The sequence below is a fragment of the Varibaculum cambriense genome, from assembly GCF_022133705.1.
Lineage (GTDB): Bacteria > Actinomycetota > Actinomycetes > Actinomycetales > Actinomycetaceae > Varibaculum > Varibaculum cambriense_A.
Map to the genome: position 1 here is coordinate 1 of NZ_JAKNHJ010000008.1, position 109658 is coordinate 109658.

General features: G+C 52.9%; 78 protein-coding genes and 1 tRNA gene. 44 read left to right on the forward strand and 35 right to left on the reverse strand.

From position 1 onward, the window contains the following. Positions 1-543: 543 nt before the first annotated feature. The 7 genes from L0M99_RS04985 to L0M99_RS05015 all read left to right on the forward strand — a co-directional run bounded on the left by L0M99_RS04985 (position 544) and on the right by L0M99_RS05015 (position 9628). The gene (locus L0M99_RS04985) at positions 544-1431 is read left to right on the forward strand and encodes an alpha/beta fold hydrolase (protein ID WP_238127958.1); all 888 of its coding nucleotides are present in this window, start codon (positions 544-546) and stop codon (positions 1429-1431) included. Between the two features lie 69 nt (positions 1432-1500). Further along, positions 1501-2640, forward strand: a complete 1140-nt coding sequence (locus L0M99_RS04990) for an agarase (protein ID WP_238127959.1) — start codon at positions 1501-1503, stop codon at positions 2638-2640. 447 nt (positions 2641-3087) lie between these two features. Next, the gene (locus tag L0M99_RS04995; RefSeq protein ID WP_238127960.1) at positions 3088-4242 is read left to right on the forward strand and encodes a substrate-binding domain-containing protein; all 1155 of its coding nucleotides are present in this window, start codon (positions 3088-3090) and stop codon (positions 4240-4242) included. Beyond that, on the forward strand, positions 4239-5774 hold the full coding sequence (locus L0M99_RS05000; protein WP_238127961.1) for a sugar ABC transporter ATP-binding protein: 1536 nt from the start codon (positions 4239-4241) through the stop codon (positions 5772-5774). The genes L0M99_RS04995 and L0M99_RS05000 overlap by 4 nt, the downstream gene beginning before the upstream one ends. After that, complete coding sequence (locus tag L0M99_RS05005) at positions 5767-6729, forward strand: ABC transporter permease (protein ID WP_238127962.1); 963 nt, start codon at positions 5767-5769, stop codon at positions 6727-6729. Before L0M99_RS05000 ends, L0M99_RS05005 begins: the two co-directional genes overlap by 8 nt. A 56-nt stretch (positions 6730-6785) precedes the next feature. Beyond that, positions 6786-8837 carry a beta-galactosidase gene (locus L0M99_RS05010; RefSeq protein WP_238127963.1) on the forward strand — a complete coding sequence of 684 codons (2052 nt, stop codon included), beginning with the start codon at positions 6786-6788 and terminating at the stop codon, positions 8835-8837. An 11-nt stretch (positions 8838-8848) separates the two neighbouring features. After that, entirely contained in the window at positions 8849-9628 is a 780-nt protein-coding gene (locus L0M99_RS05015) for a hypothetical protein (RefSeq protein WP_238127964.1), read from the forward strand. Positions 9629-9788: 160 nt separating this feature from the next. Here L0M99_RS05015 and L0M99_RS05020 read toward each other — a convergent pair whose 3' ends face one another. Next, complete coding sequence (locus L0M99_RS05020) at positions 9789-10832, reverse strand: LacI family DNA-binding transcriptional regulator (protein WP_238127965.1); 1044 nt, start codon at positions 10830-10832, stop codon at positions 9789-9791. Positions 10833-11002: 170 nt separating this feature from the next. On the opposite strand from L0M99_RS05020, the gene betT reads away from it, so the two are divergent. After that, on the forward strand, positions 11003-13072 hold the full coding sequence (gene betT / locus L0M99_RS05025; RefSeq protein ID WP_238127966.1) for a choline BCCT transporter BetT: 2070 nt from the start codon (positions 11003-11005) through the stop codon (positions 13070-13072). Positions 13073-13261: 189 nt separating this feature from the next. Beyond that, positions 13262-13630: a hypothetical protein gene (locus tag L0M99_RS05030; protein ID WP_024059995.1), complete on the forward strand. Its 369-nt coding sequence runs from the start codon at positions 13262-13264 to the stop codon at positions 13628-13630. A 46-nt stretch (positions 13631-13676) separates the two neighbouring features. Here L0M99_RS05030 and L0M99_RS05035 read toward each other — a convergent pair whose 3' ends face one another. The 10 genes from L0M99_RS05035 to L0M99_RS05080 all read right to left on the reverse strand — a co-directional run bounded on the left by L0M99_RS05035 (position 13677) and on the right by L0M99_RS05080 (position 26760). After that, on the reverse strand, positions 13677-15929 hold the full coding sequence (locus L0M99_RS05035) for a heavy metal translocating P-type ATPase (RefSeq protein ID WP_278619989.1): 2253 nt from the start codon (positions 15927-15929) through the stop codon (positions 13677-13679). 159 nt (positions 15930-16088) lie between these two features. Next, positions 16089-16161, reverse strand: a tRNA-Thr gene (locus L0M99_RS05040). 127 nt (positions 16162-16288) lie between these two features. Continuing rightward, entirely contained in the window at positions 16289-18736 is a 2448-nt protein-coding gene (gene dhaM, locus L0M99_RS05045) for a dihydroxyacetone kinase phosphoryl donor subunit DhaM (RefSeq protein WP_238127967.1), read from the reverse strand. Between the two features lie 21 nt (positions 18737-18757). Beyond that, complete coding sequence (dhaL, locus tag L0M99_RS05050) at positions 18758-19369, reverse strand: dihydroxyacetone kinase subunit DhaL (protein WP_238127968.1); 612 nt, start codon at positions 19367-19369, stop codon at positions 18758-18760. 2 nt (positions 19370-19371) lie between these two features. Then, a complete protein-coding gene (dhaK, locus tag L0M99_RS05055) occupies positions 19372-20373 on the reverse strand; it encodes a dihydroxyacetone kinase subunit DhaK (RefSeq protein ID WP_238127969.1) in 1002 nt (333 codons plus the stop codon). A gap of 119 nt (positions 20374-20492) precedes the next feature. Then, a complete protein-coding gene (locus L0M99_RS05060; protein ID WP_238127970.1) occupies positions 20493-21905 on the reverse strand; it encodes an MFS transporter in 1413 nt (470 codons plus the stop codon). A 12-nt stretch (positions 21906-21917) separates the two neighbouring features. Continuing rightward, on the reverse strand, positions 21918-22691 hold the full coding sequence (locus L0M99_RS05065) for an IspD/TarI family cytidylyltransferase (protein WP_238127971.1): 774 nt from the start codon (positions 22689-22691) through the stop codon (positions 21918-21920). 17 nt (positions 22692-22708) lie between these two features. Further along, positions 22709-23224, reverse strand: a complete 516-nt coding sequence (locus L0M99_RS05070) for a CarD family transcriptional regulator (RefSeq protein ID WP_238127972.1) — start codon at positions 23222-23224, stop codon at positions 22709-22711. A 191-nt stretch (positions 23225-23415) separates the two neighbouring features. Beyond that, the gene (locus tag L0M99_RS05075) at positions 23416-24549 is read right to left on the reverse strand and encodes a metallophosphoesterase (protein ID WP_337954205.1); all 1134 of its coding nucleotides are present in this window, start codon (positions 24547-24549) and stop codon (positions 23416-23418) included. A 3-nt stretch (positions 24550-24552) separates the two neighbouring features. Then, positions 24553-26760: a transglycosylase domain-containing protein gene (locus tag L0M99_RS05080; RefSeq protein ID WP_238127973.1), complete on the reverse strand. Its 2208-nt coding sequence runs from the start codon at positions 26758-26760 to the stop codon at positions 24553-24555. A gap of 186 nt (positions 26761-26946) precedes the next feature. Here L0M99_RS05080 and L0M99_RS05085 point away from each other — a divergent pair, with 186 nt between their 5' ends. The 3 genes from L0M99_RS05085 to L0M99_RS05095 are packed head-to-tail and all read left to right on the forward strand — an operon-like array spanning position 26947 to position 27937. Further along, positions 26947-27276: a WhiB family transcriptional regulator gene (locus tag L0M99_RS05085; protein WP_024060005.1), complete on the forward strand. Its 330-nt coding sequence runs from the start codon at positions 26947-26949 to the stop codon at positions 27274-27276. Positions 27277-27303: 27 nt separating this feature from the next. After that, complete coding sequence (locus L0M99_RS05090; protein ID WP_022864469.1) at positions 27304-27465, forward strand: DUF4177 domain-containing protein; 162 nt, start codon at positions 27304-27306, stop codon at positions 27463-27465. A gap of 1 nt (position 27466) precedes the next feature. Continuing rightward, positions 27467-27937, forward strand: coding sequence for a RidA family protein (locus tag L0M99_RS05095; RefSeq protein ID WP_238127974.1), 471 nt, complete (start codon positions 27467-27469; stop codon positions 27935-27937). Positions 27938-27947: 10 nt separating this feature from the next. On the opposite strand, the gene L0M99_RS05100 is transcribed toward L0M99_RS05095, so the two are convergent. Together L0M99_RS05100 and L0M99_RS05105 are read right to left on the reverse strand one after the other, a co-directional pair. After that, complete coding sequence (locus tag L0M99_RS05100; RefSeq protein WP_238127975.1) at positions 27948-28307, reverse strand: hypothetical protein; 360 nt, start codon at positions 28305-28307, stop codon at positions 27948-27950. Continuing rightward, a complete protein-coding gene (locus L0M99_RS05105) occupies positions 28300-29793 on the reverse strand; it encodes an MFS transporter (RefSeq protein WP_238127976.1) in 1494 nt (497 codons plus the stop codon). Before L0M99_RS05105 ends, L0M99_RS05100 begins: the two co-directional genes overlap by 8 nt. 92 nt (positions 29794-29885) lie before the next feature. On the opposite strand from L0M99_RS05105, the gene L0M99_RS05110 reads away from it, so the two are divergent. The 4 genes from L0M99_RS05110 (at position 29886) to L0M99_RS05125 (ending at position 31737) form a co-directional block, all read left to right on the forward strand. Then, positions 29886-30257 (forward strand): sterol carrier family protein, encoded by a 372-nt coding sequence (locus L0M99_RS05110; RefSeq protein WP_238127977.1) that lies wholly within the window; start codon positions 29886-29888, stop codon positions 30255-30257. A 142-nt stretch (positions 30258-30399) separates the two neighbouring features. Further along, a complete protein-coding gene (locus L0M99_RS05115; protein WP_238127978.1) occupies positions 30400-31074 on the forward strand; it encodes a phage holin family protein in 675 nt (224 codons plus the stop codon). Between the two features lies 1 nt (position 31075). Then, a complete protein-coding gene (locus tag L0M99_RS05120; RefSeq protein ID WP_238127979.1) occupies positions 31076-31357 on the forward strand; it encodes a DUF3618 domain-containing protein in 282 nt (93 codons plus the stop codon). 179 nt (positions 31358-31536) lie between these two features. Beyond that, positions 31537-31737, forward strand: coding sequence for a DUF3073 domain-containing protein (locus tag L0M99_RS05125; protein ID WP_238127980.1), 201 nt, complete (start codon positions 31537-31539; stop codon positions 31735-31737). Between the two features lie 79 nt (positions 31738-31816). On the opposite strand, the gene L0M99_RS05130 is transcribed toward L0M99_RS05125, so the two are convergent. Both L0M99_RS05130 and L0M99_RS09910 read right to left on the reverse strand, forming a co-directional pair. Continuing rightward, positions 31817-34372, reverse strand: a complete 2556-nt coding sequence (locus L0M99_RS05130; protein ID WP_238127981.1) for an ABC transporter permease — start codon at positions 34370-34372, stop codon at positions 31817-31819. Continuing rightward, positions 34369-36306 carry an ATP-binding cassette domain-containing protein gene (locus L0M99_RS09910; RefSeq protein ID WP_337954206.1) on the reverse strand — a complete coding sequence of 646 codons (1938 nt, stop codon included), beginning with the start codon at positions 36304-36306 and terminating at the stop codon, positions 34369-34371. Before L0M99_RS09910 ends, L0M99_RS05130 begins: the two co-directional genes overlap by 4 nt. A gap of 117 nt (positions 36307-36423) precedes the next feature. Between L0M99_RS09910 and L0M99_RS05140 the strand changes: the two genes are divergently transcribed. After that, positions 36424-36684, forward strand: a complete 261-nt coding sequence (locus L0M99_RS05140; protein ID WP_238127982.1) for a hypothetical protein — start codon at positions 36424-36426, stop codon at positions 36682-36684. A gap of 2 nt (positions 36685-36686) precedes the next feature. After that, the gene (locus tag L0M99_RS05145) at positions 36687-38045 is read left to right on the forward strand and encodes a hypothetical protein (protein ID WP_238127983.1); all 1359 of its coding nucleotides are present in this window, start codon (positions 36687-36689) and stop codon (positions 38043-38045) included. Between the two features lie 5 nt (positions 38046-38050). On the opposite strand, the gene L0M99_RS05150 is transcribed toward L0M99_RS05145, so the two are convergent. Further along, entirely contained in the window at positions 38051-39487 is a 1437-nt protein-coding gene (locus L0M99_RS05150) for a YwiC-like family protein (RefSeq protein ID WP_238127984.1), read from the reverse strand. Between the two features lie 281 nt (positions 39488-39768). Between L0M99_RS05150 and L0M99_RS05155 the strand changes: the two genes are divergently transcribed. From L0M99_RS05155 to L0M99_RS05170, 4 genes are read left to right on the forward strand one after another with little or no spacing between them, the layout of a single operon-like run. After that, positions 39769-40344 (forward strand): 2-oxoacid:acceptor oxidoreductase family protein, encoded by a 576-nt coding sequence (locus tag L0M99_RS05155; protein ID WP_024060018.1) that lies wholly within the window; start codon positions 39769-39771, stop codon positions 40342-40344. A 1-nt stretch (position 40345) separates the two neighbouring features. Beyond that, positions 40346-41611, forward strand: coding sequence for a hypothetical protein (gene porA, locus L0M99_RS09915; RefSeq protein ID WP_024060019.1), 1266 nt, complete (start codon positions 40346-40348; stop codon positions 41609-41611). A 10-nt stretch (positions 41612-41621) separates the two neighbouring features. Next, positions 41622-42884 (forward strand): thiamine pyrophosphate-dependent enzyme, encoded by a 1263-nt coding sequence (locus L0M99_RS05165; protein ID WP_024060020.1) that lies wholly within the window; start codon positions 41622-41624, stop codon positions 42882-42884. Continuing rightward, positions 42885-44543, forward strand: a complete 1659-nt coding sequence (locus tag L0M99_RS05170; protein WP_238127985.1) for an NAD(P)-binding protein — start codon at positions 42885-42887, stop codon at positions 44541-44543. Here L0M99_RS05170 and L0M99_RS05175 read toward each other — a convergent pair. Further along, entirely contained in the window at positions 44540-45520 is a 981-nt protein-coding gene (locus L0M99_RS05175; RefSeq protein ID WP_238127986.1) for a hypothetical protein, read from the reverse strand. The genes L0M99_RS05170 and L0M99_RS05175 overlap by 4 nt on opposite strands. Positions 45521-45571: 51 nt before the next feature. Here L0M99_RS05175 and L0M99_RS05180 point away from each other — a divergent pair, with 51 nt between their 5' ends. The 4 genes from L0M99_RS05180 to L0M99_RS05195 all read left to right on the forward strand — a co-directional run bounded on the left by L0M99_RS05180 (position 45572) and on the right by L0M99_RS05195 (position 58133). Continuing rightward, a complete protein-coding gene (locus L0M99_RS05180) occupies positions 45572-46354 on the forward strand; it encodes a heme-binding beta-barrel domain-containing protein (RefSeq protein ID WP_238127987.1) in 783 nt (260 codons plus the stop codon). A 2-nt stretch (positions 46355-46356) separates the two neighbouring features. After that, the gene (locus L0M99_RS05185; RefSeq protein ID WP_238127988.1) at positions 46357-47472 is read left to right on the forward strand and encodes a YgfZ/GcvT domain-containing protein; all 1116 of its coding nucleotides are present in this window, start codon (positions 46357-46359) and stop codon (positions 47470-47472) included. A gap of 9 nt (positions 47473-47481) precedes the next feature. Continuing rightward, complete coding sequence (gene dtd / locus L0M99_RS05190; protein WP_238127989.1) at positions 47482-47916, forward strand: D-aminoacyl-tRNA deacylase; 435 nt, start codon at positions 47482-47484, stop codon at positions 47914-47916. A gap of 494 nt (positions 47917-48410) precedes the next feature. After that, positions 48411-58133, forward strand: a complete 9723-nt coding sequence (locus L0M99_RS05195; protein ID WP_238127990.1) for a VaFE repeat-containing surface-anchored protein — start codon at positions 48411-48413, stop codon at positions 58131-58133. Positions 58134-58872: 739 nt separating this feature from the next. On the opposite strand, the gene L0M99_RS05200 is transcribed toward L0M99_RS05195, so the two are convergent. The 3 genes from L0M99_RS05200 to L0M99_RS05210 form a co-directional block, all read right to left on the reverse strand. Then, positions 58873-60366 carry an MFS transporter gene (locus tag L0M99_RS05200; protein ID WP_024060029.1) on the reverse strand — a complete coding sequence of 498 codons (1494 nt, stop codon included), beginning with the start codon at positions 60364-60366 and terminating at the stop codon, positions 58873-58875. Between the two features lie 95 nt (positions 60367-60461). Continuing rightward, positions 60462-62780, reverse strand: coding sequence for an exo-alpha-sialidase (locus tag L0M99_RS05205; RefSeq protein WP_238127991.1), 2319 nt, complete (start codon positions 62778-62780; stop codon positions 60462-60464). Positions 62781-63320: 540 nt separating this feature from the next. Then, positions 63321-63830, reverse strand: a complete 510-nt coding sequence (locus tag L0M99_RS05210) for a hypothetical protein (RefSeq protein WP_238127992.1) — start codon at positions 63828-63830, stop codon at positions 63321-63323. 171 nt (positions 63831-64001) lie between these two features. Here L0M99_RS05210 and L0M99_RS05215 point away from each other — a divergent pair, with 171 nt between their 5' ends. From L0M99_RS05215 to L0M99_RS05240, 6 genes are all read left to right on the forward strand, one after another. Then, positions 64002-64508 (forward strand): peptidylprolyl isomerase, encoded by a 507-nt coding sequence (locus tag L0M99_RS05215; protein ID WP_238127993.1) that lies wholly within the window; start codon positions 64002-64004, stop codon positions 64506-64508. 52 nt (positions 64509-64560) lie between these two features. Beyond that, the gene (locus L0M99_RS05220) at positions 64561-65274 is read left to right on the forward strand and encodes a rhomboid family intramembrane serine protease (RefSeq protein WP_024060033.1); all 714 of its coding nucleotides are present in this window, start codon (positions 64561-64563) and stop codon (positions 65272-65274) included. A gap of 223 nt (positions 65275-65497) precedes the next feature. After that, the gene (locus tag L0M99_RS05225; protein ID WP_024060034.1) at positions 65498-67972 is read left to right on the forward strand and encodes an ATP-dependent Clp protease ATP-binding subunit; all 2475 of its coding nucleotides are present in this window, start codon (positions 65498-65500) and stop codon (positions 67970-67972) included. Between the two features lie 188 nt (positions 67973-68160). Continuing rightward, positions 68161-68466, forward strand: coding sequence for a helix-turn-helix transcriptional regulator (locus L0M99_RS05230; protein ID WP_238127994.1), 306 nt, complete (start codon positions 68161-68163; stop codon positions 68464-68466). Positions 68467-68724: 258 nt separating this feature from the next. Then, positions 68725-69495, forward strand: a complete 771-nt coding sequence (locus L0M99_RS05235; RefSeq protein WP_238127995.1) for a hypothetical protein — start codon at positions 68725-68727, stop codon at positions 69493-69495. Next, complete coding sequence (locus tag L0M99_RS05240) at positions 69488-71401, forward strand: hypothetical protein (RefSeq protein ID WP_238127996.1); 1914 nt, start codon at positions 69488-69490, stop codon at positions 71399-71401. Before L0M99_RS05235 ends, L0M99_RS05240 begins: the two co-directional genes overlap by 8 nt. 160 nt (positions 71402-71561) lie before the next feature. Here the strand turns inward: L0M99_RS05240 and L0M99_RS05245 are convergent, their stop codons facing one another. The 6 genes from L0M99_RS05245 to L0M99_RS05270 all read right to left on the reverse strand — a co-directional run bounded on the left by L0M99_RS05245 (position 71562) and on the right by L0M99_RS05270 (position 82525). Further along, positions 71562-75056, reverse strand: a complete 3495-nt coding sequence (locus L0M99_RS05245) for a proline dehydrogenase family protein (RefSeq protein WP_238127997.1) — start codon at positions 75054-75056, stop codon at positions 71562-71564. 169 nt (positions 75057-75225) lie between these two features. Beyond that, positions 75226-76908: a sodium/proline symporter PutP gene (gene putP / locus L0M99_RS05250; protein WP_238127998.1), complete on the reverse strand. Its 1683-nt coding sequence runs from the start codon at positions 76906-76908 to the stop codon at positions 75226-75228. 408 nt (positions 76909-77316) lie between these two features. Further along, positions 77317-77838 carry a 2-C-methyl-D-erythritol 2,4-cyclodiphosphate synthase gene (gene ispF / locus L0M99_RS05255; RefSeq protein WP_038110614.1) on the reverse strand — a complete coding sequence of 174 codons (522 nt, stop codon included), beginning with the start codon at positions 77836-77838 and terminating at the stop codon, positions 77317-77319. Between the two features lie 174 nt (positions 77839-78012). Continuing rightward, positions 78013-79020, reverse strand: coding sequence for an NUDIX hydrolase (locus L0M99_RS05260; protein ID WP_238127999.1), 1008 nt, complete (start codon positions 79018-79020; stop codon positions 78013-78015). A gap of 150 nt (positions 79021-79170) precedes the next feature. Then, positions 79171-81324 carry an RNA degradosome polyphosphate kinase gene (locus L0M99_RS05265; RefSeq protein WP_238128003.1) on the reverse strand — a complete coding sequence of 718 codons (2154 nt, stop codon included), beginning with the start codon at positions 81322-81324 and terminating at the stop codon, positions 79171-79173. 577 nt (positions 81325-81901) lie between these two features. Continuing rightward, positions 81902-82525 carry a hypothetical protein gene (locus tag L0M99_RS05270; RefSeq protein ID WP_024060044.1) on the reverse strand — a complete coding sequence of 208 codons (624 nt, stop codon included), beginning with the start codon at positions 82523-82525 and terminating at the stop codon, positions 81902-81904. 282 nt (positions 82526-82807) lie between these two features. On the opposite strand from L0M99_RS05270, the gene L0M99_RS05275 reads away from it, so the two are divergent. From L0M99_RS05275 to L0M99_RS05285, 3 genes are all read left to right on the forward strand, one after another. Then, positions 82808-84244 carry an FAD-dependent oxidoreductase gene (locus L0M99_RS05275; RefSeq protein WP_024060045.1) on the forward strand — a complete coding sequence of 479 codons (1437 nt, stop codon included), beginning with the start codon at positions 82808-82810 and terminating at the stop codon, positions 84242-84244. A gap of 109 nt (positions 84245-84353) precedes the next feature. Then, entirely contained in the window at positions 84354-85238 is an 885-nt protein-coding gene (htpX, locus tag L0M99_RS05280; protein WP_024060046.1) for a zinc metalloprotease HtpX, read from the forward strand. Positions 85239-85284: 46 nt separating this feature from the next. Beyond that, a complete protein-coding gene (locus L0M99_RS05285) occupies positions 85285-86238 on the forward strand; it encodes a D-hexose-6-phosphate mutarotase (protein ID WP_024060047.1) in 954 nt (317 codons plus the stop codon). A 140-nt stretch (positions 86239-86378) separates the two neighbouring features. Here the strand turns inward: L0M99_RS05285 and L0M99_RS05290 are convergent, their stop codons facing one another. The 4 genes from L0M99_RS05290 to L0M99_RS05305 form a co-directional block, all read right to left on the reverse strand. Next, a complete protein-coding gene (locus L0M99_RS05290; protein WP_024060048.1) occupies positions 86379-89186 on the reverse strand; it encodes an ABC transporter permease in 2808 nt (935 codons plus the stop codon). Beyond that, positions 89187-89936 carry an ABC transporter ATP-binding protein gene (locus L0M99_RS05295; RefSeq protein WP_024060049.1) on the reverse strand — a complete coding sequence of 250 codons (750 nt, stop codon included), beginning with the start codon at positions 89934-89936 and terminating at the stop codon, positions 89187-89189. A gap of 66 nt (positions 89937-90002) precedes the next feature. Continuing rightward, on the reverse strand, positions 90003-91457 hold the full coding sequence (locus L0M99_RS05300; protein ID WP_238128000.1) for a hypothetical protein: 1455 nt from the start codon (positions 91455-91457) through the stop codon (positions 90003-90005). Between the two features lie 87 nt (positions 91458-91544). Next, positions 91545-92243: an ABC transporter ATP-binding protein gene (locus L0M99_RS05305; protein ID WP_024060052.1), complete on the reverse strand. Its 699-nt coding sequence runs from the start codon at positions 92241-92243 to the stop codon at positions 91545-91547. Between the two features lie 132 nt (positions 92244-92375). Here L0M99_RS05305 and L0M99_RS05310 point away from each other — a divergent pair, with 132 nt between their 5' ends. Next, positions 92376-93782, forward strand: a complete 1407-nt coding sequence (locus tag L0M99_RS05310) for a sensor histidine kinase (protein ID WP_024060053.1) — start codon at positions 92376-92378, stop codon at positions 93780-93782. Further along, on the forward strand, positions 93763-94449 hold the full coding sequence (locus L0M99_RS05315) for a LuxR C-terminal-related transcriptional regulator (RefSeq protein ID WP_024060054.1): 687 nt from the start codon (positions 93763-93765) through the stop codon (positions 94447-94449). Before L0M99_RS05310 ends, L0M99_RS05315 begins: the two co-directional genes overlap by 20 nt. A gap of 67 nt (positions 94450-94516) precedes the next feature. On the opposite strand, the gene L0M99_RS05320 is transcribed toward L0M99_RS05315, so the two are convergent. Next, positions 94517-95698, reverse strand: a complete 1182-nt coding sequence (locus tag L0M99_RS05320) for an N-acetylglucosamine-6-phosphate deacetylase (protein ID WP_024060055.1) — start codon at positions 95696-95698, stop codon at positions 94517-94519. Between the two features lie 250 nt (positions 95699-95948). On the opposite strand from L0M99_RS05320, the gene L0M99_RS05325 reads away from it, so the two are divergent. The 5 genes from L0M99_RS05325 to L0M99_RS05345 all read left to right on the forward strand — a co-directional run bounded on the left by L0M99_RS05325 (position 95949) and on the right by L0M99_RS05345 (position 102060). Next, on the forward strand, positions 95949-96752 hold the full coding sequence (locus tag L0M99_RS05325; RefSeq protein WP_024060056.1) for a sugar phosphate nucleotidyltransferase: 804 nt from the start codon (positions 95949-95951) through the stop codon (positions 96750-96752). 188 nt (positions 96753-96940) lie between these two features. Continuing rightward, positions 96941-98230 (forward strand): ABC transporter substrate-binding protein, encoded by a 1290-nt coding sequence (locus tag L0M99_RS05330; protein WP_024060057.1) that lies wholly within the window; start codon positions 96941-96943, stop codon positions 98228-98230. A gap of 244 nt (positions 98231-98474) precedes the next feature. Then, the gene (locus tag L0M99_RS05335) at positions 98475-99482 is read left to right on the forward strand and encodes a carbohydrate ABC transporter permease (RefSeq protein WP_024060058.1); all 1008 of its coding nucleotides are present in this window, start codon (positions 98475-98477) and stop codon (positions 99480-99482) included. Further along, positions 99475-100407 (forward strand): carbohydrate ABC transporter permease, encoded by a 933-nt coding sequence (locus tag L0M99_RS05340; RefSeq protein WP_024060059.1) that lies wholly within the window; start codon positions 99475-99477, stop codon positions 100405-100407. The genes L0M99_RS05335 and L0M99_RS05340 overlap by 8 nt, the downstream gene beginning before the upstream one ends. 321 nt (positions 100408-100728) lie before the next feature. Beyond that, complete coding sequence (locus tag L0M99_RS05345) at positions 100729-102060, forward strand: peptidase U32 family protein (RefSeq protein ID WP_024060060.1); 1332 nt, start codon at positions 100729-100731, stop codon at positions 102058-102060. A gap of 220 nt (positions 102061-102280) precedes the next feature. Here L0M99_RS05345 and glpK read toward each other — a convergent pair whose 3' ends face one another. Together glpK and L0M99_RS05355 are read right to left on the reverse strand one after the other, a co-directional pair. Then, positions 102281-103807 carry a glycerol kinase GlpK gene (gene glpK / locus L0M99_RS05350; RefSeq protein WP_024060061.1) on the reverse strand — a complete coding sequence of 509 codons (1527 nt, stop codon included), beginning with the start codon at positions 103805-103807 and terminating at the stop codon, positions 102281-102283. A gap of 59 nt (positions 103808-103866) precedes the next feature. Continuing rightward, complete coding sequence (locus tag L0M99_RS05355) at positions 103867-104655, reverse strand: MIP/aquaporin family protein (protein WP_038110627.1); 789 nt, start codon at positions 104653-104655, stop codon at positions 103867-103869. Positions 104656-104876: 221 nt separating this feature from the next. On the opposite strand from L0M99_RS05355, the gene L0M99_RS05360 reads away from it, so the two are divergent. Continuing rightward, on the forward strand, positions 104877-105878 hold the full coding sequence (locus L0M99_RS05360) for a sugar-binding transcriptional regulator (protein WP_024060063.1): 1002 nt from the start codon (positions 104877-104879) through the stop codon (positions 105876-105878). Between the two features lie 9 nt (positions 105879-105887). Further along, entirely contained in the window at positions 105888-107150 is a 1263-nt protein-coding gene (locus tag L0M99_RS05365; RefSeq protein WP_024060064.1) for a UDP-N-acetylmuramate dehydrogenase, read from the forward strand. Between the two features lie 85 nt (positions 107151-107235). Here L0M99_RS05365 and L0M99_RS05370 read toward each other — a convergent pair whose 3' ends face one another. Beyond that, entirely contained in the window at positions 107236-108585 is a 1350-nt protein-coding gene (locus tag L0M99_RS05370; protein ID WP_024060065.1) for an MFS transporter, read from the reverse strand. Positions 108586-108704: 119 nt separating this feature from the next. Further along, on the reverse strand, positions 108705-109442 hold the full coding sequence (locus L0M99_RS05375) for a glycerophosphoryl diester phosphodiesterase (protein ID WP_024060066.1): 738 nt from the start codon (positions 109440-109442) through the stop codon (positions 108705-108707). Positions 109443-109658 lie beyond the last annotated feature (216 nt).

Here is a 109658-nt window from a genome sequence, read left to right on the forward strand (position 1 = left end):
TCCCTTTTGTGTTGAGCGAGGAAGGGGTCGTAGGCGAGCGGCCGAATACCCCGACGAGTGTGATGTCCCGTGACATGTGTCCGCATATGTCGCGGGATTTTTTTTGGTTAATACCCAAATGTGTATTTTCGGGGTTAGTTGGGATCTGGGTCGCGACCAAGAAAACTGAGGCGCTATCCTTAGAGGCTTTAAAAGACCCTGTCCTGCCTGGGAAACGACAATAGAAAATGCGATTTAGTCCTTGACTGGTGTTCAAACAAGACATAGTGTGTTCTATGTAACGTGAAAGTGATCGTTCACACCATGGTAGCTGTGAACGATCACTTTGGAGCTCTCGGCTCCGAATGATGGGAAGGTACAGGAATGGATCAACTTATTGGTGCATTGGATGTATCGGACTATGTTGGCCTCTTAACACCTACCCGCCACAGGCTGCCTTAGACTCAGCGTTCACCATAAGTAATGGAGGGGCTCTCCCTCACTACTCGGATCAGAAAAACCGTTGAAAATTCAACGGATAAACAATATCAAAGGAGATATATCATGGAGATTATTGCTGACCACAAAGGAGTGCCTGTTAAACACGGCCGCGCATTCGTAAATGGAGTTCGGCTCCACTACTACGTGGCGGGTGAAGGTGAACCGCTGTTCCTGCTGCATGGGGTGCCGAAGACTTCATATCACTGGCGCCGGGTGATTCCTCTCCTTACGCCGTACTATACGGTTATCGCACCAGACCTGCGCGGTCTTGGTGACTCGGATCGCCCAATGGGAGGCTTCGATATGAACAACATGGCTGAGGATATCGCCCAACTGGCTACTCACTTGGGCTATGAAGAGTTCTACATTGCTGGTGAGGATTGGGGTGCAGCTTTCGCCTACCAGCTCGCCGCGAATTACCCGGAGCGGGTCAAGAAACTAATTTTCCAGGAAATGACCCTTCCTGGGCTCGGGCTTGAGGATTATTCCTTCCTCACTCGCGAAAACGTCAGCACTTACGTCTGGCTCTGGCACATCAACTTCTACAGCGTTCCTAATTTCCCTGAAATGCTCATCACGGGCAAGGAGAAGGAATACTTCAACTACTTCATGAAGCACGAAACGCACAATCCGCAAGCAATCGCGCCGGATGCACTGGATGAATACGTGCGTTGCTATTCTGCGCCGGGAGGTATTCGCAGCATGTGCGAAATCTACCGCGCAACACTGGATGATGCTGACCAGATCCGAGAAGTTTCCAAGAACAAACTCAAGATGCCAGTACTGGCGGTGGGGAGTGAATACTTCATTGGAGAAGACAACGAACGGCAGATGCGCGAACTCGCCGAGGACGTTAGCGCCGTAATTCTTCCCTGGGGGCACCAGCTGGCGGAAGAAGATCCCGAAGGTCTCGCAGCTGCTTACCTCGATTTCCTTGGTCGTGGCGAATAAATACATTGCATGAATCGTTTTGATTTATCGCATGACAAGTAATAACTAGCCGTTTACAAGGAGAAAAATATGGGAAACAACTACGCTTCCGAGGAAGCGGGCTATTTTCGAGTACAACAGAGTGAATCAGGGGGTTGGGCATTTGTAGATCCGTCTGGTAAGCCGTTCGTATCTCTTGGGCTGAACCATCTCGATGACACCGATCTGCGCTATCCACATAATGTGGATGTGTTTGACCGTAAATACGGTACTCGGGGGAATTGGGCGAAGGGTGTTGTCCGAGATCTTGAGGATCTTAATTTCAACACCATCGGATGGACCGGCCAGTACATCAGCGGAGACTGGGGCAAGGCGCTCGACTGGTTCGGAGATCCCATCGATCTCGGCCACTCAACGCCCTGGCCTGACGAGCTCCTGCTTGATGCTGGCATGCCCTATGTAGTGCAGATCCGGGTACAAGAAATCGAGGATTGGAACGGTCACCCTGCATTCCGGGACGTATACAGCGAAGATTTCAAAAAATATGCCGACTGGCTCGGGCGACGCATGACATCCGAGCACAAGAATAGCCGGAACCTGATCGGGTATTTCTTGGTGGATATCCCTGCTTGGCTGCCCCACGCTTCTGGTCGTTTCTGGCCCGGCTTCGAAGGTCTGTCGCCTGAAGAACACGACGCGAAGCTATTCGAAGTGGCCACGCAGTACTACAAGACCATTAGTGAAGCGATCCGCCGATACGATCCGAATCACCTCATCCTCGGCGACCGTTACAACGGAAACAAGGGAATTCCCGAGGTCGTGCTGCGCGCTATGGCACCCTTCGTCGATGTGCTCTCAGTACAGTACTTCACCGGAAAGACTGAGGAAGAGTACACGGCGATGATCTCCGACCTCCGGCAGTGGCATGAAATCACAGGTAAGCCCGTGGTAATCGCTGATATCGGAAACTGGGTTCCTACAGACATGAACCCGCACCGCACGAGTGACATGCACACACATGCCGAACGTGGTGAGGACTATGCGCAAGGTCTTGCCAGAGTCATGGCCGAACCCTGGATCATCGGCTGGCACTGGTGTGGGTACATTGAGAACCTGGGTCGAGGCTGGGGAATTAAGGATCCCTACGATGAGTTCTACTCCGATCTCACTGACCGTATCCGGGACGCTAATGCAGCTGCCCAAGCTGCGATTAGTAAACGAATGGAGTAAAGATTAAACGAGCGACGGTTAGGTAAAGTCTGATCGCTAATTTCCGTTACTGCAGTCAGCTAGCACCCGCTAGCTGACTGCAGTAATGCTTTGTTTAGCGTTGACATCGACGATAAAACAATCTGAATGATGTACAAACCCGCAGTTCAGGGTCGACTACCCTATCTGTGTGGCTATGTCCATGTTCAAAAGCAGATCAACATGGCCGTGTAAAGGTCGCTAATAGTTTCGGCTAGCGCTCTATTTTTGTGTAGCTTATTCAAAGCATCATAATCCCTGGTAATACCCCAAAAACAACAAGTTTACATACAGAATTCAGGTGTTAATTCAAAAATAGTTTTATAAAAGCTCTTGACATCTTAAGTGTGAACGTTCACAATAGGGATATCTGGTTTCGGACTTACGGATCGGAGCTTGATAAGTCTCACAGTTCAAAGGAGAACGATTATGAAGAAAAGGGCATTGCTTATCGCTGCGGCCTTGGCAATTGTCGGAAGTACAACGGCCTGCTCAGTAGAGTCTGGAAGCGGTGAAAAAGCTGACACTCAGGTTGCCAGCAAGGCAGATGCCGCCCTCAAGGAAGTAGAGGGCAAGGTGTTCAGCAAGGGGCCGAATGGGGAGACTCCCGTCACGTCTAAGGCTGTCGAACTCACCGATGAAGAAATAGCGCAGGTTAAAGCGAAGAAGGCCACCGCTGCCCTCGTGATGCACTACGCTGGCAATGACTGGGCTAATGCCCAGATCGCGGGGCTTAAAGCCGAGTTTGCTCGACTAGGCATCGAGGTTATCGCGGTCACCGACGCGAACTTTAACCCGGGTCAGCAGGTATCCAACATCGAGACGGTGCTTGCCAAGAACCCGGATATTGTGGTGTCTATTCCCACTGACCCGGTAGCTACCGCCGGTGCATACCGTAAGGTCGCGGAAAGCGGCGCGAAGCTCGTCTTCATGGACAACGTTCCTAAGGGGCTAAAAGCTGGCGTGGACTACGAATCGATTGTAAGCGCCGACAACTTTGGTAATGGCGTTGTTTCCGCACACCTGCTCGCCAAGTCTCTAGCCGGTAAGGGAGAGATCGGAGTCATTTACCACTCTGCAGACTTCTTCGTTACCCGTCAACGTTACGAAGGTTTCACCAAGGTTATTGAAGAGGAATACCCGGATATCAAGATCGTTAAGAAGCAAGGAATCGCTGGCCCCGATTTCGCTGGAGACGCGCAAAAGGTAGCCGACGCGATGATTAGCCAGAACCCCAAGCTAGCGGCTATCTGGGCAGTCTGGGATGTTCCCGCTGAGGGCGTGATGGCTGCTGCCCGTTCTGCCGGTCGTACTGACCTCAAGATCGCTACCGAGGATCTAGGGACAAACGTGGCAATTGCTTTGGCTCAAGACCAACTAGTTGTCGGTCTTGGTGCCCAGCAGCCGTACCAGCAGGGTGTCGCCGAAGCGCGTATCGGCGCCGGGGCTCTGATTGGCAAGAAAGCTCCCTCTTATGTAGCGCTAAATGCTTTGCCGGTCTCGCATGAGAACGTGCTTAAGGCATGGAAGCAGGTCTATAACAGTGAGCCTCCAGCTGATCTGAAGAAAGCGATGAAGAAGTGACTGCCGCAGAGGACACCAAACGGGATGTAACCAACCCGGAACCCTTGGTGGCTATGAGAGGGATCGAGAAATCCTTCTCTGGGGTGAAAGTTCTCGACGACGTTGACTTTGAAATCGTCGCCGGTGAGGTTCACGCCCTGGCAGGTGGTAATGGCGCTGGAAAATCTACGTTGATGAAGATTCTCCAGGGCGTGTATTCCCTGGATAAGGGAACCATCGAGATCGCTGGCAAGCGGTGTCGCTTCGGGAATATCCACGATGCGAAGCGAGCCGGGCTGGGGATGGTATTCCAAGAGTTTAGTTTGGTGCCTACCCTAACCGTTGCGCAAAACATCTTTCTTAATGGTGAGCCTCGCAGCGGGGGAGTCATCAACGACAAAGAAATGATTCGCCGTTCTCGGGAACTTTTCCAGCGTATGCAGGTCGATGTAGATCCCACGGCAAAAATGTCCTCGTTGTCGACGGCCTACTGGCAGTTGACCGAGATTGCGAAGGCTCTGGCCGAGGATGCTCGGGTACTGATCATGGACGAACCTACGGCCGCTCTTGCTCGACAAGAAGCCAAGTCGCTGTTCGAGCTGATCGAACGGCTTACCTCCGAAGGTATCTCCATCGTCTACATTTCCCACCGGATGGAGGAGGTCTACCAAATCGCGGATCGCATCACGATCCTGCGCAATGGTAAGCGCCTACTCACTTCCACACTGTCGGAAATTACACCCGAGGAGATCGTCGAGGGTATTGTCGGTCGTAATGTAGCCATGGCATCTGCTCCCCACCGGGATTGTGCTGAACGTCCGGTTGTGCTCTCGGTAGAGGGGCTGGCCGCTAACAATGGGCTGCATGATGTGTGCTTCGAAGTCCATGAGGGAGAGGTTCTCGGGCTGGCTGGTCTGATGGGCTCCGGTCGTACTGAACTGGCTCGTTCCTTGTTTGGTATCGACCAGGTGACTGCAGGAACCGTGCGTATCGATGGGAGCGAGGTTAAGATCAGCAAACCCAGGGATGCACTCTCTCACGGTTTGGTACTGGTTCCCGAGGATCGCCGCCGTCAAGGTCTCGTATTAAGGCACTCTGTCAACAGCAACCTCCAATTGCCGCACTTGGCGGAAAACTCTCGAGTTGGATGGATGAATGATCGCGCCCTCGGTGGACTGGCCAACAAATTGATCGAAGAGTTTCGCATCAAGGTGACGCGCCCCGAGGCACCTGCCTCGTTACTGTCCGGCGGTAACCAGCAGAAGATCGTGCTCGCCAAGTGGATTAGCCGTAACCCGCGGGTTCTGGTGATGGACGAACCTACAGCCGGTGTTGACATCGGAACCAAATCAGAAATCATCGAGACTATCCGTAACTTTGCAGCCGAAGGCCACGCGGTGATCGTTATTTCTTCTGAATATCCCGAACTACTCGCCATGAGCGATCGCCTGCTCCTGATGCGCGAGTCCACTGTTGAACGCGAACTCACCGCGTCCGAAACTACCGACGAGCAGGCACTAGAACTAGCAGTTCAAGGAGTGAACCATGAGTGATTCAACAGTCCCGGCCAAGGTGGCCAGAAAGCGCTTCAGCTTCGACTGGCGTCGGGATATCATCTATGTCGGTTTCGTAGCCGTCCTGCTTATTTTCTCGGTGCTGCTGCGCGATCAGGGGTTCCTGTCCACAGCTAGCTTCTGGAACATCCTCCGTCAAGCGGCCATCGTCTCGGTGATTGCCGTCGGGATGACACTGGTAATCGCAGCAGCGGAAATTGACTTGTCCGTTGGTTCGGTCGCGGGTCTGGCTTCCGTGGTGACGGCCATGGCACTGTCACAATTTGGGTTGGTGCCCGGCATCTTAGCGGGACTGGCGCTCGGGGCGGTCGTCGGCTGCGTCAACGGTGCCCTAGTTGCCTTCGTCCGAATCCCGTCCTTCTTGGTGACACTAGCCATGATGGGCATAACCTTCGGTATCGCCCAATGGATTACCGACTCCGCGCCGGTACCCATTCTGGACATGAACTACGTCGCTAACTTCGGTGGCGGGAACATTGGCCCGATCCCCGGCCTGATCATCTGGATGCTGCTCTTCGTCGTGGGTGGTGCCTTAGTGCTCAAGAAAATGCGCTTCGGACGCCAAATCCTGGCGACCGGCGCCAATCCGGTAGCAGCCGAGTACTCCGGTATCAGTACCTCTTGGGTACGTTTCCGGGTAATGCTGATCTGCTCCATGGGAGCAGCCGTGGCCGGCATGCTCTACGCTGGTCGCCTCATGTCTGGTCGTTTCCAGTGGGGCGCTGGTGACGAGATGAACGCTATCGCCGCAGTAATCCTCGGCGGTACCGCACTTGCTGGTGGTCGTGGCTCCGTTGTCGGCACCTTCTTCGGTGCATTACTTATGGCGACGATTAACTATGGCCTCATTTTGGCCGGACTCGATACCTCTCAGCAGCAAATCATCCGGGGCATAATCATCATCCTGGCAGTCGCCCTGGCACGCAAAGACTAGCCGCCTAACAAGCAAGAATACAGAACTCTCCGCAGTAACAGAAGAAAGGAAGAACTATGGAGAAGCAAACAGACAACCGGCCTGTGTCGGTTGGCAAGAGCGCCTTCAAGGTTGATGGCGAGACCGTCTCGCTCTACGGCGGTGCCGTACACTACTGGAGGCTTGATCGGGACAAGTGGGATCAGATCCTGGAATCCGTCAAAGGTATGGGATTCAACATGATCTCGATCTACATCCCGTGGGAGATCCACGAAGTAGAAAAGGGAGTTTTCGACTTCTCGGGTAACAAGGACATCGACGCCTTCCTGACCCTATGTGAAGAAAAAGATTTCCGGGTAATCGTGCGTCCCGGACCGCAGATCAACTCCGAGTTGACCTGGTTCGGATACCCCAAACGTATACTCGAGAACGAGCGGTTGCAGATGCGCAACGCTAAGGGAGGACGGACCGTCCTGACCCAGGTGCCTAAGCCCATCCCCGCGGTCAACTACGCGGCCGATGAATTCTACGAGGAAACCGCACTCTGGTACGACGCAATCTGTGAGATCCTGGCACGTCACTGCTACCCCAAGGGCGGCATTGTTGCGGCTCAGGTAGATAACGAGATGGCGTACTTCTTCTGCATCAACGCTTACGCTGCTGACTACTATGAAGAGTCGTTGGCACAGTACCGCACCTTCTTGCTTGACAAGTACGGTGACCTGGCCAGCATTAACAAGGCCTACGGCACCTCTTATGGCAGCGAGGGCGAGATTGACCCGCCGCGCCGCTTCGAAGGCAAAGACAAGCATGACATCCCGGTATTGGCTGACTGGATTGAGTACCGCGAACAGTACCTGATCATTTCGATGGATCGTCTCGCCGACATGATGCGTGAGCGTGGCCTGGATCAGATTGCGCTCTTCCACAACTACCCGCACCCGCTCGGTCCTGGTGGTGCCGCTTCTGGCTTCACCACACCTTTCAATATCGCCAAGCTGGAAGAAAAACTCGACTTCGTCGGCTTCGATATTTACTCCCGCAAGGAACTTTACAGCCACGTCAAGACCGTAGGCTCGTATGTGGTGGGAACCAGTCGCTTCCCCTACATCCCGGAGTTCATCGCCGGTGTGTGGCCCTGGTACCTGAACCCAGGTGAGATTTACGACGAGGAATTCGTTACCAAGGCCGCGCTGATGCAGGGGATCAAGGGCTTCAGCCGCTACATGCTGGTGGAGCGCGACCGCTGGCTAGACTCTCCCATCCGTCGCGATGGTCGGGTTCGCGAAGACCACGAGAAGATGTTCAGCAATGCTAACCGGATGCAGTCCGAGAACAGCTTTACCTCCTTGCGTCGTGACGCAAAGGTACTGCTCCTGGCTAACCGCGAATATGACCGGCTAGAGGCGGCCTCGGTGCTGGTTTCCTTCCCCGGTGACTTCTTGGAGACCCCGTCGGGCTTCAGCGAATACGCTAACCCGCTGACCATCAGCGAAGACAATCTGGGCTTCGATGCACCAGTACAGTTGGAGAAGAGTAAGGCTTTCGGTGCTTGCTTTGAGGCACTGTCTGCCGGGGGTCACGACTTCGTGATCTCCGATACGGATCTCGATCCCGCGCGCTGGGGCGAACGCAGCATCATCGTGTTGCCGACCCTCGACTACCTGGATGCAAAGATTCAGCAGGCTTTGGTGGACTTCGTAGCCGGTGGTGGCTGCGCGGTAGTTGGTCCGAAGCTGCCCGAGCTAGACTCCCTGATGAACCCCTGCACTATCCTCAAGGATGCTGTTGAATCCGGCAAGGGCAAGTGGTTCGTTGTCAAGAGCGGAGATGACGCCGCTAGCATGCTCGATAAGGCTTGCGCTGCTGCCGATGTTGCCGCCGTAAGTAAGAGCGATTCCCGGCTTGACGTGGTGGTACATGTAGACCAATCTGACGATAAGCGTCGCGTGGTCTTCGTTGCCAACCCGACTGCTGAGGCTATCGATACCCGTATCGAACTGCCCTTCGAGATCGAAAAGGCCACGGAACTGTGGTCAGGTCAGCCGGGCACCGTCCAGGGCAGCCAGTTGATGGCTTCTATGCCCGCCTACTCAATCAATGTCTACGACTGCTCACTAAAGAACTGAAAGGAACTGCAATGCTTCACGGTGATGTTTTAATGGCCGATCTGGACGTGGACCAGTGGCGGAATGCGCAGCGCCTGCTGCTACGTTCCGCCAAGGGCGCCCGTAGGATCGTGTGTTTGCTGGAAAAAGGAAAGGTAGTCAAGTGCCGCCACACCGAAGGTAAAGAGGTGGTTCAGGCTCCGACCCAGGTTGATGATCTGCAGGCTGCTGCGGATGCGCTGTACGCCGCCAACCGCGACCAGGTCGATTTCGTCCTGGTGGCAGAGCGCGATGAAATGGACGAGTACTTCGCCGAATACCAGAATACCTGGAACGCGGACGAGGATCTCGACGTATACGTTTGCCGCTCTTGGAGCCTACTGCGTGGCCGCTACAAGTCCTCGATTGTGACGGCTCCGGAACCTGCTGACGAGACTCTGGGTCTGCAGTGGAAGCTGGGCGCCTCTCATGAGGATGTGGTGTCGGCTGCGGAGGCGTTCGTGAGCCCGGAGAGCACTGTGGTGCTAGCCGTACACGACAACAACTCTTTGTGGACCAGCCTGATCCTGCGTTTCGATCAGGACCGCAAGGTTATTTCGATTGGTACCGCCGACCCGAGCTTGATGGATATCAAGGGTGACCGGACTGCGGTTACGGAGCGCCTAGTCTCCTTCGCTAATGGTCGCGAGGGCGACGTTAAGCTGGTGGTGAGCTGTACCCGCGAGGCCGCCGAACAGTTCTTGGCTACCAAGGACAAGGCAGCGGTTATTTCTAAACTTGGAGATGACTTCAAGGTAGAGCGCATCGGCTAACCGTAATAGATAAAGGAAGTGGCCGGGATCCCAGGGATGGGATCCCGGCCACTTCATGTTACGCACCTAAATATTGCCTTTAACAGTACTTTCAACCCGAATTAGGGGCTTCTGTGCTCTCTAGTTAACAGGCGCCTAGCTATTGCTTTGCCGGTTATTATCACGAAATTCTCGAGCGGGGGGGGGCTTCAGTGCTCTTCCTGATGATGAGATCAGGGGAAATAGTGTGGCGAGCGTCAGGTTCAGAATCTTGCAGGCTACTCACACACAGGCGGCCCAGCGCCACGAAGTCCTGCCGCACGGTGGTTAGTGGGGGATCGAATTGGGAAGCGAACTCATGGTCGTCGAAACCGATGATGCTGATGTCTTGCGGTACGCGGAGGCCGCGCTCGTTAAGTGCCCGCATCAAACCGAGCGCCATCAGGTCGGAAGCTACGAATACGGCCGTGGGGCGGGGATTCAAGTCGGCTATGCGGCATCCAGCCTGGTAGCCACTTTCCCCTGTCCAGTCACCGATTAGCGGTTCTGGAACGGGTAGATCCTGAGCGAGCAGGGCATCTCGCCAGCCATTGAGTCTAACTTGTCCTTCGAGCCACTCCTGGTTGCCAGCTACATGGGCAATATCTTGATGACCGAGCCGTATCAGGTGTTGCACGGCTCGCATGGATCCCTCGTATTGGTCCTCGGACACGACTACGGCGTGTGGAAGGGGAGTAAGGTCAGCGGCGAGCACGACAATAGGTAGTCCGCTGGCCCATCCAGAGTTTTCGATGGAGTTCAAAGCGAGTTCGGCTTCCCGGATTAGCGGGGCGATGACGATCAGACCGTCAACGTAGGCATCGCGGAAAGTGTCGAAAGTTGACTGGAGTGAACCAAAAGAATCGCGATCATTGACGGACAGGATTACATTTTTTCCGACTTCTCTGGCAGCGATTTCGATTCCTCGCAAAGCTCCCATCGGGCCGTAGCGCCAGGATGAGTCAGTAACCACCCCAATGCTGCCGGGTCGGTCAGTCTTTAGAGCCGCAGCAGCGGCATTACGTCGATAGCCTACCTCAGCGATAGCGGAGAGTACTCGCTCGCGAGTATCCGGATGCACGGCTCCCTGATCATTAACCACGCGCGAGACGGTCTGATAGGAGCACCCAGCTAGACGGGCAACATCATGTAAAGTTGGGCGTCGCTTGCTAGGTGTAGTAGACATACAAGCAACTCTACTACGAAGCGGTTGCCGTCACTTTCGTAAGTTGTCCGTTTTTCATCTTGATATCGGGAAATTACCGGGTTTAGCAACCTGGTATTTTAACCTAGAGATAGAACTAGGCGTCATTTTGAAGATGGCGAGCAGACATAATACGGGATGGATGGTTTCCTATGAGCCAATCTTTAGGTGAAACCGCTAATGAACCGGCAATGCCCCTACCGGAAAATAGCCGGCAAGATGCGAAAGTTAACTTCCCGGTCTTCCTAGGTTCCTCAGTGGGGATCTTAGCCATAGCCTTGTGGGCACTGATTTCTCCCACTAGCGCCGCCGAGGTGCTGGGAGTTGCGGTCGGGGCGATCTCAAAATGGTTCGGCTGGTTTTATATTGCGCTGGCTGCCATCATTCTAGTTTTCGTATTTTTCTTGGGATTCTCCCGCTATGGGGAAACCCGCCTAGGACCGCCCAACTCCCGTCCCGAATTTTCGACCTTCTCCTGGGCATCCATGCTGTTTGCTGCCGGGATTGGTACCGATATCCTATTTTTCTCCGTGGCCGGCCCCGTCAGCCAATATCTGCAGCCTCCCGTGGGCAAAGGGGAAACTATCGAGGCTGCCCGGGAAGCCACGGTTTGGACGCTTTTCCATTACGGCATCACCGGTTGGGGGATGTATGCCCTGATGGGGATGGCTTTGGGGTATTTTGCTTATCGTCGTAAAAAACCCTTATCGGTACGCTCCGCCCTCTACCCGATTTTTGGAGACAAACTCAACGGCCCGCTGGGGCATACCGTTGACGGAGCCGCCATCCTAGGCACTATCTTTGGGGTGGCCACCACCCTGGGAATCGGGGTAGTACAGCTTAATGTGGGGCTGGAAATCCTTTTCGGGATTGAACAGGGGATTCCCGCGCAGGTGGGGTTAGTGATTCTAGCGGTAGCCATGGCTACCGTCTCTGCAACTACCGGAATCCATAAAGGAATCCGTTTCCTTAGCCAACTCAACGTGGTATTAGCGCTGTTTCTGGCATCCTGGGTTTTCATCACTGGAAGAACAGCTTTCCTGCTTAACGCTATTGTGATGAATATCGGGGACTTTGTATGGTCATTCCCGCGCCGCGCCCTCGAAACCTTCGCCTATTCAGACGTAAGTGCCTGGATGTCGGCGTGGACGCTGTTTTTCTGGGCGTGGTGGGTGGCCTGGGCGTCCTTCGTGGGAATGTTCTTGGCGCGGATTTCTAGAGGACGCACCCTGCGGGAGTTCGTAGTCGGAACCATGCTGATTCCCTTCTCCTACGTCCTCATGTGGGTAGCTATTTTCGGTAACGCCGCCATCGACCTGATTCGCAGCGGCGATAAATCCTTTGCCGAGGCTACCCTCAAAGCCCCCGAAATGGGTTTTTATCTACTTTTGCAACAATGTCCGGCGGCGGTATTCATTATGGGGCTAGCCACCTTCGTAGGTCTGCTATTTTACGTAACCTCTGCGGACTCGGGCGCCCTCATTATGGCGAACCTGTCCTCATTCCTCCCGACGGTACGTTCCGATGCTCCCGGTTGGCTACGAATTTTTTGGGCGGGGGTAACCGGGCTGCTAACTATTGGCATGCTGATAGTCGGGGGCATCCCGGCGCTCCAAAACGCGACTATCATTATGGGATTGCCGTTCTCGCTAGTAATGATCTTAGTGATGATTGGCCTGGCCAGAGCGTTAAAGCAAGATCGGCGTGCCCGGCAGTTGCGGGCGCACTCAGCCCGCAATATTTTGGCGGGAACCGGGTCTATTGCTGGGCGGCTAGAAACTAACTGGCGCGAGCGCCTCTCGAAAACTTTCGGGCAAGTAACCCCCGTGGAAGCTCAAGCCTACCTGGATAAAGTGGCTGAACCGGCGTTGCGGGACTTTGCCGCAGAACTAAATAAACAGGGGATCCCCGCCGAGGTCGTCCGGGGAGATAATGATCCCCTCGAGCAAGTAGATCTACAAGCCCGCATCTATGACCGCCTAAAATTAACCGCTTTCAAAGGTCCTGACCAGTTTGTTTACCGGATTTTGGCGGTAGATACCGCGAATACTATCTACGCGGGTTCTGCCCCCAGCAGTCCTCGCTCTACTCGCCTGGAAGTACATTTGCCTGATAATGATCAAGATTATGACGTGATGGGGTATTCGCGCAGCGCCATCATCCATGACGCCTTTGACCATTTCGACCGTTACCAGGACTATTGGCGGATTAACGACGGCTAAAGCGGGAAAAATCGCGCTCGGACTTTGACGTTTCCTATTGTCGAGCGGGGTTTTCCGGTAAACTGCAAGTATAGACAGGATTTTGAGGCGCTATTGTTACCTCAGTAGACAATAACGCTCGCGGATCGGGCGACTCGTTAACTAGGGTCAAGGTTGACGCCATCGCCAGTAGTTTAGAGAGGAAAATAGATGACTATCCCGGTGCCCCTGTACAGATTACCGGAGGCTATGGCCTGTTTTAACTCGGCTTCATTGATTACCTTGCCTTACGGTGCCCACGTAAAAGTCCATACTGTAGATCCGATCTTAGAGGACGGGCGACTGAGAATCCGCAATGCTCGCGACTCGGCCTTACGTAACGGAGCTGCCAACCCAAATGTTACTTTGATTTGGCAAAGCCCCTATCCCCATGGCTGGAGCCTGGTAGTTGAGGGCCAGGCTTGGGCAAACGGTCCAGATTTGATGATCGAGTACGAGTCGGGGATTCTGCATCGTCCTCAGTACCATAACGATGGGCCGCAGTGGATGTGGCAAGACGGGGAGTGCCCCGTCCAGTAGGGTGCCCCGTAGGCAATGCCCGCCCCGGCACGGATCAAGCGGGAGACTATTTGGCTTCTACTGGCTGAAAAGACCGTAACCGCAGGCTGTTTCCCACCACGAAGGCCGACGAGCAAGCCATAGCGGCTCCCGCCAGCATGGGGTTAAGTAATCCCAAGGCTGCCAGCGGTATGGCGGCAACATTGTAAGCGAATGCCCAAAACAGATTCCCTTTAATGATTTTTAGGGTACGTCGCGAAAGCCGAATCGCATCTACCGCGGCTAAAAGATCCGGGCGCATCAAAGTAATATCAGCGGCTTCAATCGCCACATCGGTGCCGGAGCCCATCGCGATCCCCAGGTCTGCTTGCGTAAGGGCGGCCGCATCATTAACCCCATCACCAACCATGGCTACGGTGGCTCCCCGTCCCTGTTTGCGGAAAACTGCCACCACTTTATCCTGGGGTTTTACTTCTGCGATTACCTCTTCAATTCCAATTTGTTTACCTACTTGGCGCGCCACATTTTCGGTGTCTCCAGTCAGCAACACCGGGGTTAGCCCTAACTCTTTGAAGCGCGCGATTGCCGGAGCACTGGTTTCTTTTACCTGGTCGGCAATCCCTAGAAGTCCTTTCACCTGACCATCGAGGGATACCAGTACCATAGTTTCGCCGCGGCTAGTGTGTTCCGTGATTACGTCCTCGAAAGCGGAAGAAATTACGGCACCTTGCTCGCTAATAAACTTGCGGTTCCCCGCCAGTACCGCCTGCCCTGCAATAGTGCCGCGCACCCCGCCTCCGGGGTAGCTTTGGAAATCTGCTGGTACCTTATCGCTGGTGAGCTCGATTCCTTTAGCGGTTGCTGCCCGGGTAATCGCCCCGGCAATGGGATGCTCACTGCCGCTTTCCAGGGTAGCGGCCGCCTGCAATACCCCCAGATCATCGGGAGGAAAGATGCTTACCAGTTCCATATTTCCACTGGTAACAGTGCCGGTTTTATCGAGGATAACCGTGTCGACTTGCCGGGTAGATTCCAGTATCTCCGCGCCCTTAATTAAAATCCCCAGCGAAGCCCCGCGACCGGTTCCCACCAGCAGCGCGGTAGGCGTAGCCAGTCCTAGGGCGCAGGGGCAAGCAATAATTAACACCGCCACCGCGCAGGTAAAGGCAGTAACCGGGGTTCCAATTATTAACCAGATCAGCAAAGTAAGCAGCGAAATCGCCATCACTATCGGCACGAAAACTGCGGAAATCCGATCTGCCAGGCGTTGAATCGGGGCTTTACCGGCCTGCGCTTGTTCCACTAGACGAGTAATTTGAGCCAGTTGCGTTTTAGAGCCCACCCGCGTGGCGCGAACTACCAGGCGGCCATAGGTGTTGATGGTCGCGCCGGTAACCTGGTCACCTACTCCTACCTCTACCGGGACTGATTCCCCAGTTAGTAAGGAATTATCGACGGCGCTGACCCCGGAGACTACCACTCCATCGGTAGCGATTTTTTCGCCCGGAAGAGAAATAAATTCTTCACCCTCGCCAAGTTCTTTGATCGGGATCTTTACTTCCTGGCCGGCTCGCAGCGCGGTTACCTCTTTCACCCCCATTTCGGCGAGGGAACGCAGTGCATCCCCGGCACGTACTTTGGCGCGTTTCTCAAAATAGCGTCCGCCCAGAATAAAAACCGTTACCCCAGAACAAACTTCCAGATAGATGTGACTGGCGGCATCCCCGGGTCGGGCGAGCAGTTGGAAATCATGGGTCATGCCTACCTGGCCAGCATCCCCAAAGAACAGGGCATATAAAGACCAAATAAAAGCAGCTAAAGTACCCAAAGAAATCAGGGTATCCATAGTGGTGGTGGCGCGGCGGGCATTTACGAAGGCCGCGTGGTGGAAGGGGTAAGCTCCCCACAGCACCACCGGAATCGTCAACAGTAGGGACACCCATTGCCAATAGGGGAATTGCAGGGGCGGAATCATCGCCAAAGTGATGACCGGAACCGCCAGGAGGGCGCAAATAATCAGGCGCCGCCGCAGCCCGGCCAGTTCCTGCGAGCTGGTCTTCGGGTGTTCTTGCCCGTACTCGCGCCCAAAATCCCCGTCCGTAAATGCGCTATAACCGGCGTTTTCCACGGTTTTTATAAAATCTTTCGTGCCAAAATCACCACTTTGGGAAATAGTGGCTTTCTCAGTCGCATAGTTAACGGACGCGCTTACTCCCGGCATGTTATTGAGGGCTTTTTCAATATGCGCCGCACAGGCCGCGCAACTCATGCCCCCGATTGTCAGTTCGAGGTTCTGAGAATTATCGATACTACTAACCAACTGCTACCTCCTGCGCCCTATCCTAACTATTTGATAATCAGCTAGTAAGTGTTTTTTTCCAGGGCGAAAAGCAAACTGGCAGCACCTTCAGCGAGTGTGGGCTTTGAAAGAATCCCGGTAAGAGGGCGGGAAAACAGAATTAGCTAAGGAAACTAGCAGAGCCGCTAATCGGACTTGAACCGATGACCTACGCTTTACGAGAGCGTTGCTCTACCAACTGAGCTATAGCGGCAAAATGCCTTAGGCACCGTGTCAGTCTATCTAGCCTTCGCCCCGCTTTCCAAACTTTTCGACCAGGTAGAACGGTTATTTTCGCCACGCTATAGCCGGTGGCACAGCCGGGAGATGGAAATATGAGGTTACAGCTGGCGGATGGTTTGTTTAATCATGGAGATCATTCCGGCGCGCACCGATAGCGAATCCACTCCGGCCGCAACTAACTTGCCTGCCCAAGCCGGATCAGAAGCCATATCCCCGCATACGCAAACTTCAATGGGAGCGGCGGCGTCATGGCAGACTTGAGCGATCTGGCGAACCATTTCCACCACTGTTTCCCGCACTTCATCGGCTAGGTCGGCTACCTGAGAGTTTCCCCGATCCGCGGCGGCAACATATTGACACAGATCATTGGTGCCTATGGAGATAAAATCCACGGCCCCACAAAACTCTTCCATGCGCAAAGCAGCAGAGGGAGTTTCCACCATAATTCCCAGAGGCAAAGGTATTTGGGCTGGCCGCGCCGCTTCTTCGATCCCGTAAGTATCGGCGGTGATCTCTTCTAGGAGGGAACGTACCCAATCCACTTGATGCACGTGATTGACCATAGGAATCATCACTCGCAAAAGTTTACCTAGACCTTCGGATTCTAAAGTTTGGTTAGCGTCGAGAACTGCCCCCAATTGGTCGCGTAACAGATGCGGGAACTTACGTAGTAAGCGAACCCCTCTAACCCCTAAGAAAGGATTATTTTCCGGAGGCTGCTTGGCAAAAGGCAAGGGCTTATCTGCTCCAATATCCCACAGGCGAATCGTGGTTTGCCCCAGGTTACGCGCTAGCTCGGCGTACACTTCTGCCTGCTGCAGACGGGATGGAGCCCCCTGGTAGCCCGCAAATAGGGTTTCGGTTCGCACCAGACCGCAGCCTTCGGCACCTTTAACTGCGCCGGTAGGCCCGGAAACATTCACCTGGATAGGGATCTGTTTACCATTGGCGGTAATCGCCGGGTTCTCTAACTGCTCTAAAGCATTGGTGGCGGTAGCAACTCGCTCGCGGGCTAGTTCAATCCAATGAGCAAAGACCCTAGCCTTGGGGTTAACTTCTAAATGTTTTGTGCGTGGATCGAAAACAATAGTGTCCCCGTCATGAACCCCCCATTTCAGACCGGCATAAACGGGGATTCCCCGCGAGGCTGCCACAATCGCACCATGACCGGTAGTGCCGCCACTGCGGGTAACTACCCCTTCTATTTCTGGAGGCAAACTGGCGGCTAGCGGGGCATCAAGTTCTTCAACTACCAACACTGCCGGAGTGGAATGCTTCTTAATCAGTTCCTCTAGATTATCGAGCTCGCCACCGATCAACGCCTTTTTTAACAGGCGAGATACCGCAAGTAAATCGGTAGCCCGCTCCGCCAAATAAGGATCATCCAGCTTTTCCATCTTGGCAGCAGCAGCACTATAGGCATTGTCTACTGCGGCAAAAGCATTGGTGCCCCCCGCAATTTCATCGGCGATTTCAGCTCGCAGTTCGGGATCATCCACCAACGCGATCTGCATTTTTATAATCGAATCCGAACCCAAAGACCTCAGGTAGGCTCTAACGGCTTTGCGGGCTTCTTCTAACGCCTGCCCCTCATTGGGGCTGACCCGATAAAACTCGGCGTCCTCGTGTCCCTCCAGCACCAGCGCGTATCCGATAACAATCTGGTCGCCGTTACGCGCCGGGTCGGTAGGAGTAGGAACTTCCTTAGCAAGTTGAACGGCAATCGCGTTAACCGAACTGTCCGCTTTCTTCTCGGATCCGCCTGCAATCGCAGGAGGATCAGTTTGAGTCAAGGCTTGCCGGATAGCAGCAAAAACCTCTGTTGCCTGCGGATCTAGAGTACCTAGCTCTAAAGTCTCACCTTTGCCAATTCCTAAAGAACTCACCTGGGTGAGGGAAGCGGCGTTTACTATGCGGAAAGTCCCGGCTTTGCGAGCAAAAACCGGAATTTCTCTCGCTCCAATAGCACTGGCAAGGGCAGCGGCGGGACGGGCATGCATCCCGTGCGGATCAATAATTTCTAAAGCCAAGGTCGCGGCCTCGGGGGCGGAAAATGATTCCTCTCCCGAGGCCGCCTCGGCAGCATTGTCGGTAAACTCTCCCTCACCCTCGGGGAGAGGCTCCTCGGTGTCACTGAGCTGGTCGATCTTGCCCGCCAAGGCTGCTTTTGCCTGACTGGCTACCTCTTGCAAGCTAGCGCCCCCGGCGGCACTAACTACCGCCGCAACCAGTCCTTCCACCAGAGGGCCGGAAGATATTAGGCAACGATCAGCCAGTTCAGGGTCAAGGAACTCCAATGCCATTTGCGAACTGAGCAGCGCGGAGCCCAAATCTACCAAAATCAGCACCCCATCGGGGTTATCAGCAGCTGTAATAGCTTCACTGATTTGCTGAGCATCGGTACCTAACTCTACCTGCTCGCCATCGCTAATTCCCGCTGCCACCAACACTTTGGGGGCGCTGCCGGCGACGGTCATCTGCATCGCGAGCTCTTTAGCGGCAGTAGCTAAGGGCAGTGAATGAGACACCACTACCAGGGAGATCATGCCCACTCCTTATAACCGGTGCTATGCCAAAGCCGCCGCGGCAGCTTTGAACAGTAAAGCAGAGGAAGTCGCGCCGGGATCTTGAGTCCCCTGAGAGCGTTCCCCTAGATAAGAGGCGCGACCTTTCTTTGCGATCATCGGTTCGGTTTCACTGGCAGCCTTATCAGCGCGTTCGCTGGCGGCCTGCAGTGCGGCCTGCAGTCCTCCGGCGGCGGCCTCGTCAAAAGCATCCAGAGCCGGATACAGACAGTCAAGCATGGTTTTATCACCCAGGTTGGCTTTACCCCGTGCCTTTACCCCATCGGCACCGGCTCGCAACGCCTTCCCAATAGCGGCAGTATCCGCATCAGGGGTTAGCGCTGCCCCCATGCGCATGAAGAAAGTGCCGTACAGCGGCCCAGAAGCGCCCCCCACTTTAGAAACCAGGGTCATGCCGGCTTTCTTTAGCAGGGCGCCGGCATCAGCGAAACTGGTGGGATCGAGCTCTGCCACTGCGGTCATGCCGCGCGCCATATTGGCACCATGATCGGCATCCCCAATGCGTCTATCGAGATCAGTCAGGTAGTCGGCGTTCTCGACGATTAACTCTTTGTAGGCGGTGAGCCAGGCGAAAAAGTCTTGGGTTTCTGCCACTATTAGCACCCCCAACGCAAACCGGTAGTGTTCACGGGAGCATCCCAGAGTTTGAGGAGCTCGTCGCTGCCCTGGGTTAGAGTCAGGGAACAGCCCGCCATATCTAGGGAAGTAATGTAGTTACCTACCAGGCAACGAGCTACTTTAATCCCTTTAGCTTCTAGTATCCGGGCTACCTCGCCGTATGCTAGGTAGAGCTCAATCATCGGGGTGGCACCCATGCCGTTGAGCATCGCAAATACCGGTTCCCCACTAAAATCTAGGTCTGCCAAAATCGGTTCCACCAGTTCCGCAGCAAGCTCATCGGCAGTAACTAAGGGGCGGCGTTCACGTCCGGGCTCCCCGTGAATACCGATACCTACCTCAATCTCGTCCTCTCCGAGGTCGAAAGTGGGTTTACCAGCAGAGGGAACCGTACAAGAAGTGAGGGCAATCCCGTAGGAGCGGGAACGTTCATTTACTTCTTTGGCGATGCGTTCTACCTCGTCCAAACTGGCTTTAGCTTCCGCAGCGGCTCCAGCCAGTTTTTCTACGAAAACGGTGGCACCCACCCCGCGGCGCCCCGCAGTATAGAGCGAGTCTTGCACCGCTACGTCATCGTTGACCACTACCGAACGCACATCCACCCCGGTTTCGGCGTTTGCCATCTCTGCGGCCATCTCGAAATTCATCACATCGCCGGTATAGTTTTTGACGATATGGAGGACACCGGCACCCCCATCTACTTCACTGGTGGCGGCCATCATCTGGTCAGGTACTGGGGAAGTAAAGACCTCTCCGCAGCAGGCGGCATCCAGCATACCGGGGCCTACGAAACCGGAATGCAGCGGCTCATGTCCGCTGCCTCCGCCCGAAATCAAACCTACTTTGCCTTTAACGGCGCCGCGGCGAGTGTAAACTACTTTGTTTTCATGATCGATACGCAGGGTATCCAAGTGAGCTAGTTCTAAACCTTTTAACGAATCTGCGACTACATTGTCCGCAGAATTAATTATTTTTTTCATGCCCTCATTGTGTCACGTACCACTTCCGGGCGCTACCGTTTTTTAAAGCAACGCTAGAAGCTAGTTACTTACGCCCGTTACCGCGCTTTGAGAATAAGAAAAATGAAAGGAGGAAAAAATTAACGATGCTCCGGAGCTTTAAGGGGTATCAGCAATGCGAGCCCGGTTCCCAGCAGCAGGGTGATCCCTAAGACTCCGAAATGCTGGGAGCTAGCCCCTGCCGGCACGAAAAGTTTTCCAATCCACACAAACAGGGCAAACAAAGTGGGAGACATGAAAGAAACTGCCCTTCCAGTGGTGGCGTAAAGCCCAAAAAGTTCTCCTTCGCGCCCCTTAGGAATAATCCGCGCCAGGAAGGAACGTGAGGCTGACTGGACGGGACCGACGAAAATACACAGCAACAACCCAAAAGACCAGAAGATCTTGGCGCCACCGTTGTGGGCAAAAAAGAGGGTCAGCCCCAAGCAGGTCATACAGACAAGAGAAAAAACCATTACTTTTTTCGGACCAAAAAAGTCATCAGCGACCCCGCAGGCGATAGTGGCGATTCCCGCCACCACGTTAGCGACAATCGCGAAAATCATTACTTGCCCGCCGTCTAGACCGAAAACGGTAGAGGCCAGGATAGCTCCGTAGGTGAATACCCCGGCGAGGCCGTCTCGGAAAATTGCGGAGGCAATTAGGAAACGCAAAATTTCGGGGGCGGTTTTTGCTAGACGTTTAATGGTTTCCCACAGCTCGATATAGGCGGCTTTAACTCCTGCCAAACCCCCAATAGGTTCTTGGTCTTGCGAATCTACCCCTGCCATAGTCACGGGATGGAGTTTTCCATCCGCTCCTCGCCGCCGTCCTGGAAGCGCCACAATCACCGGAATCGTAAACACCGCAAACCAGATGGTAGCGAACACCATGGCGATCCGGATATTTAGGAATTTTTCACCGGTTACCCCGAACCAGCCCACTTCGGGGGAGATGAAACCAACATAGAGCACCCCCAGTAAAATAATGCCGCCCAGATATCCCATACCCCAACCGATACCGGATACTTTTCCCATGTTTTCTTTCGTGGAAACCCGCGACAACATGGCATTATAGTTCACGGAGGCGAACTCGAAAAAGATATTTCCAAAAGATAGCAGCCCCACCCCTAGCCACAGCGCCCCGGTTTTTCCGAGGGGAGAAGTGGGGTAGACCGCGAACATTAGCGCCATGCAGATGGTTACTAGGGTAGAAAACAGTGCCAACATCCGGGTGCCGCGCCCCTTATGGTCAGCACGCTGCCCGGAAACCGGTGCCACCAGAGCGATCACCAATCCGGCGAAAGCTAGCCCAATCGACAAATCAGTAGTAGCCCGATTGCCGGGGGCAAATAAATCTTCGGTAGTTAGGTACACGGTGAAAACAAAGGTGGTGGCCACCGCGTTGAAGGCCGCAGAGCCCCAATCCCACAACGACCAGGCTAAAATTTTACCTTTGGTGCGGTCATGGTTCTCGCCTGCCAGATGTTGCTGTTGATCACTGGTTTCAGCCATAAGTTCCTGCCCTTATTCTTGCTCGGGATTCTCCACCAGCCAGGTGGCTAGTTTTAGATCCAAGGGGTACGTGATTTTCAAAGCTCGCATTGATCCTGCCACAAAGTATTGCTGGTAACCGAGTTTAGCTGCAAGTAGAGCATCATCTAGAGCCCCGTCCTCGGAAATGCTTTCCTTTCGCGCCTGTTCGTGAGCCGCAAAAATCACATCCCCGGCAAAACCTTGGGGGGTTTGTACGCAGCGCAGTCGTGAACGATCGGGGGTAGCTCCTGAGGGAGTAATCTCTACCCCCGCCCGGCAAAATGATTCACCGGCGATTTCCCGTACGGTGTCAACCAAAGCGGTGGCGGGTACTACCGCCGGGCAGCCAGAGGCGACCGCTGAACAAACGCGTTGAAACTGCGCGCGAGGAGTGAGTGCCCGAGCCGCATCATGAATCAGGACGATAGCTTCCGGGTCTTTGGCGGGGACTATCCCCTCGCCAGTTTCGAAAGTTAATAGCCCTTGCAGACCCTGGTAGACGGAGATTTGCCGGTTTGTGCCTCCGGCTACAACTTTCCAAGGGTAGGACAGGGAGGCGGTACGGGCAATCGCGGTGAAAGCATCTAGGTGATCGCCGGGAGCTGTAATTACTACCCCGGCCAAGTCATCCAACGGTTCTAGGGAGCGCAGGGCATGATGCAATAAAGTGTGACCAGCCAATTTTACTAGCGCTTTTGGTCCGGGATTGCCGAGACGAGATCCGGAACCAGCGGCAGTCACGACGCAGTAAACGCTGCGCCCCATAACCAGTCCTTTTACCTCTATTTATCGTTAACCCGGTTGTATTCTACCTGGGCTTCTTCCATGATTTTATCGAGACGATCCGAGGCCGCCTCTTCGTCTTCGTTTTTCGCTAAAGCAAGTTCAGAAATTAGAATTGCCCGCGCTTTAGCCAGCATCCGTTTTTCACCGGCCGACAGTCCGCGTTCGTTATCGCGGAAGGTTAAATCCCGTACCACTTCGGAAACTTTTAAGATGTCTCCGGTGGCTATTTTTTCGCCATTAGCCTTATAGCGACGTGACCAGTTAGAGGGTTCTTCAATATGGGCCTCTTGCAGCACCGCGAGGACTTCTTTTAGGCCTTCTTCATCGACCACGTCGCGAACCCCAACCATATCCACATTTGCCGCCGGCACTTGGATAGTCATATCGCCATTGGTAACCCGCAGCATTAGGTAGGTGGTGTCTTCTCCCTTGAGTTTACGAGTAGTGATATTTTCGATCACCGCCGCGCCATGGTGGGGATAAACAACGGTCTGGCCGATTTCAAATGTCATAACTTATAGGCTCCCAAATACAATTTTTCCGGATCCTATTCTACCGTAAATCGGCTTTACCTGCTAAAGAGGGCGTGTAGGTCACATATTTTAAGGAGATGCTTCTTTTCCGCTGTTTTTGCAAGCTAGGAGGATGCAAAACCAAAACCTGACCCGCTTTTCTAGTATTCCGCCGTGAGCTGGCTTTTTCTTTAGGCGCAGCCAGTAATGCTAATGATTGCCGCCTCGGGTGGGCAAGCAAGACGCACCGGTGTGAATTTGGAGGTGCCTAGTCCTCGCGAAATATGTACCCAGGTTTTCCCGCCCGGCCTCCAATCAGAGATTCCGGCCTGCCTGGAAAGCTTGTTGAGGTTTGGGAGGGGGTAGGTTATCCCCTTGTGTACCCGAGGAGCCGGATTAGCTACCGTGCCTATATGCCATAAATGCATCCCGCCCGAGTAACTTAGCGGCAGATCCGTATTGTTTACTAGAGCCCCAAATCCCGGTAGACACACCTGACCTCCATGGGTATGTCCGGCCAGCACCAGGTCGGCTCGGCAAGCTACATATTGGTCGAGGACGCGCGCATAGGGGGCGTGGGTGAGGGCGAGCCGCAAATCTGCTTTCCCCCAGGTATCCGGGACCTGCACCGCCTGGTCACGTCCAATATGGGGATCGTCGGTACCCGTCAGCGCCACGGTTAGTTTTTTTGCGCTGTGTCCTTGCCGGGCAGGGGAAGTAAGAGTGCAGGTAGCTACCCGATTATTAAGATCGCTCCAGCCTCTAGCAGTTAAGAAGTCGCGAAAATCTTCGGTTGGCAGGTCGGGAACGGTACGTAACTTGGGTTTCTTGTTCGGGAAAAAATAGTGCAAGGGCACTTTGGGGATGCCTGAATAGTAATCGTTGGAACCAAATACAAACGCGCCCGGTAGCTTTAGCAAAGGGTTGAGGGCGCGGGAGAGCATCCTTAATCCGGAAGCATCCGCAAAATTGTCTCCGGTTAGCGCCACAAAATCTATATCCTGAAATTCCGCCAGTGAGGCCACCCAATCGGCAAGCCAGTTAGTTCCCGACCAAAGATGTAGGTCTGATAGGTGTAATATCCGCAGCTGCCAGCGCAAACTGGCTGATGAAATATTAGGCGAATTGCTAGCTGCTCTTCGGTTTTCCTCGTGTCTATCTATGCGGATAGCACAGTTAGGGGCAGAATCTTCCAAGACTAGGGACGCTACCTGCCCTGGGTTCGTCCTTAACTGGTAGCGGCGCAGGCGCGGTGATCGAGCCTCAAAAAATGGGTACGCTATCGCGCCTGCAGCTAAAGATAACCGGGTGTGGTGGCGCCTCAAAAGCTAATCTTCCTCATAATAAAAAGTTTGAGTGATCTGGGTGGTGGTAGCAGTAGGCGATTGCGAGGGCGAGGGCTCTTCGCTGGGTTGGGTGCGCTTAGGTCGCGCTCGGCCTTGGGAAATGGTTTTACCCTCTCCAATATTGGCGGCCGGGAAACTCGTGGCGGGCAGGTTTTGTACTGCTGCTGACATGTATTCCTTAAATGCCATGGCGGGAACAGTGTTACCCCAAACGATCCCATAGTAAGCACCGTTAATTCTTATTCTGGTCAGGTTGCGTGGCCCTCCCTGGGAGTAGCCGACCCAAACCGCGGTCGCCAGATTCGGGGTTGCCCCCACGGTCCAGGCAGCTTTCGGGCCGGTAGTGGTACCGGTTTTTGCCATTACTTGGCGGCCAATATTGACCCGGCCTCCATAACTATTAGCGGTAGATACCAGCACCTGAGCAGTTTTATTAGCCACGCTTTCTTCAACGGTACGTTTACAGTTTCCCGAAGGAACTTTGAAAGATTTACCGTCGGCATCCACCACTTTTTCCAGGGCAACCGGGGAGCAGAGCGTACCTCCTGAAGCAATAGTGCCAAACGCGTTTGCCATGTTTAGGGGGGTCACGGAACCGGCGCCAATAATAAAGGATGGACCTAAATCCTGTTTTAGATCAGGATCACCGCTGACTGCACCTAGATTCTCGCCCATCTTGTAGATATCACAAAGATCGAGGTTGGTAGCCATCCCGGCATAGGTGGTGTTTAAAGATTTTTGGGTACCTTCTAAAACCGAAGTGGCATAGTAATTACCTCCGGTAGCGTTCTTTAGCGGCCAGGGACCAGCATGTACCGGACAATTGCCAGATACTTTCCAATCGCGCGGAGAATAATCGGTGCGCCCTCCCACAACCGAATAGGCCGAGTAACCATTATCAAACCAGGTAGCCAAGGTTACCGGCTTATATGATGAGCCTGGCTGGAAGCCCGCGCCCCCACCGTGCGCCTTATCCACCCCGAATGAGCTCTGGGTTGCCCGCGGATGCTCCTTCGCGGGATTACCGTAAGGAGTGTTTTGGGCGATAGCTCGAATTTTTCCCGTTCCCGGTTCGATAGAAGTAATCGCGATGGACAGTCCGGAACCATCGGCCTCAGGGATTCGGTTAAAAGCGGTATCGGTTGCCGCATTTTGCATATTGGAATCCATAGTGGTGTAGATTTTCAGGCCGCCGCGTAGCAACAGGCGTCGCCGGTCATTAAGGGACTTGCCGAAAGCAGGATTATTGTAAATTTCGTTGACTGCATAAGCGCAAAAGAAGGAGGCCTTCCCCGCGGCTGCACATCCCTGTTGACCAGGAGAAACCTTCAATAATTCAGGAACCGGTACCGCTTTAGCCTCTTTATATTGATCGTAGGAGATCATTTGTTCGCGCAGCATCGCCTTTAAAACCTGGTCACGACGATTTTGGCTATAATCTGGGTGGACAGTGGGATCGTATTTTGCGGGGGACTGGGTAATGCCCGATAGCAGGGCACCTTCGCTAAGCGTCAGGTCTTTCGCGCTTTTCGAAAAATAGTATCGGCTGGCCGATTCTACCCCGTAAACCGAAGTTCCATAGGGGGCGATATTTAAGTACCCCTCTAAGATTTGGTCTTTAGATAGCTTTTTTTCGATAGCGAGGGCGTCCTTGGCTTCCCGCAGTTTACGGGAGATGCTCTGTTCGCGGGCTTTGCGAACCTCGTTCATATCACCGGCGCGCAGACCCTTGTCAATCAAGGTATTCTTTACCAATTGTTGAGTCAGGGTGGAAGCCCCCTGGGTATCCCTACCAGCTAAATTGTTAGCGATAGCGCGGGCAATACCCTCAAGGTCTACCCCGCGATGCTGATAAAAACGGTGATCCTCGATAGCCATGGTTCCTTTTTGAACCCAGGGGGACATGTCTTTGAGCTTGACCACGATACGGTTCTCGGCATAGAAACGGGCGATTGCCTTACCGTCGCGCGAGTAAATTACCGATTGCTGAGAAGGCTGAGTGGGTTTGAATTCGCTGGGTATTTCGGTGAGGGCGCTCATTCCGGCGCGAGCCGCTAGCCCCGTTACTCCCACGACAGGCAGGGATAGACCGGCTAGGAGCACTGCAGCCAGTGCGATTAAAGCCGCCAGTGCCGCTAGGGTGCGACGAAGCTGCTGACGGGGCAGATAACGAGCGGTGCCTTTATGCATATTCCTAGCCTACTTGGCTTCCGGCCTATTGGGCACCTTCGCCGGCAGTTGGAAGCAGATTGTGGGCAATAACTATCTATTATTTTAGGTAAAATTTTTCTCTGGTTTTCGTTTTGTGTTTTTAGCAAAATGTAGGTACGGTCACATATATAGGCAATGTCGCCGCGAGAGCTCAAGGAGTGAATAATGAGTTTTAGCCAGGATGAGACATGGGCTGCACGGGCTCTGTGTGCTGGTCAGGAACCGGATGCTCTATTTGTACAAGGAGCGGCGCAAAGACAAGTTCGCACTCGCTGTTTCGCGTGTCCAGTACGTCTTGAATGCCTAGCCGATGCCTTACAATCAGAAGCTAACTACGGGGTGTGGGGCGGCCTCACTGAAAGGGAGCGCCGCGCGATGCTGCGTCACTACGAGGACGTAACCGACTGGTGGCAATGGCTGAACGAGTCTCATGACGAACTGGCTGCCGAGCTCCGCCAACCAACCACCCCCAATGTTTTAGCGCGGGTGCGTTAAGCGCCTGGCTGCCATTAGACTTGACCTATGACTAAATGGGAATACGCGACGATTCCGTTACTGTCGCACAATACGAAAGCGATTCTTGATAACTGGGGAGAAGATGGCTGGGAACTGGTTAGTGTAATTGCCGGTCCCAACGGTTGGGAAAACCCAGTCGCCTATCTAAAGCGTCCTCGCGGTGAATAAAATGTCGAATGTTTCTCACCGTTTAACCGAGGCTGGAATGCTATTGCCCCCAGTAGCGACTCCGGTTGCGGCCTATACCCCCGCAATTGCCCTTGCGGGCGAGGGCGGAATACTGGTGCGCACCTCCGGGCAGATTCCGGTAGTGGACGGAGAACTGGTGGCAACTGGCTTGGTGGGGGCAGAAGTTAGTCCTCAAGATGCTTATCGGGCAGCTCAGGTTTGCGCCCTTAATGCCCTGGCAGCTGGCGCGGAGGTTGCCGGTGGAGTAGACCAGCTAGAACGGGTACTTAAAGTGACCGTTTTTGTCGCTTCTGCTCCTACTTTTACCGGTCAGGCGAGTGTGGCCAACGGTGCCTCCGATACTTTCGGGAAGCTTTTTGACCAACCCCATATTCGCTCCGCAGTTGGGGTGGCCGCCCTCCCTCTAGGAGCCCCTTGCGAGGTAGAGGTAGAGTTTCTGGCTCGTTCTTAAAAGCTAGGTTTTAGCTAGCTTTCTTGGCGTGTACGGTGGCGATCCGGCGCGCCGACCAGTAAACGATACCGGTAAAGATCACGGTACCTAAGCTGCAAATAAGCTGCACAGACAGCTTATGTTCTCCGGTGAGGGCAGCGATAGCGAACCCGTTAATCACGCAAAGTACCGCGGTAGCCCCCAGTAGGGGAGCTGCCGCCCGGTGAGCCTGGATCCAGGCATTATCGCTGGCGATGGTGGCGGCATTGACGATCCCCCAGCGGGAGGCGCGGGGCAGGTGGCGACGATGAAAAAGAATCAGTCCCACCCCCAGGTAGGCTGCGAGCAGGAGGTAGCAGATGCCAATTACCAAAGCCATCATTTTATTCATTCTCTTTCTTTGGCGAATTCACTTCAAACTTTAACGGATTTTCCCGGCGTTTCAGGGCATCAGTCAGTGCAAATAGGAAAGCTATGATGATGAAAGCTACGACCGTGGCCATTCCGTAGCTAAATGCCTCGGTGTAGGCGGCTCGAGCAGGTTCACTGCCGGCAGGGGCATTGATGTCACCCAGCCGCAGGTAAAAAGCTAAAGTAGCGCCGGCCAACCCAATAGCTCCTCCTACCCGTTGGGCAGTTTGGGAAATTCCCCCGGCCGCACCAGCTCTGCCCGGTGGTATCGAAAGCAGCGAGAGTGCTTGCGCGGGAGAAAAGAAAATTCCCGATCCTAAACCTGAACAGAACATGGAGACTATTAACAGGTAGGGGATGCTTCCGGGGGAAGCAATCCGGGTTATTAGCGCGGTAACACTCAACGAGACGATAACGAGGGCGCAGGCGATCACTAAAATCCCGCGACCCCACTTTAGGGTCAGGCGGGAAGACCTAGCGGAAGCAATCGCGGAGCCTAGCGCTAAGGGGATCTGTAAAAGTCCAGCTACCAGGGGGCTGATTCCTAATCCTTGTTGCAGGTAGAGGGTGTAAATAATAAATAGTGCTGTCCAGCCTGCGCAAAATACAGTCAGTACTATCGTACCCACCATATAGGAAGGATCTAGGAGCAGAGAGCGGGGCATGATTACCGGGATCTGGCGTCTTTCGCGGAAGTTCTCCAGTGCCCAAAATCCTAGGAAACCTAGGGCTCCACCCGGCAGCAACAGCCAGCGCCAATTTCCAAGTCCTCCACCAGGCATAGTGGCATCAATAAAGGGATACATTACCGCCAAAAAGGCTGCCGCCAGCAAGAAGATTCCCGGCAAATCAAGGCGAGTGTCGCTATCTGTGCGGGCGGGGTCAGGACTAATAGTGCGGTAGGTGACAAAAACAATTACTAGGCAGATGGGGATATTGATTAAGAACGCGGCTCGCCACCCGAGATCGGTACCTAGCAGCGCGATTAGTACTCCTCCCATCGTGGGGCCGATGGCGGTGGCAATCCCGATAATCATTCCGAAGGATCCGTAGGCGCGGGTGCGTTCTTCCCCATGAAAAAGAATCTGGATCAGCCCTAATACTTGGGGACTGATAATGGCGGCACCGATTCCGGCCAGTAGGCGCATCAAAATTAGAATTAGCGGGGTGGTAGCTAGACCTGCGCCTAAAGAAGAAAGGGCGAACACTGCTACCCCGATTACAAACAGGCGGCGGTGCCCCCACGTGTCTCCCATTCTGCCTGCCGGAATTAGGGCAATCCCAAAAATCAGGGTGTAGCCCGCCATTATCCATTGCACATCGCTGCTGCTTAGTCCCAGTGCTTTGGTCATGGAGGGGATGGATACATTGAGCATCGACACTGCCAGCAAGGTCAAGGCTGCCGCCGAAAGCAAGGTGTAAAGCGCGCGGTAGCGTTGGCGCCGGTCTGGCTGAGGATTATGCATCGGTTATAGCCTAAGGGGTGGCGGGTTAAAAGCGTTAGTAAAGCCAGTCAGGGTGCAGCAAGTGCCGCGAGTTAGTAACTTAGGAGGCCGATTTGGGGCGAAAAATATCTGCGGAGGATGGGCAGACGGCATTAGCGGTCTGGAGCAAGGGAAATGCCAGTCGGGCAGACACTGGCACCGCAGTTCGTTACAGCTTGCAAGTGTTAGCTCAGCGTCATCCGGGGCAGGCGGTAGAAGTGAGAGTGCCGCCTTTTGGGGCAGTGCAGATTGGCGCAGGAACCGTGCATCGGCGTGGAACCCCGCCAGCGGTGGTGGAAATGAATACGGATACTTGGCTCGCCCTCGCCACCGGCATCTTAACCTGGGAAAACGCCGTGAATGGGAAGAAAATCAACGCTACGGGCGTGGGCTCAGATTTAACTGCCTATTTGCCGGTGTTTTCCTCGCCGCGCCCTCGTAGCTAGAGGCTAGAGCGCGGTTAGTTGCGGATTGCAGAATCCCGATTCGCTAAGGGGGAAACTGTGGGAAACTATAGAAACTGCCTATAGCTTAGAATATGGTTACTACAAGGAACAGCTCTCAGCTATGGATAGGAGCGATTTGAAAATGTCAGATTCACAGCGGCAGGTACCGCCTACTCCCGGCTATCATTCGGCACCTGGAACTCCGCCGGAACATCGAGCGACTCCGGGAGTTCCGGCAACTCCCGGTTACCACTCGCCGCAAAATGGAGGAACGCCTCAGGGATCTACTGCTCCCCAGGCAGCAGCTGGTGGTGCTGCAAATACGGGTAGCAAAGCTGCTCCGCGCTATGTATCTCCGCAGCTAACTGGGCGGGAAAATGCCAGCGATAAAGCAAGTGCCAGCAAACCGGCAGCTGTGGCTGCGGAAAAAACAGGATCTGCCCGTCCTAATTTGGGAAATCTGGTTTCGAAACTATCTGACCAGGTGCAGGCACTGGTAAAGGGTGAGATTGAACTGGCTAAGGTTAAGGCCGCAAATATGGCTAAGCGTTCCGGGCTGGGAATTGCGCTCCTGGTAGTAGCTGGGGTGCTCGCCCTCTATATGTTGGGGTTCCTGTTTGGGGCAGCGGCAGAGGCTCTGGCGCTGGTAGTGCCGGTATGGGCGGCGAAACTGATTGTTGCCGGTATCCTCTTGGTGTTGCTGCTGATTTTAGCGCTGGTAGGCAAGGCTTCTTTACAAAAAGGAATGTCTGAAAAACCAGACCCTCAAGAAGGTATAAAAGAAGGTATCGCAGCAGTAAAGAAAGGCTTGGAATAAGATGACAGCACGTAGCGAAAGTCAGATTAAGGCAGATCTCGAGGCTGCCCGGGCAGACTTAAGTGGCACCGTAGAGGAACTTTCCGATTATTTTTCACCGAAAGCTAATGTAGAGCGGGCAAAATCCGATGCCCAAAAGAAGGCGCGTGCCTTAGCGGATAAAGCTCAAGATACCGTGCAGCAGGCCAGTACCGGCAAACCAGAGGCTCTGGGAAAGGTGGCATTAGCTGCTGGGGGAGCCTTGGCTTTAGGAGCGCTGCTGGTGCGCCGGATACTAAAGTAACTCCAAAGCCCAGCTATTTACACAGTAAGACTATTGCCATTCCCACCTGGTGTCATTAACCTCACCTGGCGGCTCAAATGGTCATGGCGCCCGTAATGGGGTATCTTTTTATACAGAACATTTTAGAAGTTTTAGGGTGCGTTTAACGTATCCGTGATTATTGTGGAGGGGGTCACGCCATGGGGCGCGGCCGTCAAAAGGCTAAACAGACAAAAGTAGCGCGTAAGTTAAAGTACTACAGTCCCGAGACGGACTATGAAGCGTTGCAGCGGGAGCTGCAGGCTAAACAACGTGATCAAGCCGAAGATGATAACGGCGATGATTACGAGGATTGGCGTAAGCATATTCCGTCCGCGACCGATGACGATTGGTTTAACTAACCTGGAGCCATTCCCGGGTAGTGGTGTATCTAGACGCATTAAGCGGCGTTAGGCAGCAGCTTCCGCCGCCTCTTCAGGTTTAATCCCCGGAGGAGACCGCCTCCAGGATTGGCATCCTGCGCGCGCGGCGCGCCGGCAGTAGCGCCGCCAAAGTTCCTACCAGCACCGCCAATAGACAAATCAACCCGAGCGAAGCCCAGGGCACCTCAATAATGCTGATCCCGCGGTCGGATAGATAGCGACACACAAACGTTGCTAGCGCGGTTCCGCCACCTATCCCCAGGAGGGTACCTGCCAGCGTAATCAGCACCGACTCGACGGTAATCATCAGGGATAGCCCCAGGGAAGAAAGCCCCACGGTGCGGATTAGCCCTAGTTCTCTAAAACGCTGCTGCACCGAAAGCGATAGCGTGTTCATAATTCCTAAAGCTGCGATTATCAGGGATAATGCTAGTAGTGCGTACAGGACTGACAAAACCTGATCTACGGTAGCTGCCACTCTATCTGCTGCTTCCTGATGTGTTTGCACCACCATAAAAGGGTTGTTTGAAACTACTTTTTGCACCTCGCGTTGTACTTTATTCAGGTCAGCCCCGTCCTCAAGTTCGATGGAGGCGCTGGTGGTAATGTCGGCCGCTTCGGGACCTAGTTTGGTGGCCAGGGAGCGGGGCACCATTACATCCAGGAATATTAATTCGGTGTCGATAGTGGCGGCGATAGTAACTATTTCTTGCCCGTGAATCCCGCTGATCTCGATCTTGTCCCCGGGGGCGAGCCCTCTAGATTTAGCCCAGGCGCGTGACACAATTGCTCTAGGAGTTGCAGGTGACTGCGAGAAATAGTCTGCGGTTGCACCGCTAATGGGGGTTACCTTAATGTAGCGGTCAAACTGCGGATAGGTCACTTGCATCATGGTTTGCTCAGGTTTTTTCCCCGGAACTGTAATCCGAAAAAGCCCGATTCCAGTCATCAGGTCTACCTGTTTTACCCCAGATACCCGGGCGGCTTTGTTCAAAAGACTGGGAGAAAGCGAAACCACTGTTGGCTCCGTGCTCACCACCAAATCGGTGTTTATCTTTTGATCTATTACCGATTGGGTAGAGGCCTTGGTAGAGGCAGCCAAAGTCGCTCCCACGGCTACCAGAGCAACCCCGATCATGAGAGCGGCGGCAGTATTGGCCGTTTGCCTCAAGTTGGCAGTTAAGGTGCGCATCGCCAAGCGGGCATGAGGACGCAGCCACCAAATCAGTCCGGCTAAGACCCTAATGATTGCTGCGGATAAAGGAGTAACCAAAATCAGCATGGCCAGCAAGAATAGGGCGGCACCAATGCCGAGCCACAGGCCGTTTGTCCCGCTATCTGAGGATGCCCACGCAAGTAGTCCCCCTGCGAGCGCCAGCACCAGCGTCCCAATTATGGCTCGTGGCCATACCGGTTTTTGGGTTTGCGTATTCTGTCGCATCGCCTCTACCGGAGGCGTAAGTGCCGCTGACCTGGCTGGCCAGAGAGAACCGATTACCGTCACGATAATGCCCACGGTTAAAGCCAGGAGGGTAATTGACCAGGACCAGCTAATCTGTAAAGCTTCGAATCCGGCTTTTGCTAAGCCCCAGGAAACCAGGCGGGTGAGTAGATATCCGGCTCCCACCCCGATCGCGGAGCCGAGGATACCAACTAGTAAGCCTTGTAGCGCCACAATCGAGAACACTTGTCCTCCGCTAGCCCCGATTGCCCGCAACATCGCGAATTGTGATTGCTCGGCACGCACCATCATTTGGAAAGTGTTGGTAATAATAAACGTCCCCACAAATAGGGCAATTGCTGCGAATACCAGTAAAAATACATTGACAAAATCGAGAGAGGAAGTAGCCGCGGTGTTGATTTCCTGGTTATATTCCGCCTGGGTCATCACCTCTGCGCTTCCCGAAAACTCCTGGTTTAAAGCGCTTCGAAGCGCCGCCCCCGCCGCTCCTTTCTCCGCGGTAATAGCGATTGCGGTAGTGGCCGGGGGCAGAGGCTTTTGGGTGAGCGGTGCGAACCCGTCCTCGGCAACAAACACATAGTTGGTAAAGGCAACCGGAGTGGGGAAACGATAAATCCCGCTGACCTTGACGGATTCACCTTCGCTAGAAACATAAACTTTCAGGCTTTGACCAGTTGCTACCCCGAGGCGTTTCGCTGCGGATTCCTCTAATGCAACCTCGCGCTTACCCTGAGGAGCCTCGCCTTTTACCAGGCGCGGCTGGGCGGAATGACCCGGATAAATCACCTGCAAAACCGAGACCTGTTGGCCGGTACCTAGACGTTTATTGTCCTGGTCAGTAAGCATACAGACATCTATCAAATAGGGGTCGGCATATTTGACCCCGGAAACGCTTTCAGCTTCTTGAGCCATTTTTACTGACAGATTTTTCCGAACTGGTGCTTCGTCCGCTACTTTGCTGCCCTGAACTTTTCCTACCAGGTAATACTGGTAAGTGTTGGTAGAGGCGATCAAAGAATCATAAGAATCGGCAAGGGTGGCGCGCAGCGCAAAAATCCCCGATAAGAAAGCCACCCCGAGCACCACTGCCAGTAGCGACATTTGGAAACGTCGCAGGTGGGCGCGCAGGTTGCGCCAAGCTATCCTAATCATGCTTTATCCTGAGGGGTTTCAAAGGAATCGATCGCATCTTGCGAGGAATCAAGCAGTGCTTCCGCCTTCTTAATCATGGCGAGCAAACGCTGTTTTTCCTGATTTAAAGTATCCTCCGGGGTGCGTGGTACCGATTTACTCGGTTTGGCCTCAATTGGCGGCATTTGATTCCCCGCAGTTTTCTTGGTTCCTGCCTTGCTTGCGGATACTTCCGGCTGGGCAGCGCCACCTGTCTGTTTGCTAGGGGTCTTTTTCGTGGCTGCCAAAGCTTCATTTGCCTGGGAATCGTGTATAGCTGTAGGTTCAGGATTTTCAGTGCGGGTAGTTTTCCTGGAGGCGGGGACATCTGCTGCGTCCTCCCAAAATCCGCTAGTTTCTGCTACCGGATTGGAAAATACTGAATAAAGTCCCGACCAGCGCTGGTTATCAGTTTTTTGGTCAGTCTTTCTAGACGCGCTAGTAGCAATCTTGTTTGCTTTAAAGCCACCGGGTGTGGAGGCAGGCGGTTTTGCCGAGGTATGGGGGCTGGGCGAGCGCGCAGGCTCCGGCTTAGGTACGTTTGTTGAGGACGACTGTGGCCTCGGTTTTTCTTCTTTAGTAGCTCTCGATCCCGGTTTGGGAGTCCATCCCTGCCAAGTAGTGCCGCGTTCATCCCGAGTTTCCCGCACGCTGCCACTTAGGCGGGTAACGGGCATTTTGGAGGCGGCGGGCTCGGCCTGTTTACTGGCGCTTCCAGGCGAGGCTACTTCCACCGGCGGGTTGCTTTTCTTTTCTGGCGGCGCCGCTTCCCGCTTCTTAGCCAATGCTCGCCGCGCGCCCTCTCGGGTACGCAATTCCGCGGGTACTACCGGTTTTCCCGCTCCCATCAGGGCGTGCAATGCCCCCGCATCTATGCCCCCAACTTTATTTGGGGCGGCGGAGCGAGGCGGTAGCTCAACTTGAGCGCCTCGAGCTAGCTGTAAGTTTGCCAGGCGCGCCTGCATTTTTTCATGATCTGGCCAGGCACCTGTTTTGGTTCCAGCCGGCAAGAATGAGGCAGATTTCTGGGTATCCTTTAAGGATCCGCTGGCAGCATTCTCGGTATTAGGTAGGGAGTGCGTGGCCATAAACGCAGGTAGTTCGGTTTGAGCCGCCAGTATCCGTTCGCGTTCTGGGTTATCGAGTTCGGCCACAATCTTGCCATCGGATAAAAACAGGACGCGATCAGCATAGGCGGCCGCCGCGGCCTCGTGGGTTACCATCACTACTGATTGCCCAAAATCATTAACTGCTTTACGCAGGTAACGCAGGACTTGCTCCGAGGATTCAGAATCTAGATTTCCCGTGGGTTCGTCCGCAAAAAGCACCACCGCATCTTGGAGGAGGGCTCTAGCGCAAGCCACTCGCTGCTGTTGCCCGCCCGAAAGCTCCGAGGGGCGATGATTTAGGCGATCTTGTAACCCCAATGCCGCGACTACTTGTTCGAAGCGTTCTGCGGGAAATTTTCGACGTGAGATTTCGAAAGGCAAAACCATGTTTTCTTTCGCGCTCAGCGTGGGGATTAAGTTAAATGCCTGAAAAATAAAGCCGATATGATCACGGCGCAGCCGAGTGAGCCGGCGCTGGTTCATCCCTACGATCTCGGTGTCGTCGATTTTAATAGAGCCGGAAGTAGCGGATTCAAACCCGGCTAAGCAGTGCATAAATGTCGATTTACCAGACCCGGACGGGCCCATGATCGCGGTGAAGTGGCGGCGAGCAATCCCGATGGAAATACTATCCAGAGCACGTACCTTGCCCGCTCCTGACTCATAATCTTTGGTCAGGTGATTGACCACAATCACCGGGTCTTCAACTTTAGAAGGCAGTTTAAGACCGGATTTCAGGCGGCTGTCTTGGGAGTTCACCATGTGTTTTATGTTATCCCATACCTCTAGGAGTGTCGTTAGTGCCACTCGCACCAATATTGCACAGCCGGGATTACGATCTGGTTTTCCTAATTTGTTTATTTGTAAACAGCTCCGCGAATTATTGCCCCGCTAGATTCGCAAATAGCTAAGGAAGGGGAGGATATGGCAAGCGAGGTGGCGATTGCGGCCGCTATTAGCGAGGATATGCGACAAGCGGCGCTGGTGGCGCACAGCGCTTCAGGACAAGTGGCTGGGATGGATTTGCGTGAACAGTGGACATCAGATGCAGCTACCGCTGCGCAAGGAACTTTGCGGCGTCAAGAACAGAACCTGATTGCGCTATCTAGAGCCGCGGTGGCGGCGGATAGCTTAGCCCAGGAAGCAATCTCGGCGCTGCTAGCCCTACAGCAGGCGGGAAAATAACTATGCCCACCGATGATAATTCCCTACCGATTAGCGTAGTTGGCGGTCACCAGCTGGGGATTAACACCGCAGTTATTCGTGCTAATGCGGCCAATTTAAACAGTATTTTAGAAAAGGTTTTACAGGTCAGACGGATTGCCAGTCAAGCAGTAAACTCTGCTGCCATCTTGCCACGGATATCGGTAACGCAGCGACTGATTTCAGCGTTGCAGATGCTCGCGGAATCAGCGATAGATTTATCTCTCCAGATCGGATTGCTACAAAATAACTTGCTGCTGGCAGCAGCCAGATACGAAAACTGCGAGGCACGTTCGCGACAGATAGTTTCTTCGTTGGATGTGCTTTCCGGTTCAATAGACTTCGGTAGTCTTGCGGGACTTTTGTTATGGAGCAAACCTGATGATTACTTAGGTGATTCTGCGCTGTGGGTTTCACAAAACGACCGGCACCGCGATAATTCTTTGCTCGCAGCCCTAAATGAGCAGGGTGAAAACGGCAAAGGTTTCATCGTGCAGTTATTGTCTGCCCGGCTCGCCCAGCAGATTGCGGCATTTCAAGGACCGGGTTCGCTGTGGGTAGCCCCCAAAATCGATGGTAAATCTCAAAAAGTTACCGCTCCCTTAAACATTTCTGGACTGGTCAGCGAATTTAATCAAGCAAAAGCGTTTCCCGATCATGGCGAGTTGCGGGTAGTTAAATATCGTACCGGTAATCGGGTTGCTTGGCGGGTAGATATCCGTGGCACCCAGGTATGGACGGTTACGGGGGCAAATCCGCAAGATATGCGCACTAATTTGCAAACTAATGCATCGGGTCGGGCAGGAAACTCCGATATGACCAATGCGGTTACTAGAGCCTTAGATCAGGCCGGGTATCGCCGCGGGCAACCGGTAGAACTGATAGGTCACTCGCAAGGCGGGGCGGTGGCAGCACAACTAGGTGCAAATCCCGATTTGGCAAAAAAATACAATATAAAAAGCGTGGTAACGCTGGGTTCTAATACCGGCAATTTTCGTCCGGCGTCAGGAGTCCATATGGTATCACTAGAAAATTCTGCCGATATTGTGCCCCGGCTTGACGGACGGACAAATCCCAATGTTCCCAACCTGACCACGGTGCGGACCTATAAGAACTACCACAGTGTGGGAGGAAATCACGCTAAAGAACTATATGGTCAGGTAGCGAAAGCGTGGGAAAACTCCGGCGATGGAGACTATGCGCGTTTTATTGAAACTCGTAACCACAACTTGGGGATTAATAGGACTACCAAAGCCACGGCGCAATCATTTGTAGTGAAACGGATGGAAGCTCCGCGTCCTGCAAATCCTAGAACCATTAAAAGGCTAATCTCTCCCTTTTAATGGGGTTACACCAGTAAAGTAATAATGATCAGCATCGCCACCGCTATCTCCGCGAACCCTATCCGCGATACCGTAAGCGCCTGCGGATATTTCTTTTGCAATAGCGGCACCGCAATCGAGCGCGCCAGCAGCAGCGTCCAAACCAACAGATGCCACCAGGTAACCCAACCTAGAATGAAAAATGCCAGAATCACCGCAGTTAGTACTGCATGAGCCCCTATCGAAAAGAACCAGAAAGGCTGCGAATTTCGCCGGCGAACCAAAGACCGCACATAGGGAATAGTTGACCAGTAGTAAGAGGTAATGACCCAAGCTACTACCAGCATCCAGCCCCAACCTTGCAGATTCCCGGTAGGAGATACGACCCAGTCAACATTACTGGTAGCAGTATGTTCCAACCAGGGAATGGCAGCGAAAGATCGCGAAAACTGGGTGCCGATATCGTAGGAAACTAGGCTCATGACTCCAGTCGCCAAAATGGTACTGGTGCGCGCCAATAAAGATCGTTCCCGATGGAGAACCGATTCGACCACTGCGATTACGATTAGCGGGAAAAATACTAGGGTCCACTCCAGCAGCGGGGGTGCTACCAGCAGGCTGATAACTCCTAAAACTAAAGTTATAGCACCATAGATTTGTAATGGTTTGAAGTAACGATCTTTGCGGTGGGATCGCAACCACAGTCCCCCCGCATTAAAGGCGAAATATCCGCAAAGCCACAGCGTAAATACCAGCCAATGAACTGGACGAAGCGAAGACTCTATCACTCCAATCCAGTAGGGCAGTAGCGCCATCGCATAGGCACCCTCTTGAGTTGGCACCCAACCGTTGCGTGCCCATCTGCCCCAGCGGTTAGATTTTTTACCAAGCTGTTGGATGATATGGAGATCATCGTCGCGTTTAAGTGGCTTATTAATCTGCGAAAAATCGTTTTTCACTACCCGCCGAAAGCGGGAGGTGTGAGCCTTCACTCCCGGTAGCTGCAGTTTTTCCGAGGGCGAAGAAAGCTTTTCGCCCTTCCGGGAGTCTTCTGCAGATTTTGCCAGCTGGTCGCTAGGCGCGGGATTGTCAGCGTTAGACTCTCCCAGCAAGGGGGCATGAATCTTTTGCAGGTTACCGGTGTTGGGAACGGCAGTTACCCCGCCGGTGGTACTAGCGGAAACACCTCCCTCGGCGCTGAAGCCCTGGGGTTTTCTAACCAGCAGAGAACGCCGGATCGGGGGCTCGGAATTGGTGTCACGAGGAGTATCGCCCTGGCTGCCATCACTATTCAAGGGAGTAGGATCCTCGCCCGCTAAAGGTTTTGAAGAGGCGATCGTATGAGAGTAAGGCTGCGGAATTGTGCTGCGTACCGGCCTCGCCCTTGAGGGCGTCCTGTCCGGTTTGACCTCGTCTTCGCCCGCTATATCTTCGGGCTGAACGGCTTCATACGCATTTTGCACATGGGCAACCGTACTATGAACACATGAGATTGTGCTTAATAGATGCTCACGAAGCGGTAGCATTTTGGTCTCGGTTAGATATAAAAGTGCCGATAAGAACGGCTAATAACACTTCGGTCACATTTTTTCTGGCGGGATAAATATGCGCTCAGGTATTTAAGATACATTTGCGTCAGGGAATCCCTTATGAGTTAGAAAACCTTATAAACTTAAATCCCCTGGTAATGGCAATTTAATATTTGGATGCCTCTTAGCTGGGACCGCAGTCCTAAGGTAAAAGTATGACTGAAGTTCGAATTCATGGCAGAGGTGGCCAAGGCGTCGTAACTGCTGCTGATCTGATTGCCTATGCGGCATTCACCGATGGGCATCATGCGCAGGCGTTCCCTTCTTTCGGTTCGGAGCGTACCGGTGCGCCGGTAGTTTCTTATTGCCGGATTGCAGATAAAGAAATCCGTACCCGCGAACCCGTTCAGGAACCCGATTTGGTGGTGGTGCAAGATGCTACCCTACTGGCGATTATGGACGTGTTTTCGGGTCTGAAACCAGACGGGTTCGCGCTGGTAAACTCGGCCAAGTCGGCTGCTGAACTGGGGATAGAGGAAGTAATTGCCGCCCACCCGCAAGGACATGTGGTGATGATCCCGGCTACCGAGATCGCTAAGAAGCATCTGGGTCGCCCCCTACCGAACGCAGTGATGCTGGGGGGAGCAGCCGCCCTGACTGGGTTAGTGCGCCTGTCCAGTGTTACCCAGGCGATTCAAAACCGTTTCCACGGCAAAGTCGGTGAAGGCAATGTGGCTGCCGCGGTCGCCGCCTACGAAATGGTCAGTTCAATGAAAGAAGAGGCCAAGTAACGTGCTAAAACAGATTGAAGGTTCGCAAGCTATTGCGCAATCGGTTGCCGCCTGCAGCCCGGAAGTTGTCAGTGCTTACCCGATCAGCCCCCAAACCCACATAGTGGAGGCGCTATCTGCCCTGGTTAAAGCAGGCAAGATGGGCAGCGCGGAATATATTAACGTAGAATCCGAGTTCGCAGCCATGTCGGCCTGCATTGGGGCTTCGGCAGTGGGGGCGCGTACCTATACCGCTACCGCCTCCCAGGGGCTTCTCTATATGGTAGAGGCAGTTTATAACGCTGCCGGGCTAGGGTTGCCCATCGTAATGACGGTGGCTAACCGGGCGATCGGCGGGCCGATCAACATTTGGAATGACCACTCCGACACCATGAGTCAACGCGAATCCGGGTGGCTGCAATTGTTCGCTGAGAACAACCAGGAAGCCTCGGATCTGCATGTACAAGCGTTCAGGATTGCCGAAGAACTTTCGGTTCCAGTAATGGTTTGTATGGATGGCTTTATTTTGACCCACGCGGTGGAACAGGTAGATGTTCCGGAAAAAGAGCAGGTAGAAAAGTTCCTGCCTCCCTATACTCCCCGGGTCGTCCTCGACCCAGCAGATCCGATTACTATTGGTGCGATGGTAGGTCCGGAAGCCTTTACCGAAGTAAAGTACCTCCAACACGTCAAACAGCTGCAAGCGTTAGAGCTCATTCCCAAAGTACAAGCAGAGTTCAAGAACATTTTCGGGCGCGATTCCGGCGGGCTGGTTCGTCCCTACCGGATCGAGGACGCCGAAACCGTTATCGTGGCGATGGGTTCGGTGCTGGGCACCATTAAAGACGTGGTTGATCAGCGCCGCGAAGCGGGCGAAAAAATCGGGGTGCTCGGGATTTGCTCCTTCCGACCCTTCCCCTTTGAACAGGTAGCCAAGTATTTGGGGGGTGCAAAACGCTTCGTATGTATCGAGAAAGCCTTCTCCTTAGGTATTGGGGGAATCGTAGCTTCTCATTGTCGCTCTGCTCTTTCGCGAGCCGGCAAATCAGTTCGTGACTATGAAGTGATCGCCGGTTTGGGCGGGCGCAATATCACGGAGCATTCCCTGGAGCAGGTGCTGGATCAGGTAGCCGCCGACCAGCTAGAACACCTAACCTTCTTGGATCTGGATCAAGAACTGGTTGAGGCGGAGCTGGAACGGGAAAAAGCCACCCGGCGTTCTGGTCCGATCAGTGAAAACATTCAACGTCACGCCACTCAGCGTGCCAATGCGGCGCGCGGAATTTAGGAGGCAGGCTATGTCAGCAACTATGAGTGTTCCGCTTCCGGCACCGCAGTTTCGCGAAAGCGTAGAAACTGCGATTCCGGCACGCGAAAATGTAAAGTTTTACCAGGTAGGCTCCTATGCGGTGGGTAACCGCCTCGCGGAATTAGATTATCGTTCCGTCCAGTCTGACCCGAACCGGATCAACTCGCTAACTTCCGGTCACCGCGCTTGTCAGGGCTGCGGGGAAGCTTTGGGGGCGCGTTACGCCCTCGACACCGCGATGGATGCCGCCGATCGAGATTTGGTGGCGGTTAATGCCACCGGCTGTCTGGAGGTTTTTTCTACTCCTTACCCCGAAACTGCTTGGACGATTCCTTGGGTACACTCCCTATTCGGCAATGCTCCCGCAGTAGCTTCGGGGGCGGCGGCAGCGCTTCGCGCCAAAGGCAAGAAAACCCGGGTGGTTGCCCAGGGAGGCGATGGCGGCACCGTGGATATCGGGATGGGCTGCCTGTCGGGGATGTTCGAACGTAACGACGACGTCCTCTATATCTGCTATGACAATGGCGCCTATATGAATACCGGGGTGCAGCGAAGCGGGGCGACTCCCCCCGCTGCCCGTACGGCTACCACCCAGCCGGTAGGGGAAAAACCCGGAAACGTGTTTGGCCAGGGTAAAGATGTACCGCGAATCGCCATGGCGCACGAGGTTCCTTACGTAGCTACTGCCACGGTCGCGGATTTGCGCGATTTGGAATACAAGGTACGCAAGGCCATGCAGTTCCACGGTTCTCGCTATATTCACGTACTGGTGCCGTGCCCGCTGGGTTGGGGTTCTGCTTCTAACCTGACGATTCGCCTGGCACGCCTGGCCACCCAATGCGGACTATTCCCGGTTTACGAGGCCGAGCATGGCGAGATTACTTCGGTAACTAAGCTGCGCCGCCCGGTGCCGGTCACCGAATATATGCGTCCGCAACGCCGCTTCGCCCACGTATTTAAGAAAGGGCAAGAAGAGGTCTTAGAGCGGATGCAGCAAATCGCGGACCGTAATATCCGCCGCTACGGCCTCATCGATCCGGAACAATTGGACGAGGACGTACTGGAGCGGATTCTGGCGGCGGGTGAAGACCCCGAGGGGCGCTTTACCCAGCGCATTATTGAAGAGGCTTCGAAAGCTAAACGTACCCAAAGCGACGCTTTTTCTGCGGATGACCGCCCGGATTCTGGGGAAACTTCTGCTTCCGCGATGCGTCATATTGCCGGCAACTCGGCTTCAAAGGGGGATAACTAAATGAGTCAAACTGCTCTGCCCACTCCGGAGATTCGCAGTGAAGATACCGCTCCTTGGGCGGTGACTTTGAATGTGGGGTCGTCGCTGGCGAATGAAACTGGTTCCTGGCGTACCGAACGTCCGGTTTATGTGTCCATGCTGCCCCCTTGTAATAAGGCTTGCCCCGCTGGTGAAAACGTCCAGGCTTGGCTTTACCACGCCGAGGAGGGCGACTACGAGGCCGCTTGGCGGGAAATCATGGTAAACAATCCGTTACCTGCCACTATGGGACGGGTTTGCTACCATCCTTGCCAAACTGCCTGTAACCGCGGGCAAATGGACGAGGCCGTAGGCATTAACGCGATTGAGCGTTTCCTGGGCGATAAGGCCATTGCAGAGGGCTGGAATGTAACTATAGATGCGGCTCCCACCGGTAAACACGTACTGGTAGTGGGAGCCGGGCCTTCCGGGCTGTCTGCTGCCTATCACCTGCGCCGCCTCGGTCACGAAGTCACCGTAAAAGAAGCCGGGCCGATGGCGGGCGGGATGATGCGTTTTGGGATCCCTAAGTATCGTCTGCCCCGCGAGGTGCTCGATGCCGAGATTAAACGGATCGAAGACCTGGGGGTACGTTTCGAGTTCAATGCCAAAGTCGAAAATGTTGACGATGTGGCCGATGACTTCGATGCCGTATTTTTGGCGGTCGGTGCCCATATTGGGCGTCACGCCGATATTCCTGCTGGTGGCTCTGCGAAAGTTATGGACGCGGTTCAGCTGCTTGCCGATATGGAGGGCGAGGACAAGCCGATGCTAGGGCGGCGGGTTGTTATCTATGGCGGGGGTAATACCGCGATTGATGCTGCTCGCACCGCGAAGCGTTTGGGCGCAGAGGAAGCGGTGATTGTGTATCGTCGTAACCGTGACCGGATGCCTGCCCACGATTCTGAGGTTACAGAAGCCGAAGAAGAGGGGATCATGATGCGGTGGCTGTCCACCATCAAACATATTGATGGCGGCAAGCTTACGGTAGAGAAAATGGAGCTGGACGAGAACGGCTTCCCCCAACCGACCGGTGAGTTTGAAGAACTCGGCGCCGATTCGGTGGTAATGGCGCTAGGTCAGGAATCTGATTTAGGTTTGGTGGAGCGTGCCCGCGATATCGAAATCGAAAAGGGAGTCGTCCAGGTTAACTCGCAGATGATGACCGGGCGTCACGGCGTGTTTGCCGGCGGGGACATGGTTCCTTCCGAGCGTACAGTTACGGTGGCGATTGGTCACGGCAAGAAAGCTGCTCGCTATATTGACGCTTTCCTGCACGGCACCGAGTACCACAAGCCCCCGATCACCGGAGATGCCACTTATGATCGGCTTACTAACTGGTATTACGCGGATGCTCCGCACCGGGTGCGCGCCAAGATTGAATCTGCCCGGCGCTCCTCGACCTTTGACGAGGTTGTGCAAGGCTTAGATCAAGAGTCTGCCCTATTTGAGGCGCGGCGCTGCATGTCTTGTGGTAACTGTTTCGGTTGCGATAACTGTTTCGGGGTTTGTCCTGATAACGCCATCAAGAAGATTAAGCCGGGCGAGTACGAGTTCAAGTATGACTACTGTAAGGGCTGCGGGATTTGCGCTGAAGAGTGTCCTTGTGGCTCCATCTTGATGATTCCAGAGGAAAACTAGCCGGTGATTAGGCGCGCCAAAGAGTAGATCGGAACCGCAATAAACAAAGTGGGTAGCAGGGCGAGGGTAAGTTGCCGCCAGCGGTAGTTTTTACCTGCCGGCACCATAAATAACGCGTTGATACAGGCGACTAACAGCCCAGATAGGAATCCTAAACCCACCGTCATGATCCAGATCGCCAAGGCAGGATTGCGGTAGGCAAAGGGGATCGCTAGGGCTAAATCGGAGTATTGGTATAGCACAAAATACGTCAGCAAACCCGAGGCGAGGATCCCGGCTACAGAGCAATATAGCCAGCGGAGACTGGCATATTTGGTGGGGAGTGCCAAGGTTAGGCAAGCTAGTCCCATGGCTGGCAGTGCTGCCATCGCCAGCAGGTTCATCGTGGGGTAGGCGATAGCCAGTCCCCAGGCCGATCCGGCTGCTACCAGCGCGCATCCAGCGATAGTGCTAGCTAGTGACCAGGTAGTTAAAGGGCGATGTTTTCCTCGGGTCATTTCGGCGATAAAAGCTGCCAGTACACACCAGGAAAGTACCAGTGGAACCCAGGTGAGATTATTGGTTAAGAATGCGGCCAGCAGGCAGCCGATTCCGGCGATTACCACCACTAAGCCGGTTCGCCCCGGGCTGGGAGCCTGGGAGAGGCCACCCCAAGTTAGGGAGACCGCGATGGTCACCGCGGCGGCAGTGGCTACCGCTAAATAGGGGTTCCAATAGAGGAAAAAGAGCATCGCTAGGGGAGGTAGGGCAGCGAGTAGCGCTACCCACCAGCTGCGAGCAGCTATGGGAGAAACCGGGTTCGGGGTAGGTTTTTTCGCCGCACCTGCCAAGCCGGGCGCACTTTTTTGGGTGTTACTGCCGCTAGGGGCAGGGGAGTCTGCTGGCGCAGGCGGGTTCGCGCCGCTCGGGGTTGCCTGCGGTTTGGTTACCGAATCTTCCATGTTTTCGATTCTCTCCCGGTTTTGCTCTTCGCCCAATTGCGTCACTTTTATAGCTTGTGCCTTACTTACTCTACTAGGCTGTAGCTCATGATGGATTTACCTTTAGGCTTAGCGAAAGAATTAATCCCCCTGGCGTGGCTACTGGGGTCTTGGCGAGGGTGGGGAACCGCGCGTTTGCCTAAAGATCCGGATACTGAAAGCGCAGAGCGCGAGGAATGCTTTATTTGGCAAGAAACTACTTTTCGCGCCACCGGGACGAGTCTGCAGCAAGCTACCCTTACCTGGTTGGCAGAGCCGGTTGCCGATAAACCGGATATGCAAGCTGACGCCGCGACTGGCCTAAAGCAGTTGCGCCGTGGTGCTTTGCTTTGGCGGGAGGATACCTCTTGGCGAGTAACTGCTGCCGCCCCTGCCGATAGTGAGCAAGAGGCGCGTTCGCGCTCTCGCCTGACTTCTGCTGGCGGCCCCTACACCGCCGAGGTTTCTTGGGAGGCGGTCTCGATGGGGCCGCGGATCATGATTTCTTCTCGCCGCGCCCCTGCCCCCTTTGAGCAGCTTTCGCGCATGATGGGATTAGTTTCTTCGGAACTGTTCTGGGCGCAAGATTCGGTTCTTCCAGGTCAAGAGGCCGAATCTGATTTTTCGGCGCGTCTGTTGCGTCTTCCCGTCGGAGAGGAGACTTTGAGCGCACCCGGGGTGACATCTTTGCCCGCTGGGGAAGATCCGCGCAACGATCTAGATAAAGAGGAAGCCGCCGGGGCTACAGGGGAAGCTAAAGAGGAAAAAGATGCCGAGCAGGCCGCCGGCAGGCAGGAAGCTGCTGATTCCCGCGAGGAAACTCCGGGTATTAGCGGGGAAGAAGGAGCCTAATAGTGACTTTTGTAGACAACCAAGTGGCTTTGCGGGCCGGATTCGGGATCGCGGAAACCGAGCTCCAGGTGCTTACCGTGTCTGGGATAGATGCCCCCTCCTGGCTAACCACCCTATCTTCGCAAGTCGTAACCGGTATGTCTGCGGGCGAGAGCCGGGAAATGCTCTTCCTGGATGCCAACGGCCGGGTCAAATTTGCGGCTGGAATTGTTTGGGCGGGCGAGGTTGCTTGGCTGTTTACCGCGGATGCGTCGGCTTTGGCGCAGTTTTTAGAATCCATGAAATTTATGTCCCGCGTGGAAGTTACCGTCCGCGAGGAGCTTTCGGTTTGGGGATTTTTCGCCCCCAGCCTCGCTGAGGAAGTGCTGAGACAGCTTGGGCCGATTTGGGCAGATCCTTGGCCGGGAATAACAGCTGGTGGCACCGCCTATTCTCCGCGCGCCCTCGCTCATCCCGGGCGAGATTACCCCGCGCGTCTCGGGGTGATTCCCGTTGCGGATACCGCTAAGGTGCACGCCGAATTGCGTAGCCGTTGGGAACAGCTTTCTTGGCCGCAAGAAACTACGGACGGTTACAGCCTGGCGGCTCCGGTATATGCTGCCGAGGCCGATTGGCGGGCTTTGCGGATAGCGGCTTGGCGTCCCTACGGCTCAGATGTTGACCCGCGCGCTTTGCCACATGAACTTGATTGGTTACGCACGGCGGTTCACCTTAATAAGGGATGCTACTGCGGACAGGAGACGGTGGCGCGCATCGTTAACCTGGGGCATCCTCCGCGCCGAGCGGTGTTTTTGCATCTGGATGGTAGTTCCTCTTTGTTGCCTCCTGCGGGTGCAGAGCTTTTCTCCGGGAGCCGCAAGGTAGGTAGCGTGCGGGTAAGCGCGAATCATTTTGAGGACGGCCCCATTGGTCTCGGCTTAATTAAACGGAGCGCTCCTACTGGAGATCTCACGGTCTGTTGGCAAGAGGACGGGGAAGAGCACTCTTTGGCGGCGGCGGTGACCCCAATTGGGGATCCCTCTGGGGTTTCCTGGCAGGGACAGTCCCGCATTGATCGGAAAGCCTTTTCTGAAGCTTCTCTGCCTGGCGGTTCCGGATCATTAAATATTGCAGGCTAGGAGGCTCTTTTGCGTACCTTAATTCAGAGGGCACTTTCGGCTGAGGTTACGGTCGATGGTAAAACGGTTGGGAGGCTGGCTTGCCCCGGCCTGGTAGCTTTCGTGGGGATAACCCCCGGTGATGGGCAAGAACAGATTGATTGGACGGTGCGCCGCCTACTTAATCAACAGATTTTTGAGGACGGCTCTTCAGTGCTGGAGTCGGGGGCACCCCTGCTGGTGGTTTCCCAGTTCACCCTGTATGGTTCGGTGCGCAAGGGACGCCGCCCTTCCTGGACTTATGCGGCTAAGGGCGAGGTGGCACATCCTATTTTTGACAAACTAGTTGCGGATTTGCGCGCTGGTGGCGCGGAGGTTGAAACCGGAGTCTTCGGCGCGATGATGCAGGTGTCTTTAGTTAATGATGGGCCTTATACTTTGTGGCTGGCCAAGGAACCCCAGTAACGAGTCAGCTAACGTAGTTGGCTAGGTTTACCAAGCAGTGCTGTCTTCGGTTTAGGCTGGTCGTTAAAACTAGTTTAATTATTAAGGAATACCCAGTTCGATAACCATAAAATCCCTTAATGATTTTTAATGTTAATTCGCAATTGATGCAGGTCTTTTGTCCTGTGAGTCTGTGCACTTTTCATGGCAGCCTCAGATGGAAGACGCAACTAAATTCCCTGTTGAAAGTGCGCTAACTTCCAACAATTACCCCGGTACCCGCGGTTTACCTCTATAACTCTCTTGCGTTGTTCTATGAAAATCTTGTAAGATGGTAAGTGTATTAAAATAAGTTAACTACACCTAGACAAGTTAATAGTGTTCCTGTCGGCATTGACAACAGGCCAGGTCCCTCCAGGCGGGGCGTTTGGGCGTGACATAACCCAGGCGAACGCCTCGTCAGGATCTGTTGGTGGAGATGTCGATCCCTCCTTCTAGTAGACACAGGATGAATAATGATTAACAGTCAAACTGCTAAATTGTTGCGGCGTTGGATCGTCGCTGGATTAGCTGCTGCATTAGCCCTGGCATGGACTATCACCACCTTGGTAGCCCCCTCCCAGGCCTCCGATACGGAGAATGCCCAATTAGCAAAAGATTTCAAAGCCGTAGAAACCGGCATGAATTTCCAGGAGCAAAAGGACGGCAAGTGGGATATTGCTAATCCCCCGTTCGCCTTTGCGGATCTCGGTAGTTTCTACTACAAACAGTTCGTTCCCAATAACACCGATGCTCAAAAGCGTACTTGGTTCGCTGCCCGAGATCAGGCGAACTACTGGCAGCTTGGCGGCGGCGTTAGCTTGAATGGCGAGAACTCCAGCTATGTCTCACCCTATCTAATGGTGAAAGACCCGAGTTCGGTGAATTGGGATGTCCGTAGCCAAGGTGCCCGGCAACAGGCTCCCGAATATATCACCAGCGCCCTGTGTGTGCAGCCCGGTGTGGGCATGGATCGCTCCTGGCTCGATCCGGTCAAGCCCGGTCATAAAAATCACGCGCTTAAAGTTGCGATTGATGCGAATGAAGGTGTCGGGGTTGTGGGCAAGTACGACCATCGCCTGGTAATGGATCCCGAAATTCAGACACAGCTCAAAGCACTAGCCTATTTGTACAATGGCGGCGATCGCCGGTTGATGAATGTCGATACCCGATTCCCGGCAGGAAAAGACTTTTACGAACAGAACAAGATCCTGATTGAGGAACACAAAGCGGCTCTGCAACTCATGAATCAGGTAAAGGGCGCGGAGAAGAATGCAGTCGCCCAAGCGATGATTTGGGCGATTGAAACCAGAACTCCGGCAAACCGGATTGTTATTACCTACGCGAATAATACGGTAAACAGTAGGCTGACAGCTATCGCGCAGCAGCTGCTACCCCACATCCAAAATATTGCTAAATCGGAAATTAAGATGTGGCAGGCCTATCAGGCACTGAAAGATCAGCAGATCGCGAATGAACAGGCCTACAAAGAGGCTTTGGCTAAATGGAAAGCGGAAACCGCTGACAGTATGGCCAAAGATGAAGCTGCCTACCAAAATAATAAGCAGCTACTGGAATCGATCAAGCTCAGCGTTACCCGCGCCGATGACACTCACTTCCGGGTAAACCTGATTGGTAGCTCAGAGGCCATTGCCCTGTTACAGCAGGCTAAGGGTAGCCTGCAGATCAGCGGCTCGGATAACTTAGTGCTGCCCGCCGACACCTCCATCGCCAAAGCTGCTTCGCCGGGCGGGATTTTAGTGGGCGTTAAATTTGATGACGCTGCCGCTTGTTCCGGAACTGTCCAGAAGGCAAATATCAATGCGTCCTTCAAGGGTAGTATCGAACTTACTCGTACCTACATTTTCAACCCTGATAAAACTGTTTACGTTGACTTCCAGTCCCAGGTGAACCTCGGCAAATATGCAGTAGCCGTTTCCGGTTCTGCCTCCAGTTCTTTCGAATTCACCTCTACCTGCCCGGTGGCTCCGGAGCCTAGCATCGGCACCACTTTGGAAGGCAGCGATGGAGCTAAAACAATCGATACTGCTGGTAAAGCCGATACCGATACCGTGACCCTTATCGACAAGGTAGCCTTTAAGAATCTTAAGGGCGGACAGAACTATGTCATTAAAGGTGAACTGGTAGATGGTGATGGCAATAGCGTTGGAGTAACTGGCGTCAGCGATCCTTTCGATCCCAAAGCCTCTGGTGCTAGCGACAATGGCAGTGGCTACTATTCCGGAACCGTCAACATTAAGTTCCAGGTACCAGTAGCTAAAATCCGTGAAAACGCGAAACTGGTAGCTTTTGAGACCCTATATCAGGGAACGAATCCAGAAAGTGGCACTAAGGCTGCCGAGCACAAAGATAAGACGGACGAAAAACAGACCGTAACCGAGAAACCCCGCATCGGTACCAGTGCGAAGGCACAAGGTGACTCCACCGATGAAGGTAAAGTAGCGGTACCGGAAGAAGGTAGCGACGTCCTCATTAAAGACACGGTCACCTGGAACAAGTTGAAGCCCGGCACCTACACCCTCAGCGGACAGCTAATGAAGAAGGTAGGCGACCAGGTAGTGCCCGTACCGGGCACCAATGCCTCCAAGAACTTCACCGTAAACGCGGGAGAGCTAAAGGGCACCCAGGAACTAACGTTCACCCTGCCTGCTAAGCAAATCGAAGCTGGCGCCTCCTATGTGGTTTACGAAAAAGTATTCAAAGGTGCCGACAACACTGCTGGTATCCTCGTGGCATCCCACGAAGATCCCAACGACAAGGGACAGACCGTCTCGGTGAACCCGAAGCAGCACAAGCTGCCCACCATTGAGACCAAAGCGTGGGTACGCGACGACGGAAACTCATTAATCAGCTCGGTTGAGGCCGATGGTCAAGACTTCAAAGTCAAAGACCAGATCACTTACAAAGACCTCAAACCCGGCACCTACACTGCCTTCGCTACTCTGGTTAATAAAGATAACCGCGAAGAAATCATTGCCAGTGGACGGCAAGTCTTCACCAACGGCAGCGAAAATGGCTCTACTTTGGTAGAGCTGACAGTTCCTGGTTCCAAGGTAAAGGCTGATGGCAAGTATGTGGTGTTCGAGCGCATCTACCAAGGCGAGCAAACTAGCGAGCCCAGCGGTGAACCCTACGCGAAACACGAGGAAATCACCGATGGTTCCCAAACCATTACCGTAACCCCGAAGAATCCGGTACCCGCCGAGTTCAAGATCGTTAAAAAGACCGTCGGGGGCAACACCGATAGTGATCGGGCATTCGACTTCGATGTAAGCTGTGACGGGTTTAAGACCACCGCCACCGTGTTGGTGCGCAAAGGCAAAACCCAAGGCGAGACCACCGTCTCTAACAAGGCACTAACCAGCGGTATGAGCTGCCAGGTAAGCGAACGGGCAGTACAAGATAACCAGAATACGGTGAAAGTTAAGTTCTCGGGGAACGGGATCAACAGCGACGGTACCGTTGCGAAGTTCAACCTAACCGAGGACAACGCTAAGACCGTCGTGGTGACTGCCACCAACACTTACACGCCGAAAGAAGCAAAATTCACCGTTCGCAAGAACGTAGAAGCAGCCGGGGTAACCCACTTCAGTGTGCCGAACTCCTTCGACTTCTCCTACCAGTGTGACGGCGACGCTTCCTGGAAGGCCATACCTAGCTTGAAAGCAGGCGAAACCTCCGCGGCCATCAAAGTAAAGCCCGGCGTAACCTGCAAGATCAAGGAAAATAGTGCGACCCCGGAGAACTTGGACCGGCAACTGCAATGGCAAGGCGCCCAAAGCGTGGCCGACGGAGAAGCAACCTTCAAGGCTGAAGCTGCTAACCAGCTCGCCCTAGTTGCCACCAACACCTACACCGAGAAGACCGGGCAACTGGAAATCTCCAAGCAGGTAGTAGATGGAACCGCCGGTGCAGGCACCATTCCTGGCACGTTCGAAATGAAATACATTTGTGCCACCGGACAGAAAGCCGAAAGCGTAACCAAGAAGCTTACCTCCATTAGCGTAAACAAAGGTGGAAGCGCAACCATCACTGGTATTCCAGTTGGTTCCCAGTGTGCAGTCTACGAAGATACCACCGGTATCAACGTACCGAACACCACTTTGACCACCACGTTTAACGGTAAAGCGCCTCAGCAAGTAACTATCGGGGGGCAGGTACTGCACAACGCGGCACTATCCAACCCGATTAAAGCCGGCGAAAGCCAAAAAGCTACCATCAGCGTAGAAAACAAATACGTAAACCAAAAAGTTGGTGGCTTCGAGGTAGAGAAGCTAGTCGCCGGAGTAACAAACCCCGGCACCGTCCTCAAAGACGTAGCCTTCGACTTCGGATACTCCTGTGAGATTCCTGGCAATGCACATGCGGTTAAAGGCAGCTTCAAGCTCAAGCATGGTGAAACCTTCACCAGCGCTGACCCTGCCAACCCGCAGCTAAATAACCTGCCCGTAAACACCGTATGTAAAGTATGGGAAGAAACCCCTAAGTCCAGTGCAAATGCTGACTATGTAGGTTCTGAGCTACGGGCAAGTGCCACCAACGGTGCGGAAGTAACCGGAACCGACGGGAAACTAGAACTGACCATTAAGCTGAACAAAGCTGCAGCAAAAGCCAAGATTTTGGCTACTAACCAGTACAGCCAGCAGCTCGGTGGGTTCACTCTGAAGAAAGAAGTTCAAGGCAGCGCTGACCAGGCTCTGGATATTCAGTCCTACAAGTTCAAGCTGACCTACATGGACGGCACCAACACCCACGTGAAGGAGAAAACCATTCCTGCGGGCGGTGGTTCCTACTCCTTCTGGGGAGTACCGGTCGGCAGTCAAGTTCAGGTGGAAGAACTCGGCGCTATTGACAGCAAGGGTAAGTTCATTCCGGTAGACGAACTGTCTACTGCCAAAGTGAAGCACTCGATTAGCTGGAACGGCACCCAGGATGATTCCTCTACCGCGTCCGCTAACATCTTCACCATCAACAAAGCGATGACTGAAGCACAGTGGAAAGAAAGCGGTAAGCAGGCGAACGTGGTAGTGAAAGCTACCAACGCCTACAAGGAGATCGAGCAAAAAGGTACCTTCTCCGTGCAGAAGACTTCGGTGAAGGTAGCCGGTGAAAGCGCTGATAAGGTAAAGGATCTACCCACTAGCTACAAATTCACCTATGACTGCTCCGATGGCACCCACGGTAATATCCCCAACGTGAAACCGGGCGGTGAGCCGGTAGTGGCTCCCGCACAGTTCCGGGCAGGTACCGTCTGTACCGTAACTGAGCAGCAAGTCTTACCTAAAGGCACCAATGCCCAGACCGTGAGCTGGACAGTTGACGGTAAAGGCAAAGGCGTAGGTCCGGCCGCTGGAACCAGCGCGACTGTAACCATTGGTTCGGACGCGAAGACTCCGGTTGCCGTGCAGGCTGCTAACGAATATCAGACCCCCGATGAACCGAAGATTGCTACTGAGCTAAAGGGCGAAGGACGCGATGGCAATATCGACCTGGTTGAGGACGCGGATCACACCTACACCCTGACCGATAAGATCAGCTACTGGAACCTTGAGGTCGGCAAGACCTACAAGTTCTCCGGTGAGCTGGTAGTACCGAACGCGGATAAGACCGATGCCACCCGCACCGGAATCAAAGCCGAAAAGACAGTCACCATTACCACCCCAAGCGGAGTAGTGGAACTGCCATTCAAGCTGACCCAGGCAGATGTAGCCAAGTACTCGACGCTAGTCGCGTTCGAAAAGCTAGACCTGCAGGTCGAAGGCGGATTCGAACCGGTCACTAAGCACGAAGACCCCAAGGACGACAACCAGACCAAGCAGGTCAATCCCTGGATCGCCACCGTGCTTACCGATGAAGGTGGAAACAAGCAGATCGATACTACCGGTAAAGCCGATAGCGATCACGTAACCCTGGTTGACACCGTGAAATACCGGAACCTAGAGGCCGGTAAGACCTACCACTTGACCGGGAAACTGGTCGATGGATCCGGAAACCCGATCGGGGTCAGCTCCACCTCCAAGGCATTCACTGTTCCTGGCGAGGCTGGAACCCTCCAGTCCGGTGAAACCAAGATGACCTTCCGGGTCACAGTGGGGCAGATCCGTCAGAACGCGAAACTGGTGGCATTCGAATACCTCCACCCAGGGCAACCGAACACCCCCGGTGATGAGACGGTAGTCACCAAGCACGAGGACCCGAATGATGAAAATCAGACGGTAAACGAAGGGCCGCGGGCGGCAACCACTGCTCAAAGCTCGACGGGTACCAAGGTATTCGACGCTAAGACCCCGGCCAAAGTGCTGGACCGCGTAACTTGGTCGAAACTGCCTGCCGGAAACTACGTGCTGGTTGGCACCTTGATGGACAAGGGAACCAAACAGCCGGTACCGAACGTAAATGCGGAAATCGTGAAGTTCACCGTTAGCAGCGGCGAGCTAAAGGGTATCCAAGAAATGACGTTCACCGTTCCCGCAGAGCAGGTGAAGGCGAACTCGCAGTTCGTAGCCTTCGAGAAGATTTACCGTCAGGGCGATGTCGATGAAAACGGCAACGTTAAGGACGGAAAGAAACCAGTTGTTGAACACTCTGATCTCAATGACAAGGCCCAAACCGTAACCACCGGTGAAGAACCGCAAAGTCCGGTAACCCCGACACTAACTTTGCAGAAAGTTGTTAAGAGCGAAGGACTAGAGGTTCCCTCCACCAAGGCGTTCACCTTCACCCTGAAGTGCTCCAGCCCGATTGACGGAAAATCCAAGCAGCTGACCTACCAGGTTACTGCTGGATCCAAGATCTCGCTGCCCTACGTCAAGGGAGCCAACTGCACCCTTACAGAGGATCGCGAAGCTGCCAAGGTAGCGGGCATTGCCCCCTCCCAGGTATCCTTCAGCGCAGATTCCGAGAAGATCGGTCTGATCAGCTCTGAAAACTCGGCCTCCTTCAAGATGCCGGCAGAAGAGCTGACCGAAGTAAACGTAGTGTTCACTGCGACCAACACCTACCCGACGCCGGAGAAGCCCACCGTGGCGACCTCCGCTAAAGATGCCAACGGCACCAAGGGTATGTATGGCCAAACCAAGCAGGCCAACCAGGTTTATGCTGGAATTTCCGCCAAGATCGTGGACGAGGTATCCTGGGCGAACCTGCTGCCTGGCGACTACGTCCTCATCGGTAAACTGATGGACAAAAAGACCGAAAAAGCGGTAACTTCCTACACTTCCACCCCGGCACCCTTCACGGTGAAAGAGGGCCAGAAGAACGGGAAGCTGGATAACACCTTCACCGTCAGCGGTGACTCTCTCAAGGCTGGTAGCCGCTACGTGGTTTACGAATACATCTACCGCGCAGGTGATGTAAACGGCACAACCCCGAACAATGGCGCCAAGCCGGTCGTGGAACACGCCGTAATCACTGACGCGGATCAGACGGTAGAGGCCATCACGCCTCCGACTCCGCCGGCCGCGAAAGTGAAGATCATCAAGAAGGTAGAGGCCTCGGGTATGGAAGTATCCAACAACCGCCCCTACTACTTCACCTTGAGCTGCCGTGATAAGGACGGCAACGCCGCAGGCGATAAGACCTTGCTAGTACGTCCAGACAAGGCTACCGAGGTAACCGGTTTGCGCAGCGGCTACGTCTGCTCCATTCACGAGGATCTCAATGCCGCACTCGAGCAACAGGTAACACCGTCAGTCTCGCTGACCAGCGGAACCAACGGTTTCAGCGTGCAGCAGGACTCCACTGCAGGATCGGCACACTTCACCGTACCGGCGGCTACCGACGAGGTTCCCGAGGTACTGGTGAACGTGACCAACACCTACAACAAGATGGGCAAGCCGGAACTGCAGACCAACGCGGTAACCGATAACGGTACTTCAACCGTGCAGGCAGGAACTGCTACCACCGTGACCGATAAAGTCACCTGGAAGAACCTACCTGAAGGTAAATACCTGCTCACCGGTAAACTAATGCACATTACGGATAACAACGCTGCTCCGGTAGCGGGAGTTACCAATGAACCAGTGGTAGTGGAAATCACCAAGGACAACTCCGCGGCGGGTAGCACCACCATGAAGTTCAATGTGCCAGCCGGGACAATCGGTCAGGCCGGAAAGTACGTAGTGTACGAATACCTGTACAACTATGAAGATACTGACGGCGAAAATCCGAAGCCGAACACCTCCACCGTGGTTTCCCACAATGACCCCAGTGATGATGCGCAGACCGTGACCGTTACCGAGGCGCCCTCGGTAAGCACCACTGCCACCACCGATGGAGCCAATGAAAAGGAAATCCAAAAAGGTAAAGCTGCGGTAGTAACCGATACTGTTAACTGGAAGAACCTGCCTGCTGGCAACTACCAGGCGCTGAGCGAACTGGTAGACGCCAAAGGCAATCCGGTTGCCGGAGCCACCACTAAGGCGGTTCCCTTCACTGTCAACAATGGTGAAGAGGCAGGCAGCGTGACTACCAAGATCCAGCTACCGGCAAGTGCTACCACAACAGTTGGAGCAAAGTTCGTAGTGTTCGAACGGATCTACCGCGCCAGCGATGTGGATTCTAAGACCGGACGTCCCGCTGAAGGCGCTCAGCCGGTAGTGTCCGAACTGGATCTGAACGCTATCAACCAGACCGTGCGGGTAGTTGAAAGTCCGAAGGGGCCGCCAGCTATTACCTTCACCAAGGTAACTGAGAAAGTTCTCGACGGTGAAGTTCCGGATAAGGATCGTAAGTTCAAGTTCACCATCAGCTGTGACAAGAACTTCGGAGGAGCATTCGAATTCGATATGCCTGCCGGAGTATCCGCGGGACTGCCTGCAGACAAGCAGCTGCAAGTAGGCACGGTATGTACCTTGACTGAAATGCTGACCGATGAGGCGAACCCCGACGGGATTCTCCCCAATACAATCAGCTTCAGCTCCTCGGATCCGGCGATGACGGTTTCGAAGATTGGCAAGCAAACCGCGCAGTTCACGGTGCCCGATGTAGATACCAAAGTGGTTCCCGAGATTCAGGTAACCATTACGAATACCTACAGCAAGGACTTCCCAGAACTAGGAACCATTGCTCGCGACAACGCCGATCAGGACAAAGTCCTCAACCTTAAGAAGGGCGAGAACGCTCAGGTACAAGATGTTGCTACCTGGAAGAACCTGAAACCGGGCAAGTACACCATGATCGGTACCTTGATGGACAAGCTGACCGGTAAGCCTGTCGTGGGCTCTAACACCCCGGCGGTTGACTTCGAGGTCAAGAAAGGCGAAAAGACCGGAACCATCTACGCGCTATTCACCGTGCCGGGAGACAAGATCTCCACCAAGGCCAGTTGGGTAGTATTCGAGCAGGTCTACAAGGCTTCCGATGTTAAAGATGGCAAGGTTGTGGGTAAAGCTACTCCGGTAGTGGATCACTCCAACCTCGAGGATGCCGATCAGACGGTTCAGGTAACACCTCCGCCGGCCTCACAGGAAGAAAAGACTCCGGAGATCGCCACGGTTGCTAAGAATGGCACCACCTACAATGACGGAACCAAGGATCCGAACCTAGGTAAACCGGTATTGACCCCAGGTCAAGATGCGGTGATCGTAGATACGGTCAAGTGGAAGAACCTGGAGCCTGGTGAATACACCATCACCGGAACCCTGATGGACAAATCCACGAACGTTCCGCTCACCTACCTGGATAAGGACGGTAAGCTCCAAGTGGCAGCTACAGCTGAACGCGGATCCTTCACCGTCAAGAAAGGTGAAACTGCAGGAGAGGCTAAAGTCTACTTCACGGTTAAAGGTGAAGCTATTCAGGCTAATAAGCAATACGTAGTATTCGAAGATCTGTACAAGACTGCGGATATTAAAGACGGAGAGCCTAGCCCTGGCGCTAAGAAGGTAGCGCAGCACCATGACATTAATGATGCTGCTCAGACCCTGAGCGTCGAGAACCCGACACCGGGGACGCCTCCAGAAACTCCGGAAACCCCCAAGACTCCGAACACTCCGGGCACTACACCTCCCGGACCGACTCCGCGAACCCCCTCCGGGTTCCGGGGAGTGGTGAGCACGGTTCTAGCTAAGACCGGCTCCACCACCGGAATCATGGCAATGACCGGTGTTCTAGCAATGGTTGCGGGAGTTGGATTAGTACTGATCCGCCGCTACCAGCGCGAAGAACTAGAGGACTAGGAAAGACATACAACTAAATAGCTAGAAGGATCTCGGGGTCGGAAGCCAAGCTTCCGGCCCCGAGTGCTATATATCCGCGCTCCCTTTCGGGTGCATAGATCGCGACCCCCGGGGGTGCCGAGGTGTCCGTGAAAAGTAGGCCTGGCTCGGTGAATGTGGTGTCTGCGTGGGCAAAAGTTTTTCCTCCTGCCCAGAGTTCGGGAAATACCTGTGGTATTTCCCGAACTCTATGCCCACCGCACCCACTCGGATAAAACTTTTGCCCCCGCTCCTCCAGTCGTTCCTGTTTTTATCGGCCGTGACCCCGATGCTTCGCCAGAATTACGTTTTCATGTTCACGTTTCCGCGGTCTTATCCCACCCGAAGGGGAGCGCGGTGAGAGGTAATAAGATGCCCTACCTGCAGTAAAAAGCAAGTTCGCACTACTCATTTGCCGAACCAATATGCTTCGCTGCCCGCTTCCCACGCCCCTGCTTTTCCACTATCTACACAGCAACCTCACCTGAAGCTCTTCTGACTTTACGCAAATAAGGCTTAGACTGAACAGCCCAACCAAAACCGCCAACCAAGACACCTCTAACAGCGTAAATCCAAAAGAAAATCCCCAAAAACTTCACGAGTCGGGGTAATGTCCCGTACTCGCATCCAGCTTCATAAAATCACCATCATGTTTCAAGCACAATAAAATTTGCGCGGTCTTGTAAAATAAAAGACCGCGCAAATTTCTATTTAGATTTTCTTATTCTGCAACCGGGTCGAGGGTAGGCAATTCACTCTCGTCCCTACCGTCTTCTGGTCGAACCGTGGCAGGATTAATTGCAGCTTGAATTCTGCGTGGAAGGTTCAGCCCGACAGAGAGAATAACTACGAGCGCACCTCCAACCGAAATAGTTGCCAAGGCTATCCCCAAGGGAACAGCAGATGAGATGGAAGCTCCCACGATTGGTCCAACTGCACCCCCTAGGGCACCAACGTTATAGCAGAAGCCTAGCCCCGCAGCACGCTTTTCAATAGGGAAGTAGCTAGAGACCCACTTGGGTGCAAGTCCCGAAATGCCTTGCCCAAACATTTGCTGGAAGAATAACAAGATACCGATCAGGACTGCATACTTTCCCCCGACCATAAAACAAGGGAATACTAGGACTTGGGATAAAAGCAGGGAGATTACGTACCAGCGGCGCATTCCTAGTTTGTCGCCAAGGAATCCCGAAAGAATATAACCACACATATTGCCGAGGTTGGCATACGAAACGATAGCCGCTACTAGTCCGGCATCCATAGATAGATCGCTCTTCAAATATGTCGGCAATAAACCAAGAATTGGCCAGGTGTAGATGAATGAGCAAAAAATCGTCAACATAATGGCAACGCCCACCGCCCAACGGGTCGGATCGGACTGGTAAACAAACCACACGAAAATCCCCGCACATACGAGTGCCAGCAAGGTAACTAACAGTCCGCCATGAACAATGCTCGTGAAAATTAGGAGTAAGAGAGTCAAAGCTAACACGGTAAGTAGATAATTAACTACCCGATTTTTCCCCCTGTAAAGGATGGTAAGCATATTTCCTTCATGCAGGCGTTCATTATCATCGGACTGCTTAACACTTTCCCAATCCTCAGCCTCTGGAAGGCGACGGCGCATATATAAAGCTACAAGAATCGGAATCATTCCGGTTAGGAATAGTGCACGCCACCCCCAGTTGGGATGCCAACTGTCTACCCAGGGCACAAGCAAACGGTATATCTGTGCTGCAAGAATCGATCCAACGGCGTAGCCAGAAAGCATGAAACCCGAAGCGCGGTTGCGCATACGAACTGGCCAAAGTTCAATAATATAGGTCGCAGAAGAGGAATACTCTCCCGCCATAGCAAAGCCGATAAGTAAACGCGCGAGGAAAAGAACCGTCCAATTTGGAGCCAGACCACACATTAAAGACCCAATTGTGAACAGAAGAATCGAAGCAATCATCGCAGGTTTACGTCCATGCTTGTCTCCCATAGCGCCCAGAACTAGTCCGCCAAACCACCGGGAGATGAATGCGGCGGAAACCAGGGCGGTTCCTTCAACAAGTGTCAGACTGAAAGTGTCGATAATCTCGGAAAGCACCAATGATATTAAGACAAAATCATATCCGTCTAGCACCACTCCAATCCAGGCGGCGAAAAACGCCTTCCAACGTTGTGCCCCGATTTCCTTATACCAGGGTATTTTCTTTGTTTGTTGAGACATTTTTATTTCTCCTTTGAAACGTCTATTAAAAGGTTTGCTGGATAGCGCAAAAGGCGAGTGTTTTTTAATAAAAAGAGCAAGAGTACAAGCTGCATTCAGCTGATAGTTGAGTTCGATTCTTTAACCCAAGCCAGAGGAAACGAGGTGAAGAAAACTCCTTGCAGTTCTCTCTCCCACAGGAGACCAATCGTTCCATCGGGCATTTGGGTCATACATTGGTATACATAGTGCCGCGGGTTAAAGACTTTGTTATGCGGCCATGTTAATCCGTCATCATAGGATAGCCGCACGACCCCCCGTCCCCTGAAAGGGAGAAGCTGGGAAGCATTCGCAAACAGGATTGCCGGCTTTGAATCCTCATCGTAGACCCGAATAGCGTTCGGCTGCGAAAATATTTCAGGTATTTGTTCAACAAATGTGACTTCTCCCCAGTTTTCGCCACCGTCATCGCTTATTGCGTGAGCAACTCGACCGCGGGGATTCAGATTCCTCATCCAGACGTGGACAGTGCCGTCTTCCCCTTCTACTAGGACAGATTCGTGACAGTAGGCTCGCTCGTCCTCGAGATTTCGGGCAAATACTTCTTTTCCGTCAACTACCCGGCCATCGTTCGGCGATTGCCCACGATGCCAAGTTTCGCCACCATCATCGGAATAGGCAGCTGCACACGAAAATGCCAAACCGCTCTCATGGTTGAAGTAAATCGGAACCAAGATTCGTCCCTTGTGCTTTCCAATCTGAAGCTGGATTCCATTCCCCGGGGAGGTTCCACAAAAACGCATCCACTCCTCTTTAATCTGAGGAGTCAGGTCTACAGGGGCGCTCCAGGTTTCCCCATCGTCATCACTAAAAACCATGAGCAAGTGGCATGAGGGATGTTCGAATAATGATTCGTTAGAGTCGACTCCTGGCGCTAGATAGATATTTCCAGCTGGTTCGCCCTGAACTGTCACATTTCCATGCTTGTCTACAAGGTAGTTAGTGGATGTGCCGTCTAAGTTGTTAACTATTCCGTCATCCATCAGGTGATACTCGTTGCCATCACGGTCGTGTAGAATTTTAGTGCCATCTTCCGAGTATCCGGTGCCAACCTTGGCGTTCGGCTGCCCGATTCCGCCGGGAAAGTGATCGATCAGGCAGATCACGCGACCTGATGATTCATCTTGTACGAGGACGGAGTCAATAACCGAGGCTCCCAGTCTTCCACTTCCCGGGTACTGGAGTACTGTCTGAGGATCTGTCCAGGTCTTACCATTATCCAGACTACGTCGAATAACAAAATTAATGTCGTTCGGACTGTCGTTTGCGATACTTACTCGCTGGTCGGCGCCTGCGAGAACCACTCCTGATTTGCAGGTGATAATTGAGGGAATGCGGTAATTCTTAGCACCCATCAACCCCGTATCGAAGAGTGCTTGAGTTACTAAAGGGGCAACACCAGCTAGTCTTTTTATTTGATGGTCAGTCAGAACCTGTTGATAGATCTCTGCTGAGGAGACTTCTCCGAATAGTTTGGTTCCATCCAGATCCTCTCCAACTAGGACGTTTTTCAGATTTCCAATATCGTCGAAGAAAACTGCTCCTGGGGAATGAACTACTTCGTATCCATCTACGAATATCGTGGTAGCGCCCCTTCCGCTTACGAGCACGAGCTCATGAACCCTTCCATCATCCCAGTGTCCCGGCGCCGTAATTTCAGCAATAACCTCGGTATCTACCGATGCATGGAAATAGAAACTATCCCCTTGTTCGATACCTAGACGCATAGCGCCTTGCGCTCCTTCAGCAGCCATGATCACACCAAACTGACCTTCGCCACGAGTGCGGAATTTTGCCCGCACGCTTCCCTTGGTAAGTCCACTAACTTTGCGCACATCCCAAGGTGATAACGCAGAGCCACCAAACTCTACAACCGGGTTTGGTGTGCGTGCTATTGAAAGAGGAAAATCTGGTTCCGTTTGACCAGCCCAAACCGCGAAGTGTATGACCTTGTGGACACCTTGGGGATTGATTATGATGTCCTCGAGTTCAATCTGTGAAAACCATGATGGCAGGGAGGTTGAGAATGCTTCGTAGCCGTCGAAGAATAGGTGCATACCAGATTCGTTCGATGAAAGAGCCACCGAGTGTGCGAAACCGTCATCAATTCCGGGTACATCTTCGGCGTCAATGATTCGGTGTTCGTGTCCGCTACGTACAAATCCGGTGATTTGCCCACTAGAAATATTGAGCTCAATACAGCCGTTTTTCCCATTTGCTCGGAAAATACATCCAGGCATTGTCGTTGCTAGATTAATGTCGATAATACCGCAATCATCCTGTTTAACGAGGGTGCACAGCTTACTGTTATCTACGGGTTGTCCGTTTGTAGAGAACCTTTCTTCCAGATCCTGCGTAGCGTCTTTGCGACTCATAATCTTGCCTCCTTGTATCAGTTATCGCCAGTTGCGTTAAAGTTTTATGTAATCGGTGACTGCTCGCCTGACTGGTATGTCCAAATTGATGGATTCTGCTGCAAAATATCTCGCCTGATTGATCGTTTACAACAGAGTCATGGTGTATATCTCACGTAGTCCCTGATGGGAATAGGTGAGATATACAAATCTAACTACCCGACATCGTTGTCTTCCATTCCATAAATTACGTTGGCGGATACAAGCTTACAATAAACATAGGACGTCTGACAAATAACTTGAAAACGATAGCTAAATAGCGCGATATTATTAAAATTAAATAATAGATGTATAAATATTTAACTAGGTGTCTGATGAATAACTGAATTCATAGGTCTCTTCTTTATCTATGGACGCTGATAACCAAACTTATGTAGGCTCTAGACATCCTTGAAACGTGGTTTAATATCTAATCGGGTATTAAATCTGAAAAGTGGTAAGACAATGCCCTCCCTGCTTTGGGCAGGGAGGGCATTGTTAACTATTTGAATGACTTACGGGTTACTTTTCAACCTTGTCTTTTACTGCGTCAACGGCTTTGTCGGCTTTATCGGCTACGTCCTCGGCCACCTCTTTGGCCTTGTCCTGAGCCTTTTCTGCAGCTTCTTGCGGATCGAATTCGCTCACTTCTACATCCTCCCAGTATTCTTCTGCCCAGGGATCGTCAACTGGTTGCGAACGCCGGTACAGTACATACCCAATGCCACCGGCTACGGCAGCTAGTACCAGGAATAGTAGGGTCTTACGCCCCCGCTTGGGCTCCGGTTTACCAAATGTTTCTGCTGATTGTTTCTTCACTTGCTTAGCAGCCTCCTTCAAAGACTTCTCGGAATGCTTCTTTACCTCATGGAACTGGTCACGCACATTGTCTACCGCATGTTCTACACCCGGTACTAGTTCACTGCTCACTTTTTCTTGCAGATCTTGAGCGCCCTCAAGAACAATATCTTTCCCTTGGTCTGCCAAACTCCGTGCCTGTTTTAGCAGCTCATGCGGGCAGCATTTCTTCATGTTCGCTCCTTTGTCTTAGGCATACCGAAGCGCTCCGCCTCGGTAGCGACAGCTTGTACTCTCTTAGTCTAAACGTTACCGCCTAGCTTGTGGGAAGAATAGTCCCAGATTTAGCTACTGTTCGGTAAGCTTGAGTGTCGGTAATTTGGCTTTCATGAAAGGATAAGAACTATGGAAGCAACAATTCACACTTCAAAAGGCGACATTAAAGTCGAACTATTTGCGGATAAAACTCCGATTACGGTAAACAACTTCAAAGGTTTAGCCACTGGCGAGCGCGAATGGCAAAACCCGGCAACCGGACTTAAATCCAATGAACCCCTTTATGACGGGGTGATTTTCCACCGCGTCATCCAAGGTTTCATGATTCAGACCGGCGATCCCCTAGGCACCGGCACTGGCGGCCCCGGTTACCGTTTCGGGGACGAGATCGTACCGGAACTTAACTTTAATGAACCCTACGTGCTAGGCATGGCCAATGCCGGCCCGGGAACCAACGGATCCCAGTTCTTCATCACCCAGGTACCCACCGAATGGCTAAACGGCAAACACACCGTATTCGGAAAAGTAACTGACCAGGCCTCCCGCGACGTGGTTGATGCGATTGCCGCGGTGAGCACCGACGGACGTGATCGTCCGCTCGATGACATCACCATCGAATCCATCGAAATCAGCTAATAAGCTGTGGCTTGCGCCAATTCAGCGGTGGCAATAAAAAGCATCGGGATAGATGACGAACTCTAAGCAGCGCGTCAATATAATCAACGCTCTCATCATTGCCTGCGGGATTGTCTATGTGGCTTCCTGGTTGGCTCCCAGCCTGGTAGAGCAGTTTCTGTTCTATCCTGGCTTGGGGTTCACCCAGCCCTGGCGGTTTTTGACCGCTGCCTTCTTGCATGGCGGGATCGTGCATTTAGCGTCCAATATGGCGTTCTTGTACATCCTGGGTGAGCTCGCTCGCCGGGTGATGAGCAACTATCAGATCCTACTGATCTACCTGCTCTCTGCCTGGGGAGGATCGCTCGGCACCCTGGTGTGGGCACTCATAACCGGGCAGCAGCAGGCGGTAGTCGGCGCCTCCGGAGCAGTGTTGGGATTATGTGCGGGAGTATTCGTCTACACCCGCAACCTACACGGCTCCTCCAGCGCTCTGGGTGGGTTGCTAATAATCAACTTGCTGATCGGGTTCGTGATCCCTAATGTGTCTTGGCAAGGACATTTAGGGGGTGCCCTGGTGGGAGCACTTATCGGATGGGCGTTGCACCTGGTGGCTGTGATCTCGGGTAGACGGGGACGGAAAAAACTGGGGACAGGCCTGCCGGACGTGGTGGATCGACAGCGCGCCACCGCCACCGTTAAACGCACGCAAATCATCGGAAATATACTGGTCACCCTGCTATCAGTAGCGTTACTGCTGGTGATTACCGTGGCCTGCTATATCTGAGAAAAACCATCCAACCCGCTCTGGGGGAACCCCTAAGATTCCAAAGGTGGTCCCCTGAGTCCGGTGGGTGACGTATTTCCTCGCTGCGACGTCCTCGTCCTCGTAAAAAAATAACCTTAGCCGGTAGTGAAACCAGGCGAGGGCACGGGTAAAAACCTAATAATGTACATAGTGGAGTCAATTCCCTAACCGAAAGAATCCTCTCCAAAGGTCAAGGAGTAAAATGTTCGAACGCTTTACAGATCGGGCGCGCCGGGTAGTGGTGCTGGCGCAAGATGAGGCGCGCAGCCTGGAGCATAACTATATCGGCACCGAACATATCCTGTTGGGGCTGATTCGCGAGGGCGAAGGCGTAGCCGCGAAAGCCCTGGAAATGGCGAACATTTCCCTCGAGGGCGTGCGCGATCAGGTCATTGAGATCATCGGCAAGGGCGAGAACGATTCGAAAGACCATATCCCCTTTACTCCGCGTGCCAAGAAAGTCTTAGAACTGTCGATGCGGGAAGCGCTGCAGTTGGGACACAACTATATTGGTACCGAACATATCCTGTTGGGGCTGATTCGCGAGGGCGAAGGCGTCGCGAACCAGGTGCTCACCAATCTGGGCGCTGACCTGGGAAGTATTCGCCAAAACGTGATTCATTTGCTCTCCGGATACCCGGGAGCGGGGCAAAATGAAGCAGGCGGAGAAACCGTGGGGGTGGGCACCGGCACCCAAAAGCCGCAAAAGTCAGGTTCAGCCATCCTCGACCAGTTTGGACGGAACCTTTCGGAGGCGGCGCGGGAAAACAAACTAGATCCGGTGATCGGGCGCGTCAACGAGATGGAAAGGGTCATGCAGATCCTTTCGCGGCGCACCAAGAACAACCCGGTGTTGATCGGGGAACCTGGGGTGGGTAAAACCGCAGTAGTAGAGGGGCTCGCGCAGGCGATTGTGCGCGGAGACGTCCCCGAAACCCTTAAAGACAAGCATATTTACTCCCTGGATATGGGGTCGTTGATCGCCGGATCGCGTTACCGCGGCGACTTCGAGGAACGCTTAAAGAAAGTTCTGAAAGAAATCCGCACCCGCGGGGACATTATTCTATTCATTGACGAGATTCACACCCTGGTGGGGGCAGGTGCCGCCGAAGGCGCGATTGACGCGGCCTCGATCCTAAAACCGATGCTGGCGCGCGGGGAACTGCAGACCATCGGGGCTACCACCACCGAGGAATACCGTAAATATATTGAAAAAGATGCGGCCTTGGAGCGGCGTTTCCAGCCGGTGCAGGTAGAACAGCCCAGCGTGGAAGATACCGTAAAGATTCTGACCGGTTTGCGGGATCGTTACGAGGCACACCACCGGGTAGTGATTACCGATGACGCGATTCGGGCGGCGGCCTCTTTGTCTGACCGCTATATTTCGGATCGCTACCTGCCCGATAAGGCGATCGATTTGATTGACGAGGCCGGGGCGCGCCTGCGGATTCACCGCATGACTGCACCCCCCGAGATTCGGGAAATGGACGAGAAAATCGATGAGGTGCGCCGCGATAAAGAAGCCGCGATTGATGCCCAAGACTTTGAGAAAGCCGCGCGCCTGCGTGATGAAGAAAAGCAACTTGGTGAAAAACGCGCCCAGCTGGAGGCCGACTGGAAGTCGGGAGAAGGCGACCGGATTGGCACTGTTGATGAGGACTCTATTGCGGAAATCCTGGCAATGTCCACCGGTATCCCGGTGTTTAAGCTGACCGAAAAGGAAAGCGCGAAACTGCTGCATATGGAAGATGAGCTGCACAAGCGGGTTATCGGTCAAAACGAGGCAGTCAGCGCCCTCTCGAAATCTATTCGCAGGACGCGCGCGGGGCTTAAAGACCCGAATCGGCCTGGCGGCTCCTTCATTTTTGCCGGGCCCACCGGTGTCGGTAAAACCGAGTTGGCGAAGACCTTGGCAGAGTTCCTCTTTGGTGACGAGTCGGCGCTAATCCAACTGGATATGTCGGAGTTCGGGGAAAAGCACACCTCCTCCCGCCTATTCGGGGCACCTCCCGGATATGTTGGTTATGACGAGGGCGGGCAGCTTACCGAAAAGGTGCGCCGCAAGCCCTTCTCAGTGGTGCTCTTTGATGAAATCGAAAAAGCCCATGCCGATATTTTCAACACCCTCTTGCAGGTGCTTGAAGATGGGCGGCTCACTGATTCTCAAGGGCGGATGGTGGACTTCAAGAACACTGTAATCATCATGACCACCAACCTGGGCACCCGCGAAATCAATAAAGGGGTGCAAACCGGTTTCCAGGCCGATAATGACCAGGTCGGTTCCTATCAACGGATGAAGAATCGGGTACAGGAAGAACTCAAGCAGCAGTTCCGTCCGGAGTTCCTCAACCGGGTAGATGAAGTAATCGTGTTCCCGCAACTGGGGATGGAAGAAATCCGCGAGATTGTGGACTTGATGATCACTAAACTGCAAGAACGCACCCAAGAGCAAGATATGACCCTAAGGCTCACCGATGCGGCTCGCGAAGAACTAGCCACTCGCGGTTTCGATCCGGTACTGGGGGCACGTCCTTTGCGGCGTACTATCCAGCGCGATATCGAGGACGCCCTCAGCGAAAAGATTCTGTTCGGAGATATCGAGCCGGGTCAAGAAATCGTGGTCGATGTGCGCGAGGGCGAGGACGGGGAAAAGGAGTTTACCTTTAACGGCAAGTAGACCGCACCTACTCGTCCCCCGTAAGTTGTCCCTCCGATATATTTTCGGTGTCCCTAGTCGTGCCTCGGTACAGGGATAGTTAAGCTGTAAATGAGGGTGACTTTAAAGCTCTGCTGAACCCTTGTGTTTAGAACTTATAAGTTCTAAACTTGAGAGGTGTGGACGGTTGATGTTGAGCTGGTATCCCAATGACTGTAACTTTAGAGGATTTTCTAGCGGAACATCCGGTGGACAGAACTTTAGTTGATTCTCATAAGCAACGAATGATGGCGGAAGTGCGCGCCTATAAACTGCGGGAACTGCGAGAAGCGTCCGGACTAACGCAGCAGCAACTGGCCACACGTATCGGGGTTTCGCAGCGACAGGTTTCCAAGATTGAACGCGGAGATTTAGAAAGCACCAAAGTTGGCACTATCAGGGGTTATCTGGAGGCCGTGGGGGGAGGGCTCGCAGTAGAGTTCGTCCGCGGTGACGCCCGTATCCGGGTTGCTTAGAAACATAAATGGGCGCGGGTCGACTAGGTAGACCGATGCTGCCCAAAGGTACGGGGAAAAGGAGTTTACCTTTAACGGCAAGTAATCCCCGTGCGCGGCTATGCTCTGCGGGCATTCTTGCCCGGCGACGCCGGTAGCCTCCAGCTTAGGGCGGTCTTTTTTAATCGATCCGGGCTCTGCCGGGTTCAATCATCCTTGCAGCACCTCCGTTGCTTATAATCTGGCTATAATGTGGAGGTAGGAGCGTAAGGAGGATACGTGAGGGCAGTAGCAGAGAAAAAGGCCGGGTTACCACCCGAGATGGCCAATGCTGCTGGTGATATTTCGTCCTCGCAAATAAAATCTACAGACCATGCCGCGGCTAAAGATAGCGCGCACCGGGAAGTCTCTATAGAGCAGCCGATCCTGTTCCTGGATGTAGACGGGCCGCTGAACCTGTGGGGGAGGGCTAACCGGCGTATTCTCAATCCGCTGCTGCGTGCCCACTTAATACATATACAACCAGATAATTCCTTTAACGTTAATGTGGTGCTTTCCCGCCTTCTGGGTCCGCGCCTGCGGGAACTTGGCAAATATTTCGAAGTGCGGTGGGCGACCTCCTGGAATCAGTGGGCGAATCAGCATCTTTCCCCACTGCTGGGGATTTCGAAGAATCTTCCCTGGGTGCGCTGCCCTAACGGTGACCCCCGGGCAAAATTTCCCGAAGTTATGGCTGCTGCCGGAGACGCCAGTTTTGCCTGGGTAGATGATTATTTAACCGAGGAAGTAGCCCAACAAACTCGTAAGAAATTGCTCTCTCCGCAGTGCGCTCTTTTAGTTTCGCCCCATATTATGTGCGGTATAGATCGCGAAGTTGCCCACCTGCTAAAATGGTTTTCGCAAATACCGCAAACGGAGCGGGAACCAGGCAGACGCGAGGCGCGGAAAGCGGCTAGTCTTCTAAGTTCAGGAAGAGTTTCCGCCTGGCTGGTTACTCCCTCAATGGTGATGTGTTTGAGTTTGCGAAAGGGGGCAAAGCGCTATGGCTAAACTGACGGTAGGGAAAGTGGCGAAGCGTTGCCTGGAAATATCAAAACAGTTAAACCCCCGACTTGACGATCCTCGTTTACAGGATCTGCGCGTCAGTATCGAGCAGGCACGCCGCGCGATTAAGGAAGGGCAGTTACCACGTTGGCAGGTGAAACGACTGGTAGATACGGTCGCTTTGGCGGCAATGCTCACTGGTAATGCTAAACTCGCGGAACAAGTTTTTGGGTTGTGGATGAAATCCGGACAGTCGATCTCCCAAAACCCGGCATCTTTGGTATTAGAACCACTCTCGGATTTAGGAAAAAAATCCGAGGGAGCGTCACCGGAGGCTAACCCGGGGCAGCCTGCTGGGCAGGCGCTTGCGGAAGAGGTCGATAACTTCCAAAGCTCAGGAATGGGACTAGCCGCTATGGTCTCGGCAGCTTACGCGGCTGAAAACGATAGTGCCCAAAACCCTGCGGAAAGTGCCGGGGTGAAGCAATCATCCAGTAAAACTCCTGCGCCGCAGCCGGCGGAAGCAGAATCAAAATCTGACCAAAGCAATCCAAAGCCGGTCGCTACCGCACCAGCTCCTGCGGTTTCTGCTAACGCTGAATGGAGTGCTTCGCGCGGACAAATGCCCTGGCTACCCGTCCAGCGCCCGGCTCCGGCGCCGGATTGGCGAGAGGAAGTCGAACCTGCGCCCGCTGCCGATATTGCTGAGGCGAATTCATCCCAGGTAAAACCGGAAACCAGTCCGGGTAATGTTTTGGCTCCGGGCAGCGAGTTTCCTCCTCGCCGCTCCCTGGTACGCCGGGATCTTTCCCCCCAGTCTCCCACCCTAGCCAGCAGCCAGATACGACCGGCGCCTGCTCCGCCTGCTGATCAGCCCTTGCCAAGTGCAGCACCCCCAAAGCCAGCGGCGCCGGCACCGCCCGCACCAGTAACGCCGGCAGCTGCCCCAACTGAGGTGGCGCCGACGCAGGCACCACCGCTTGATGATGCTGCTATCTGGGATTATTTCCAAAAGATGGGTTTTGATTCCAAACTCAATATGAGTTTCGAAGAGTTCGTGGCGCGCAAGAACCATACTGTGTCCAGTAACGCTGAAACTGGGAGTAACTTAGCAGCACATCCGGCCACGCAACTAGAGGCACCGCGTTCGGCTTTTGCGGAAGTGCCGGATGAAATGCCAGCTAGTCTGCTAGCTTCGCAGTCAGAACCCTCAGAATCAGCCCTTGCGCCAGCAGAATCGGCTTTGCGACGAGCTGCCCAAAGTCCGTTGGCGCCCTCTCGGGTACCTCCCGCCGCCCCCCATAAGCCCCGGGAAATATTAGCTGATGCCGACCGGCAGCCTTCAACCAGGCTAATCACTATTCGGGTACGCGGCTATTTTGACTATCAACCCCGTTTTACTCGCCCGAAACAGCGTCTCGATGAACCAGCAGTGGCTGGCTCTACCACCTCTTTCGCTAAAAGTATTATTAGTGCCGAGGGGCCGATGCCCCTAGAATTTTTAGCGCGCCGTTTGTGTCAGAAGTACCGGATTGAATATCACGAGCAGCGGCCGGAAGAGATCAGTCGTTGCCTCGGCTCGGGGTTGCGTCTGATATCAGAGCCCGGAATGCGCACTGTTTGGCCAGCTGGGGTCGATCCTCTCAACTGGAATACCGCTCTGCAATCTCCAATTGGATTACCTCGTAAACTGGAGTCGCTGACCCTAACAGAGGTAGCTAACGCCTTGCGGTGGCAGATCTCGCGTACTAACAGCATGGAGCGAACCGAGATTATAGGTGAAGCCTTTAAGCTGCTTTACGGTATTTCTCCCTTAACTGCGCCAGCTAGACAGCTAGCAGATAGAGCTATTTCCTATGGGATAGCCAATAATCTGTTGGAAGCCGGTAATGACACCCTGTGGCTGCCCTGATATTAGCGAGTGAAGTCTTTAAAATCTGTTGTCCACCTGATAGGGGTATTTATCTAAACTCATCTGAAGATAACCAAATTACGAGCTAAAAATACGGGGGTTGGGAAATATTTCCCAACCCCCGCAAGGCATTTATTTAGTTATAGAACTAGCGCAGCGCCTAGATTTTCACCTGCTCCGAAAGGGGAGTGTGATTACCGAAACGGTGGTTAGTGAAGGCTACTGCCTGCTCGCGAACAAATGGGATCATTTCTACGCGTCCACAGGCAGTCACCGGATGTGACCAGACCGCTACATTCACATTGCCATTAACTGCTTCATTGACTGCCTTCACATCTCCACCGATCAGGCGGATACGTCCATCCAGCCCGGCAGCGGCAGCCCAGGCCGGCAGACGGTCACGGAAGGACTGATCGGACTCGACCTCGTAATCAATGTGCTGTACGCGCAGGTACTGAAGCAACGCGGAATCTGGTTCTTGCGGCATCGATACCGAAATCTGCGAACCAACGGCGCGACCTGCAGCTGCCAGCATTAACACCTGAGAGGCGTCCTCGCCCTCGGATAGACGGATAAGTACCGGCAGCGGGCGGTAACGCAACACGTTACGTTCAACCCGCAGATCCGAGGGGTCATGCCCAATGCCAAACTCGCTGTCTAGAGCCTGCTGTGAAGAACGCAGCGAGGCCATTACGAACTCTTTATTGGAGTCCAAAGAGCGCGCTACTTTCGCGGCTTCCACCAAGGCACGGTTGCGTAGCTCCACGCCTTCGTTTTCCGGAATACCATCGGCCTCCCATTCGCCTAAACCGAACAGGTAGGACGGACCGCCAGCTTTCGTACCCGCCCCAATCGCGGAGTTCTTCCAACCACCGAAGGGCTGACGGCGCACGATAGCGCCGGTGATACCGCGGTTGACGTAGACGTTACCGGACTGTACGCGATCCAGCCACAGGTTGATTTCATCGGCATCCAAAGAGTGCAAACCAGCGGTCAAACCATAGTCGGTCGCGTTCTGGATCTCGATGGCTTCTTCCAGAGTGTCACAGCGGATAATCCCCAGAATCGGACCGAAGTATTCGGTCAGGTGGTATTCACTGCCCGGTTGTACCCCAGCGCGAATGCCGGGAGTCCAGAGTTTCCCGGATTCATCAAGCTGCTTGGGCTTGAGCGCCCAATGCTCTCCCGGCCCCAAAGTGGTTAGGCCGCGCAGCAGCTTCCCCTTAGCCGGAGCGCATAGCGAACCGGTTTGGCTGGAGGGGTTGGAGGGGTAGTCCACCACTAGGGAACGTACGCCGTCAAGTAGCTGACGATGAACCCTCTCGGAATAACCGACGGAACCGACCAGGATGGCCAGGGAAGAAGCGGAGCACTTTTGTCCACAGTGGCTGAACGCCGAGTTAATAATATCTTTGACCGCCAGGTCTAGATCTGCCGAGGGGGTGACAATAATAGCGTTCTTACCAGAGGTTTCCGCCAACAGTCCCATATTATTGTCCCAGGAACGGAACATCTTGGCGGTGTCGATCGAACCAGTCAAGATTACGCGATCTACCCGCTCATCAGCCATCAGGTTCTTGCCGAGTTCCCGATTGCCTAGTTGGACAAACTGCAAAACCTCACGCGGAACCCCCGCTTCCCACATAATCTGGGCAAGCAGTGCACCGGTGCGGCACGATTCTTTGGCTGGCTTGAAGATCACTGCCGAACCTGCTGCCAACGCCGAAACGGTCGAACCAGTAGGAATAGCGATTGGGAAGTTCCAGGGCGGGGTAGAAACCGTTACCCGTGCCGGCTGGAACTTGGCGCCCGCTTGCTGTTCTAGCTCTAGGCACTGCTGCGCGTAGTAGTGGCAGAAGTCCACGGCCTCCGATACCTCAATATCGCCGCCATCTAAAGCTTTGCCACATTCTGCGGCCGCGATTTCCATCAGTTTCGCCCGGTTTTGGCTCATTAGTACGCCAACACGGTGAATAATCTCGCTGCGTTCCTTGGCGGGACGTGCTGCCCACACTTCGGCGGCCGCGGCTGCTCCTGCCAGCATTTGATCCAACACATTAGCGTCGGAAACGGTGGCTTCCTCGACCTCTTTAATCCCAATCTGGCAATCGGGAATCGCCTTAACGATCTGGCGTGACCATTCGATATTTTCCGGTAGGGAAGGATCAGAATCCGGGGTGTTCTCGAAAGTCCACTCCCCATCCTTTTGTACGAAAGATTTAATATCTTCAGCCGTCTCGGTGAGACGATTTTGCTGGCGGACCGGGCCGACCTCGACGTCATAGACCCGCGCTAAGGCGCGCCGGAAACGCTGCTCTTCCTTGTGAAGCACATTGGCGTCATCCAGATCAAAAATATCAGACATGAAGTTCTGATCTAGCGAGTTTTCTTCCAGGCGCCGCACCAAATAGGCAATCGCCACATCGTATTCTTCCGGATTAACTACCGGCACGTAGAACAGGAGATGACCGGTATCCTCGGCTACTGCCTTGGACTGGGGAGAAGCCATACCGGTCAGCATCTCGAACTCTACGCCGCCGGACTCTAACACTCCGCGTTCATGTGCCAGTTCGTAGGCAAAGCCTACGGTGAAAAGGTTCATCCCGGCCACGCCGATCTTAATGTTGCGAGTGCGCTCTTTAGTCAGGGCGTAGTCCAACACCTTCATATAGTTCGAGTCGGTGTCTTGCTTGCTCTTTTGGGTAGTGAGTTTCCAGCCACGTTCGCGAGAATCAACGGTTTCCATCGAAAGGTTCGCGCCTTTAACTACGCGAACTTTGATCCGTCCGCCCCCGTTAGCTACGCGCTTAGCTGCCCATTCTTGCAGGTTCTGCATTGCGGGGAGGGCGTCGGGCAGGTAAGCCTGTAACACGATGCCAGCTTCCAGCTTTTCTAGACCGGGGGTCTCCAGAATCTTCTTGAATACATCAATGGTCATATGGAGGTCTTTATATTCTTCCATATCCAGGTTGATGAACTTCTTTGGTTCATAGGAGTTTGCGCGCCGATATAGCGGTAGGAGAGCTTTTACAGCTCGATCGACCACATGATCATATGCCCAAGGATTGTGAGGGCCGGTAACTGCAGATACCTTCAAAGATACGTATTCAACATCGGGACGTTCCAGCAGCGCCATGGTGTCGGTAAGCCGTTTATTAGCTTCTTCATCACCCAGGATGGCTTCACCCAGCAGGTTCATATTGAGCCGCATTCCGCCTTGCTTGAGCCGTTCAATCGCCGGTCCTAGTTTGACGTCAGATACGTCCAGAACCAGATCCCCGACTAGTTTCGCGAACACCGTGCGGGTAATGGGAATAACCATTTTTGGTAGCAGCGGAGCCATAGCGCCGCCTACCTTAAAGGGTAAACGCAGGTACCAGGGCAGGAAGCTCACGGAGGAGGACGAGAGACGGTTTAGTTCCTCGGCGGCGACCTTAATGTCCTCGGGGCGAATGACTCCGTCAACAAAGGCAACGGTGAAGTCTAGGCCTGCTTGATCTTCGAGCACCTGGGACAAGAGTTTTGCTGCCCGATCTTCCGGGTATTTCTCAGACTCCCGTACCCATTTTTGGGCACGAGCAACCGCCAAGTCCGCTAAGTGACGGCAGTCGCCGGTTTCCCCACCAACTTTGGGGGGAGCCACGCTTTCTGACATTTGTTTGCGTCCTTTCTTAGGAAACTGTTAATAGGTATCGATCGCACCTAAGGCGTAGAGAGCCGAGCTGTATGGTAGCTCGACCCTCTACGCACTTACATGTTCAAGGTAACACTAGATGCGCAGGTGTGTACCCTGATTTAAGGGACTTTTTTCCTAGAGTCCACGTTTATTTGCTGGGCTTGTCTGTGGTCTCCCCCTCTACCGCAGCAAAAGGCACAGTAGTAATCGGGGTAACGGAGCGACCTTTCAGAGCCGAGTTGATTTCATCTTGCGAAGCGTGAGCGAGCTTGACCGACAGGTCGAACTCTTCCTCAATCTCTGCATTCGGCTTGTAGGTGGCGCGGGAAACCAACCAAGAAACCAGGAGGTTCAACAAGAATCCCGGCAGGATCTCGTATACCTGGAAGATCATCGGTAAGGTATCGGGCAGGTTGCCCCAGATACCTACGGTGATAGCACCCACGGCCATACCGGCGGCAGCGCCCTGCCAGGTGTATTTGCGCCAGTAGAGGCTGAGCACGATTACCGGACCAAAGGCGGCGCCGAATCCTGCCCAGGCGAAGGCAACCAGACCCAGGATCGAGTCAGTACGGAACCAGGCAAAGAAAGCGGCGATAACCGAAATCGCTAACACCACCATCCGGCCGGCATTGATACCCTTGGCGCCCAGCAAGCGACGCTTCTTGATGCCCCGGTAGATATCTTCTACTACTGCCGAGGAGGTCACCAGCAGCTGCGATGAAACGGTAGACATGATGGCGGCCAAAATAGCAGCCAGCATAAACCCGGCTAGTACCGAGGGGAAGAGCTGTTGACCCATCACCAGGTAGATACTTTCTTGCGGATTCTGTTTCACCAGCGCCAAGGCTTCTTTGATTCCGGCGAGGCCGTTTTCGGACAGGGCACGCCCGATTAGGGCGGTCAAAGTTGCGCCCAACACGCACAGGAACATCCAGCCGATGCCCAGGCGGCGAGCCGAAGTTGCTTCCTTGGGAGAGCGTAGCGCCATGTAGCGTACGATCACGTGGGGCATACCTACATATCCCAGACCCCAGGCCAAGCCGTTAAGGATGGACAGCTTACCTGCCGCCCCGTCACCCACTATGGAGAACATCTGTCCTTCCAGGCCGTTCAGAGTATCGGTCATCACTCCAAAGCCACCCAGGGCAACCACGCCGAAGATTGGTACTAGGAGCAGGGCGATTAGCATCATAATGCCCTGTACCATATCTGTCCAGGAGACAGCTAGGAACCCGCCTACCAAGGTGTAGAGGATGACTACGCCGGCTACGACCACCATGCCTACGTGGTAGTTGACATGGAAAATAGATTCGAAGAACACCCCACCGGACACCATGCCGCTAGCTACGTAGATGGTGAAGAAGAAAAGAATAATAATCCCAGCTACCAGCTGGAGGATGTATTTCTCGTCTTTTAGACGCGCTGACATGAAGGAAGGTACGGTAATCGAGTCTCCCGCTATTTGCGAATAGGAACGCAAGCGGGGAGCTACCCATTTCCAAGCGCACCAGGAGCCGATCAGCAAGCCGATAGCAATCCACGATTCGACTAAGCCGGTTAAGTAGAGCGCCCCGGGCAGTCCCATCATTAGCCAGCCTGACATATCTGCAGCTCCCGCCGAGAGGGCGGCGACCAGGGGAGGTAGGGAGCGACCGCCAACCATGAAGTCATCCATGGTTTGAGTGCGGGTGTATCCGTAGATGCCAATTAGAATCATGGCTACAAAATAGATAACCATTGCAATGGCGATGCCGCTGGTGCTTCCGCTGTTAATAAAATCTGCCGCACCAACGGTGGGCATCAGTAATGTTGAGAATGTAGTTATCATTTGCTCTCCATTGGGGTTAATGCCGATACTTTCGACTTCGAAACATATTATCTTGCTGTCAAGCAAATCACAATATCCCCCGGGACTTTAGGTATGTGAGAGCTAGAGATCCTTTTTGCTGCATCTGGGGTAAAAGGCCAGGAAACTCTAGGTTTTAAGTCCGTATTTTTTAAGTATTTTTTTCTGAAAAAATCTAGGCCTTAAGGCCTGTATTGCTATGACGCAGATCACTTAAAACCTAAAAAGCTGCTTCGGGAGAGCGTAAAAAGGCAGATTTAGTCACGCAGATTATTTGCGAACTAGGTATTGTCTTTACCCCCGGAAGGGAATAATTTTCATAAACCCGGGAGCACAGACATAGCGACGGCTTGCCCAGAGCGAGTAAGAGTATTTCTTAGATCCCGGCGCTCAGTTCAAGTTAGCTAGGGGATACACCAGCGCGGTAGCTATAGCCGCCGCTCCCTCCCCGCGGCCAGTGAACCCCAGGTTGTCCGAGGTAGTCGCAGAAATAGACACCGGTGCCCCTACTGCTTCCTCCAGCACGGCGCGCGCCTGCTGATAACGCTGCCCCATCCGCGGGCGGTTCGCGATCACCTGAACCGCGGCGTTTCCCAGTCCCCACCCGGCCTGATGAATAATCTGCATGGTAGCTGCCAATAGCTGAGTGCCGCTGGCACCTTTCCACTCGGGACGGTCAGTACCAAAATGGGTGCCCAGATCCCCTTGCCCAGCGGCTGATAAAATCGCGTCACACAGAGCGTGAGCAGCTACATCGGCATCCGAATGTCCTTTAAGAGGGAGCTCTCCCGGCCAAGAAAGTCCTGCAACCATGCAGGGACGGGCAGTCGAGCTGGGGTCGGCCGGGTCGGCGAAAGCGTGAACGTCACTACCAATGCCCACCCGAGGTAGCAGGTAGGGAACAGAATTAATGTCGGTATGAGGGCGATTGTCAGCCGGAAAATCCGGGCGGCCAGGGGTGTGGGAATTGTTCATGTCCCCAGTTTAGCGATCCGGGTTCTTACCCGAGTCACGGTTGCCTGGCAGTACTAAAGCTTGATCGCATCCAAAAGACCTGGGGCACTGAAATATCTCACCGGTAAAACCCTAGGGATCGAGGCGAAATACCTCCAGGTCAACAACTCTCGGCTCCGGGTAATCTGCCATATGCACGATCAGCATTCCCGCGGTTTTTAAATAGGGGTCAGCCTGGGGCAGCAACCTGCCTAGATGGTTAGGGGTAAGCGGTGCTAGCTCCCCGATAATTCCTGGAATCGTAGGCCGATGTACGCAAATTGCCAGGGGAGCGGCCGGTTGATCTAGCTGACTTTCCGAAAGCAATCCCCGGATTACCCCTCGCATCCGCGAGGGATCTTCCCGATAGGCGTCCTCGGTGAAGGAAGCTTCCGTTTTTAAGGGAGTGCCCGAAAGCGTGGCATAAGGGGCGACCGTGGCCACGCAGCGGCGCCACGGCGAAGTGATTATCTGATTGATACCAAAGGCGGAAAGTGCTGGAACCAGGCGTAACACTTGCGAGGAGCCGCGGCGCGAAAGGGGCCGGGTCATTTCGCCACCCTCCCATTGGGAGCGTTTAGTGGCTTTAGCGTGCCGGAGCACCGCCACTGTCCGAGTACTCAAAGTACGTTCTGCCAGTCGGGTGAGCAGTTCTTCCAACAGCCGGCGATCCCCGCGGCGAGTCAGCAGTCGCATGGCTTTGCGCGCACCCACCCATTGTGACTTATCAATTTCTTTGCTCGGAGCTGGGGGAGCCAAGGGGCGTGCTCGCAGAGTTTCCGTGGGAACATCTGGGAATCCTACCCAGTAGTAAACTTCTTTGGTCACTCCCGACCCCAGGCGATAACGCTGCACGGTCAGCGGCGCTCCTAGGCGAATCGGAACTTCAGTTTCCTCTTCGACTTCGCGTACCGCGGTTGCAGGCAGGGATTCTCCGCTTTCCCGTTTGCCTTTGGGCCAAGACCAGTCATCATAGCGGGGACGATGTACAATCAGCACCTCGATATCCTGGCGCTGGGCAGCGATGGAAGTGCCTCGAATTGGGGTGGCTCCCTCTCGCAGACGCCACACTAGTGCGCCTGCAGATCGTACTATCCGCATATGCGGTGGCTTAGGTCGAGCCGTCATGGTAGCAACTTGCCTTTCTCGTAATCTGTCCCTATTGTCTAACAAATTACTTATAAGGTCATTCTCCCAGGTAAAAAGGGTGATAACTGTTCAACATGAAGAGTTAGATGGACGATCAGCCGTCTAGCGCCCTTTCATCCGCGAGTTAGCCTTGTTAATTAGGTACTCTTGAATGTCCATAAGAGGCGAGCCATCTTTGCTATTAATATGTCGCCGCCAAGTACCGTCCCGGCGTAAATGCCAAGAAGATACTTCTGGAGAGGCTTGAAGCTTGACCAAATCCATGAGTTCCGCGGTCATTTCGGGATCTTTGATCCGGATCAGCGCCTCTACCCGGCGATCCAAGTTGCGGTGCATCAGGTCAGCAGAACCGATCCAAACCTCTGGCTGCCCCCCGTTTTCAAAAGCGTAAATACGGGAGTGCTCCAGGAAACGACCCAAAATGGAACGCACCCGGATATTTTCCGATAGTCCGCGCACCCCGGAGCGAATCGTACAAATTCCGCGCACCACAATATCTATCGGTACCCCTGCCTGGCTGGCGCGATAGAGGGCATCAGTTACCGCTTCGTCTACCAGGGAGTTTACTTTAATTCCGATATAGGCGGGCAAGCCTTTCTGGTAATTTTCTACTTCGCGTTCAATGCGTTCAATAATGCCCGGGCGGATGGAGCGGGGAGCCACCAGCAGGCGATGGAAGGAAGTGCGGGGCGCATAACCGGACAGCTGATTGAACAGGCGAGTAAGGTCTTGGGCTACCTCGCGATCGCAGGTCAGCAACCCCAGATCTTCATATCCGCGTGCCGTCTTGGGGTGATAATTCCCGGTACCTACGTGACAGTAACGGCGCAGGCCATCGGCTTCTTCGCGAACCACCATCGACAGTTTGCAGTGGGTCTTCAAACCCACCATGCCATAGACCACGTGTACCCCGGCGCGCTCTAGTTTGCGTGCCCACGAAATATTGGCGTCCTCGTCGAAACGGGCTTTGATTTCTACAATCGCCAACACCTGTTTTCCGTTTTGTGCCGCCTCGATCAGGGCAGACACGATCGGAGAATCCGAGGAAGTACGGTACAGGGTTTGTTTTAGGGAACGCACTTTCGGATCCCTAGCGGCATAGGTGACGAAATGTTGCACCGAGGTAGAGAAGGAATCATAGGGGTGATGCAAGAGCACATCGTGACTGCGGATCATTGCGAAAATATCGGTGGGGGTAGCCGATTCTACTTCCGCTAACCCGGCAGCGGTAGCTGGAACAAACTTCTGGTATTTCAGTTCCGGCAAATCTAGTTCATGCAGCTCGTTCAGGCAGCGCAAGTCAATCGGTTCCGGAAGGGCAAAAACGTCCTCCATCCCAATTTCCAGTTTGGCAACCAAGAAGTCTAATACCGGACGGGAGATGCCTTCGGCAACCTCTAGGCGTACTGCCGGGCCGAAGCGGCGCCGCAGCAATTCTTGTTCCATTGCGGTTAGCAGGTTCTCCGCGTCGTCCTCTTCGACTTCCAGGTCCTCGTTGCGGGTCAGGCGGAACACGTGATGTTCCAAGATTTCCATACCCGGGAAGAGGTGATCGAGGTGGGGGCCAATCACATCCTCCAGGGAAATAAAGGTGGCTTCCCCGTTAGTGTCAATCGCGTCTTCCGGACTGACCTGGTCTATTGCCTGTTCCACACAGATTAGCCGAGGCAGGCTTTCCGGGATTTTAACCCGGGCAAAATGCTGCTTTCCCGTTAAGGGATTACGCACCACTACCGCCAAATTAACTGACAGTCCCGAAATATAGGGGAAGGGGTGCGAAGGATCGACCGCCAGCGGAGTCAGGATCGGGAAAATCTGGCGGCGGAAATATCCGTGCAGAAAATCCTGTTGTTCCGGGGAAAGATCGTTCCAACGCCGTAGTTTGATCCCCACATTTTCCAGTTCGCCTAGCAAAGTGTTTTGCACAAAATCGGCTTGCCGAGCACACAGAACTTGGGCGCGTTCAGTCACCAGGTCAAGCACCTGCCGGGGAGTAAGGCCGGAGGCGGCGGTGCGGGCAATTCCGGCGGCAATGCGGCGTTTAAGCCCTGCCACGCGCACCATATAGAACTCGTCAAGATTGGAAGAGAAAATCGTGGTGAACCAGGCGCGCTCCAAGATTGGGAGCCGCTCGTCCTCTGCCTGCTCTAATACCCGCTGGTTGAACTGCATCCAAGATAGTTCCCTGTCCCCAAAACGCCCTTTGGGGAGGGGTTTGTCTTGACCGAGGGGACCGGCTTGCGCCAGTTTGTCCATCCCAGGCGCTTCTCGCAAAGTGGAGGGGCTGATTTGGGAAAGATCTTCGGGGCCATCGGTTTGGGCATGACCGGCGGTATCATCCTTTACTTCACTGGCTACAGCTTCGCTGTCTTTACTGTCAGCTGCTTTATTAGCGGTCTTGTCGGAACTAGAAGCTATAGTTATTTCCGGTCGCGCTGACTGGTCGCCTTCGGTATTAATTTTCCTGCCGTCAACGAAAGGGGAGGCTCCAGTAGGCAGGTCGTAGTCCGCGTCCTCGTAATCGGTGCCGGGAAACTGTTCAGGAGAGGTCTTCGAAGATATCAACTCGTCAGCGGTGGCGGTCTCAAAGTTGGATTGTGCCGCTTGCCGGTCTACCTGAGCTACCGGTTCAGTTTGCGGGTTTTCTTTATACATCCGGGCAATGTCGGCGGGCGAAGGCACCACATGAGAGTCCCCTTGCGCATCCTCTTTAATTTTAGCTTTACCTACTTTAGGTTCTGGCTTGTTGTCAGCTTCCTGTTTGCTGTCCATGCCGATCCCTTCTAATAAATAATTTGGTGACGGTACTGAACTAGTCCGGGTAGATTCAGTTCTAGTTTAGGCGATTTACCTTGGCTGCACGCGCTGAAAGCTTTAGGTCGCGCGCGGTTTGTAATAGCGCTTCGGGACGCAGGGTTACCGGATCGGCCAGTTCATCGCGAGCGTCTTTAATCCAGTCGGCATTGACCCCACTGGCCAGGACTTTCAGGAAATCGCTGGTGCGATCAAGCAGCGGAGCCAGCTGGTCAATGGAGGTTTGGGTTCGCCACAGCTCCGCTAGTTTATTCATGAGGGCGGAAACCGATTTTTCGCAATGCTCGCGCGAAAAAACTTCCCCAATTTTTAGAGCCGCCAGCCCCTGCTGGAAACGCTCATTTACCAGATCTGGGTCGCGTAAATACCATTGATGAACCAAGTAAAGCCGCCAGAGCGTTCCGGGCAAAGTATTGGCTGGGGAGGCGGACCAGAGCTCACTGACCGTATCTATTCCTCCAGATTCGAGCAGCTCCCGTAAACGTTTAACCTGATCGTCACTTTCTTTTTCGATTCCTAGCAGAGTTTGCGCTACCAAATGGGCAACCTCCGAAGAGATCGCCCCGTCCTCGGCACCGGGAATGTTTTCTGCCTGCTCGGCATCTAGCATCGCTGGCCTGCGCGGAGTTCTCCGTGTAGTCATTTGTTTCCTCCTTTAATATCCCTATTGTCTCCCATGCATCATTACTTGGGGCAGCTTTGCTTTTATTGCGCGAGTTAGGAGCTGCTGGCGTCCAAAGTAGGGTTTGCCCGTTTCCTCGCTGTTACTTTCTGCGCTCGTCCCCATTAGTAAGGGTGGCGGAGTCAATGTGTGAGACCGCTCAATAAAATGCGAGATAGTGGTTACTCGCGGCTAGAATAATTTCAGGTTTGAGGTGCTAAAAGGTGGCGCCGCCAGATTTATTACGTAAAAGGAAGGGTTTTAGTGTCTGACCGTCCGCTTAGTGTCGCTGTAGTTGGAGCCGGCCCCGCCGGTATCTATGCTTCTGATATTTTGTCCAAATCTGGTCTTGATGTTGAGATTGACCTCTTTGAACGTCTACCTGCACCCTATGGATTGGTTCGGTATGGCGTAGCGCCCGATCACCCCCGGATTCGAGCCATTATTACTGCCCTCTACAAGGTCTTGCAGCGCGGGGATATCCGTCTGCTGGCAAATGTGAATGTTGGCGGCGAGGATGCCGATATTACTGTTGATGACCTGCATGAACACTATGATGCGATTATTTTCGCTACCGGGTCTGACCGCGATAAACCGATTGATTTGCCCGGTCAGGATTTGCCGGAATGCTATGGGGCTGCCGATTTTGTTTCTTGGTATGACGGCAACCCGGATTATCCGCGTTTTTGGCCCTTAGAAGCGAAAGAGGTCGCGGTTATCGGGGTCGGTAATGTCGCCCTCGATATTGCGCGGGTAATGGCGAAACACCCTGCCGATATGCTCAAAACTGAGATTCCGGAAAACGTGGCGAAAGAGCTCTATAAATCCCCAATTACCGACGTACATGTTTTCGGGCGGCGCGGGCCGGCTCAGGTGAAGTTCACCCCCTTGGAGCTGCGCGAACTCGGGCAGCAGCCGGGAGTAAAAGTTATTGTGTCCGAGGAAGATTTCGAGTTCGATGAAGGCTCGGAGCAGGCGATTGCCGCCTCCAAACAAACCAAAATGGTGGTTGATACCTTAATTAATTACGCCATGGACGAGGATGACCAGGAAGCTGATCGCCGCATCCACCTGCATTTATTCTCTGCTCCTAAGGAGATTTTGGGTGATGAGGATGGGCATGTGCGCGCCCTGGTTACCGAACGTACCCAGCTGAACGGAGACGGAACAGTATCTGGCACTGGCGAACTGCGGGAGACTCCGGTACAGGCGGTTTATCGCGCGGTAGGATATTTCTCTTCCCCGATTGCGGGACTACCTTTCGATAAGCGTCGCGGAGTAATCCCCAATCAGGAAGGGCGGGTGACCGATTTGGAGGGCACTCCTTTGAACGGGATTTACGCTACCGGTTGGGTAAAGCGCGGCCCGGTGGGGCTGATTGGATCCACCAAGTCTGATGCGCAGCAAACTATCGCCCACCTGGTAGAGGATGCGGAAGCTGGCAAGCTGGTGGCTACCGGGGAAGCGGTGGGTCACGATGCCATGATTGAGCTTCTTAAGCAGCGGGGAGTTCCCTTCTCTACCTGGCATGGCTGGGAACTACTCGACGAATACGAAAAGCAACTGGGTGCAGACTTTGGCGAGGTCGAGGGCGGCCGTGGCGCGCGCGAACGAGTCAAGGTGGTGTCCCGCAAAGCTATGAGCGCGATTTCGCGCGGCGAGGACGTACCGGAAGATTTAATCGGCCAGGACGGCGAATAGTTAGCTCACCTGTCTTTTCACCGCTGGTCAAGTTGCAGTTCTTTGGCAGGATTTTGTCAGTATTTGTGCAGATTCACCTGCTAGATTGCGGGTAAACCAGGAGGAACAAATGGGTAAGAAACGTTTTAGTAATGGCTTGAAAACTGGGCTGCTGTTCGCTGTGATGTGGGCGTTGTTGCTGCTAGTTGGCTATCTGATTGCTTATGGTACCGGCAGTTCCGCTTTTATCTGGATTTTTGCGGGTATCGGGTTGATTTCAACCTTCTATAGTTACTGGAATTCAGACAAGATCGCGATTAGATCCATGAACGCCTACCCGGTGGATCCGGGGAAATATCCGCAAATAGTGCGGATTGTTACTGAGCTTTCGCAAACTGCTGGTCAGCCGGTTCCTCGAATGTATATTGCTCCTACTTCGGCCCCTAATGCCTTTGCTACGGGACGTAACCCGCAGAATGCAGCGGTTTGCTGTACTGAGGGGATTTTACAGCTCCTCGATGAGCGTGAGCTTCGCGGGGTTTTGGCGCACGAGTTGATGCACGTCTATAACCGCGATATTTTGACTTCTTCGGTGGCCTCAGCCATTGGCGGTCTGATTACTTCGGTAGCGCAAATGTTGTTTTTCTTTGGGGGTGGGCGCCGCGACGGTGACAATAACCCGCTTGGCGGGTTGGCGATGGTGCTTTTGATGTTGTTAGCTCCGATTGCCTCAATGTTTACCCAAATGGCGATTTCTCGCACGCGCGAGTTTGACGCAGATGAGACCGGTGCTGAGCTTGCGCGAGATCCTTTAGCTTTAGCCAGTGCTCTAAAGAAACTTGAGGCGGGAACGGTGGCACGTCCTCTGCAGAGTAATCCGCAAACCGAGAAGGTTGGTTTCATGATGATTGCTAATCCTTTCCGTGGAAAGGGGATGAAGCATCTGTTTTCTACCCATCCGCCGATGGATGAACGGATTGCGCGCCTGGAAGAAATGGCGGGCTACAGTCGTTAATCTGGTTTTCGGCGCTGACTAAAGGGTTTGAATATATGCTTGCCTTATGGCAAGTGATACTCCCATTCAGGTACACCAGATTGACGCTGAATACTCGCTAGCTGAAATTACTGATTTTGGGGCGCAGGTGCTCTCTTGGACTCCGCGGGGTCAAAATCCAGTTGTTTGGCTGTCTCCCCAAGCCAGTTTTGCGGGGGACACTACCGTGCGGGGAGGAATCCCGATTTGTTTGCCCTGGTTCGGCAATCCCAGGTTTTCGCCGGCAGCCCCGGCAGGTGCAGCTGGTAATCATGGTTTTGCGAAAACTACTGTTTGGGAGCGGGATGATAGCGCTTCCAGCCTGGCGGCGCAACTTCCAAGTGGGCAAGGAAATGATTTAGGCACGTCACAAATGCCTGGTAATGGGGGCAAGCAAGCGGGCGTAGGCGCTGAAGCGAGCTATAAAGTGCTGACCTATTGCCTGTCACATAAAGGCGGAGAACTATTTCCCCACGCTTTTTCAGCACAGCTAACAATCGAGGTGGGTACGACTCTACGGCTGATGTTGGAGGCGGTAAATACCGATGATCACCCGTTCACATTTGAGGCGGTATTCCATACCTACCTGGGATTTAGTGATTTAAGGCAGTGTGAGCTTCACGGTCTGGAACACGCAGTTTTCTTAGATACCTTAACTGATAAGAAAGCTAGTGAAGACCAGCCGATTACTTTTAATCAGTCATTTGACCGGATTTATGATTCCCCTTCTGACCTGGAAATTTATGATCCAGCTTGGGGGAGGAAGATTTGGTTAAAGAAATCGGGATCTAAATCCACTATCGTGTGGACACCGTGGAACCGGTTTATTAAAGATTTTAGCGATATTCCCGACCAGGAAGTTTACCGATTTGCCGGAATTGAGTTTGGAAATGTGCGCGAAAATGCGTTTTTGCTGCAGCCAGGTCAAAGCCACCGGCTCGCCATGGAGATTGGAGTAGATTCCCTAGTTGATCAGGGGTAAGTAGCTTCTAATCGGCACTTATTTGCCTGGGGATATTAGCCCCAAAATACTATTTGAACTGATGATGCTTTATTGGGGGGCGCTGCTTGGCAGCGCCCCCCAATCACATGCAATAGGGCTATTGACCTAGCTGCTGGAGTTTACTCGTCAGCACTAGCTAAAGCAGCTACCGGGCTGGCTTTAGCGGCTTGGCGGCCGGGCAGCACCGAGGCTAGGAAACAGAACCCTTCGGTTACCAGGATTATTATTCCCAACCACAGCCACGGGATTTGCACGTGAATGTCTTTCGAACTTATAAAACCGGTGAAAGGCATACATTGCATCACGAACCATGAGAACAGTATCGACAGTGCAATCCCTACGATCAGCGCCCCTAAGCCGATTAGCATCCCCTCGGTTAGCAGCATGGCGCGAATCTGTTTTTGAGTAAAACCAACTGCCCGGAGGAGGGCGTTTTCGCGTTTGCGATCTACTACTGAAAGACTCAAAGTGTTCGCTACCCCCACCAGGGCTACCAGGGCAGATACTCCTAATAGCGATAGCAGAATAGTCATCAGTACTTTAAGCGTCAGATTTATGGAAGCCGTAAACATTACCCCTCCAGTTTCAGCTAAAGAATCTGCTGGAGCCAAGGTTGATAGATCCTGTATATCTTCTATAATCTCGGTAGGCGTTTTTTCCATATCCATTTTGAGGATTACGCCTGCCGGGTTTTTCCCGGTTTCACTGGGGGTAATACTGTCTAAATCTGCTCGCGACAGTACCAGATAGGAGCCAAATGCAGAGCTAGGGAAGGCCTGATTCTCCTGTGGAGGAGCCTTTAAAGCAACTGTCAGTTTCTGTCCGCTAGCAAAAGTTAAGGTCACCTTGCTAGGGTGTTTCCTCTCGTCCTCGGTCATCAGCCAGGCGGTGCCTTTTTGAGGGGTTTTAACCTGATGACGTAATACCGCCTCGGGGTTATCGGGCAAACCGACCGCTAAAACTGACCGGTTTTCGGGCTTTTGGTTGCCGGAATCGGTGTCAACAGCATCCGAAGTGTTTCCTGTTTCCCCCTCTTCGGGAGCCGAGCTGGCTGTTGCTTCTTTCTCGTCCTCGTAGGGTTCCGCCTGTTCGAGCGCTAAGTTCAGTTGAACCGGTTTATCGTGTTCATCGCGAGCTTGGGTAATCGTGCGCGAGGGTAGGGAAGCGACCTTATCTACGCTCTGCAGCTTCGGTAGTTTCTTGGTTATCTCCTCCGGCATCTGGTGGGATTCGTTTACGGCAACTAGCGACATATCCACTGAAAAACGGCGGTTTAGTTCATCAGCGATGGTGCTTTGTAAAGATATCGTGCCTACCAGAATAGTGGCCATTAAGGTCACTCCTAATACCAGGGCAGTTCCGGTAGCTCCAGTGCGATTAGGATCGCGTTTTACATTTTCTCCTGCTAGTTTGAAAGTAGCAGAGCGGGAGGCAAAAGGCCGCGTTAAAGCGGCAGTGAATGCCGGAAGGAAACTGCGGCAAGCTAGCAGAGCCGCCAAGAAAATAAATAGGCATCCCCCCAGGGCGCAGCTCAGCGCGATGGTCATAGCTTGATCGTCTTCCTGCCCCTTATTTAGCCATGCAAACGTCCATAACCCGGCTCCCACCAGTGTAAACAGTGCCATAAACACGCCGCGCACAATATGGCGTTTCTTCTTGCCCATTTTGGTTAGCTCCATGGGGTTCAAGGCAGCTACCGGCAAGATCTTCGCTAGTCCCAGGGTGGGACGCATCCCGCCAATCAAAGGCACGATGATCCCGGTTAAGAGCGATACCACTGCCGGGGTGAAACCAATTACTTGGGCAGCTTGGGTAAAGGAGCCAATCATTCCGGTTGCTACTGCCACCACAACCGAGGCAGTCCACCCTAAGGCAGTTCCCAGAAGGGCAGCGATTACGCCCACCATAACGCATTCGGAAAATGCGGAACGCCTGATTTGAGAAACGGTAGCCCCCACGCAGCGTAGCAGGGCGGTTTCTCGCCTCCGCCTAGCTAGAACCACCTGGAAAGTTACGGAAACGATTCCAATACATACCAGCACTGCTAGCAGCGGGAACGCTAAGGAAGCCGCCTGCATTGCCACAGATTTGGCCAAATCGGAATCGGAGGATTTTTGCAATTCATCTACGGTAACTACCCAGCCATCTTGGGAAAGCAGTTTATTGTCATTTAGGTATTTACCGAGTTTTTGCACTACCGCTTTCGGGTCTTGCTGGGTGTTTATCAGGATTTTTGCGGGTGATTTCTTTGAAAAATCGCTAAGTTGTTTGGTTAGCTGGGCAGAGTAATACACATCCGGCAGGTTCCCGATTCTCATAGTGGCATCTTGCTTAACTGTGCCGGTAATCGTAACCGGAATGGTTTTTTCTTTCGCGCGGTGCTCGTGTAGTAGCTCATCGGTTTTCAGTTCAATCTGGTCACCGATCTTGGTTTTGCTATTTTCCAGGTAGCTTTCGCCTAAAATTATTTCATTTTTCCCGGTAGGATAACGTCCCTCAGCTAAGGGAGGACGATAGTAGCCTTTAGGCAATAGTCCTGTCCCGGACAGATAAATGTTTTTCTCATTGATATTGGCGAGCGTAACTAGATAATAAAGCGGCTGTAAGTCAAGGTCTTTGCCGACTGCGTTACGAATAGCGTCTTGTTTTTTCAGAATAACTTCATATTCGTTATCGGGTGTGTTTTCCCAGCTTACGGTGCCCTGTATGGCCTGTGAGCTATCGGGGTTGTCTAGGTCTACCTCTCTGGTTATCTGTACCTGGGTATTCTGGTTGAATTGGGTTTCTCCTACCCCCATCACCCAACTCATTACGGAGGCAAAACTGCTGGCTCCGCAAATAAAAACACAGCAAATAATGATGGCGATGGCGGTTGCTACATATTGGCGGCTATGCGCTTTCAGGTTTGCTTTTGTTAAAAACAACATTTAGATCACCTGCGCCAGTTCTTCACGGCTGGGTTGGTTAAGTTCTTGGGTTACTTGCCCGTCGCGTACCACCAGTACCCGGTCAGCTACCGAGGCGGCGCGGGCATCGTGGGTTACCATCACTACGGTTTGTCCCAACTTGTCTACTGCTTCCCGCAGCAGTTTTAGTACTTCCGTTGACGAGGACGAGTCTAGGTTTCCCGTGGGCTCGTCAGCTACCAGCAGGGCTGGTTTGGCTACCAGGGCGCGAGCTACCGCAACCCGTTGCTGTTGTCCCCCTGATAGTTCTGCCGGTTTATGGGTTAGACGGTCTTGTAAATTGAGGATTTCGATAATCTGTTTTTCCCACTTAGGGGCAGTTTTCTTTCCCGATAGTAGCGCGGGCAGATGGATATTTTCGGCAGCCGTCAAGGTGGGGATCAGGTTGAATGATTGGAAAACAAACCCGATATGGTCGCGGCGAAATTTGGTGAGTTTAGTGTCGTCCATAGCGGCCAGGTTTTGCCCGGCAACTGTAACTATTCCGCTGGTGACCGCATCTAGTCCCGCTAAGCAATGCAGCAAAGTTGATTTGCCGGAACCGGAAGGTCCAACGATGGCTGTAAATTGACCGGAGTAAATATCCACGTTCACCCCGTTGAGGGCGCGTACTTCTACTTCTCCTTGCCGATAAATCTTGTAAACATCTTTTAAGCTCACTAAAGAACGTCTATTGGCTGGTGTTTGCGGATAGTTTCCATTTTGAATCATGGCTGCTCTTTCTCTAGTTTGTTCGTTCTTGTCTAATAAGTTATTTTCTTTGACCAGGGCTCACCATCACTTAGGCAATGATTTTTTCTTATAGTTAGCTCTACCTGACATAGGGGATTGGGCTACACTGCCGCTCCGGTTAAGTGCCATAAACGTCCCGATCTGTACTAATACACTTACCGCTAACATGGCTGCCATCGGGGCAGTAATCTTTAGGGTTGTTTGTAGCTCTTCGCTTACCCCTAAACCGCCATTAGCTACCAGTGAGGTTAAAAATAGGATTACCCCCAGGATTAGCTGGCTGAATCCGAAAATATAGGGCAAGATTATTTCCCACCATTTTGCTCTGCGAATAGTACGTGGCGGGCATCCTAACTGGAGCAATAGGGCTTTTTGGGTTCGGCTTTGCTCATTATCTGCAGTGGTGCTCACGGCTACGCAAAGACAGGTGAGGGCGGCTACCAAACCAGCTGTAATAAGCCATCCGCTGCGAATATCGGTTTGCAGCAGGGAAAGAAACTCGCCCTCGTCACTTAAAAGTGGCTGCCAAGCCCCGGCGTTCTCGCTGGAACTGGCGGGGATGGGTTCGCTAGATCCTTTCCAAAGATAGGGAAAGATAGTTAAGAACATGAAAGTTAGCAGGTAGCTAAGCGCTAAGGATAGTACCGGGGTGATTGATACCCAGTATCTTTGCGGGTGGAAGCGGATATTTCGGACCGCTAAAAGCAAACTTAAGTGGCGGGTGTGGCTGAGCGGCCAAACCGCTAAGGAGAGGGCATTTGCTGGTAAAAATATTCCAAAAATCCAGGCGAAAAGTAAACAAAATAGGAATATCACTACTGCTAATAGCAGGGGAGTTAGCGGGATAATCAACGCTATCCCCGGAATCGAGACCAGGCAGGCACCGATAATTATTAATCCTATTGTTGGCCCGGACAGTTCTCTGACCCTACTGCGGGAGCGTGGGTAGCGGGGAATGCCAGTGTATTTACGGGTTAAGCTCAGCGCTTTCAACAGGGGAACTATGGCTAATACTAAGAAAACTATTATTACTGCCTTAATTGGCGGGATTAAGTTCAATCCGCCTAGAGGTATTCCTAATAGTTTCAGCTTTCCTAATAGCGGCGCGGATGCACGGTAAAGTACTACTCCTCCTAGCCATCCCAGCCCCGCATAGGCGAGCGTCGATACTGCAGATACGGCCAACCTGGTGTGAAAGGGTGCCCCTAATTTTCCTAAAGTATTTAATAACTCAGCTAATCGTCGTTCATCTAGGGTTAAACGGTTCCACCACAAAATAGTTAAGGGAAAAATAATCAGAATCACCGCAGCGGCGAACATTAATCCGTACAGTACGGTGACTACGTCTGCTATCTGGTTCCCTAAATCCGATTCATGCAGGGAAAATAAGTCTTGTACCGAGCCAGCACATTGGGAATCTGCTCCCGAGGGACAAAAAACTCCCAGACGGAAAGCTGCTTTTATTCCTCCTAGCAGCAAACAAATACTATAAGCAGTCAAACAAGCTGAGAAAAGCGACAAAAACTCTGCGGTTTTAGGATACCGGAACCGCCGCGACCAGCTATAAACAAGTTGTAGGGTTCGCATTTAGTTTTCCCCAGGATTCTCCGGCAAAGACGTTTTGGCTCTATCAGAAACTATCAATCCGTCCCGTAAAGTAATCGTGCGTTCGCACCAGCTGGTGTCCTGGGAATTAAGACTAGTTACCAGCAGGGTAGCTCCCATTTGATGAGCGGCAGTAGATAGCACCTGCATAGTTTCTTGCGCGGTTATCTCATCTAAGCGGTCGGTCGGCTGGTCAGCGATAATAACTTCTGGTCTGCCGACTAGGGCGCGAGCCAGAGCTACTTTTTGTCGTAACGCTGCCGATAGATTCCCACTTATTTGACTGGCAATGGTTTCTAAACCCAGTTTTTCTAGTTCTCTTTGGGCACGAGACATCGCCTCGGCGCGCCCTATTCGTTTTAACAGCAGTGGTAAGGCCACATTTTCCCGTACACTCAACTGGTCTACTAGCTGCTCTGATTGGAAAACAAATCCAAATTTTTGCCGGCGTAGTGCCTGTAAATCTCTCCGGGAGTAATCTTTAAGTCGGCTACTTCCCAAATAAATTTCACCACTAGAGGGCGCAATAATTCCGCTGAGCAGGTAAAGTAGCGTAGTTTTTCCTACCCCGGATGGCCCGGTAAATGCTATTTGGCTGGCAGTGGGAATCTGTAAATCAATCCCCGCTAAAACGGTGCGTGAACCATAAACTTTAGTCAATGCGCGGGTAGATATATCCATATTCTCTATTGTTGTGGGCCGTTTCCAATCCGGTTAGCCTCTTAGAGCTAGTTTTTAGGTAGTGCTAGCTCTACCTAAATAATAGTGAGCGCGCTCTCCCGGAATGCTAGCACTTGCCAATAGGATAGAAATATGCAGCGAATAGATCCCTTTTTCCAGGGAATAAACGATAAAAAACGGGTGGCTCCCCGCATGGCGCTGCTGCTAGGGCCAGCCTATTTTGCAGTAGAACTCTTAGCGCTGCTAGTGCATTTAGCGTTCATGCTGATTCATCCTAAAAAAGCTCGCATCACCCTCGCCAATTACACTTGCGCAGTGCGTTATCGCGCCGGAGCAATGCTCGGTAAACCGGACGCGAACATTTGGCATCTTTGGGCGATCCCGGGGAATGATTCTTTATTGACCGGAGAGGGAAAACTTACCCCACCAGCTAAAACTAGCCGAGACATCCCAATATTACTGTTTTGCCTGTTTGTTAATGCGATTAGTTTCTGGGCGTTAGTAATTTTAGGCTGCCTGGTAACTCAGTTCTTTCAGTTCTATTTCCTACGGCTGCTAGCGCCACTATCGCTGGGGGACGGTCAGCCGGATTTAATCGCGACCATCGGGCTTTGGCTGGTATTTAGCTTAGGGGCGGCTATTTATCCGCGAATCATCTATTCGATTGCGCAAGGCAATCCGATGGACGAGCAAGAAATCCGGCAGCTGCATCGTTCTCGCCGGGAAATCGTGGATGCTTTCGAGATTGAACGCCGCCGGATTGAACGTGACCTGCATGACGGGGCGCAACAATACTTGGTGGCAGCGTCCATGAAAGTGGGAGAGGCAGAGCTTTCTCTTAGCTTACTGGAACAAGAATTGGCGAAGGCTGCGGCTTTAGAGGACACCGATGCTAGTCAAAACCAGCTGGGAAAAGCATCTGGGGAAGCAGTTTTGGGTGAGGACGCGCCTCCTACGGAACTAGCCGGTACTTTAGAAAGCTCGGTAAAACGGGAATCAGTCTCCTTGCCGCAGTTCAGCGCAAAAATACAGGAGGTGCTGTCTTTGCTGCGGCAGGCACAGGACGCTAACGATAGATCGTTAGTGGCGCTTAGACGCACAGTTGCGGGGGTACATCCGAAAGTATTGTCTGACAAGGGACTGGCGGAGGCAGTGCGAGACGTGTGTGCAGATTCTCCGGTACAAGTTGAGATGCATGTCCCGGAAGAGTTGCCGTCTCTGCCTGCTGGAGCGGCTGCTGCCGCCTATTATTTGGTGTGCGAATCTTTAACTAATATCGCCAAACACGTTGCAAATCCTAAAGCATCTTTGCTGATAGTTGCGGGTTCTTCCCTGGTTATATCCATAGTGGATAATGGGGGCGGGGGTGCGGAAATTATTCCGGGACACGGCTTGGCAGGTTTGCAGGCGCGCCTAGAGGCTTTCGGGGGAAACTTGCGGATAGTTTCGCCTGTGGGCGGGCCAACAACGGTGCGTGCCGAAATTCCGATTTTAATTCCTAACGTTGAGGAGGACGGCTTTGAAAATCATCTTGGCTGATGACGCGACTTTGATCCGGGAGGGCTTAGCGGGGCTACTGGAGCGACTAGGGAATCAAGTAATCGCTCAAGCCGAGGACGCGCCCTCCCTGATAACAGCGGTTGATCAGGTCTATAGCGGCGACCAGGTTCCCGATGTGTTGATAACCGATGTGCGAATGCCTCCGGGTATGAGTGACGATGGCTTGCGCGCCGCCGTACAAATTCGGGAAAAATATCCTGACCTGGGAATCATGGTTCTCAGCCAGTATGTGGCTCCGGCTTATGCGGCTCAGCTTTTTAGTTCCGAACAGTTTTCACTGCCGGGAAATCATGCGGGTGGTACCGGTTACCTGTTAAAAGAGCGGGTCTCGCGGGTGGCAGATTTTTTGAACGCTTTGCAGACCGTAGCCGATGGCGGGGTAGTGGTGGATCCGGAAGTAGCGGTCAAGTTGGTGCGGGAACGCGGTTCTGCTCTTTCTAGTCTTACTCCTCGCGAAAGCGAAGTTTTAGAGCTGATGGCGCAAGGTTTAGCGAATGAGGAAATCGCGGCGAAACTGTTTCTATCCGGGGCGTCGGTGGCTAAACATATTGCGAATGTGTTCATGAAGTTGGGTCTAACCCCAGATGAACCCAACCGCCGGGTGAGAGCCGTCCTCGCCTACTTGACCGCCACCGGCTTGCGGTAGGTACGCGAACCGGTGGTTCCCGTTTTGAGCAGTGGAAATAAGCTTAAAACAGTTTAGCCAACCGCGTTTAACTCTCTATTATGGCTGGCTCGATTTCTTCACCCTGCCTAAATAGTCGTTGTATCTGATAATCAGAATCTAAGAGCATAAAGCTAGGTTTGCAGCCAGCAGTAAAACGAGTAGTTACCCCGGGAGCGTCCTCGGGAATAGAGGCTGCCTGTACCGGGGTGCCCACGCAGGCACGAATCAGTTTCGCTAGGGGGATTTGTCCGCGCCGAGCAAAGAGGGCGAACTGATTGAGCAGGCAGGAAGCCCCACCCGAGAGGGTATCGGTTCCATCCAGATAGCAGGCTCCGTTCTTTACTTCAACCTTTAATCCTCCCAGAGTGTATTTACCGGGGGGCATACAGGCGGCCGCCAGCGCATCGGTTACAAAGAATAGGGAAGCGTCGGGGAAAGTAGCGAACATATCTTCCACCAGTTCTGGTTTCAAATGATGTCCATCAGCGATAACCTCAACACCTGCTGTTCTGTCTTTTGCCGATCGTAAGAACTCGATAATCGGACCGGGAGAACGGTGGTTAATCGGGGACATGGCGTTAAACAGGTGAGTAACAGTTTGCGCGTATCCCTGCCAGTTAAGTTCGCTGGCGGTTTTAACCGTGTAATCCAAAGCTAGGCGGGCTTGATCCTCGTTACAGGAAGTGTGACCCCAGGAGGGAACCGCTCCATATTTGAGTAACAGTTTCGCCGCCTCGAGGGCATTATCGGTTTCCGGTGCGATAGTCATGGTTTTAAACCAGCCTTGACCAGCCTGAAGCCAAGATTCAAGCTCCGTTAAATCAGCTGGGCGGATAACTTCTGGGTTTTGCGCCCCACATTTTGCTTTCGAGATAAAAGGACCTTCTAAATGCAAACCCGCAAGCTCGCCTTTTTCGCAGAAAGGAACCAGAGCTTTGATATAGGGCAGGGGGTCTGCCAGAGAAACCAGAGAAGCAAATAGGGCGGTTGTGCCTCCGCTGCGGTGAGCTTTAATCGCGGTAGCTATTTCCTCGGGGTTAGTGGTGTCGGGGAAAGAAAATCCGCCACCTCCATGGCAGTGAACATCGACAAAACCGGGAACAATGAGCGGCCAATTTGCGTCAGGAGTTCCCGGACTGACCTCTGCTAACTGGTTGCCATCTAGAACTAGTCCGCTTCCAATCTGGTTTCCGAAACCATCAAAAACTCGCCCTTTTATCGTGGTCATCTCGGTTGCTCCCAACGCCGCTGTTAAAGTTCAAACACTCTAACTCTACGCCGGCTGCTGCACCTTAACAATGCTGCTAGTAAGGGAAACAGCCAGGTTAATAAGGATGCTGGCTATTGATAGTTCATCAAAATTGGGTTTTTCCACTTCTATTGGGTATTTGTTTACCAGGTTCGCAAGGTGGTGAGGCTATCTAGCTTGTTAGTATTGAGTAGTAGTTTTTCAAAATCTGGTTTCAAAGGTGATTAATATGGCGGTTACTAAAGCAGTTATTTTGGCTCGCGGACTAGGTACCCGGATGCGCGCAAATGACGAATCTACTAATCTGTCTGGCGAACAAGCCGCCGCCGCTTCGGCAGGTACCAAGGGATTAATTAACGTCGGACGACCTTTCTTAGATTACGTAATCAGCGCCTTTGCTGATGCTGGAATTAAAAAGGTCTGCCTGGTAATCGGTCCAGAACATGATGCGTTTCGTAACTACTATGACAACGTAGAAAAGAATCGGGTAACCATCACCTATGCAATTCAAGAAGAGCCGTTAGGAACGGCAAATGCGGTCGCGGCTGCCGCAGATTTTATTGGTGAAGATCGCTCCTTGGTTTTAAACTCTGATAACTACTACCCCTTGCCGGTATTAAAGCAATTGGTGCAAGCCCCGGGCCTCGCGGTAGCCGGGTTTTCGCGGGCAGAGTTAATCGCGAACTCTAATATCGAGGCAGAACGGGTGAAATCTTATGCGATTATGGATGTTGGGGATGGGGTGTTGCAGAACATTATTGAAAAGCCCTCTGACGCAGAAATGGCAGCCCATCCTGATGCCCCAGTCAATATGAATTGTTGGCTATTCGATCAGAGTGTTATCACCGCTTGCGAAAGTATTGAACCCTCGGTGAGGGGAGAATACGAACTGACGGACGCAGTACGGTACCTGATTAGAAACGATTCCAACATTGAGGTCGTTCCAGTGGCTTGTGGGGTGCTGGATATGTCCTCCCGTAAAGATATAGGTGCGATTAAAGACGCTTTGCAGGACGTGGAGGTTAGTCTTTAAGGACCTTAGGCAATCAGAAAGTTCTGTCTCCGTATGTCAACTTAGTTTGGTATTTTTTTAGCTACGAAAATATTTCATTTTCATATCAAATTCGGGAAAATTTCAGGGAGAATCCAGTTTTGCTATAATCCTTAGTGAGTTTTCAATGACTCGCATTGTAGCGGGTCAGCTCAACAAGGAGGTTTGATTTGTCGCGTAAGCTAAAACGGAGTATTGCTCTCGCTGGCGTAGTCGCAATGGCATCATTGGGGCTAGCTGCCTGTGGCGGTGCTGATGACAAAGCCGGTTCTGCAGACAGCAACGAAAAGGTAGAAATTGAATACCTACACCGTCTTGACAATGCCGATGATGCAGTAAAAGTTCAGACGATTGTTGATAAATGGAATAAAGAAAACCCGAACATTAAGGTAACCCCGAAGAAATTTGATGGTAAAGCTCAAGAGCTAATCAAGAAAGTACAGACTGACACTGACGCAAAGAATGCGCCTTGTCTGTACCAGGCCGGTTACGCTGACTTGGCCGAACTTTACGTAAAGGGTCTAGTACAGGACGTTAGCAAGTATGCTACCCAGTACAAAGACAAGTACCTGCCCGGTCCGTTCGATTCGATGGCGGTAGACGGAAAGTACCTAGGACTTCCGCAGGATACCGGCCCGCTGGTCTACTTCTACAACAAAGCAGAATTCGACAAGCTGGGTCTGAAAGTACCCACCACTTGGGAAGAATTCACCACCACCGCGAAAGCTGCCGCTGAAAAAGGCAAGTACATCGTGGCCTACGAAGGTGACGAGGGTGCCCAGATCTTCTCCGCTATGACTGCCGCCGCTGGTGGTCAGTGGTTCGGGGTAGAAGGCGATGCCTGGAAAGTTGATACCACCGATGAAGGCTCTGCGTCCGTTGCTGCTTTGTGGCAGAAACTACTTGACGAAAAGTCTGCAAAAGTAGTTGGTCGCTGGGCTGACGAATGGGCTCCTGCTGTTCAGAAGGGCGAAATCATCGGTACTATCGGTGCCGCTTGGGAAGCTCCGCTGATCGCTGGTGACGCTCCTGACCAGTCCGGTCAATGGGCTATTGCTCAGCTACCTGGTGGCGCATCCGGCCCCGACGGTGGTTCCGGTGTAGTAGTTTCCAAGACCTGTGAGCATCCTGAACAGGCCATGAAGTTCAACGCTTGGTTTAACGAGCAGGTTGATGATCTAGCCAGCCAGGGTCTGGTTGTAGCTGCGAAAGCAACTCCTAAAGCTCCTGATTACGCGAAGTTCTATGGCGGCCAGGACGTAATTAAAGAGTTCACTACTGCTAACACCAATATGAAACCGTTCACCTTCCCGCCCAGCTGGTCGGTACCTCAGGGTTACCTCAGTGGTGAAGGCGGCGCTGCTGCTGGAGACGGCACCATGAAGGTTGCAGACGTGTTCAAGAATTCGGGCGATCAGCTCAAGGACGCCTTGAAGAAACTGAATCTGGAAGTTAAGTAACTAAGTTTCAGGCTTAGTTGATGTTCTTGGATACCGGATGTACCCACGTAACATCAGGGAGGCACCTACCATCCCGCAAAGTTGGTAGGTGCCTCCATTTCTATATCTGATATTTCGTAGATTATTTTTACGGATTTCAGACCGTATTACCGTATATCCCAAACTGTTGAATGAAATAAAATATACGCATCCACTTTCTGGTGCATACCAATAATCTTTAATACAAATACGTGGGGATTTAAGCATGAGTGCTACTAAAGTAAAAAAGCGTGAACCAGCAGGTAATGCTGATACGCTCCCACCTGAGGCAGGGGTCGCAAAGGAGCGAAAGACGCCTCGAGCAAGAAAGGAAGCGTTGACGGGCTGGGCGTTTATGGCTCCGTTTACGATTCTGTTCCTGTTTATTTTTATCCTGCCGATTTGCATATCGGTATTTTCTAGTTTTTTCCAAGTTAAAACACAAGGTGGCGGCGCATTCGGTGGGGGTGAATCTCAGAGTGTTTTCGTCGGTCTCGAGAATTATCAATACGTTATTTTCTCCGGAGCCTTCTGGGCAGGAATCGGCCGAGTTATCCTGTACACCATAGTGCAGGTACCAGTGATGATTATCGCTGCTCTCGCTTTGGCGCTACTCATTGATTCCCTAATCGTTCGCCACGTAACTGTTTTCCGTTTAGGTTGGTTCTTGCCCTATGCGGTACCAGGGGTAGTTGCCGCTATTATTTGGTTGTGTATTTATACCCCGGAAGTCTCTCCGCTTAACTCCCTGGTCGAGGCTTTCGGCGGAGACCTTACTATTAACTTCTTTGGCAAGAAAATGATTTTGCTTTCCATGGCCAACATGACTACCTGGACCTTTACCGGCTACAATATGTTGATTTTCCTGGCAGCTTTGCAAGCTATTCCCCATGATTTGTATGAGGCGGCTCGTCTTGATGGCGCCAGTAGCTTCCAGATTGTCACCAAGATTAAAATCCCGATGGTGCGGGGAGCAGCCCTGCTGGCAATCCTGCTGTCTATTGTGGGAACGATTCAGCTGTACAACGAGCCAGCGGTGATGGAAACCAGTCAAAAGTGGATGGGCTCTGCCTATACACCGATGATGATGGCGCTTAATACCGCGAAAGGATATATGTCGCCTTCAGGGGACGGGCCGGCGTCTGCAATCGCCATCGTTATGGCACTAATCGCCGGTATTTTGGCAGTTGCTTATTTCTTAGCCGATCGGAAACTAGGTGGTAGTAATGACTAAGAAAACCGCTGTTACCCCTGGTGGGGTCGAGTATCGTCCCTCTATCAAGGGCTTACAATCACGATCCTTGAAACCGGCAATGTGGTCGAAAATCCTTGCCATATTGGTGATGGTAATCGTCCTAATCTATTTCATTTTCCCGATTTACTGGGTGATTATCGCTTCTACCAAATCTAATGCCGAGATTTCCGGATCCTTCGGTTTCTGGTTCGCTCCGCATGATGATTCTGGGTCTGTTTGGGAAAGTACCAAAGCTAACTATGCTGGGCTTTTGGGATGGACCAAGAACATGGTTTGGCGCTGGATTGGTAACTCCCTGTTCTACTCAACCGTTGCTGCCACCATCGGAACCCTGGTAAGTGTTATGGCGGGCTACGCACTGGCGAAGTTCAAATTCCCCTTTAAGAACGGTACTGCCGGGATTATCATGGCCGGTCTGCTGATGCCGGTTTCGATTCTGACCGTTCCTATGTATGTGATGTTCTTGCACATGGGACTGAATAACACGATGGCATCGATCATTGTTCCCTGCTGTGTATCGCCATTCGGGGTATTCCTAGGGCGCGTATATGCCCAGACTTCGGTACCAACCGAGCTGCTGGAAGCAGCCCGGATCGATGGGGCAGGAGAATTCCGGATCTTCTTCGGGATGGTTTTGCGTCTACTAGCACCCGCTATGGTGACGATCTTCCTGTTTATCTTCGTAGCTACTTGGAATAACTTCGTGCTGCCACAGCTGATGATTTCCTCCGAAGAGCTTAAACCGATCACCTTGGGTCTATATGGTATGGCTTCCTACTTCGCGCCGCCCTATGGACAAATGATGATGGCATCGTTGTTCGGTATTATTCCGCTGATTGTGCTGTTCCTGGTACTGCAAAAGTACTGGCAGTCTGGTCTGGCAGCTGGTGCGGTGAAGGGATAAACAGATTAGTTCCTTATAGCATCTGCTAGATGCTCATCTAAATAAAGGTGGGAGGCTCGAAAATCGAGCCTCCCACCTTTATTTGCCCTGGGAACCCAACTCTTCCCGTGTACTAGTTTTTGGGCTACGTTAGCGTTACTGGTGATGCTGCCGGTCTTTAGGAGAGTAGGCTAAGGCTATTGCATAGCGCGCTGGAGGCACTGTTTTCAGTCTCATTTATCCTCGCTGCTACTTAGGGGCAATCTGTCGAATTAATATAGATAGACTTAGGGGAAAGGCTGAATCTAGCTATTGTTGTGCAATCTTTCGTATCCTTATCTGGTGCACAATGATAATCCCGAATACTCTCCTTCGATCCTACGTCGCTTAAACCCAGAAGTACTGGCACCAGCCGGTAATCTCGATACCCTAAAAACTGCTATCGATTTCGGGGCAGACGCGGTTTATTGCGGCGGGAAAGCTTTCGGGATGCGCGCGGCTCCCCGCAATTTCAGTCTCGAAGATTTCGAGGACGCGACTACCTATGCTCACCAGCGAGGGGCGCGGGTTTATGTAACCTGCAATATCTTGCCGGACAGTGACGAAGTTGTAGCCATGAACGAATATATGGGGCAGCTGGGAGAGATTGGGGTAGACGCCCTCATAGTTACCGATATCGGGGTTTTAATGGCAGCGCGCCGGGTTGCTCCCGATACGGATATTCATATCTCCACTCAGGCGGGAGTGACCAACTATCAGGCAGCTGAAGCCTTAGCAGCCCTGGGGGCTAGCCGGGTAGTCCTGGCACGAGAACTTGATTTACCGGCAATCCGGATGCTGCGCGCTCACGTTTCCCCTGAACTTGAGATTGAAGCATTTGTACACGGCTCAATGTGTATGGCGTTTTCGGGGCGCTGTCTGATTTCCCAACACACCACCGGGCGAGACGCTAACCACGGGGACTGCGTGCAAGCATGTCGCTATAAATACCACGTGGTGGAAGAGAAAAAATCCGGGAACATTATTCCGGTGGAAGTAACCGATCAAGGCTCTTTCCTATTCAACTCCCAAGATATGAATATGGTCGAACACGTAGCAGACGTGATAGATGCCGGGGTTACCAGCTTAAAGATAGAAGGACGCGCTAAAAGTGCCTACTATGTGGCCGCCATGGCGAATGCCTATAAATGCGCGGTTAATGAATATATGGTGCAACGCGGTTTCGAAAATGCGCAAGGGCAAGAACTTAAACCCCTTATTCCCAGTGAAGAGCCAGGGGACAAGATAGTTCTGCCTGATTGGATTGGCCAAGAGCCCTATAAGGTTACCCATCGGGAATACTCAACCGGTTTTTATTATCCCGAGAACCCGGCCAGTGAATCCATTACCAAAGGGGGATATATAAATACCTGGCGTTGGTTAGGTAGCGTTCGCGACTACCGAGCAGATGAAGGTCGGGTCTATATATTAGCGAAAAATAAAATAACCCCCTTGATGCCTATCGAGTTTTTAATTCCTGGTGCAAGGCCGATTGAATACCAAATCCCTGATCATGATTTATGGGATGAATTTGGGCATGAAGTACCAGAAATCAATCATCCTGCACACGAGTTTTCTTTCCCGTGTCCATTGCCGCTACCAGCTGGGGCAATGATTCGTGCCAAAGTGCGTTAAAGACGGGAAACCCTATCGTTAATAACCCTAAAACTGCGATCGATTGCTGCCGATAGCTACTTAGAAATCCTGGTAACAGAACATTGAAAATGCGGGTTCGGAAAACAATAGGTTTTCCGAACCCGCATTAGAGGTTTCACTATTTAATTAATTATTTCAGGTACTACCCCGATATATCAGGCAACTAGCATTTGGTTACGTAATCAAAACGCCCTGACAATTAGGCGTTCTCTACATCGGTATCTACCCACTCGAAGGTGCGAGTTACCGCTTTCTTCCATAGACGGTAGTTGCGGTCGTATTCTTCGCGATCTTTACCCGGCTCCCAGCGTTTGCCTTCTGCCCAGTTATCAATCACGTCCTGTTCACCGTCCCAGAATCCTACGGCGATACCGGCAGCGTAAGCTGCGCCCAAAGCAGTAGTCTCTAGTACCTGAGGACGAACCAGAGGCACACCCAGCTGGTCAGACTGGAACTGCATAACCATTTCGTCCTTGGTCATGCCACCATCTACCCGCAGCTCTTTCAGCTCCACGCCCGAGTCCGCTACCATCGCGTCGAATACTTCCCGGGTCTGATACGGGGTTGCTTCCTGTACCGCGCGCGCAATGTGTCCCTTGTTGTTGTAGCGGGTTAGACCCACAATCGCACCCCGGGCATCGTCCTTCCAATAGGGGGCAAACAAACCGGAGAATGCAGGCACAAAGTAAACGCCACCGTTGTCGTCAACTGTGCTGGCCAGCTTCTCGATCTCTTCCGAGCTCTTGATCATTCCCAGGTTGTCGCGCAGCCACTGTACCAGCGAGCCTGCAACCGCGATCGAACCCTCTAGGGCGTAAACCGGCTTGTTATCGCCAATCTTGTAAGCAACGGTAGTTAGCAAACCATTTTCAGAAAATACCGGTTCTTCACCAGTATTCATTAGCACGAAGCAACCAGTACCGTAGGTGTTCTTGGCCATGCCTTTCTCGAAACAGGCCTGACCGAAAGTAGCAGCCTGCTGGTCGCCCAAAATACCCGAAATCGGGGTGTCAATCAGCAAGCCGTTCTTACGGCCATAACCGTAGACCTCCGAAGAGGAGCAAATCTCTGGCAGCATCGACATGGGAATCCCAAAGTCTTTGCAGATGTCTTCGCGCCACTGGAGGGTGCGAATATCCATCAGCATGGTACGGGAAGCGTTGGTGACATCGGTCTTGTGCACCCCGCCGTTCACGCCGCCAGTCATATTCCACAGTACCCAGCAGTCGGTGTTACCAAACAGCAGGTCTCCGGCTTCTGCCTTTTCGCGTGCGCCCTCGACATTATCCAAAATCCACTTGATTTCGGGACCTGAATAGTAGGTAGAAAGGTCAAGCCCGCAAATATCCCGGTACTTTGACATTCCCTCCTCGCCTGCGAGTTCCCGAATAATCTGCGAGGTGCGGGTATCTTGCCAAACGATCGCGTTATATACCGGCTCGCCAGTATTCTTGTCCCAAACCACTACGGTTTCCCGCTGGTTGGTGATTCCTACTGCGGCGACCTCATGTCGGTTTACCTGGGCTTTTTGTAGCGCATCAGCCACGCAGGCGCGAATGTTGTCCCAGATTTCAATCGGGTTGTGCTCAACCCAACCGGCCTTCGGGAAAATCTGTTCGTGTTCTTTTTGTCCTACTGACACGATCTGTCCGCCATGGTCGAACAGGATCGCGCGCGAGGAGGTTGTCCCCTGGTCAATGGCCATTACATATTTTTTTTCGGTCATATCTCTTTTCTTCCTTTAGGGTTCTTTCTATTTGTCTTTAAACAGTCTTCCTAAACTTCCTAGGCAGCCATTCCCACGCCGACTACGATCAGCGGAGTGATGATGGCACCAATCGTGGGTCCAACAATCGGTACCCAAGAGTAAGCCCAGTCAGCGTCCGGCTTTCCACCCTTCATCGGGAGTATGCTGAACATAATACGCGGCCCCAGGTCACGAACCTGGTTGATGGCGTATCCGGTAGGACCACCCAAACCAATACCGATGACTACGATACAGAGGGCAACCGCCAAGGGGCCGACCTGAGTCGGGGTACCGCCAGATACCATCACAAAGGTCAACAGGCCGAAGGTACCGATGATCTCGGTGAGGGTGTTCCATCCGTAGGAACGTACCTCGGGAGCAGTAGAGAAGCACCACAACTTGGGGCGAGGATCTTCCATCTGCAGGTCGAAGTGCTTCTTGTAAGCCAAGTAGGCGATTAGCGCACCAACCATCGCTCCCAGCAGTTGGGCAACGATATAAATACACACGTTCGTCCCAGTAACTGGAATGCCGCCATCAGCGATACTGGGACCATTTAGAGTTACCTTGCTGTCCAGTCCGTGCCAAACAGCTCTCATGATGGTTACTGCGGGGTTGAGGTGACCACCGGTCTTATAGGCAGCGTACACACCCATGTACACTGCCAAACCCCACCCGAAGTTGATCATTAACCAGCCGCCGCCGTGACCTTTCGATTTCAAAAGGTTGTTGGTACAGCAGGTGCCAACACCGAACATCAAAAGAATGGCGGTGCCAAAAAATTCTGATGCGAAAATCTCACCACTACCTGGGGTGGCTGTTGCCATTGGTACCAGGAGATCATTCAATGTCGCAAACATACGCGCTCCTTTGCGCTAGGTTATGGGATTATTTTTTATTCAGTTTTGTTAGGTCATGGTTAAAAGTGAGAAATCTTCTGCGATGCCTCTCACTTTTTCCCAATGGTCTACTTCCATTTTTTGCTTTCGGACACTAATGTTCAACATAGTAGAACAAACGTGCGTACATAAGCCTCGAGGTGAGATTTTTGTCAAAGGAAGTAAAACCAACCGAGGATCAGTTTACCGAAGAGAATGTCAATAGAGATGAATTGGCACGCGCTGCTGCGCTGGCTTATTACGTACAGGGACAAACGATGGAGGCCATCCGCCGTCGCATGGGAGTGTCCCGCTCTACGGTATCCCGCCTGTTGTCATATGCCCGCAAGCGCGGAATCGTCACCATTTCGGTGCAAACCTCAAATACGCCGCACACCCGCTTAGAGCGACAATTGCAGGACCGATTTGGGATAAATGTACACATAGTGGAAATGCCTCCCGACACTACCCAAAACCGCGTCCTCGAAAACGTTACGAAAACCGCTGCTCAAATGTTAGGGCAGATGGTCAATGACGGTGAAGTAGTAGGGATTGCCTGGGGGAACACCACTACCGAGATGGCCGGTCACATAACTCAAAAGGACGTCGATAACGTCACCTTGGTACAGCTAAATGGCGCGGCTTCCACCGAAACTTCCGGTATCGCGCATGTAGGCGGGATCCTAGCGCGCATGGCTTATCAGTGGAAGGCTAATATCGTACAGTTCCCGGTTCCCGCTTTCTTTGATGATCCCGCTACTAAAGAGGCGCTTTGGCGGGAAGGATCGGTACGGCGCGTCCTCAACTGGCAGGAAAAATGTACTTTAGCAGTGTTTAGCGTAGGGGCATTACGGGCGGAAATTCCTTCCCACGTTTATGCCGCCGGTTACCTCTCACGCAGCGAGTTAAACAAATTGGCGCTGGATAAAGTAGTGGGGGATGTTTGTACGGTACTTATCAGGCCGGACGGATCCTGGAGTGATATTTCCTTAAATCGGCGCGCCACTGGCCCTAGCCCCGATCAGCTGCGTCGTATTCCTCGGCGTTTTTGCGTGGTTGCGGGGAAGAACAAAGCACAGTCCCTGCTAGGAGCGCTTAACGCGGGGGTGGCTACCGATTTGGTTTGCGATAAAGCGATAGCGGAAAAGGTTTGGGCGCTGGCAAAGTCCTAGAATAGAGCCATGGTAAAAACCGATTTCACTGACGCTTGCGAGTGGATCCCTCCCCACGCCGACCATCTACCCACCCAGCCAGTTCCGGCTTGGTATCGAAGCAATGAAGTAGCCCCTGGTAGTGGCGATAGCGCGAAAATCCCGGCTTTGCAGGATATGACCACTATCAAAGTTGGGGGAGTGCCCGCCGATTTTATCCCGGTTGATACCGAGGATGATTTCGTGGCGGCAATTCGCGCAGCCGATAAAGAACGCCGTCCCCTGTTGGTGCTAGGGGGCGGTTCTAATCTGCTTTGTGCCGATCAGTTAAATGATTTGGTAGTTATCCAAGATCGGCGCAGCGGGATTAAGGTTACCGAAGATACTGCTTGTGGGGGCGCAATGGTTAGTGCCCCGGCTGGTCAGTCCTGGGACGAGTTCGTGTGTGGGTGCATTGATAATGACCAGATGGGTTTAGAGGCGCTTTCGGGGATACCGGGAACGGTGGGGGCAGCCCCGGTTCAAAACATTGGCGCCTATGGTCATGAAGTGGCCGAAACCTTGTCTACGGTGCGGGTTTTTGATCGTATCCGGGACGCAATCCGGATTTTGCCGGTCGGGGATTTACATCTCGGCTACCGCACCTCGATTATTAAACGCTCCCTTCACGATGAGCAGGCAGGAGGCGGACGTATTTGGACTAATACCGGGCGTTACGTGGTGCTTTCTGCCGATTTTCAACTAGCTCATGCTTCATTGTCTGCCCCGATTGAATATCAACAGCTGGCTGACAAGTTGGGGGTAAAACTGGGGGAGCGTGCCGATATGCGGGAAGTCCGCCAGGCAGTTTTAGAGCTGCGCCGCTCCAAAGGAATGGTACTTGACCCTGCCGACCCCGATACTTACTCTTGTGGTTCTTTCTTTACTAATCCGATTATCTCTAACGAGGACGCGCTGAAGCTTCCCGCCGCGGCTCCCCGTTTTCCGGTTTATGATTTACAGCTGCGTAATTCCGTTACCGGAGTGGCTCCGAAACTTGAGGGAGTGGTGAAAACTTCTGCGGCCTGGCTGATTTCGCACGCTGGTTTTTCTAAAGGTTTTTCCCTGGATTGTGCGAATGGAGATGACCTTCCGGTGAGGGCGTCACTATCTAATAAACACGTCCTGGCGCTAACTAATCGCGCCTCAGCTTCTAGCGTCGATATTGCGCAGCTGGCAGCCACGATTAAACGTGGGGTGTGGGAAAAATTTGGGGTTGAACTGGTAGAAGAACCAGTCCAGGTAGGATTCTAAAAGTTTGGGGGTTTCGGATATTAATCCGAAACCCCCAAACACTATTTATTTAAGCTATAGATTCAATAACCGATTAGTGAATCTATTATTCGGTTTCCAGCTTTGCCGCTTCTATTTCCTTGTTATCAGCTTTTTTATTGAAGAAAGCGAGGGTGAACGCACAGGCGGCTCCCAAAGCTGACACCAAAATGGTTATCAGGAATAGTTTTCCAAATAGGGGAGCTGCCGCTTCCATCGAGCTGGCTTTATTGGCTTGTTCAACAATCTTGCCTGCCCAGGGATTTGCCCAGAACACCGGGGCATAAGCCAGGAAAGAGCCAACGGCCATTGCGGAACCGTTAATAGCTGCTGGTAAATGGAGCTCGGCGACTGGGGCTAGAATAACGGCTTTACCCATGAAAACCCCGATTGCCATCACCATAAGCAGAATCATTGAAATCCACATAGCAGATTCATTTACCGGCAAAACATAGACTAGACCAGCACCGATAGCGGTAACTGTCAGGGAAACTCCCATCATGACGGTAGATGATTTGAAAATGTAATCAGCTACTACTCCCGAAACCAAGCCGGCGAATACCCCGACTAGACCGGTGTTGAAGATACCAAAGGCACCCGAAACTCCATCTGAGGCTTTGAAAACGATAGTCATATAGGGAGCGGAAGCATAAATCAGGTGAACGTATGCCCAGTAAACACACATGGCGGCCAGTCCAGCTAGCCAGACCCGGGGACGCATTAGCACTTTACCGAGACCTATTAGGGCGGCGAGATTGTCCGAGTGGGATTCCTCGTGAGCAATAGCGTTGGAAGGAACCATCTTCAGTAGGGCAATAATCATGGGGATTAGCAATAGTGCGTACGCCATAGCAAAAATCCACATGATGGTTTCTTTATTATCTGGACGCCAGGCAATTAGCCCTACTACCAGTAGATTCATCAGCATTTCTGATCCGCGGCGAATGGTTTCCAAAAGTCCCATTGCCAGGCCGCGTCCTTTGCTATTTTCGTCAGAGGTTACGAAAGAAACCCCGTTCACTACGGCGGGCCAGCCGATGGCATCCCATACCGCCCAGGAAATAGCAATAGCAATCATTACTTTGAAAGACAGGTTGGGTACCAGGAACAAAATCATGTAGGTGACTAGTCGCCATCCGCACCAGGCAATCAAAATATGCTTGATTTGGAAACGGTTGTTTATCCAACCGCCCGGCACGTATAAGAACATGGCAATCCCAATCCAACCCATCAGGGTTCCGAATTGGCCTTCGGTAATGCCAAGCATTGCGCATAGGGGCAACAGTAAAGCGCCCTTAAAAGCCTCGAAGGAGGAATAGGGAATCTGACCTGACATAACTACTGTCAGGTAGGAACCTATTTTTCCGCGACTCAAAAAATGCGGCCAGCGCGAAGTTTTTGTCTCGGTAGTAGACATATTTTTCCTTTCATTTAAGGGAAAATCATATTGATTTGGTTGATATATTTATTGGTTGCTTGAAACTCGTGGTAGATAACCGAGTTTTTTGGGGGGGGGGTAATAGTTGATTGATTGAATTAATTACGGGGAGGAATCAGGTGGGCAGTATCGGTGAATACCCCGGTTACGCCCCAATTGAATAGTTCATTAGCCCGGGCAGGAGAGTTCACTGTCCACACGTTTACCCCAAAACCAGCATCTCTAAATGCCCGCACTTTTTCACGGGTTAAACCGGTGTCCTCGGGGTGGATATAGCTAGCCCCCACCAGTTCTAGAACTGAGCGCCAATCATCATAGAGGGCGCAAGTCTCATAGAGACACCCCAGGGGAATCTCCGGGGCGAGGGCGTGGAATTCGGATAGCAGTACATGGTTGAAGCAAGAAACAATAACTTCTGGTCCGTCTAGACGCTTTAGTTCACTGATTACGGCCTTTATGAGCTGGCGGGTCATGGTGGCGCCGGCTTCATTCGACTTTATTTCGATATTGGCGTTCAGTCCGGTTTCGTTCATAAAATCCACGAGTTGATGGAGCGTTGGTAAAGGCTCCCCCGCAAACTCGGGACTAAACCAACTACCGGCATCAATGCTGGTCAGATCTTTGGCAGTTAATTCATAATAACCACCAGTTTTGTTGGTGGTGCGATCCAAAGTAGTGTCATGGCAAATAATGGCAGTGCCGTCACCTAAAATATCAACATCGGTTTCAATCCAGTTAAGCCCATGTTCAACTACTTTTTTGAACGCTGACATGGTGTTTTCGGGAGCTAGAGTGTTTAACCCCCGATGCGCAAATACCCGGTTTTCTAGTTTCATTTATCAGTAGCCTTTTCGTTACCAGGTTGCCCTCATTGGCAGACCTACATTAACTATTAGAACTTTACGAAAATAATATAAGAAAACCCTGGATAAAAACTGCTGCACATTTTTTCTGCTCCCTAAAAATAAAATTAGAAAATGTGCGAGAAGTAAAAATCGGGGTTAATACCTGAATTGTGTGTATAAATTCGTTGTTTTTTGGGGTTTGATCAG

Bases quoted from the DNA above. Each gene is read 5' to 3' on its own strand.
- L0M99_RS05305 (WP_024060052.1), bottom strand. From the start codon at position 92,243: ATGGATATATCTACCCGCGCATTGACTAAAGTTTATGGTTCACGCACC.
- L0M99_RS05170 (WP_238127985.1), top strand. From the start codon at position 42,885: ATGAGTCAAACTGCTCTGCCCACTCCGGAGATTCGCAGTGAAGATACC.
- L0M99_RS05210 (WP_238127992.1), bottom strand. From the start codon at position 63,830: ATGAAGAAATGCTGCCCGCATGAGCTGCTAAAACAGGCACGGAGTTTG.
- L0M99_RS05295 (WP_024060049.1), bottom strand. From the start codon at position 89,936: ATGATTCAAAATGGAAACTATCCGCAAACACCAGCCAATAGACGTTCT.
- L0M99_RS05325 (WP_024060056.1), top strand. From the start codon at position 95,949: ATGGCGGTTACTAAAGCAGTTATTTTGGCTCGCGGACTAGGTACCCGG.
- L0M99_RS05155 (WP_024060018.1), top strand. From the start codon at position 39,769: ATGACTGAAGTTCGAATTCATGGCAGAGGTGGCCAAGGCGTCGTAACT.
- L0M99_RS05265 (WP_238128003.1), bottom strand. From the start codon at position 81,324: ATGGACAAACTGGCGCAAGCCGGTCCCCTCGGTCAAGACAAACCCCTC.
- L0M99_RS05005 (WP_238127962.1), top strand. From the start codon at position 5,767: ATGAGTGATTCAACAGTCCCGGCCAAGGTGGCCAGAAAGCGCTTCAGC.
- L0M99_RS05115 (WP_238127978.1), top strand. From the start codon at position 30,400: ATGTCAGATTCACAGCGGCAGGTACCGCCTACTCCCGGCTATCATTCG.
- L0M99_RS05095 (WP_238127974.1), top strand. From the start codon at position 27,467: ATGTCGAATGTTTCTCACCGTTTAACCGAGGCTGGAATGCTATTGCCC.
- L0M99_RS05180 (WP_238127987.1), top strand. From the start codon at position 45,572: ATGATGGATTTACCTTTAGGCTTAGCGAAAGAATTAATCCCCCTGGCG.
- L0M99_RS05145 (WP_238127983.1), top strand. From the start codon at position 36,687: ATGCCCACCGATGATAATTCCCTACCGATTAGCGTAGTTGGCGGTCAC.
- L0M99_RS05105 (WP_238127976.1), bottom strand. From the start codon at position 29,793: ATGCATAATCCTCAGCCAGACCGGCGCCAACGCTACCGCGCGCTTTAC.
- L0M99_RS05340 (WP_024060059.1), top strand. From the start codon at position 99,475: ATGACTAAGAAAACCGCTGTTACCCCTGGTGGGGTCGAGTATCGTCCC.
- L0M99_RS04995 (WP_238127960.1), top strand. From the start codon at position 3,088: ATGAAGAAAAGGGCATTGCTTATCGCTGCGGCCTTGGCAATTGTCGGA.
- L0M99_RS05365 (WP_024060064.1), top strand. From the start codon at position 105,888: ATGGTAAAAACCGATTTCACTGACGCTTGCGAGTGGATCCCTCCCCAC.
- L0M99_RS05085 (WP_024060005.1), top strand. From the start codon at position 26,947: ATGAGTTTTAGCCAGGATGAGACATGGGCTGCACGGGCTCTGTGTGCT.
- dhaK (WP_238127969.1), bottom strand. From the start codon at position 20,373: ATGAAAAAAATAATTAATTCTGCGGACAATGTAGTCGCAGATTCGTTA.
- L0M99_RS05015 (WP_238127964.1), top strand. From the start codon at position 8,849: ATGCTTCACGGTGATGTTTTAATGGCCGATCTGGACGTGGACCAGTGG.
- L0M99_RS05225 (WP_024060034.1), top strand. From the start codon at position 65,498: ATGTTCGAACGCTTTACAGATCGGGCGCGCCGGGTAGTGGTGCTGGCG.
- L0M99_RS05290 (WP_024060048.1), bottom strand. From the start codon at position 89,186: ATGTTGTTTTTAACAAAAGCAAACCTGAAAGCGCATAGCCGCCAATAT.
- L0M99_RS05355 (WP_038110627.1), bottom strand. From the start codon at position 104,655: ATGGCAACAGCCACCCCAGGTAGTGGTGAGATTTTCGCATCAGAATTT.
- L0M99_RS05060 (WP_238127970.1), bottom strand. From the start codon at position 21,905: ATGGCTGAAACCAGTGATCAACAGCAACATCTGGCAGGCGAGAACCAT.
- L0M99_RS04990 (WP_238127959.1), top strand. From the start codon at position 1,501: ATGGGAAACAACTACGCTTCCGAGGAAGCGGGCTATTTTCGAGTACAA.
- L0M99_RS05320 (WP_024060055.1), bottom strand. From the start codon at position 95,698: ATGACCACGATAAAAGGGCGAGTTTTTGATGGTTTCGGAAACCAGATT.
- L0M99_RS05240 (WP_238127996.1), top strand. From the start codon at position 69,488: ATGGCTAAACTGACGGTAGGGAAAGTGGCGAAGCGTTGCCTGGAAATA.
- L0M99_RS05090 (WP_022864469.1), top strand. From the start codon at position 27,304: ATGACTAAATGGGAATACGCGACGATTCCGTTACTGTCGCACAATACG.
- L0M99_RS05100 (WP_238127975.1), bottom strand. From the start codon at position 28,307: ATGAATAAAATGATGGCTTTGGTAATTGGCATCTGCTACCTCCTGCTC.
- L0M99_RS05120 (WP_238127979.1), top strand. From the start codon at position 31,076: ATGACAGCACGTAGCGAAAGTCAGATTAAGGCAGATCTCGAGGCTGCC.
- L0M99_RS05070 (WP_238127972.1), bottom strand. From the start codon at position 23,224: ATGACATTTGAAATCGGCCAGACCGTTGTTTATCCCCACCATGGCGCG.
- L0M99_RS05370 (WP_024060065.1), bottom strand. From the start codon at position 108,585: ATGTCTACTACCGAGACAAAAACTTCGCGCTGGCCGCATTTTTTGAGT.
- L0M99_RS05130 (WP_238127981.1), bottom strand. From the start codon at position 34,372: ATGATTAGGATAGCTTGGCGCAACCTGCGCGCCCACCTGCGACGTTTC.
- L0M99_RS05220 (WP_024060033.1), top strand. From the start codon at position 64,561: ATGACGAACTCTAAGCAGCGCGTCAATATAATCAACGCTCTCATCATT.
- L0M99_RS05335 (WP_024060058.1), top strand. From the start codon at position 98,475: ATGAGTGCTACTAAAGTAAAAAAGCGTGAACCAGCAGGTAATGCTGAT.
- L0M99_RS05200 (WP_024060029.1), bottom strand. From the start codon at position 60,366: ATGTCTCAACAAACAAAGAAAATACCCTGGTATAAGGAAATCGGGGCA.
- L0M99_RS05165 (WP_024060020.1), top strand. From the start codon at position 41,622: ATGTCAGCAACTATGAGTGTTCCGCTTCCGGCACCGCAGTTTCGCGAA.
- L0M99_RS05195 (WP_238127990.1), top strand. From the start codon at position 48,411: ATGATTAACAGTCAAACTGCTAAATTGTTGCGGCGTTGGATCGTCGCT.
- L0M99_RS05010 (WP_238127963.1), top strand. From the start codon at position 6,786: ATGGAGAAGCAAACAGACAACCGGCCTGTGTCGGTTGGCAAGAGCGCC.
- L0M99_RS05375 (WP_024060066.1), bottom strand. From the start codon at position 109,442: ATGAAACTAGAAAACCGGGTATTTGCGCATCGGGGGTTAAACACTCTA.
- L0M99_RS05215 (WP_238127993.1), top strand. From the start codon at position 64,002: ATGGAAGCAACAATTCACACTTCAAAAGGCGACATTAAAGTCGAACTA.
- L0M99_RS05230 (WP_238127994.1), top strand. From the start codon at position 68,161: ATGACTGTAACTTTAGAGGATTTTCTAGCGGAACATCCGGTGGACAGA.
- L0M99_RS05310 (WP_024060053.1), top strand. From the start codon at position 92,376: ATGCAGCGAATAGATCCCTTTTTCCAGGGAATAAACGATAAAAAACGG.
- L0M99_RS05065 (WP_238127971.1), bottom strand. From the start codon at position 22,691: ATGGGGCGCAGCGTTTACTGCGTCGTGACTGCCGCTGGTTCCGGATCT.
- betT (WP_238127966.1), top strand. From the start codon at position 11,003: ATGAGCCAATCTTTAGGTGAAACCGCTAATGAACCGGCAATGCCCCTA.
- L0M99_RS05140 (WP_238127982.1), top strand. From the start codon at position 36,424: ATGGCAAGCGAGGTGGCGATTGCGGCCGCTATTAGCGAGGATATGCGA.
- dhaM (WP_238127967.1), bottom strand. From the start codon at position 18,736: ATGATCTCCCTGGTAGTGGTGTCTCATTCACTGCCCTTAGCTACTGCC.
- L0M99_RS05205 (WP_238127991.1), bottom strand. From the start codon at position 62,780: ATGAGTCGCAAAGACGCTACGCAGGATCTGGAAGAAAGGTTCTCTACA.
- L0M99_RS05020 (WP_238127965.1), bottom strand. From the start codon at position 10,832: ATGTCTACTACACCTAGCAAGCGACGCCCAACTTTACATGATGTTGCC.
- glpK (WP_024060061.1), bottom strand. From the start codon at position 103,807: ATGACCGAAAAAAAATATGTAATGGCCATTGACCAGGGGACAACCTCC.
- L0M99_RS05030 (WP_024059995.1), top strand. From the start codon at position 13,262: ATGACTATCCCGGTGCCCCTGTACAGATTACCGGAGGCTATGGCCTGT.
- L0M99_RS05285 (WP_024060047.1), top strand. From the start codon at position 85,285: ATGGCAAGTGATACTCCCATTCAGGTACACCAGATTGACGCTGAATAC.
- L0M99_RS05080 (WP_238127973.1), bottom strand. From the start codon at position 26,760: ATGCATAAAGGCACCGCTCGTTATCTGCCCCGTCAGCAGCTTCGTCGC.
- L0M99_RS05245 (WP_238127997.1), bottom strand. From the start codon at position 75,056: ATGTCAGAAAGCGTGGCTCCCCCCAAAGTTGGTGGGGAAACCGGCGAC.
- L0M99_RS05270 (WP_024060044.1), bottom strand. From the start codon at position 82,525: ATGACTACACGGAGAACTCCGCGCAGGCCAGCGATGCTAGATGCCGAG.
- L0M99_RS04985 (WP_238127958.1), top strand. From the start codon at position 544: ATGGAGATTATTGCTGACCACAAAGGAGTGCCTGTTAAACACGGCCGC.
- L0M99_RS05260 (WP_238127999.1), bottom strand. From the start codon at position 79,020: ATGCGGATAGTACGATCTGCAGGCGCACTAGTGTGGCGTCTGCGAGAG.
- putP (WP_238127998.1), bottom strand. From the start codon at position 76,908: ATGATAACTACATTCTCAACATTACTGATGCCCACCGTTGGTGCGGCA.
- htpX (WP_024060046.1), top strand. From the start codon at position 84,354: ATGGGTAAGAAACGTTTTAGTAATGGCTTGAAAACTGGGCTGCTGTTC.
- L0M99_RS05125 (WP_238127980.1), top strand. From the start codon at position 31,537: ATGGGGCGCGGCCGTCAAAAGGCTAAACAGACAAAAGTAGCGCGTAAG.